The following is a 115,343-nucleotide window of genomic DNA, read 5'->3' as shown; positions in this document are numbered from 1 at the left end:
TAGCGATAGCCTCAAAATAGATGGTGCCAATGGAAGGATCCCCGACAATCACCGCGTCTGCAGGCAAAAAATGGGCAGCTCTTTTTATCAACCTTAGCTCTCCACTATTGGACAGTCCGCCACTTCCGGTCAGCTCCGGATTGAAAACTGATTCTATAGCCCACACCCGACTATCGGAGCCGGCAATTCCCACTGTAAGACAAGTGGCAGCCAGAGTTGCGACAGCGCCTTTGCGAATACGCCCAGGGGCGCCGACAGCGGTAAGAAAACTAACAGTTAGCACTAGTATAAAATCTAATCCCACTCCCATCAGCAGATTTAAGGGCAGTTGTAGGATTGCCATTAGGCGTCGCGGATCCGAATACCACGGACCGGTCACTATTTTGAGTGGTGAAGCGGGCAGGAAAGAAATCATCACTAGTCCTGCACACAGAGCCCAGGAGGCCAGCAGCCATTTTGGTGCTTGCCCATAAAAGAGCGCGATTATCCCCATAGTTAGTAACGCAGCCATTAACGCCATGAAAAATATGAAAGCTGAGGACGGGAAAAAGAAAGGGGTGGGCAGCAGCGGACGCAAGAATGCTAAATATTCATCCCCCTTGCGCTCAAAAAGAGCGGTAGCCAAGCTGGAAGGATTAAGAAAACCGATTTCGAGGATCAATAGAAGACCAAGAGCCGCACCCAACCAGCCGGCGAGACTCGAAAGTTTTCTTTTTCGGATCCCTTGATATAAGTGAGTACCGATCAACGCTGCTAGAAGTGGGAACAAAAACGCTAACAGGTTAAAAAAGATGGCTGGGTGAACCCATACGGATCCAATCCCTAAGAATAAAGAAGTGAAAAAAGTGGCTAGTACGGCAGGCAAAGTAAGTGACAAATCACTGGAATCGGGTTCGGGAGGCTGGCTGCCAGCAGTAGACGATCCCGATAATTTACGCGCGTATGCTAGCACTTGCCTGCCCAAAACCAGCACTAAAGCGACGGCGCCCGGCAATAATGCAATCCCGGTGCCGTTTGGCCACTGAGCGTAGCGCGCTAAGGAATCGGCGGGGAAAGATAGGGTAAACCCAGAAAGCACAATGGTTATTAGTTGAGCTCGCCGAGATACTCCCAGCAAAGCGACCAGGGCGCTCACTCCCAAAATCCACCAGCAAACCAAAAGTAGAAACATCAGGTTGGCGGCAGGAACTACCGATTTAGAACCGGTGAATAACACGGTGAAAATGTGCCAGCCACTAGGGTAATAGACCCGGGCGCTTTGCGGATACAGCCCAGAAAGGGCGTAAAGAGGGTGGGCATCTTGGGTGCGACGCAGTAAAACTAAGCCGTTGTAGTGAAAGCTAGGATCCCAACGCTGAGCCGGGTTAGCGAAATTAATAGTGTGAACCAGGGGGGCAATGCCGGCAGTGATTCCTGCTAGCACCGCTGCGATTAACGGATAATCTCTGGAACTCTGGTTAGTGAGTTTGCGGCACCTAAATAGTGCGCCGATGGCGACGACAATCGTTAGTAGCCCCACCAGTGGGAATACTAGTACCGGTTTCCATCGCCAAAAACTCCCGCAGAAACCTAGTTTTCCCAGCCAGAGGGCGCTAGTGGGAGATAGTAGGCTTGCCAGCACTAATAGGATGAAAAACGTCAGTGCCGGAGCTACCGCTAACGTCACTCGCTGAGGAAGAGTTGGGATGAGGCAGCGCGCCAAGGTGTATCCGGGCAGCAAAGAAAAGAGGACTATCGCGCAAAAAATGGCGATGAGCTCCATGGTTTTCCCTTCCCGAAAATACGTTATTCCTGAACATGACTTTACCGCCTGTCTGGGGAGTAAAGCATGCAGGGCGCAACGGTAATACCGGCATCCCTGCTGAGAAGGATATGAGGCTGGGCTAGAAGTAAAACTAGTTATTTCACCTTTTCGGCTCGCCTGCCGGGATGGGAGGCTACGTCAAGTGGAGTCGCTAGATGTTTCTGGTCGCTAGGAGTATCTGCCTATAGCTGGCGGATTGTTTGTTTAATCATGGCGATCATCCCGGCGCGCACCGATAGCGAATCCACTCCCGCCTGCACCAGCTTTCCTGCCCAAGCCGGATCGGACGCCATATCTCCACATACGCAAACTTCAATCGGTTCTACGGAACTATGAGCGATTTGAGCTATCTGGCGAACCATTTTCACCACTGTTTCTCGTACTTCATCGGCCAGGTCAGCTACCTGAGAATTTCCTCGATCCGCGGCGGCAACATATTGGCAAAGATCATTGGTGCCTATCGATACAAAATCCACGGCTCCACAAAACTCTTCCATGCGTAAAGCAGCAGAGGGAGTTTCCACCATTATTCCCAGTGGTAACGGTATTTGGGCTGGCCTGGCAGCTTCATCAATCCCGTAAGTATCGGCGGTGATTTCTTCTAGGAGGGAACGCACCCAATCCACTTGATGCACGTGATTGACCATAGGAATCATCACTCGCAAAAGCTTACCTAGACCTTCGGATTCTAAAGTTTGGTTAGCGTCGAGAACTGCCCCTAACTGGTCTCGTAACAGGTGCGGGAATTTACGTAGTAAACGCACCCCTCTAACCCCCAAGAAAGGATTATTTTCCGGGGGCTGCTTGGCAAAAGGCAAGGGCTTATCCGCTCCGATATCCCACAGGCGAATCGTGGTTTGCCCGAGGTTGCGCGCTAGCTCAGCGTACACTTCTGCCTGCTGCAGACGGGATGGAGCCCCCTGGTAGCCCGCAAATAGAGTTTCAGTTCGCACCAGACCGCATCCTTCGGCACCTCTAACTGCGCCGGTAGGACCCGAAACATTCACCTGGATAGGTATCTGTTTACCACTGGTGGTAATCGCCGGGGTTTCTAGCTGCTCTAAAGCTTTGGTGGCGGTAGCAACTCGCTCGCGAGCCAGCTCAATCCAGTGGGCAAAGACTCTAGCCTTGGGGTTAACTTCTAAATGTTTAGTTCGCGGATCGAAAACAATGGTGTCCCCGTCATGAACCCCCCATTTCAGACCGGCATAAACCGGGATTCCCCGCGAGGCGGCCACAATCGCACCATGCCCGGTAGTACCGCCACTGCGGGTAACTACCCCTTCGATTTCTGGAGGCAAACTGGCGGCCAGCGGGGCATCAAGTTCTTCAACTACCAGTACCGCTGGGGTGGAATGCTTTTTAATCAGTTCCTCTAGATTATCGAGCTCGCTACCGATCAACGCCTTTTTTAGCAGGCGAGATACCGCAAGTAAATCGGTAGCCCGCTCCGCCAAATAAGGATCATCCAGCTTTTCCATCTTGGCAGCAGCGGCGCTGTAGGCATGGTCTACTGCGGTAAAAGCATTGGTTCCCCCCGCAATTTCATCGGCGATTTCTGCCCGCAGTTCCGGATCGTCCACCAGCGCGATTTGCATTTGAATAATAGAATCCGAACCCAAAGACCCCAGGTAGGCTCTGACCGCTTTGCGGGCTTCTTCTAACGCCTGCCCCTCATTAGGACTGACCCGATAAAACTCGGCGTCCTCGTGCCCTTCCAGCACCAGCGCGTATCCGATAACTATCTGGTCGCCGTTGCGCGCCGGGTCGGTGGGAGTAGAAACTTCTTTAGCTAACTGCTCAGCAATCGCCTTAACCGAACTGCCCTCTGTTTCCTCGGAGCCTCCCGCAATCGTAGGGGGAGCAGTTTGGGTCAAGGCCTGCCGGATAGCAGCAAAAATATCTGGAGCTGCCGGATCCAAAGTGCCTAGCTCTAAAGTCTCACCTTTGGCGATTCCCAAAGAACTCACCTGCGTGAGGGACGCGGCGTTTACTATGCGAAAAGTCCCGGCTTTGCGGGCAAAAACCGGAATTTTTCTCGCTCCAATAGCGCTGGCGAGGGCAGCAGCAGGACTGGCATGCATCCCGTGCGGATCAATAATTTCTAAAGCCAGGGCCGCGGCCTCGGGGGCGGAAAAGGAATCCTCTCCCGAGGCCGTCTCGGCAGCATTATCGGTAAACTCCCCCTCGTCCTCAGGGTGAGGCTTCTCGGTGTCACTGAGCTGGTCAATCTTGCCAGCCAAGGCTGCTTGAGCCTGATTGGCTACCTCTTTCAAGCTCGCGCCCCCCGCGGCGCTAACTACCGCAGCTACCAGTCCTTCCACCAGGGGACCGGAAGATATTAGGCAACGATCAGCCAGGTCGGGGTCAACGAACTCCAAGGCCATTTGTGAACTGAGCAGGGCGGAACCCAAATCTACCAAAATCAGCACCCCATCGGGGTTATCAGCAGCCTCGATAGCTTCGCTGATTTGCTGAGCATCGGTACCCAGTTCTACCTGCTCGCCATCGCTAATTCCCGCTGCCACCAATACTTTGGGGGCGCTGCCGGCGACGGTCATTTGCATCGCGAGCTCTTTAGCGGCAGTAGCTAATGGCAGTGAATGAGACACCACTACCAGGGAGATCATTCCTACTCCTTATAACCGGGGTTATGCCAAAGCCGTGGCGGCCGCTTTGAACAGTAATGCAGAGGAAGTTGCGCCTGGATCAGGAGTGCCCTGAGAGCGTTCCCCCAGATAAGAGGCGCGACCTTTCTTCGCGATCATCGGTTCGGTATCGCTGGCAGCCTTATCAGCGCGTTCGCTGGCTGCCGCCAATGCGGCCTGCAGTCCTCCGGCGGCGGCCTCATCAAAAGCATCCAGAGCGGGATACAGACAGTCAAGCATGGTTTTGTCACCCAGGTTGGCTTTACCCCGTGCCTTTACCCCATCGGCTCCGGCTCGCAGTGCCTTCCCAATAGCGGCAGTATCCGCATCGGGAGTTAGCGCTGCCCCCATTCGCATGAAAAAGGTGCCGTACAGCGGACCAGAAGCGCCTCCCACCTTAGAAACCAGGGTCATGCCGGCTTTCTTCAGCAGGGCGCCGGCATCAGCAAAACTGGTGGGATCCAGCTCTGCCACTGCGGTCATTCCGCGAGCCATATTGGCACCATGATCAGCATCCCCGATGCGTCTATCAAGGTCAGTCAGGTAGTCCGCGTTTTCGACTATTAACTCCTTATAGGCGGTGAGCCAGGCGAAAAAGTCTTGGGTATCTGCCACTATTAGCACCCCCAACGCAAACCGGTAGTGTTCACCGGAGCATCCCAGAGTTTGAGGAGCTCTTCGCTGCCCTGGGTTAGGGTCAGGGAACAGCCGGCCATATCTAGGGAAGTAATGTAGTTACCTACCAGGCAACGAGCTACTTTAATCCCCTTAGCCTCTAAGATCGCGGCTACTTCGCCGTACGCCAGGTAAAGCTCAATCATGGGGGTGGCACCCATGCCGTTAAGCATCGCAAATACCGGTTCCCCACTAAAATCTAGGTCTGCCAAAATTGGTTCTACCAGTTCCGCAGCAAGCTCATCGGCGGTAACTAAGGGGCGACGTTCGCGTCCAGGCTCCCCGTGAATACCGATACCTACCTCGATTTCATCCTCTCCGAGGTCGAACGTGGGTTTACCGGCGGAGGGAACCGTACAAGAAGTGAGGGCAATCCCGTAGGAGCGGGAACGTTCATTTACTTCTTTGGCGATGCGTTCTACCTCGTCCAAGCTGGCTTTAGCTTCAGCGGCGGCTCCAGCCAGTTTTTCTACGAAAACAGTGGCACCCACCCCGCGGCGCCCCGCAGTGTAGAGCGAATCTTGCACCGCTACGTCATCGTTGACCACTACCGAACGCACATCCACCCCGGTTTCGGCGTTTGCCATCTCTGCGGCCATCTCGAAGTTCATCACATCGCCGGTATAGTTTTTGACGATATGGAGGACGCCGGCACCCCCATCTACTTCGCTGGTGGCGGCCATCATCTGGTCAGGTACTGGGGAAGTAAAGACCTCTCCGCAGCAGGCGGCATCTAGCATACCGGGGCCTACGAAACCGGAATGGAGCGGCTCATGTCCGCTGCCTCCTCCCGAAATCAAACCTACTTTGCCTTTAACGGCTCCGCGGCGGGTGTATACCACTTTGTTTTCATGATCGATACGCAGGGTATCCGAATGAGCTAGTTCTAAACCTTTTAACGAATCTGCGACCACATTGTCGGCAGAATTAATTATTTTTTTCATGCCCTCATTGTGTCACGTACCACTTCCGGGCGCTACCGTTTTTCGGGTGTCTGCGGAAGTAGGTTTGCTACTTTGCTTGTTGTTTAGCTTTAAGGGCGGTTAAATCTGTGGACATTTCGTCTATATTTTTACGGATCAATTCCCCTAGCTTGACCGACCCAGTCATACTGGGGTGAGTTTGGTCTACTTGCAGCCATTCGGGATGTTGGGAGGCTTCTTTATTCCAGTCCACCAGCTTCACATTAGCGTACTGACCAGCTATATCAGCTAAAATCTGGTTTGATTTGGGGACGAAAGTCGAAGGTGAATACAGGTTCACCAGTAAAATCATCCGGTCAGACCCTAGTTGAGCGATCACTTGATGTACTAGAGCCGGATCGTAGACTCCCGCATTAGTTCCATAACCGATAACTACCGTCCGCCGAATTTGTCCGGTTGCCAGTCCCTCGGACACTATTTGAGGGGTAACTCCCCATTGCCGGTTGGGGCGGGCTAAAAGGTTAATGCCGGGGATAGCAGAGACTAACCCGCCGCGGGAGGCCGAAAACATGGAATCTCCGATGAAAGTTATTTCTTCCCCGGTGGGATTAGCCGTATTTAGTTTTTTCGACAAAATTAGGCGCTTATCTACCGGGGTCGGTTTAGGTTTGGGGGCAACTGGTGTGCTCTGGCGCTTATCGGCTTTCTTTTCTGCTGGTTTATCTAGCTTTTCTGCTGCTTCAATGGCCAATTGGGTCTGTGACTTCGCGGGTGCTTTCGCCATCGCCACCCCAGTAAAGCCAGTAAGCGCCAAGACCACTAATACTGAGATCACTTGGGCGAATCGGTAGAAGATGGGCGCCTGGGGACGCGAGAATGCCTTGCGGAAACCATGTTTGCGCACCGGGGTTTCTAGGAACCGATAGGAAAGCTCACATATCAGCAGGGTTGCTACCATGCACAGGGCAGACCTTACCCAATACTGCAAGGAGTTCACCGCTGCCGGGTAAAGGGCGGTAGCAATTATCAAAATCGGCCAATGCCACAGGTAAAGACCATAAGAGCGGGTACCTAAGTATTTCAGAGGGCGTAGTTCGCCCGCTTTAGCTAGCAGGCTTCCCGGCTTGAGCAGGCACCAAATCAGGATTGCCACTAGCAGACTGCAGGCGGGAATACCTGCCTTAAAGGTATAGGGCGAGGTGTCGGTAAATAAAAACATAGCGGCGATAAGTCCCGCCAAGCAGATAAATCCGATCAGTTGTGCCAGGATCTTCCGGGATTTACCGTTTGACTTAGCAGACGAATGCGGGGTTTGTACCGGGTCTAACGCGCTCCACAGAAAGGCTACGCAAATCCCGAGAGCCAGACCGAACAGATGGGTGTCAGTTCCAAAATAGACGCGGGTAGTATTTTCCGGATCGAATAGATACCCCATGAGGAAAACGCTGATCGCGGCCAGGGCTAGCGGGATTAGCACCCGCAGCCACCGCCGTTTAAACAAGGTAACGCAAGCCAGGAAGATTAGCGGCCAAAACAGGTAAAACTGTTCTTCAATCGCTAGCGACCAGAAGTTCTTGAATAAAACCGGGGTGGTGGCGGCAAAATAGGAACTGCCGTGAGCGATCTCCAACCAGTTAGTGGAGAAAGTTAAGGCGCCCAGTACCTGGCGCCCGATACCCACTAATAGCTCGCGGTTAACTACATAGGCAGTGGGTACCACCGTGATTATTAGTACCAATAGGGCAGGCAGGAGGCGGCGGGCACGGCGCAGCCAGAAATGCCCTAGGGAAACTTTCCCGGTATTGGATAGTTCCCGCAGCAGCAAAGTGGTTATCAGGAAGCCGGAGAGCACGAAGAAAACATCGACCCCTAAGAAACCGCCGGGAAAGCCACTGGGGAACAGATGATAGGTGATCACCGAGACTACCGCGAGGGCGCGTAAGCCATCTAATCCCGGAATATAGTGAGATTTGGGTTTGGCGGTGAGGTAGTTAGCTCGGGGTTCGCCGGCAGGTAATGGGGGCTGATGAACAGACGGCATCCGTGAAACCCGGGGTTTGCCCGCGGGTAATGGTGGCTGGTAAGCCGGGGGAATCTGGGTGGTAGCAGTCAGGTGCTCAGTTTTTTCATCACGATGGTTACGTTGAAAAAGAAATAGTGCCGCCACTGATGACAGAATAAGTGATGCCGCAACAGCGGTCTTAGTATTCCTATGCTTGCTGTTAGTTCCGTGTTTAATCAAGATGAGGTACTACCTAGATTCGTAACTTACTTCCCACGCTAGTTGCAGCTAATCTAGCGCCACCCAGCTTCTTAGCTATCCCGGATGCGAATAGCTGACTTAGCAAACAAGAGTTTCTCTCTAGTTTTTGCTAGTAATATCCACTTATTGGGGTTGACGGGGTTTTGTTTTTCTGGATATCGCCCTCCGTTAATTTACTATCGAGTTCATCCTATTACCGCAGATAAAGTTAATGCAGACCAGTCTTATTTTTGCGGACGCTGCGGGGCTTTTAGAGGAGCCAGTAGTGCGAGCCCGGTTCCCAGCAGCAGGGTGATCCCTAAGACTCCGAAATGCTGAGAGCTAGCTCCTGCCGGCACGAAAAGCTTTCCAATCCACACAAACAGGGCGAACAGAGTGGGAGACATGAAAGAAACTGCCCTTCCGGTGGTGGCGTAAAGCCCAAAAAGTTCGCCCTCGCGTCCTTTGGGAATAATCCGCGCCAGGAAGGAACGCGAGGCTGACTGGACGGGACCGACGAAAATACACAGCAACAACCCAAAAGACCAGAAGATCTTGGCGCCACCGTTGTGGGCAAAAAAGAGGATCAGACCCAGGCTGGTCATACAGACGAGAGAAAAAACCATTACTTTTTTCGGACCGAAAAAGTCATCGGCGACCCCGCAGGCAATAGTGGCGATTCCCGCCACCACGTTAGCGACAATCGCGAAAATCATTACTTGCCCGCCGTCTAGACCGAAAACGGTAGATGCCAGGATAGCTCCGTAGGTAAATACCCCGGCGAGGCCATCGCGAAAAATCGCGGAAGCAATAAGGAAACGCAGAATCTCGGGGGCAGTTTTTGCTAGACGTTTAATGGTTTGCCAAAGCTCGATATAGGCGGCTTTAACTCCTGCCAAACCCGCAATAGGTTCTTGGTCTTGCGAATCAACCCCTGCCATAGTCACGGGATGGAGTTTTCCATCCGCTCCTCGCCGCCGTCCCGGCAGCGCCAAAATCACCGGGATTGAAAACACCGCAAACCAGATGGTAGCGAACACCATGGCGATGCGGATATTTAGGAAGTTTTCACCGGTTACCCCGAACCAGCCCACTTCGGGGGAAATGAAACCAACATAGAGCACGCCCAGCAAAATAATGCCACCTAAATATCCCATACCCCAACCGATACCGGATACTTTTCCCATGTTTTCTTTCGTGGAAACCCGCGACAACATGGCGTTATAGTTCACGGAGGCGAACTCGAAAAAGATATTTCCAAAAGATAGCAACGCCACTCCTAGCCATAGCGCCCCGGTTTTTCCGAGGGGAGAAGTGGGGTAGACCGCGAACATTAGCGCCATACAGATGGTGACTAGGGCAGAAAACAGAGCCAGCATCCGGGTACCACGTCCCTTGTGGTCAGCGCGCTGCCCGGAAACCGGTGCCACCAGGGCGATCACCAATCCGGCGAAAGCTAGCCCAATCGACAAGTCAGTCGTGGCCTGGTTGCCGGGGGCAAATAAATCTTCGGTAGTTAGATACACGGTGAAAACAAAGGTGGTGGCCACCGCGTTGAAGGCCGCAGAACCCCAATCCCACAGTGACCAGGCTAGAATTTTACCTTTGGTGCGGTCATCGCCACCTGCCAGATGTTCCTGTTGATCACTGGTTTCAGCCATAAGTTCCTGCCCTTATTCTTGCTCGGGATTCTCCACCAGCCAGGTGGCTAGTTTTAGATCCAAGGGGTACGTTATTTTCAAAGCTCGCATTGATCCTGCCACAAAGTATTGCTGGTAACCGAGCCTAGCTGCAAGTAAAGCATCATCTAAAGCCCCGTCCTCGGAAATGCTTTCCTTTCGCGCCTGTTCGTGAGCCGCAAAAATAACCTCCCCGGCGAACCCTTGGGGGGTTTGTACGCAGCGCAGTCGGGAGCGATCGGGGGTAGCTCCTGAGGGAGTAATCTCCACCCCCGCCCGGCAAAAAGATTCGCCGGCGATTTCCCGTACGGTGTCAACCAAAGGGGTGGCGGGTACTACCGCTGGGCAACCAGAGGCGACCGCTAAGCAAACGCGCTGAAACTGCGCGCGAGGAGTGAGCGCTCGAGCTGCATCATGAATTAGGACGATAGCTTCCGGGTCATTGGCGGGCACTAACCCCTCGCCAGTATCGAAAGTTAAGAGCCCTTGCAGACCCTGGTAAACGGAGATTTGCCGATTTGTGCCCCCGGCTACAACTTTCCAAGGGTAGGACAGGGCTGCGGTACGGGCAATCTCGGTGAAAGTATCTAGGTAATCGCCGGGAGCGGTAATCACTACCCCGGCCAAGTCATCCAACGGCTCTAGGGAGCGCAGGGCGTGGTGTAATAGGGTGTGACCAGCCAATTCTACCAACGCTTTTGGTCCGGGATTGCCGAGACGAGATCCGGAACCAGCGGCGGTCACGACGCAGTAAACGCTGCGCCCCATAACTTGTCCTTTTGCCTTTATTTGTCGTTAACCCGGTTGTATTCTACCTGGGCTTCTTCCATGATTTTATCGAGACGATCCGAGGCCGCCTCTTCGTCTTCTTTTTTCGCCAAAGCAAGTTCAGATATCAGAATTGCTCGCGCTTTAGCCAGCATCCGTTTTTCACCCGCTGACAGCCCGCGTTCGTTATCGCGGAAGGTTAAATCCCGCACCACTTCGGAAACTTTTAAGATGTCTCCGGTGGCGATTTTTTCGCCATTAGCCTTATAGCGGCGTGACCAGTTGGAGGGTTCTTCAATATGGGGTTCTTGCAGTACTGCGAGTACTTCTTTTAGGCCTTCTTCATCGACCACGTCGCGAACCCCAACCATATCCACATTTGCCGCCGGCACTTGGATAGTCATATCGCCATTAGTAACCCGCAGCATCAGGTAGGTGGTGTCTTCTCCCTTGAGTTTACGAGTAGTGATATTTTCGATCACCGCAGCTCCATGATGGGGATAAACAACGGTCTGGCCGATTTCAAATGTCATAACTTATAGGCTCCCAAATACAAATTTTCCGGATCCTATTCTACCGTAAATCGGCTTTACCTGCTAAAGAGGGCGCGTAGGTCACATAATTTTAAGGAGATGCTTCTTTTCCGGTGTCTTTGCAAGCCAGGATGTAAAACCAAAACCTGACCTGCCTTTCGAGTATTCCGCCAGGGGCTGGCTTTTTCCTTAGGCGCAGCCAGTAATGGTAATAACTGCGGCCTCGGGTGGGCAAGCAAGACGCACCGGCGAGAATTTGGAGGTGCCTAGTCCTCGCGAAATGTGTACCCGGGTTTGCCCGCCCGGCATCCAATCGGAGATTCCGGCCTGCCCGGCAAGCTTTTTAAGGTCTGGTAGGGGATAGGTTGTACCTTTATTTACCCGAGGAGCCGGATCAGCTACCGTTCCTATCTTCCACCGATGCATCCCGCCCGAATAGCGTAGCGGCAGATCGGTGTTGTTTACCAGAGCCCCAAATCCCGGCAGACAAACCTGGCCTCCGTGGGTATGTCCGGCTAGCACCAGGTCGGCTTGGCAAGCGGCGTATTGGTCGAGAACGCGCGCATAGGGGGCGTGGGTCAGGGCGAGCCGCAAATCAGCTTTCCCCCAGGTATCCGGTACCTGCACCGCCTCGTCGCGCCCGATATGGGGATCGTCGGTTCCCGTCAGTGCCACGGTTAGTTTTTTTGCGCGGTGTCCTTGCCGGGCAGGAGAAGTAAGAGTGCAGGTAGCTGCCTGATTATTAAGATCGCTCCAGCCACCGACAGTTAAGAAGTCGCGAAAATCTTCGGTTGGTAGGTCGGGAACGGTACGTAACTTGGGTTTCTTGTTCGGTAGAAAATAGTGCAACGGCACTTTGGGGATGCCCGAATAGTAATCGTTGGAACCAAATACAAACGCGCCCGGTAGCTTTAGCAAAGGGTTGAGGGCTCGGGAGAGCATCTTTAATCCGGAAGTATCCGCAAAATTGTCTCCGGTTAGCGCCACAAAATCTATATCCTGAAATTCTGCCAGCGAGGCTACCCAATCGGCAAGCCAGCTAGTTCCTGACCAAAGATGTAGGTCTGATAGGTGTAATATCCGCAGTTGCCAGCGCGAACTGGCAGATGAAAGGCTAGGGGAATTGCTAGATGTTCTTCGGTTTTCCTCGGATCTATCTGGGGCAATAGCGCAGCTAGGGGCAGAATCTTCAAAGACTAGCGACGGTAGCTTCCCCGGGTTCGTCCTTAGCTGGTAGCGACGCAGGCGCGGCGATCGAGCCTCGAAAAATGGGTACGCTATCGCGCCTGCAGCTACAGATAACAGGGGGTGGTGTCGCCTCAAAAGTTAATCTTCCTCATAATAAAGAGTTTGAGTGATTTCAGTGGTGGTAGTAGCAGGTGATTGCGAGGGCGAGGGCTCTTCGCTGGGTTGCGTACGCTTAGGTCGCTGCACTCCTTGGGAAATGGTTTTACCCTCTCCAATATTGGCGGCCGGGAAACTCGTGGCCGGCAGGGGTTGTACTGCTGCTGACATGTATTCCCTAAATGCCATGGCGGGAACGGTGTTACCCCAAACGATCCCGTAGTAAGCACCGTTAATCCTCAATCCCGTCAGGTTACGCGGACCTCCCTGGGAATAGCCGACCCAAACCGCGGTTGCCAGATTCGGGGTGGCTCCCACGGTCCAGGCTGCTTTCGGACCGTTAGTAGTACCGGTTTTCGCCATCACCTGACGACCTATACTCACCCGTCCCCCATAGCTATTAGCGGTAGATACCAGTACCTGAGCAGTTTTATTAGCTACGCTTTCTTCAACGGTGCGTTTACAGTTTCCCGAAGGAACTTTGAAAGATTTACCGTCGGCATCCACCACTTTTTCGAGCGCTACCGGCGAACAGAGCGTACCTCCTGAAGCAATTGTGCCAAATGCGTTCGCCATGTTTAGGGGGGTCACGGAACCAGCCCCAATAATGAAAGACGGACCTAAATCCTGTTTTAGATTAGGGTCACCGCTCACCGCGCCTAGATTCTCGCCCATTTTGTAGATATCGCAAAGATCGAGGTTGGTAGCCATCCCGGCATAGGTGGTGTTTAAAGATTTTTGGGTACCTTCTAAAACCGAAGTGGCATAGTTGTTACCCCCGGTAGCGTTCTTTAGCGGCCAGGGACCAGCATGTACCGGGCAGTTACCAGAAACTTTCCAATCGCGCGGGGAATAGTCGGTGCGCCCTCCCACAACCGAATAGGCCGAGTAACCATTATCAAACCAGGTAGCCAAAGTTACCGGTTTATATGATGAGCCCGGCTGGAAGCCCGCGCCCCCACCGTGAGCCTTATCCACCCCGAATGAGCTCTGGGTTGCCCGCGGATGCTCTTTCGCGGGATTACCGTAAGGCGTGTTTTGGGCGATAGCTCGAATTTTTCCCGTTCCCGGTTCGATAGAGGTAATTGCGATGGACAGTCCGGAACCATCGGCCTCGGGGATGCGGTTAAAAGCGGTATCGGTTGCCGCATTTTGCATGTTGGAATCCATGGTGGTGTAGATTTTCAGCCCCCCACGTAGCAACAGGCGTCGCCGATCATTAATGGACTTGCCGAAAGCAGGATTATTGTAAATTTCGTTGACTGCATAGGCGCAAAAGAAGGAGGCCTTCCCGGCGGCTGCACATCCTTGTTGACCAGGAGAAACCTTCAATAATTTAGGAACCGGTACCGCTTTTGCCTCTTTATATTGATCGTAGGAGATCATTTGTTCGCGCAGCATCGCCTTTAAAACCTGGTCACGACGGTTTTGGCTATAATCCGGGTGGATAGTGGGATCGTATTTCGCGGGGGACTGAGTGATGCCAGACAGCAGGGCACCTTCACTAAGCGTCAGTTCTTTCGCGCTTTTCGAAAAATAGTATCGGCTGGCCGATTCTACCCCGTAAACCGAAGTCCCATAGGGGGCGATATTTAAGTACCCCTCTAGGATTTGGTCTTTAGAAAGTTTCTTTTCGATAGCGAGGGCGTCCTTGGCTTCTCGCAGTTTGCGGGAGATGCTCTGCTCGCGAGCTTTGCGAACCTCATTCATATCACCGGCGCGCAGACCTTTGTCAATCAAGGTATTCTTTACCAATTGCTGAGTCAGGGTGGAAGCACCCTGGGTATCCCTACCGGCTAAGTTGTTAGCGATAGCGCGCGCAATACCCTCGAGATCTACTCCGCGGTGCTGATAAAAACGGTGATCCTCGATAGCCATGGTTCCCTTTTGAACCCAGGGGGACATGTCTTTGAGCTTGACCACGATACGGTTCTCGGCATAAAAACGCGCGATTGCTTTACCGTCGCGAGAGTAAATCACCGATTGCTGTGAAGGCTGAGTGGGTTTGAATTCGCTGGGTATTTCGGTGAGGGCGCTCATTCCAGCGCGAGCAGCTAGCCCCGTTACTCCCACGACGGGCAGGGATAGACCGGCTAGGAGCACTGCGGCCAGTGCGATTAAAGCCGCCAGTGCCGCTAGGGTGCGACGAAGCTGCTGACGGGGCAGATAACGAGCGGTGCCTTTTTGCATATTCCTAGCCTACTTGGCTTCAGGCCTATTGGGCACCTTCGTCGGCAGTTGGGAGCAGATTGTGGGCAATAACTATCTATTGTTTTTAGGTAAAATCTTTCCCTGGTTTTCGTTTTGTGTTTTTAGCAAAATGTAGGTACGGTCACATATATAGGCAATGTCGCCGTGAGAGCTCAAGGAGTGAATGATGAGTTTTAGCCAGGATGAGACATGGGCTGCACGAGCTCTGTGTGCTGGTCAGGAACCGGATGCTCTATTTGTACAAGGAGCGGCGCAAAGACAAGTCCGCACTCGCTGTTTCGCGTGTCCAGTACGTCTTGAATGCCTAGCTGATGCCTTGCAATCGGAAGCTAACTACGGGGTGTGGGGCGGCCTAACCGAGAGGGAACGCCGCGCGATGCTGCGTCACTACGAGGATGTAACCGACTGGTGGCAATGGTTAAATGAGTCCCATGACGAACTGGCTGCCGAGCTCCGCCAACCAACCACCCCCAATGTTTTAGCGCGGGTGCGTTAAACGCCTTGCTGCCATTAGACTTGAGCCATGACTAAATGGGAATATGCGACGATTCCGTTACTGTCGCACAATACGAAAGCAATTTTGGATAACTGGGGGGAAGACGGCTGGGAACTGGTTAGTGTAATTGCCGGCCCCAATGGTTGGGAAAACCCAGTTGCCTATCTAAAACGTCCTCGCGGTGAATAAGATGTCGAGTGTTTCTCGCCGTTTAACCGAGTCTGGAATGCTATTGCCCCCAGTAGCGAGCCCGGTGGCAGCCTATACCCCCGCAATTGCCCTTGAGGGTGAGAGCGGATTACTGGTACGCACCTCCGGGCAGATTCCGGTAGTGGACGGAGAACTGGTGGCAACTGGTCTGGTGGGGGCAGAAGTTAGTCCTCAAGACGCTTACCGGGCAGCTCAGGTTTGCGCGCTTAATGCCCTGGCAGCTGGTGCGGAGGTTGCCGGTGGAGTAGATCAGTTAGAACGGGTACTTAAAGTGACCGTATTTGTAGCCTCTGCTCCCACTTTTACCGGTCAGGCGAGTGTGGCCAACGGTGCCTCCGATACTTTCGGGAAGCTTTTTGACCAACCCCATATTCGCTCCGCAGTTGGGGTGGCTGCCCTTCCGTTAGGAGCTCCTTGCGAGGTAGAGGTAGAGTTTCTGGCTCGCTCTTAATAAGTGGGTTTTTAGCTAGCTTTCTTAGCGTGTACGGTGGCGACCCGCCGCGCCGACCAGTAAACGATACCGGTAAAGAGCACGGTACCGATGGTGCAAATAAGCTGCACAGACACCTCATGTTCTCCGGTGAGGGTCGCGATGGCAAACCCGTTAATCACGCAAAGTACCGCGGTAGCCCCCAGTAGGGGAGCTGCCGCCCGGTGAGCCTTTATCCAGGCGTTATCGCTGGCAGTGGTGGCGCTATTGACGATCCCCCAGCGGGAGGCGCGGGGCAGGTGGTGGCGATGAAATAAAATCAGTCCCGCCCCCAGGTAGGCTGCCAGCAGGAGGTAGCAGATGCCAATTACCAAAGCCATCATTTATTCATTCTCTTTCTCGGGCGGTTTCACTTCAAACTTTAACGGATTCTCCCGGCGTTTCAGGGCATCAGCCAGTGCAAATAGGAAAGCGATGATGATGAAAGCTACTACCGCGGACATTCCGTAGCTAAATGCCCCGGTGTAGGCCGCTCGAGCAGGCTCACTGCCGGCAGGGGCATTGATGTCGCCCAGCCGCAGGTAAAAAGCTAAAGTAGCGCCGGCCAGCCCAATGGCTCCTCCTACCCGTTGGGCAGTTTGGGAAATACCCCCGGCCGCACCAGCTCTGCCCGGTGGTATCGAAAGCAGTGAGAGTGCTTGGGCGGGAGAGAAGAAAATTCCCGATCCTAAACCTGCACAGAACATGGAAATTATTAGCAGGTAGGGGATGCTCTCGGGGGAAGCAGTCCGGGTTATTAGGACGGTAACACTCAAAGAGACGATAACGAGGGCGCAGGCGATCACTAAAATCCCGCGACCCCACTTGAGGGTCAGGCGGGAAGACCTAGCGGAAGCAATTGCCGACCCTAGCGCTAAGGGGATCTGTAAAAGCCCAGCTACCAGGGGGCTTATTCCTAATCCTTGTTGCAGGTAGAGGGTGTAAATAATAAACAGTGCTGTCCAGCCTGCGCAAAATACAGTCAGCACTATCGTACCCACCATATAGGAAGGATCTAGGAGCAGAGAGCGGGGCATGATTACCGGTATCTGGCGTTTTTCTCGGAAGTTTTCCAGTGCCCAAAACCCCAGGAAACCTAGGACTCCGCCTGGCAGTAATAACCAGCGCCAATTTCCAAGTCCTCCCCCAGGCATAGTGGCATCAATAAAGGGATACATTACCGCTAAAAAGGATGCTGCCAGCAAAAAGATTCCCGGTAAATCAAGGCGAGTGTCGCTACTAGCAGTGCGGGCGGGGTCAGGATCAATAGTGCGATAGGTGACAAAAATAATTACTAGGCAGATGGGGATATTGATTAAGAAGGCGGCGCGCCACCCGAGATCAGTACCCAGTAGCGCGATTAGCACTCCTCCCATCGTGGGGCCAATGGCGGTGGCAATCCCGATAATCATTCCGAAGGATCCGTAGGCGCGGGTGCGTTCCTCCCCGTAAAAAAGCATCTGGATCAGCCCTAATACTTGGGGGCTGATGATGGCAGCCCCGATTCCGGCCAGTAGACGCATCAAGATTAGAATTAGCGGGTTGGTAGCTAGACCTGCGCCTAAAGAAGAAATGGCGAACACTATTACCCCGATTACAAACAGGCGGCGGTGACCCCAGATATCTCCCATTCTGCCTGCCGGGATTAGGGCAATCCCAAAAATCAGGGTGTAGCCCGCCATTATCCATTGCACATCGCTGCTGGTTAATCCCAGTGCCTTGGTCATGGAAGGGATGGAAACATTGAGCATCGACACTGCCAGTAAGGTCAGGGCGGCCGCCGAAAGCAGGGTATAGAGTGCGCGGTAGCGTTGGCGCCGGTCTGGCTGTGGATTGTGCATCGGTTATAGCCTAAGGGGTGGCGGGTTGAAAGCGTTAGTAAAGCCAGTCAGGGTGCAGTAAGTGCTGCCAGTTAGTAACTTAGGAGGCCGATTTGAGGCGAAATATTTCTGCGGAGGATGGGCAGACGGCATTAGCGGCCTGGAGCAAAGGAAATGCTATCCGGGCAGACACGGGCACCGCGGTTCGTTACAGCTTGCAAGTGTTAGCTCAGCGTCATCCGGGGCAGGCGGTAGAAGTGAGGGTGCCTCCCTTTGGGGCAGTGCAGATTGGCGCGGGAACCGTGCATCGGCGCGGAACTCCGCCAGCGGTGGTGGAAATGAATACGGATACTTGGCTCTGTCTCGCTACCGGGGTTTTTACCTGGGAAAACGCCGTGAACGCCCAGAAGATTACCGCTACGGGCGTCGGCTCAGATTTAACTGCCTATTTGCCGGTGTTTTCCTCGCCGCGCCCTAGTAGCTAGGGGGCAGAGCGTAGCTAGTAGCGGATCGCGGTAGCCTGATTCGCTAAGGGGGAAACTATGCGGAACTATAGAAACTGTCTATAGCTTAGAATATGGTTACTACAAGGAACAGCTCTCAGCAATGGATAGGAGCGATTTGAAAATGTCAGATTCACAGCGGCAGGTACCGCCTACTCCCGGATATCATTCGGCACCTGGAACTCCGCCGGAGCATCGGGCGACTCCGGGAGTTCCGGCAACTCCCGGTTACCACTCGCCTCAAGACGGAGGATCACCTCAGGGATCTGCCGGCTCCCAGGCCGGCGTAGATAGCGCTTCAGATACGGGCAGCAAAACTGTTCCGCGCTATGTATCTCCGCAGCTAGCTGGGCGGGAAAATGCTAGCGATAAAGCGACTGCCAGCAAACCAGCAGCTTCGGCGGCGGCAAAGACTGGATCTGCCCGTCCTAATTTGGGAAATCTGGTTTCGAAACTATCCGACCAGGTGCAGGCACTGGTAAAGGGCGAGATTGAACTGGCTAAAGTTAAGGCCGCAAATATGGCTAAGCGTTCCGGGATGGGAATTGCGCTCCTAGTAGTAGCTGGGGTGCTCGCCCTCTATATGTTGGGGTTCCTGTTTGGAGCAGCGGCAGAGGCCCTGGCACTGGCAGTACCGGTATGGGCGGCGAAACTTATTGTTGCCGCTATCCTCTTGGTGCTGCTGTTGATTTTGGCGCTGGTAGGAAAGGCTTCTTTACAAAAAGGAATGTCGGAAAAACCCGACCCTCAAGAAGGTATAAAAGAAGGTATCGCAGCAGTAAAGAAAGGCTTGGAATAATATGACCGCACGTAGCGAAAGTCAGATTAAGGCAGATCTCGAGGCTGCCCGGGCAGACTTAAGTGGCACCGTAGAGGAACTTTCCGATTATTTTTCACCGAAAGCTAATGTAGAGCGGGCAAAATCCGATGCCCAAAAGAAGGCGCGTGCCTTAGCGGATAAAGCTCAAGATACGGTACAACAAGCCAGTACCGGCAAACCAGAGGCCCTGGGAAAGGTGGCATTAGTTGCTGGGGGAGCCTTGGCTTTAGGAGCGCTGCTGGTGCGCCGGATACTAAAGTAACTCTAAAGCCTAGCTATTTAAACAGTAAGACTATTGCCATCGCCATATGGTGTCATTAACCTCACCTGACGTCTCAAATGGTCTTGGCGCCCGTAATGGGGTATCTTTTTATACAGAACATTTTAGAAGTTTTAGGGTGCGTTTAACGTATCCGTGATTATTGTGGAGGGGGTCACGCCATGGGGCGCGGCCGTCAAAAGGCTAAACAGACAAAAGTAGCGCGTAAGTTAAAGTACTACAGTCCCGAGACGGACTATGAAGCGTTGCAGCGAGAGCTGCAGGCTAAACAACGTGATCATGCCGAAGATGATAACGGCGATGATTACGAGGATTGGCGTAATCATATTCCGTCCGCGACTGATGACGATTGGTTTAATTGATAATCTCGCGCTGGTGCTAGTCACCGGTAATTCCCAAGGCTTGCTGCGGCGAGCCTTGGGTTTCTATATTGCCTCTAGGCGCTAATCATTAGCGGAGATCGCCTCTAAGACCGGCAATCTCCGGGCGCGGCGTGCCGGCGCTAGCGCGGCAACCGTTCCTACCAGCACTGCCAGTAGACAAATCAACCCTAGCGAGCCCCAGGGTACCTCGATAATGCTGATCCCGCGGTCGGATAGGTAGCGACAAACAAACACTGCTAGCGCGGTTCCACCGCCTATTCCCAGGAGGGTACCTGCCAGGGTTATTAGTACCGACTCGACGGTGATCATCAGGGATAGTCCTAGGGAGGACAGCCCCACAGTGCGGATTAGCCCTAGTTCTCTAAAGCGCTGCTGCACCGAAAGCGATAGTGTGTTCATAATCCCTAAACCTGCGATTATCAGCGATAATGCTAATAGTGCGTACAGGACTGACAAAACCTGATCCACCGTAGTTGCCACTCTATCTGCCGCTTCCTGATGCGTTTGTACCACCATAAAGGGGTTGCTGGAAACTACTTTTTGCACCTCGCGTTGTACTTTATTCAGGTCAGCCCCATCCTCGAGTTCAATGGAGGCACTGGTGGTAATATCGGCTGCTTGTGGACCTAGTTTGGTGGCCAGGGAGCGAGGCACCATTACATCCAGGAATATTAATTCGGTGTCGATAGTGGCGGCGATAGTAACTATTTCTTGTCCGTGAATCCCGCTGATCTCAATCTTGTCCCCGGGTGCGAGTCCTCTAGATTTAGCCCAGGCGCGAGAAACCATTGCCCTAGGAGTTTCAGGTGACTGCGAGAAATAGTCTGCGGTTGAACCGCTAATTGGGGTTACCTTAATGTAGCGATTGAACTGCGGATAGGTTACTTGCATCATGGTTTGCTCGGGTATTTTCCCCGGAACCGTAATCCGAAAAAGCCCGATTCCAGTCATCAAGTCCACCCGTTTTACCCCAGATACCTGGGCGGCTTCGTTCAAAAGACTGGGAGAAAGCGAAACCACTGTTGGCTCCGTGCTCACCACCAAATCTGTGTTTATCTTTTGATCTATTACCGATTCGGTAGAGGCCTTGGTAGAGGCAGCCAAAGTCGCTCCCACTGCTACCAGAGCAACTCCGATCATGAGGGCGGCGGCAGTATTGGCCGTTTGCCTCAAGTTGGCAGTTAAGGTGCGCATCGCCAAGCGGGCATGAGGACGCAGCCACCAAATAAGGCCGGCTAAGACCCTAATGATGGCTGCGGATAAAGGAGTAACCAGAATCAGCATGGCCAGCAGAAATAGGGCGGCACCAATCCCGAGCCACAGGCCGTTTTGCCCGCTATCAGAAGAAGACCACGCCAGTAGTCCCACTGCGAGCGCCAGCACCAGCGCCCCAATTATGGCTCGAGGCCATACCGGTTTTTGGGTTTGAGTATTCTGCCGCATTGCCTCTACCGGAGGCGTAAGTGCCGCTGACCTGGCTGGCCAGAGGGAACCGATTACTGTCACGATAATTCCCACTGCTAAAGCCAGGAGGGTAATCGAACAGGACCAGCCGATTTGTAAAGCTTCGAAACCGGCTTTCGCCAAGCCCCAGGAAACCAGGCGGGTGAGTAGATATCCCGCTCCTACCCCGATCGCGGAGCCGAGGGTGCCCACTAGCAGACCTTGCAGTGCCACAATCGAGAACACTTGTCCCCCGCTAGCCCCGATTGCCCGCAACATGGCGAACTGTGATTGCTCAGCACGTACCATCATTTGGAAAGTGTTGGTAATAATAAACGTCCCCACAAATAGGGCGATTGCTGCGAATACCAGTAAAAATACGTTGACAAAATCGAGGGAGCTATTTGCTGCCGCATTTATCTCATCGTTGTATTCGGACTGGCTCATTACTTCTGCAGTATTAGAAAACTCGTTGTTAAGCGCAGTCCGCAGCTTCTGGGGGGACACCCCTTTTTCAGCGGTAATACCGATAGCAGTCGTGGCTAGCGGCGCGGGCTTTTGGGTTAGGGGCACGAAGCCATCGGCATCGACAAAAACATAGTTGGTGAAGGCAACCGGGTTGGGGAATCGATAAATCCCGCTGACTGTAGCGGTTTTACCTTCGGTAGAAACGTATATTTTTAGTTTTTTTCCGGTGGTTATACCTAAACGTTTAGCAGCGGATTCTTCGAGGGCGACTTCTTGGTCACCGCGAGGAGCTTGCCCTTTGATTAAGCGGGGTTGGGGGGAGTGACCCGGATATAGCACCTGCAAAACGGAGACTTGTCCTGCTTGCCCCAGGCGTTTATTGTCCTGGTCAGCCAGCATACACACATCCACTAAATAAGGATCAGCATATTTTACGCCTGCAACCTTTTTGGCTTCTTGGACATTTGCTAAGGCTAGGCTATCCCGCACGGGAGTCTGCCCTTCAACTATTTCACCCTGCGCTTTTCCTACCAGGTAATACTGATAAGTGTTGGTAGAGGCGATCAAAGAATTATAAGAATCGGCAAGGGTGGCGCGGAGCGCAAAAATTCCTGATAAGAAAGCCACCCCGAGCACCACTGCCAGGAGCGACATTTGGAAACGTAGCAGGTGGGCGCACAGGTTGCGCCAAGCTATCCTAATCATGCCTTATCCTGAGGAGTTTCAAAGGAATCGATCGCATCTTGCGAGGAATCAAGGAGCGCTTCTGCCTTCTTAATCATGGCGAGCAAACGTTGTTTTTCCTGATTTAAAGTATCTTCCGGGGTGCGAGGCACCGATTTAGTTGCTTTGACCTCGGCTGGGGGCACCCGATTTCCCGCAGATGTCTTGGTTCCGGCCTCGCTAACGGATGCTGTCGGCTGAACACCGCCACCTGTCTGCTTGCCCGGGGTCTTTTTCGGGGCTGCTTCATTTGCCCGGTAATCGTTTATTGCTGTGGGCTCAGTTTTTTCAGTGCCGGAAGTTTTCCTGGAGGCGGGGGCATCCGCTGCGTCCTCCCAAAATCCGCTAGTTTCCGCTACCGGATTGGAAAACACTGAATAAAGTCCCGACCAGCGCTGGTTATCGTTCTTTTGGTCAGTCCTATTGGGCGTGCTAGCAGCAGCCTTGCTTGCCTTAATGCCACCGGGTGTGGAGATTGGGGGTTTTGTCGGAATGTGGGGGCGGGGCGAGCGCGCAGGCTCCGGCTTAGTTACGGTTTTTGAGGACGAGTGTTGCCTTGGCTTTTCTTCTTTAGTAGCTTTCGATCCCGGTTTGGGAGTCCATCCCTGCCAAGTAGTGCCGCGTTCATCCCGAGTTTCCCGCACGCTGCCACTCAAGCGGGTAACGGGCATTTTCGAGGCGGCGGGCGCGGCCTGTTTAGTGGCGCTTCGAGGCGAGGCAACCTCCACCGGCGGGTTATTTTTCTTTTCTGGTGCCGTCTCCCGCTTCTTAGCCAATGCTCGCCGCGCGCCCTCCCGGGTACGCAATTCTGCGGGTACTACTGGCTTTCCAGCTCCCATTAGTGCGTGCAATGCCCCCGCATCTATGCCTCCAACGTTATTTGGGGCGGCGGGGCTAGCAGGTAGCTCAACTTGAGCGCCGCGAGCTAACTGTAAGTTCGCTAGGCGCGCCTGCATTTTTTCGTGATCTGGCCAGGCTCCTGTTTTGGTTCCAGCCGGCAAGAATGAGGCAGATTGCGAGCCATCCTTTAGTGATTGGCTTTCGCCATTCGCGGTATTAGGTAGGGAGTGCGCGGCCATACACGCCGGTAATTCGGTTTGAGCCGCCAATATCCGTTCGCGTTCTGGGTTATCGAGTTCGGCCACAATTTTGCCATCGGATAGAAACAGGACGCGATCAGCATAGGCGGCTGCCGCGGCCTCGTGGGTTACCATCACTACTGATTGCCCAAAATCGTTAACTGCTTTACGCAGGTAACGCAGTACTTGCTCCGAGGATTCAGAATCTAGATTTCCCGTGGGTTCGTCCGCAAAAAGTACCACCGCATCTTGGAGGAGTGCTCTAGCGCAAGCCACTCGCTGCTGTTGCCCACCTGAAAGCTCTGAGGGGCGATGATTTAGGCGATCTTGTAACCCCAATGCCGCGACCACCTGTTCGAAGCGTTCTGAGGGAAATTTGCGACGGGAGATTTCGAAAGGCAAAACAATGTTTTCTTTCGCGCTCAGCGTGGGGATTAAGTTAAAGGCCTGAAAAATAAAACCGATATGATCACGGCGCAACCGAGTGAGCCGGCGCTGGTTCATCCCTACGATCTCGGTGTCGTCAATCTTAATAGAGCCGGAAGTTGCGGATTCAAACCCGGCTAAGCAGTGCATAAATGTCGATTTACCAGACCCGGACGGACCCATAATCGCAGTGAAGTGGCGGCGAGCAATCCCGATGGAAATATTATCCAGAGCACGTACCTTGCCTGCTCCCGACTCATAATCTTTGGTCAGGTGGTTGACTACAATCACCGGGTCTAAAACTTTAGAAGGCAGTTTAAGACCGGATTTCAGGCGGCTGTCTTGGGAGTTCACCATGTGTTTTATGTTATCCCATACCTCCAGCAGTGTCGTTAGTGCCACTCGCAGCAATATTGCACAGCCGGGATTACAAGGAAGTTTTCCTAATTTGGTTATTTGTAAACAGATCCGCGAATTATGGCTCGGCTAGATTCGCAAGCAGCTTAGGAAGGAGAGGATATGGCAAGCGAGGTGGCGATTGCTGCCGCTATCGGCATGGAGATGCGGCAAGCGGCGCTGGTGGCAGACAGTGCCGCCGGACAAGTGGCCGGGATGGATTTGCGTGAACAGTGGACATCAGATGCAGCTACAGCTGCACAAGGAACTTTGCGGCGTCACGAGCAGCAGCTGATTGCGCTAGCTAGAGCCGCCGTGGCGGCGGATAGCTTAGCCCAGGAAGCAATCTCGGCGCTGCTAGCCCTACAGCAGGCGGGAAAGTAACTATGTCCTCCGATGATCATTCCCTACCGATTAGCGTAGTTGGCGGTCACCAGCTGGGTATTAACACCGCGGTTATTCGCGCTAATGCGGCCAGCTTAAGCAGTGTTTTAGAAAAAATTTTGCAGGTTAGACGGATTGCCAGTCAGGCAGCAAACTCTGCTGCCACCTTGCCGCAGATCTCGGTAACGCAGCGACTGGTTTCAGCGTTGCAGATGCTTGTGGAATCAGCGATAGATCTTTCTCTTAAAATCGGTTTGCTACAAAATAACTTGCTGCTGGCGGCAGCTAGATATGAAAACTGCGAGGCGCGTTCACGGCAGATAGTTTCTGCGTTAGATGTGCTTTCCAATTTCTTAGCCTTCGGTAGTCTTCCGGCAATGGTGTTATGGAAAAAATCTGGTGATTCCTTAGACGATTCTGCGCTGTGGGTTTCTCAAAACGACCGGCACCGCGAGAATTCTTTGCTCACAGCCCTAAAGGAGCAGGGTGTAAACGGCAACGGGTTGATAGTGCAGTTCTTGTCTGCCCAGCTCGCCCAGCAGATTGCTGCTTTTCAAGGACCGAGTTCGCTATGGGTAGCCCCCAAAATCGATGGTAAATCTCAAAAAGTTTCCGCTCCTTTAAACATTTCTGGACTGGTCAGCGAATTTAATCGAGCAAAAGCGTTTGCCGACCACGGCGAGTTGCGGGTAGTTAAATATCGTACCGGTAATCGGGTTGCTTGGCGGGTAGATATCCGTGGCACCCAGGTTTGGACTGTTACGGGGGCAAATCCTCAAGATATGCGCACTAATTTGCAAACTAATGCTTCGGGCAGGGCAGGAAACTCCGATATGACCAATGCGGTTACTAGAGCCTTAGATCAGGCTGGGTATCGCCGCGGGCAACCGGTAGAACTGATAGGTCATTCGCAAGGAGGGGCGGTGGCAGCACAATTAGGGGCAAATCCTGCTTTGGCAAAAAAATACAATATAAAAAGCGTGGTAACACTGGGTTCTAATACCGGCAGTTTTCGTCCGGCGTCAGGAGTCCATATGGTTTCTCTAGAAAATTCTGCCGATATTGTGCCTCGGCTTGACGGACAGAGAAATCCCAACGTTCCCAACCTGACCACGGTGCGAACCTATAAGAACTACCACAGTGTGGGAGGCAATCATTCTAAAGAACTATATGGTGAGGTCGCGAAGGCATGGGAGCGGTCAGGAGATGGAGACTATGCGCGTTTCATCGAAACGCGTAACCATAACTTGGGGATTAATAGGACTACCAAAGCCACGGCGCAATCATTTGTAGTGCAACGTATGGAAGCTCCGCGACCCGCAAATCCTAGAACCATAAAACGGCTTATCTCATCCTTTTATGGGGTTACACCAGTAAAGTAATAATGATCAGCATCGCCACCGCTATCTCCGCAAACCCTATCCGCGATATCGTAAGCGCCTGCGGATATCTCTTTTGCAATAGCGGTACCGCAATCGAGCGCGCCAGCAGTAGCACCCAAACCAACAGATGCCACCAGGTAACCCAACCTAGAATGAATAATGCCAGAATAACCGCAGTTAGTACTGCATGAGCACCTATCGAAAAGAACCAGAATGTCTGGGAATTTCGTCGGCGAACCAGAGAACGCACGTAGGGAATAGTCGACCAGTAGTAAGAGGTAACCACCCAAGCTACTACCAGCATCCAGCCCCAACCTTGCAGATTTCCGGTAGGAGATACGACCCAGTCAACATTACTGGGAGCAGTATTTTCCAACCAGGGAATAGCAGCGAAAGATCGCGAAAACTGGGTGCCGATATCGTAGGAAACTAAGCTCATGACTCCAGTTGCCAAAATGGTACTGGTGCGTGCCAATAAAGATCGTTCCCGATGGCGAACTGATTCGGCCACTGCGATTACGATTAGTGGGAAAAACACTAAGGTCCATTCCAGCAGCGGAGGTGCTACCAGCAGGCTGATAACCCCTAAAACTAGGGTTATAGCACCATAAATTTGCAATGGTTTGAAGTAGCGATCTTTGCGGTGGGATCGCAGCCAGAGTCCACCCGCATTAAAGGTGAAGTATCCGCAAATCCACAGCGCAAATACCAGCCAATGAACTGGACGAAGCGAAGACTCTATCACCCCAATCCAGTAGGGTAGCAGCGCCATCGCATAGGCACCCTCTTGAGTCGGCATCCAGCCGTTGCGTGCCCATTTGCCCCAACGGTTTGATTTTTTACCCAGCTGTTGGATGATACGGAGATCATCTTCGCGTTTATCTGGCTTTTTTATCTGCGAAAAATCGTTTTCCACTACCCGACGAAAGCGGGAGGTGTGAGCCTTCACACCCGGTAGTTGCAGTTTTTCCGAGGGCGAAGAAAGCTTTTCGCCTTTCCGGGAAGCTTCTGCAGGTTTTGCCAGCTGGTCGCTAGGCGGGGGACTGTCAGCTTTAGATTCCCCCAGCAAGGGGGCATGAATCTTTTGCAGGTTACCTGTGTTGGGAACGGCAGTTACCCCGCCGGTGATAGTAGTGGAAGCACCATCCTCGGCACTGAAGCCCTGTGGTTTTCTAACCAGAAGAGAACGCCGGATTGGGGTATCGGAGCTGGCATCGCGAGGAGCCGCGCCCGGGGGGTCTTCACTATCCAAGGGGATAGGATTCTCGCCCTCTAGGGGATCTGAAGTGGCGGACGTATGAGAGGAAGACTGCGGAATTGTGCTGCGTACCGGTTGCGCCCCTGAGGGCGCCCTGTCCGGTTTGACCTCGTCTTTGCCCTCTAAATCTTCGGGCTTAACGGCTTCATACGCATTTTGCACATGGGCAACCGTACTATGAACACATGAGATTGTGCTTAATAGACGCTCACGAAGCGGTAGCATTTTGGTCTCGTTTAGATATAAAAGTGCCGATAAGAACGACTAATAACACTTAGGTCACATTTTTTCTGACGGGATGAATATGCGCTCAGGTATTTAAGATACATTTGCGTCAGGGAATCCCTTATCCGTTAAAAAATCTTATAAACCTAAATTCCCTGGTAATGGCAATTTAATAATTAAATGCCTCTTAGCTGGGATCGCAGTTCTAAGGTAAAAGTATGACTGAAGTTCGTATTCATGGCAGAGGTGGCCAAGGCGTCGTAACTGCTGCTGATCTGATCGCCTATGCGGCATTCAGCGATGGGCATCATGCGCAGGCGTTCCCTTCTTTCGGTTCGGAGCGCACCGGTGCGCCGGTAGTTTCCTATTGCCGGATTGCAGATAAAGAAATCCGTACCCGCGAACCCGTTCAGGAACCCGATTTGGTGGTGGTGCAAGATGCTACCCTACTGGCGATTATGGACGTGTTTTCGGGTCTGAAACCAGACGGTTTCGCGCTTGTAAACTCGGCCAAGTCGGCCGCTGAACTGGGGATCGAGGAAGTAATCGCCGCCCACCCGCAAGGACACGTGGTGATGATACCGGCTACCGAGATCGCCAAGAAACACCTGGGTCGCCCCCTACCGAACGCAGTGATGCTGGGGGGAGCAGCCGCCCTAACCGGGTTAGTGCGCCTTTCCAGTGTTACCCAGGCGATTCAAAACCGTTTCCACGGCAAAGTCGGTGAAGGCAATGTGGCCGCCGCGGTCGCCGCCTACGAAATGGTCAGTTCGATGAAAGCAGAGGCCAAGTAACGTGCTAAAACAGATTGAAGGTTCGCAAGCTATTGCGCAATCGGTTGCCGCCTGCAGCCCGGAAGTTGTCAGTGCTTACCCGATTAGCCCCCAAACCCACATAGTGGAGGCGCTATCTGCCCTGGTTAAAGCAGGCAAGATGGGCAGCGCGGAATATATTAACGTAGAATCCGAGTTCGCAGCCATGTCGGCCTGCATCGGGGCTTCGGCAGTGGGGGCGCGTACCTATACCGCGACTGCCTCCCAGGGGTTGCTCTACATGGTAGAGGCGGTCTATAACGCTGCCGGGCTAGGGTTGCCCATAGTAATGACGGTAGCTAACCGGGCGATTGGCGGGCCTATCAACATTTGGAACGACCATTCTGACACTATGAGTCAACGCGAATCCGGCTGGCTGCAATTGTTCGCGGAGAACAACCAGGAAGCCTCGGATCTGCACGTACAAGCGTTCAGGATCGCCGAAGAGCTTTCGGTTCCAGTAATGGTGTGTATGGATGGATTCATCTTGACCCACGCAGTTGAACAGGTAGATGTTCCGGAAAAAGAGCAGGTAGAAAAGTTCCTGCCTCCCTATACTCCCCGGGTCGTCCTCGACCCAGCCGATCCAATTACTATTGGCGCGATGGTGGGACCGGAAGCGTTCACCGAAGTAAAGTACCTCCAACACGTCAAACAGCTGCAAGCCTTGGAGCTCATACCCAAAGTGCAAGCAGAGTTCAAGAGCATTTTCGGGCGCGATTCCGGCGGGCTGGTTCGTCCCTACCGGATCGAGGACGCGGAAACCGTCATCGTGGCGATGGGTTCGGTGCTGGGCACCATTAAAGACGTAGTCGACCAGCGGCGCGAAGCGGGCGAAAAAATCGGGGTGCTGGGGATTTGTTCTTTCCGACCCTTCCCCTTTGAACAGGTAGCCCACTATCTTGGTGGCGCTAAACGCTTCATTTGTTTAGAGAAAGCTTTCAGCCTGGGTATTGGGGGAATCGTGGCTTCTCATTGTCGCTCTGCGCTTTCGCGAGCCGGCAAATCAGTTCGTGACTATGAAGTGATCGCCGGTTTGGGCGGGCGCAATATCACGGAGCGTTCCCTGGAGCAGGTGCTGGATCAGGTAGCCGCCGATCAGCTAGAACACCTGACTTTCTTGGATCTGGATCAAGAACTGGTTGAGGCCGAATTGGAACGGGAGAAAGCTACCCGGCGTTCTGGTCCGATCAGTGAAAACATTCAACGTCACGCCACTCAGCGTGCCAATGCGGCGCGCGGAATTTAGGAGGCAGGCAATGTCAGCAACTATGAGTGTTCCGCTTCCGGCACCGCAGTTTCGCGAAAGCGTCGAAACCGCGATTCCGGCACGCGAAAATGTAAAGTTTTACCAGGTAGGCTCCTATGCGGTGGGTAATCGCCTGGCGGAACTAGATTATCGTTCCGTCCAGTCTGACCCGAACCGGATCAACTCGTTAACTTCCGGTCACCGTGCTTGTCAGGGCTGCGGGGAAGCCTTGGGGGCGCGTTACGCCCTCGACACCGCGATGGATGCCGCCGATCGCGACCTGGTGGCGGTTAATGCCACTGGCTGTCTGGAGGTTTTTTCTACTCCTTACCCCGAAACCGCTTGGACGATTCCTTGGGTACACTCCCTATTCGGCAATGCTCCGGCGGTTGCTTCGGGGGCGGCGGCGGCGCTGCGCGCCAAGGGCAAGAAAACCCGGGTGGTTGCCCAGGGTGGTGATGGCGGCACCGTAGATATCGGGATGGGCTGCCTGTCAGGCATGTTCGAACGTAACGACGACGTCCTCTATATCTGCTATGACAATGGCGCCTATATGAATACCGGGGTGCAGCGAAGCGGGGCGACTCCGCCCGCTGCCCGTACTGCTACTACCCAGCCGGTAGGCGAAAAACCCGGAAACGTGTTTGGCCAAGGTAAAGATGTACCGCGAATCGCCATGGCGCACGAGGTTCCTTATGTAGCAACCGCCACCGTCGCGGATTTGCGCGACCTGGAATACAAGGTACGCAAGGCCATGCAGTTCCACGGTTCTCGCTATATTCACGTACTGGTGCCGTGCCCGCTGGGTTGGGGATCTGCTTCTAACCTGACTATTCGTCTGGCGCGTTTAGCTACCCAATGCGGACTGTTCCCGGTTTACGAGGCCGAGAACGGGGAAATCACTTCGGTTACCAAATTGCGCCGCCCGGTGCCGGTTACCGAATATATGCGTCCGCAACGCCGCTTCGCCCACGTATTTAAGAAAGGGCAAGAAGAGGTCTTAGAGCGGATGCAACAAATCGCGGATCGTAATATCCGCCGCTACGGCCTAATCGATCCGGAACAACTGGATGAGGACGTACTGGAGCGGATTTTGGCGGCGGGTGAAGACCCCGAGGGGCGCTTTACCCAACGCATTATCGAAGAGGCTTCGAAAGCCAAACGTACCCAAAGCGACGCTTTTTCTGCGGATGACCGCCCGGCTTCTGGGGCAACTTCTGCTTCCGCGATGCGTCATATTGCCGGAAACTCGGCTTCAAAGGGGGAGAACTAAATGAGTCAAACTGCTCTGCCCACTCCGGAGATTCGCAGTGAAGATACCGCTCCTTGGGCGGTGACTTTGAATGTGGGGTCGTCGCTGGCGAATGAAACCGGTTCTTGGCGCACTGAACGCCCGGTTTATGTATCCATGCTGCCCCCCTGTAATAAGGCTTGCCCCGCCGGTGAAAACGTCCAGGCTTGGCTATACCACGCCGAGGAGGGCGACTACGAGGCCGCTTGGCGCGAAATCATGGTAAACAATCCGCTACCTGCCACTATGGGACGGGTTTGCTACCATCCTTGCCAAACTGCCTGTAACCGCGGGCAAATGGATGAGGCCGTGGGGATTAACGCGATTGAACGTTTCCTGGGCGATAAAGCCATTGAAGAGGGCTGGAATGTAACTATAGATGCGGCTCCTACCGGTAAACATGTACTGGTAGTGGGGGCAGGACCTTCCGGACTGTCTGCTGCTTATCATCTGCGCCGTCTCGGTCACGAAGTTACCGTAAAAGAAGCCGGTCCCATGGCTGGCGGAATGATGCGTTTTGGGATCCCTAAGTATCGTCTGCCCCGCGAGGTGCTCGATGCCGAGATTAAACGGATCGAAGACCTGGGGGTACGTTTCGAGTTCAATGCCAAAGTCGAAAATGTTGACGATGTGGCTGATGACTACGATGCCGTATTCTTGGCGGTGGGGGCGCATGTAGGTCGTCACGCTGATATTCCTGCTGGTGCCAGCGCTAAAGTCATGGATGCCGTGCAGATGCTCGCCGAAATGGAAGGCGAAGAAAAACCGATGGTGGGACGCAAAGTTGTGATCTATGGCGGGGGTAATACCGCGATTGACGCTGCTCGTACCGCCAAACGTCTGGGCGCGGAAGAAGCGGTGATTGTGTATCGCCGTAACCGTGACCGGATGCCTGCCCATGATTCCGAGGTGCGTGAAGCCGAGGAAGAAGGGGTAATGATGCGGTGGCTGTCCACCATTAAACATATTGATGGCGGCAAGCTCACGGTAGAGAAAATGGAGCTGGACGAGAACGGCTTCCCCCAGCCGACCGGTGAGTTTGAAGAACTCGGCGCTGACTCGGTGGTGATGGCGCTAGGTCAGGAATCTGACTTGGGTCTGGTAGAGCGTGCCCGCGATATCGAAATCGAAAAGGGAGTCGTCCAGGTTAACTCGCAGATGATGACCGGGCGTCACGGGGTGTTTGCCGGTGGGGACATGGTTCCTTCCGAGCGTACAGTTACGGTGGCGATTGGTCACGGTAAGAAAGCCGCTCGCTATATTGATGCTTTCCTGCACGGCACCGAATATCATAAGCCCCCGGTCACCGGGGATGCCACTTATGATCGGCTTACTAACTGGTATTACGCGGATGCTCCTCACCGGGTACGCGCCAAGATTGAATCCGCCCGGCGCTCCTCTACCTTTGACGAGGTAGTGCAAGGCTTAGATCAAGAGTCTGCCCTATTCGAGGCACGGCGCTGCATGTCTTGTGGCAACTGTTTCGGTTGCGATAACTGTTTCGGGGTTTGTCCTGATAACGCCATTAAGAAGATTAAACCGGGTGAGTACGAGTTCAAGTATGACTACTGTAAGGGCTGCGGGATTTGCGCTGAAGAGTGTCCTTGTGGCTCTATCTTGATGATCCCGGAGGAAAACTAGCTACTCTCAAGGAGTTCCCTGCCGGGTAGGCGGCCTTTAATGGGTGTTTACCAGGGCAGGGTTTTCCTGTTTTCCGCGCTTAACGTACCCTCGCCCTCGTATATGGTGCATTCGTATATCAGGGGTGCGTGCCTCGCGGGAGTTTCGCTGCTTTCTATCTTCGCCGTGTGCCTGCGCCAGGGGTAATCGCCAATTTATCCGGATTATCCGGTGATTAGGCGCGCCAAAGAGTAGATCGGAACCGCGATGAACAAGGTGGGCAGGAGAGCTAAGGTGAGTTGTCGCCAACGGTAGTTTTTGCCTGCCGGCACCATAAATAGCACGTTGATACAGGCGACTAGCAGCCCAGATAGGAATCCTAAACCCACAGTCATGATCCAGATCGCCACGGCGGGATTGCGGTAGGCAAAGGGGATCGCTAGGGCTAAATCTGAGTATTGGTAGAGCACAAAATACGTCAGTAAGCCCGAGGCTACGATCCCGGCTAAAGAGCAATATAGCCAGCGGATACTGGCATATTTGGTGGGCACCGCCAGGGTGAGGCAAGCCAGTCCCATGGCTGGTAACGCTGCCATTGCCAGAAGATTCATAGTGGGGTAGGCGATGGCCAGTCCCCAGGCCGATCCTGCTGCTACCAGCGCACATCCAGCGATAGTGCTAGCTAGTGACCAGGTAGTTAAAGGCCGATGTTTTCCCCGGGTCATTTCGGCGATAAAAGCTGCCAGTACACTCCAGGAAAGTACCAGCGGAACCCAGGTTAGATTATTAGTTAAGAATGCGGCCAGCAGGCAGCCGATTCCGGCGATTACCACCACTAAGCCGGTTCGCCCCGGGCTGGGAGCCTGGGAGAGGCTACCCCAAGTTAGGGAGACGGCGATAGTTACAACGGCGGCAGTAAGTACCGCCAAATAGGGGTTCCAATAAAGGAAAAACAGCATCGCTAGGGGAGGCAGGGCAGCAAGTAGTGCTACCCACCAGCTGCGAGCAGCTATGGGAGAAACCGGTTTCGGGGTAGGTTTTGTAACCGCATTTGCCAAGCCAGGCGCGTTTTTTTGGGTGTTTTTGCCGACAGGGGCAGGGGAGTCTGCTGGCGCAGACGGGTTCGCGCCGCTCGGGGTTGCCTGCGGTGTGGTTGCCGAATCTTCCATATTTCCGATTCTCTCCCGGTTTTGCTCTTCGCCCAATTGCGTCACTTTTATAGCTTGTGTCTTACTTACTCTACTAGGCTGTAGCTCATGATGGATTTACCTTTAGGCTTAGCGAAAGAATTAATCCCCCTGGCGTGGCTACTGGGATCTTGGCGAGGGTGGGGAACCGCGCGTTTGCCTAAAGAAACGGATGCTGAAAACGCAGAGCGTGAAGAATGCTTTATTTGGCAAGAAACTACTTTTCGCGCCACCGGAACGAGTCTGCAGCAAGCCACTCTCACCTGGTTGGCAGAACCGGTCGCCGAAAAACCGGATATGCAAGCTGACGCCGCGACCGGCCTCTCGCAGTTGCGCCGTGGTGCTTTGCTTTGGCGGGAGGATACCTCTTGGAGAGTAACTGCCGCCGCTCCGGCCGATAGTGAGCAAGAGGCGCGCTCGCGTTGTCGCCTGACTTCTGCTGGCGGCCCCTACACCGCCGAGGTTTCCTGGGAGGCGGTATCGATGGGGCCGCGGATTATGGTTTCTTCCCGGCGCGCACCTGCTCCCTTCGAGCAGCTTTCGCGAATGATGGGATTGGTTTCTTCGGAACTGTTCTGGGCGCAAGATTCGGTGCTTCCCGGTAAAGATGCCGAATCTGATTTTTCGGCGCGCCTATTGCGTCTGCCCGCCGGAGAGGAGACTTTGAGCGCCCCCGGGGTGACGTCTTTGCCCGCCGGGGAAGATCCGCGCGAAGAGCTAGATAAAGAGGACGCCGCGGAGGTAGCGGAGGCCAAAGCGGCGAACGATACCGGGCAGACCGCAAACGGGCAGGAAGCTGCTGATCCGCACGAGGATACTCCAGGTATTAACCGGGCAGAAGGAGCCTAATAGTGACTTTTGTAGACAACCAAGTGGCTTTGCGGTGCGGATACGGGATCGCGGAAACCGGGCTGCAGGTCATCACCGTGTCTGGCTCGGACGCTCCCTCCTGGCTAACCACCCTATCTTCGCAAGTGCTAACCGGTATGGCTGCGGGGGAGAGCCGGGAAATGCTGTTCCTGGATGCCAATGGCCGGGTCAAATTCGCGGCTGGAATCGTTTGGACCGGCGAGGTTGCTTGGCTGTTTACTGCGGATGCGCTGGCTTTGGCGCAGTTTTTAGAATCTATGAAATTTATGTCGCGGGTGGAGGTTGCCGTACGCGCGGAGCTTACGGTTTGGGGTTTTTTCACTCCCAGCCTAGCCGAGGAAGTGCTGGCACATTTTGGGCCGATTTGGACAGACCCATGGCCAGGAATAACTGCTGGTGGCACCGCTTATTCTCCCCGTTCTCAGGCTCATCCGGGGCAGGATTACCCGGCGCGCCTGGGGGTAGTTCCGGTGGAAAAGACTGCCGCAGTTCGCGCCCAGTTACTTTCCGAGTGGGAGCAGCTTTCTTGGCCACGAGAAACTGAGGACGGATACAGCCTGGCTGCTCCGGTTTTTGCTGCCGCGGCCGATTGGCGGGCTTTACGGATAGCGGCTTGGCGTCCCTACGGCACCGACAGTGACCCGCGCACTTTGCCCCATGAACTGGATTGGCTGCGCACCGCGGTACACCTTAATAAGGGATGCTACTGCGGGCAGGAGACAGTAGCGCGCGTCGTTAACCTAGGTCACCCTCCGCGCCGGGCGGTCTTTTTGCACCTGGACGGCACGTCCTCGTTGCTGCCACCTCCGGGAGCGGAACTCTATGCTGGGAGCCGCAAAGTCGGTACGGTGCAGGCGAGTGCCAATCATTTTGAGGACGGGCCGATTGCTTTGGGGTTAGTGAAACGGACTGCTCCCACCGGGCAACTGACTGTCTGCTGGAAAGAGGGAGAGGAAGAGCAATCTTTGGCCGCGGCGGTGACTGTGATTACCGATCCTGCCGGGGTTTCCTGGCAGGGACAGTCCCGCATTGATCGGAAAGCCTTTGCTGACGCCTCCCCGCGTTCGGGTTCCGGATCGTTAAATATCGCAGGCTAGGAGGGTCTTATGCGTACCTTAATTCAAAGGGCACTTTCCGCGGAGGTGACGGTTGAGGGTAAAACCGTCGGGAGGCTGGATCGGCCAGGCCTGGTGGCTTTCGTGGGGATAACTCCCGGTGACGGCCAAGAGCAGATTGATTGGACGGTGCGCCGCCTACTTAATCAACAGATTTTTGAGGACGGCTCTTCAGTGCTGGAGTCGGGGGCACCCCTGCTGGTGGTTTCCCAGTTCACCCTGTATGGTTCGGTGCGCAAGGGACGCCGCCCTTCCTGGACTTATGCGGCTAAGGGCGAGGTGGCACATCCTATTTTTGACAAACTAGTTGCGGATTTGCGCGCTGGTGGCGCGGAGGTTGAAACCGGAGTCTTCGGCGCGATGATGCAGGTGTCTTTAGTTAATGATGGGCCTTATACTTTGTGGCTGGCCAAGGAACCTCAGTAACGCGTCAGCTAACGCTTTTTCCTGGCGGTTACTAAGTATTGCTGCCTTCGGTTTAGGCTGGTCACTAAAGTTAGTCTCATAATTAAGGAATACCCAGTTCGGAAATCATAAAACCGCTTAATGGATTTTTAATGTTAATTCGTAATTGATACAGGCCTTTTGTCCTGTGAATCTGTGCACTTTTCAAGACAGTCCAGATGGTAAGCGCCGCTAAATTCCCTGTTGAAAGTGGGCTAACTTCCGCGAACTACCTCAGTATCCTAGGTTTACCTCTATAACTCTCTTGCGTTGTTCTATGAAAATCTTGTAAGATGGTAAGTGTATTAAAATAAATTAACTACACCTAGACAAGTTAATAGTGTTCCTGTCGGCATTGACAACAGGCCAGGTCCCTCCAGGCGGGGCGTTTGGGCGTGACATAACCCAGGCGAACGCCTCGTCAGGATCTGTTGGTGGAGATGTCGATCCCTCCTTCTAGTAGACACAGGATGAATAATGATTAACAGTCAAACTGCTAAATTGTTGCGGCGTTGGATCGTCGCTGGATTAGCTGCTGCATTAGCCCTGGCATGGACTATCACCACCTTGGTAGCCCCCTCCCAGGCCTCCGATACGGAGAATGCCCAATTAGCAAAAGATTTCAAAGCCGTAGAAGCCGGCATGAATTTCCAGGAGATAGAGGACGGAAACTGGGATATACCTAATCCGCCTTTTGCCGAGGGAACTATATTTTGGGCGGAACAGTTCGGTCAGAGGAACAATCATTGGCCAAATACTCAGCTGAGAGACGCGTATAACAATGCGATTGCCCAGAGTAATGGGTGGTCGAATGATTGGGAGGTAGAGCTCCCCAACACGCTTCGGATGCATAATGCGAATTACCTGATGGTAAAAAACCGCGGAGATGTCTATCGAGATGTTAATCAACAGGGTGTCCTGACTAAAGCACCGGAATACTACACTAGTTCATTCTGCGCACAGCCTGGTTTTGGGATTGACCCCTCCTGGTTAGATCCCAGCAAACCGGGGCATACGGAAAAAGGTTTGAAAGTATCTATTGATGCTGGCGATGCGGTAGGTTCTGTTGACAGATCATCGACAGGTCGTATGGTCTCCGACCCTAAGATTCAACGAGAGCTAAAGGCTTTAGCGTACATCTATAACGGTGGGGATCGTCGTCTGATGGATGTTGACACTAGTTACCCAGCCGGAAAAGATTTTTACGAGCAGAACAAATTACTGATCGAAGAACATAAAGCTGCCTTGGATCTGTTCAATCAGTTAGATCCGTACCAGAAAAATGGCGCCGCCCAGGCTCTAGTTTGGGCCATTGAGAAGAATTCTGCCGCAGACGGAATTTTTGTCTATCGAAAGGGAACCATCGATTGGACTGTTACCAATGTGGCGCGGGCAGTATTGCCGCATATTCGGAACATCGCCAATGCCGAAATCAAGATGTGGCAGGCGTATCAGGCACTTAAAGATCAGCAGATCGCTGATGAAAAGGCTTATAAAGAGGCATTGGCCAAATGGAAAGCCGAAACTGCGGCCAGCATGGCTAAGGATGAAGCAGCCTATCAAAATAATAAGCAGCTACTGGAATCGATCAAGCTCAGCGTTACCCGCGCCGATGACACTCACTTCCGGGTGAACCTGATTGGTAGTTCGGAGGCCATTGCTCTGTTGCAAGAGGCTAAAGGTAGCTTGCAGATCAGCGGCTCGGATAACTTAGTCCTGCCCTCCGATACTTCAATTGCGAAAGCTGCTTCGCCGGGCGGAATTTTAGTGGGCGTTAAATTTGATAACGCTGCCGCTTGTTCCGGAGCTGTCCAGAAAGCTAATATCAATGCGTCCTTCAAAGGCAGTATTGAGATCACTCGGACTTATATCTTCAAGAACCCCAAGACTACAGGGAAATACGTTCAGTTCCAGTCCCAGGTGAACCTCGGCAAATATGTAGTAGCCGTTTCCGGTTCTGCCTCCAGCTCTTTCGAATTCACCTCTACCTGCCCGGTGGCTCCGGAGCCTAGCATCGGCACCACTTTGGAAGGCAGCGATGGAGCCAAGGTAATCGATACTGCCGGCAAAGCCGATACCGACACCGTAACCCTTATAGACAAGGTAGCCTTTAAGAATCTTAAGGGCGGACAAAACTACGTCATTAAAGGTGAACTGGTAGACGGTGACGGCAACAGCGTAGGCGAAACCGCCGTCTCTGACCCCTTTGACCCCAAAGCGTCCGGGGCAAGCGACAACGGCAACGGCTACTATTCCGGAACCATCAACATCAAGTTCCAAGTACCAGTAGCTAAAATCCGCAAAAACGCGAAACTGGTAGCATTCGAGACCCTCTATCAAGGCACCAACCCTGACACCGGAACCAAAGTTACCGAACACAAAGATAAGACGGACAAAAACCAGACCGTAACCGAAAAACCGCGCATCGGAACCAGTGCCCAGGCGCAAGGCGAATCCACCGATAACGGTAAAGTAGCGGTACCTGAAGAAGGTAAAGACGTCCTCATCAAGGACACGGTCACTTGGAATAAGCTGAACCCTGGAACCTACACCCTCAGCGGACAGCTGATGAAGAAAGTAGGAAACCAGGTAACCCCGGTAGAGGGCACTAAAGCAGCTAAAAACTTCACGGTAAACCCAGGAGAGTTAAAAGGTGTCCAAGAACTAACGTTCACCCTGCCTGCTAAACAAATCGAAGCAGGTGCCTCCTATGTGGTGTACGAAAAAGTATTTAAAGGTGCTGACAACACTGCTGGAATCCTCGTGGCATCCCACGAAGATCCCAACGACAAGGGACAGACCGTCTCGGTGAACCCGAAGCAGCACAAGCTACCCACCATTGAGACCAAAGCATGGGTACGTGATGACGGGAAATCGCTAATCAGCGCGGTTGAGGCCGATGGCCAAGACTTTAAAGTCAAAGACCAGATCACTTACAAAGACCTCAAACCCGGCACTTACACTGCTTTCGCCACCTTGGTAAATAAAGACAACCGGAAAGACATTATTGCTACCGGACGTCAAGTATTTACCAACGGTTCCGAAAATGGCTCCACCCGGGTAGAACTCACCGTACCCGGTTCCAAAGTAAAAGCCGACGGTAAATACGTAGTATTCGAACGCATCTACCAAGGCGAGCAACGCACCGAGCCGAGCGGCGACCCCTACGCGAAACACGAAGAAATCACCGATGGTTCCCAAACCATCACCGTAACCCCGAAGAATCCGGTACCCGCCGAGTTCAAGATCGTTAAAAAGACCGTCGGTGGCAACACCGATGACGATCGGGTATTCGACTTCGATGTAAGCTGTGACGGTTTCAAGACCACCGCCACCGTGTTGGTGCGCAAAGGTGCCAGCCAAGGCGAGACCACTGTCTCCAACCCGGCACTAACCAGCGGCATGAGCTGTCAGGTAAGTGAAAAAGCAGTAGCCGACACCCAGAATACGGTAAAAGTGAAATTCACTGGCACCGAAACCAGCAGTGACGGTACTGTAGCGAAGTTCAACCTAACCGAGGACAACGCTAAGACCGTAGTGGTGACTGCCACCAATACTTACACGCCGAAAGAAGCAAAATTCACCGTTCGCAAGAACGTAGAAGCAGCCGGGGTAACCCACTTCAGTGTGCCGAACTCCTTCGACTTCTCCTACAAGTGTGACGGTGACTCTTCCTGGAACGCTCTACCTAGCTTGAAAGCAGGAGAAACCTCCGCGGCAATCAAAGTAAAGCCCGGCGTAACCTGCCAGATCAAGGAAAATAGTGCGACTCCGGAGAACCTGGATCGGCAGCTGCAATGGCAAGGTGCCCAAAGCGTGGCCGACGGAGTAGCAACCTTCAAGGCAGAAGCTGCCAGTCAGCTCGCCCTAGTTGCCACCAACACCTACACCGAGAAGACCGGGCAACTGGGAATCTCCAAGCAGGTTGTAGACGGAACTGCTGGCGCAGGTACCATTCCGGGCACATTTGAAATGAAATACATCTGTGCTACCGGACAGAAGGCCGAAAGCGTAACCAAGCCGCTAACCTCCATTAGCGTAAACAAAGGTGGAAGCGTAACCATCACTGGTATTCCAGTAGGTTCCCAGTGTGCAGTCTACGAAGATACCACCGGTATCAACGTACCCAACACCACTTTGAACACCACGTTTAACGGTAAAGCGCCTCAGCAAGTAACTATCGGGGGACAAGTACTGCACAACGCGGCACTATCCAACCCGATTAAAGCCGGTGAAAACCAAAAAGCCACCATCAACGTAGAAAACAAATACGTTAACCAAAAAGTTGGCGGCTTCGAGGTAGAGAAGCTAGTCGCCGGAGTAGTAGACCCCGGCACCGTCCTGAAAGACGTAGCCTTCGACTTCGGATACTCCTGCGAGATTCCCGGCAATGCTAACGCGGTTAAAGGCAGCTTCAAGCTGAAGCACGGTGAGACCTTCACCAGCGCTGACCCTGCCAACCCGCAGCTAAACGACCTGCCCGTAAACACCGTATGTAAAGTATGGGAAGAAACGCCTAAGTCTAGCGCAAACGCTGACTATGTAGGTTCTGAGCTACGGGCAAGCGCTACCAACGGTGCGGAAGTAACCGGAACCGACGGGAAACTAGAACTCACCATTAAGCTGAACAAAGCCGCAGCTAAAGCTAAGATTTTGGCGACCAACAATTACAGCCAGCAGCTCGGCGGGTTCACCCTGAAGAAAGAAGTTCAAGGCAGCGCTGACCAGGCTCTGGATATCCAGTCTTACAAGTTCAAACTGACCTATATGGACGGCTCCAACACCCACGAAGTAGAGAAAACCATTACAGCTGGTGGATCCTACTCGGCCTGGGGTTTGCCGGTCGGCAGCCAAGTTAAGGTTGAAGAGCTCGGTGCTATTGACAGCAAGGGTAACTTCATTCCGGTAGACGAACTGTCCACCGCCAAAGTGAAGCACTCGATTAGCTGGAACGGCACCCAGAATGATTCCTCTACCGCGTCCGCTAACACCTTCACCATCTCGAAGTCGATGACTGAGGCACAGTGGAAAGAAAGCGGTAAACAGGCAAACGTGGTAGTTAAAGCCACCAACACCTACAAGGCGATCGAACAAAAGGGTACCTTCTCCGTGCAGAAGACTTCGGTCAAGGTAGCCGGTGAAGGCAAGGACAAGATTAAGAACCTGCCCACCAGCTTCAACTTCACCTATGAGTGCTCGGATGGCGCCCACGGTAATATCTCCAACGTGAAGCCGGGCGGTGAGCCGGTAGTGGCGGACGCCCAGTTCCGGGCAGGTACCGTCTGTACCGTAACTGAGCAGCAAGTACTACCTAAAGGCACCAATGCCCAGACCGTAAGCTGGACAGTTGACGGTAAAGGTAAAGGCGTAGGTCCGGCCTCCGGAACCAGCGCGACTGTAACCATCGGTTCAGATGCGAAGACCCCGGTCGCCGTACAGGCCGCCAACGAATACCAGACCCCCGATGAGCCGAAGATTGCTACTGAGCTGAAAGGCGAAGGACGCAATGGAAATATCGACCTGGTTGAGGGCGCTGATCACATCTACACCATGACCGATAAGATCAGCTACTGGAACCTGGAGGTCGGCAAGACCTACAAGTTCTCCGGAGAACTGGTAGTACCTAACGCGGATAAGACCGATGCCACCCGCACCGGAATCAAAGCCGAAAAGGAAGTAACCATTACCACGCCCAGCGGAGTAGTGGAACTACCCTTCAAGCTGACCCAAGCAGAGGTAGCCAAGTACTCGACGCTAGTAGCGTTCGAAAAGCTAGACCTGCAGGTTGAAGGCGGGTTCGAACCGGTCACTAAGCACGAAGATCCCAAGGACGAAAACCAGACCAAACAGGTTAACCCCTGGATTGCGACGGTACTAACCGACGAGGGTGGGAACAAGCAGATCGATACCACTGGTAAAGCCGATAGCGATCTGGTAACCCTGGTTGACACCGTGAAATACCGGAACCTAGAAGCTGGTAAAACCTACCATTTGACCGGGAAACTGGTTGATGGTTCCGGTAACCCGATTGGTGTCAGCTCCACCTCCAAGGCATTCACTGTTCCTGGTGAGGCTGGAACCCTCCAGTCCGGTGAAGCCAAGATGACCTTCCAGGTTACCGTGGGACAGATTCGTCAGAACGCGAAACTGGTGGCCTTCGAATACCTCCATCCGGGCGAACCCAACACTCCCGGTGACCAGACAGTAATCACCAAGCATGAGGATCCGAATGATGAAAATCAGACGGTAAACGAAGGGCCACGGGCAGCAACTACCGCTCAGAGTTCTGCTGGAACCAAGGTATTTGATGCCAAGACTCCGGCTAAAGTGCTTGACCGCGTAACTTGGACGAAACTCCCTGCCGGAAACTACGTGCTGGTAGGCACCTTGATGGACAAGGGAACCAAACAGCCGGTACCGAACGTAAATGCGGAAATCGTGAAGTTCACCGTTAGCAGCGGCGAGCTAAAGGGTATCCAAGAAATGACGTTCACCGTTCCCGCAGAGCAGGTGAAAGCGAACTCCCAGTTCGTAGCCTTCGAGAAGATTTACCGCCAAGGCGATGTCGATGAAAACGGCAACGTTAAGGACGGAAAGAAACCAGTCGTTGAACACTCGGATCTCAACGACTCCGCTCAAACGGTAACCACTGGTGAAGAACCGCAAAGCCCGGTAACTCCGACACTAACTTTGCAGAAAGTTGTTAAGAGTGAAGGACTAGAGGTTCCCTCCACCAAGGAGTTTGTCTTCACCCTGAAGTGCTCTAGCCCGTTTGACGGACAATCCAAGCAGCAGACCTACAAGGTTACTGCCGGATCCAAGATCTCGCTGCCCTACGTAAAGGGAGCTAACTGCACCCTTACTGAGAATCGCGAGACTGCCAAGGTAGCGGGCATTGCCCCCTCCCAGGTAACCTTCAGCGCGGACTCCGAGAAGATCGGTCTGATCACTTCTGATAACTCGGCCTCCTTCAAGATGCCGGCAGAAGAGCTGACCGAAGTAAACGTAGTCTTTACTGCGACCAACACCTACCCGACACCGGAAAAGCCCACTGTGGCGACCTCCGCTAAAGATGCCAACGGCACCAAGGGTATGTATGGCCAAACCAAGCAGGCCAACCAGGTTTATGCTGGAACCTCCGCCACCATCGTGGACGAGGTATCCTGGGCGAACCTGCTACCTGGTGACTATGTCCTCATCGGTAAGCTGATGGACAAAGAGACCGAAAAAGCGGTAACTTCCTACACCTCCGCTCCGGTTAAGTTCACAGTCAAAGAGGGTGAAAAGAACGGTAAGCAGGACATTAAGTTCACGGTTACCGGCGACTCACTGAAAGCCAACAACTCCTACGTGGTATTCGAATATGTTTACCGCACAGGTGATGTAAACGGCACAACCCCGAACCAGGATGCCAAGCCGGTTGCAGAACACGCCGTAATCACCGACGCAGACCAGACAGTAGAGGCCATCACGCCTCCGACTCCTCCGGCTGCCAAAGTGAAGATTATGAAGAAGGTAGTGGCCTCGGGTATGGAGGTATCCAATAACCGCGCCTACTACTTCACCTTGAGTTGCCGTGATAAGGACGGCCAGCCGGCAGGCGATAAGACCTTGCTGGTACGTCCGGACAAGGCAACCGAGGTAACCAATCTGCGCAGTGGCTACGTATGCTCCATTAACGAGGATCTCAATAACGCAGTCGAGCAGCAGGTAACACCGTCAGTCTCGCTGACCAGCGGAACCAACGGGTTCAGCGTGCAGCAAGACTCAACTGCAGGATCGGCACACTTCACCGTACCGGCGGCCACCGATCAGGTGCCGGAAGTGCTGGTGAACGTGACCAACACCTACAACAAGATGGGCAAACCGGAACTGCAGACCAACGCGGTAACCGATAACGGTACCTCAACCGTGCAGGCAGGAACTGCTACCACCGTGACCGATAAAGTCACCTGGAAGAACCTACCTGAAGGTAAATACCTGCTGACCGGTAAACTAATGCACATTACCGATAACAACGCTGCTCCGGTAGCGGGAGTTACCAATGAACCAGTGGTAGTTGAAATCACCAAGGACAACTCCTTGGCAGGTAGCACCACCATGAAGTTCAATGTGCCGGCAGGAGCCATCAGTCAAGCTGGAAAGTACGTAGTGTACGAATACCTGTACAACTATGAAGATACTGACGGCAAGAGCCCGAAGCCGAACACCTCAACCGTGGTTTCCCACAATGACCCCAGTGATGATGCGCAAACCGTGACCGTTACCGAGGCACCCTCGGTAAGCACCACTGCCACCACCGATGGGGCCAATGAAAAGGAAATCCAAAAAGGTAAAGCTGCGGTAGTCACCGACACTGTTAACTGGAAGAACCTGCCTGCCGGTAACTACCAGGCGCTCAGCGAACTGGTAGACGCCAAGGGCAATCCGGTTGCCGGAGCCACCACCAAGGCGGTTCCCTTCACTGTTAACAATGGTGAAGAGGCCGGCAGTGTGACTACCAAGATCCAGCTACCGGCAACTGCTACCTCAACGGTAGGAGCAAAGTTCGTGGTCTTTGAACGGATCTACCGCGCAAGCGATGTGGATTCTAAGACCGGGCGTCCCAATGAAGACGCTCAGCCGGTAGTGTCCGAACTGGATTTGAACGCTATCAACCAGACCGTGCGCGTGGTTGAAAGTCCGAAGGGACCGCCAGCCATTACTTTCACCAAGGTAACTGAGAAAGTTCTCGACGGTGAGGTTCCGGATAAGGATCGTAAGTTCAAGTTCACCATCAGCTGTGACAAGAACTTCGGAGGAGCATTCGAATTCGATATGCCTGCCGGTGTATCCGCCGGACTGCCTGCTGACAAGCAGCTGCAGGTGGGAACGGTATGTACCTTGACTGAAATGCTGACCGATGAGGCGAACCCCGACGGGATTCTCCCCGATACGATCAGCTTCAGCTCCTCGGATCCGGCAATGACGGTTTCGAAGATTGGTACGCAAACCGCTCAGTTCACGGTGCCCGATGTAGATACCAAAGTGGTTCCCGAGATTCAGGTAACCATTACGAATACCTACAGCAAGGACTTCCCAGAACTAGGGACCATTGCTCGCGACAACGCCGATCAGGACAAAGTCCTCAACCTTAAGAAGGGTGAGAACGCTCAGGTGCAAGATGTTGCTACCTGGAAGAACCTGAAACCAGGCAAGTACACGATGATCGGTACCTTGATGGACAAGCTAACCGGTAAACCAGTCGTAGGGTCCAACACCCCGGCGGTTGACTTCGAAGTCAAGAAAGGTGAAAAGACCGGAACCATCTACGCGCTGTTCACAGTGCCGGGAGACAAGATCTCGACCAAGGCCAGCTGGGTAGTCTTTGAAAAGGTCTACAAAGCCTCCGATGTTAAAGATGGCAAGGTAGTGGGTAAAGCTACTCCGGTAGTGGATCACTCCAACCTAGAGGATGCCGACCAGACGGTTCAGGTAACGCCTCCGCCGGCATCACCGGAAGAAAAGACCCCGGAGATTGCCACGGTTGCTAAGAACGGCACTACCTTCAACGATGGAACCAAGGATGCGAATCTTGGTAAACCGGTATTGACCCCAGGTCAAGACGCGGTGATCGTAGATACAGTCAAGTGGAAGAACCTGGAGCCTGGTGAATACACCATCACCGGAAGCCTGATGGATAAAGCCACCAACGTTCCGCTAACTTACCTGGACAAGGACGGCAAACTCCAAGTGGCAGCTACAGCTGAACGCGGATCCTTCTCCGTCAAGGAAGGCGAAACTTCAGGAGAGGCGAAAGTCTACTTCAAGGTTAAAGGTGAAGCTATTCAGGCTAATAAGCAATACGTAGTATTCGAAGATCTGTACAAGACTGCGGATATTAAAGACGGAGAGCCTAGCCCTGGGGCTAAGAAGGTAGCGCAGCACCATGACATTAATGATGCTGCCCAGACCTTGAGCGTGGAGAACCCGACACCGGGCACGCCTCCGGAAACTCCGGAAACCCCCAAGACTCCGAACACTCCGGGCACAACACCTCCCGGACCGACTCCGAGAACCCCCTCTGGTGGGTTCCCGAGCGTGGTGCGCACGGTCTTAGCTAAGACCGGTTCCACCACCGGAATCATGGCAATGACCGGTGTTCTAGCAATGGTTGCGGGAGTTGGATTAGTACTGATCCGTCGCTACCAGCGCGAAGAACTAGAGGACTAGGAAAAACATACAACTAAATAGCTAGAAGGATCTCGGGGTCGGAAGCCTTGCTTCCGACCCCGAGTGCTATGTAGCCGCGCTCGCTTTCGGGTCTATAAAATCGCGCGCTAAAAGTGGGGTCTGGCTCGGTAAAAGCACTCCGGGGACCCCGTGACCTGCTTCGCAGGTCAAGCCCCTCTCGTATCTTTTACCGGCCGCGACCCTGGTGTTTTGCCAGAAAATCGTTCTCTGGTTAACGTTTCTGCCGCTTTATTTCACCCGAAAGGGAGCGCGGGGGAGGGGCTTATCTTTGTCTGGTACTTTCTAAGCCGCTCACGTACTTGAATAGATCTGGAACGGTAAAAGGATATCTGTGTGAAGCGGGCATAAGTTTTATCCGAGTAGGCGCGGTGGGCATAGAGTTCGTAAGATACCTGCGGTATCTTGCGAACTCTGGGCAGGAGGAAAAACTTATGCCCGCTTTGCGTTAGTTAGTGAGTAGCTTACTGTCCAGCCAGACCCGCGCCAAAGTATTTCACGTGGCTACAGCGGTAAAAATGGCAGAATAATGCCCTCCCTGGAGTAAAAAGCAAGCTTACTCATTTGCCGAACCAATATGCTTCGAAACTCGCTTGACATGCCCCTGCTTTTCCACTATCTACACAGCAACAGTATCTGAAGAGTTTCTGACTTTACGCAAACAAGGCTTAACCCGAACAGTCTAACCAAAACCGCCATCCAAAACACCCCTATAAGCGTAAATAAAATAGAAAAACCCCAAAAAACTTCACGAGTCGGGGTAATGTCCCGTACCCGTGCCCAGTTTCATAAAATCTCCATCATTTTTCGAGCACAATAAAATTTGCGCGGTCTTTAAAAAAAGACCGCGCAAATTTCTATTTAGATTTTCTTATTCTTCAACCCGATCGAGGGTAGGTAATTCACTCTCATCCATACCGTCTTCTGGTCGAACCGTGGCAGGATTAATTGCAGCTTGAATTCTGCGTGGAAGGTTCAGCCCAACAGAGAGAATAACTACGAGTGCACCTCCAACTGAAATAGTTGCCAAGGCTATCCCTAAGGGAACAGCGGATGAGATGGAAGCTCCCACGATTGGTCCAACTGCACCTCCTAGAGCACCAACGTTATAGCAAAAACCTAGCCCCGCAGCACGCTTTTCAATTGGGAAGTAGCTAGAGACCCACTTGGGTGCCAGTCCCGAAATGCCTTGTCCAAACATTTGCTGGAAGAATAACAGGATACCGATCAAGACTGCATATTTTCCGCCGATCATAAAGCAAGGGAATACTAGTACTTGAGATAAAAGCAGGGAGATTACGTACCAACGGCGCATTCCTAGTCTGTCGCCAAGGAATCCCGAAAGAATATAGCCACACATATTTCCGAGGTTGGCATACGAAACGATAGCCGCTACCAGTCCGGCATCCATAGACAGATCGCTCTTCAAATATGTCGGCAATAAACCAAGAATCGGCCAGGTGTAGATGAATGAACAAAAAATCGTCAACATAATTGCAACGCCCACCGCCCAACGGGTCGGATCGGACTGGTAAACAAACCACACGAAAATTCCCGCACAGATGAGGGCAAGCAAGGTAACTAATAGTCCGCCATGAACAATGCTCGTGAAAATTAAGAGTAAGAGAGTCAAAGCTAACACGGTAAGTAGATAGTTAACTACCCGATTGTTCCCCCTGTAAAGGATGGTAAGCATATTTTTTTCATGCAGGCGTTCATTATCATCGGACTGCTTAACACTTTCCCAATCCGCAGCCTCTGGAAGACGACGGCGCATATATAAAGCTACAAGAATCGGAATCATTCCGGTTAGGAATAGTGCACGCCACCCCCAGTTGGGATGCCAACTGTCCACCCAGGGCACGAGCAAACGATATATCTGTGCTGCAAAAATCGACCCAACGGCGTAGCCAGAAAGCATGAAACCCGAAGCGCGGTTGCGCATACGAACTGGCCAAAGCTCAATAATATAGGTCGCGGAAGAGGAATACTCTCCTGCCATAGCAAAGCCGATAAGTAAACGCGCGAGGAAAAGAACCGTCCAGTTTGGCGCCAGACCACACATTAAAGACCCAATTGTGAACAGAAGAATCGAAGCAATCATCGCAGGTTTACGTCCATGCTTGTCCCCCATGGCGCCCAGAACTAGTCCGCCAAACCACCGGGAGATGAATGCGGCGGAAACAAGGGCGGTTCCCTCAACAAGTGTCAGACTAAAAGTGTCGATAATCTCGGAAAGCACCAACGAGATTAGGACAAAATCATATCCGTCTAGCACCACTCCAATCCAGGCGGCGAAAAACGCCTTCCAACGTTGTGCCCCGATTTCCTTATACCAGGGTATTTTCTGTGTTTGTTCAGACATTATTTATTTCTCCTTTGAAACGTCTATTTAAAGGTTTGCTGGATAGCACAAAAGGTGAGTGTTGTTTTGAAAAAGGAGCAAGAATACAAGCTACATTCAGCTGATAGTTGAATGCGATTCTGTAACCCAAGCCAGAGGAAACGATGTGAAGAAAACTCCTTGCAGTTCTCTCTCCCACAGGAGACCAATAGTTCCATCGGGCATTTGTGTCATACATTGGTATACATAGTGACGCGGGTTAAAGACTTTGTTATGCGGCCATGTTAATCCGTCATCATAGGATAGTCGCACGACCCCTCGTCCCCTGAAAGGAAGAAGTTGGGAAGCATTCGCAAACAGGATTCCCGGCTTTGAATCCTCATCGTAGACCCGAATGGCGTTCGGCTGCGAAAATATTTCAGGTATTTGTTCAACAAATGTGACTTCTCCCCAGTTTTCGCCACCGTCATCGCTTATTGCGTGAGCGACTCGACCGCGGGGATTTAGATTCCTCATCCAGACGTGGACAGTGCCGTCCTCTCCTTCTACTAGGACAGATTCGTGACAATAGGCTCGCTCATCCTCGAGATTTCGGGCAAATACTTCTTTCCCGTCAACGACCCGGCCATCGTTCGGCGATTGCCCACGGTGCCAAGTTTCTCCACCATCATCGGAATAGGCAGCTGCACACGAAAATGCCAAACCGCTCTCATGGTTGAAGTAAATCGGAACCAAGATTCGTCCCTTGTGCTTTCCAATCTGAAGCTGGATTCCATTCCCCGGAGAGGTTCCACAAAAACGCATCCACTCCTCTTTAATCTGAGGAGTCAAGTCTACAGGGGCGCTCCAGGTTTCCCCATCGTCATCACTAAAAACCATGAGTAAGTGGCATGAGGGATGTTCGAATAATGATTCGTTAGAGTCGACTCCTGGCGCTAGATAGATATTTCCAGCTGGTTCGCCCTGAACTGTCACATTTCCAAGCTTGTCTACAAGGTAGTCAGTGGATGTACCGTCTAAGTTATTAACTATTCCGTCATCCATCAGGTGATATTCGTTGCCATCACGGTCGTGTAGAATTTTAGTGCCATCTTCCGAGCATCCGGTGCCAACCTTGGCGTTCGGCTGCCCGATTCCGCCGGGAAAGTGATCGATCAGGCAGATCACGCGACCTGATGATTGATCTTGTACGAGGACGGAGTCAATAACAGAGGCTCCCAGTCTTCCACTTCCGGGGTACTGGAGTACTGTCTGAGGATCTGTCCAGGTCTTACCATTATCTAGACTACGTCGAATAACGAAATTAATGTCGTTCGGACTGTCGTTTGCGATACTTACTCGCTGGTCGGCGCCTGCGATAACCACTCCTGATTTGCAGGTGATAATTGAGGGAATGCGGTAGTTCTTAGCACCCATCAACCCCGTATCGAAGAGTGCCTGAGTTACTAAAGGGGCAACACCAGCTAGTCTTTTAACTTGATGGTCAGTTAGAACCTGCTTATAGATCTCTGCGGAGGAGACTTCTCCGAATAGCTTGGTTCCATCCAGATCCTCTCCAACTAGGACGCTTTTCAGATTTCCAATATCGTCGAAGAAAACTGCTCCTGGGGAATGAACGACTTCGTATCCATCTACGAATATCGTGGTAGCGCCCCTTCCGCTTACGAGCACGAGCTCATGCACCCTTCCATCATCCCAGTGTCCCGGCGCCGTAATTTCAGCAATAACCTCGGTATCTACCGATGCCTGGAAATAGAAACTACCCCCTTTTTCGATCCCCAGACACAGAGCTCCTTGCGTTCCCTTAGCAGCCATGATTACACCGAACTGACCTTCGCCGCGAGTGCGGAATTTTGCCCGCACGCTTCCCTTGGTAAGGCCACTAACTTTGCGCACATCCCAAGGTGATAACGCGGAGCCACCGAACTCTACAACAGAGTTTGGTGTGCATGCTATTGAAAGAGGAAATTCTGGTTCCGTTTGACCAGCCCAAACCCCGAAGTAGCTGACTTCGTGGACACCTTGAGGGTTGATTGTGATGTCCTCGATTTCAATCTGTGAAAACCATGTCGACAGGGAGATTGAGAATGCTTCGTAGCCGTCGAAGAATAGATGCATACCAGATTTGTTCGATGAAAGAGCCACCGAGTGTGTGAAACCGTCATCAATTCCGGGTACATCTTCGGCATCAATGATTCGGTGTTCGTGTCCGCTACGTACAAACCCGGTGATTTGCCCACTAGAAATATTGATTTCAATGCAGCCGTTTTTCCCATTTGCTCGGAAAATGCATCCAGGAATTGTCGTTGCTAGATTAATGTCGATAACACCGCAACAATCCTGCTTAACGAGGGTACACAGCTTACGGCTGTCTACGGGTTGTCCGTTTGTAGAGAACCTTTCTTCCAGATCCTGCGTAGCATCTTTGCGACTCATAATCTTGCCTCCTTGTATCAGTTATCGCCAGTTGCGTTAAAGTTTTATGTAATTGGTGACTGGTCATCTACTGCTATGCCCAAATTGATGCATTCTGCTGCAAAATTTCTCACCTGATTGATCGTTTACAACAGAGTTATGATGTATATCTCACGTAGTCCCTGATGGGAATAGGTGATACTACAAATCTAACTACCGGACATCGTTGTCTTCCATTCCATAAATTCCGTTGGCGGATACAGCTTACAATAAACATAGGACGTCTGACAAGTAGGTTGAAAATAATAGCTAAATAGCGGGATGTTATTAAGATTAAATAAGCTTTTTATAAATACTTAACTGGTTGTCTTATAAATAACTCAGCGCTTAGGCCTCTTCTTTATCTATGGATACCGACAACCAAACCTATGTACGCTCTAGCCATCCTTGAAACGTGGTTTAATGCCTAATCGGGTATTAAACCTGAAAATTGGTAAGACAATGCCCTCCCTGCTTTGGGCAGGGAGGGCAGCTTTATCTATTTGAATAACTTACAGGTTACTTTTCAACCTTGTCTTTGACTGCGTCAACGGCTTTGTCGGCTTTATCGGCTACGTCCTCGGCAACCTCTTTGGCCTTGTCCTGAGCCTTTTCTGCAGCTTCCTGCGGATCGAATTCGCTCACTTCTACATCCTCCCAGTATTCTTCTGCCCACGGATCGTCAACTGGTTGCGAACGCCGGTACAGTACATACCCAACGCAACCGGCTACGGCAGCTAGTACCAGGAATAGTAGGGTCTTACGCCCCCGCTTGGGTTTCGGTTTACCAAATGTTTCTGCTGATTGTTTCTTCACTTGCTTAGCAGCCTCCTTCAAAGACTTCTCGGAATGCTTCTTTACCTCATGGAACTGGTCACGCACGTTGTCTACCGCATGTTCTACACCCGGTACTAGTTCACTGCTAACTTTTTCCTGCAGATCTTGAGCGCCCTCAAGAACAATATCTTTGCCTTGATCTGCCAAACTCCGTGCCTGTTTGAGCAGCTTATGGGGGCAGCATGTCTTCATGTTCGCTCCTTTGTCTTAGGCATACCGAAGCACCCCGCTTCGGTAGCAACATCTTGTACTCTATTAGTCTAAACGTTACCGCCTAGCTTGTGGGAAGAATAGCCTCCAGATTTAGCTACTCTTCGGTAAGCTTGAGTGTCGGTAATTTGGCTTTCATGAAAGGATAAGAACTATGGAAGCAACAATTCACACTTCAAAAGGCGACATTAAAGTCGAACTATTTCCGGATAAAACGCCGATTACGGTAAACAACTTCAAAGGTCTAGCCACCGGCGAACGCGAATGGCAAAACCCGGCTACCGGACTTAAATCTAATGAACCCCTCTATGACGGGGTGATTTTCCACCGGGTGATCCAGGGATTTATGATTCAGACCGGCGATCCCCTGGGGACCGGCACCGGTGGCCCCGGTTACCGTTTCGGGGACGAGATCGTACCGGGACTGACCTTCAATGAACCCTACGTGCTGGGAATGGCCAATGCCGGTCCGGGAACCAACGGATCCCAGTTCTTCATCACCCAGGTACCCACCGAATGGCTAAACGGTAAACATACCGTATTCGGTAAAGTAACCGACCAGGCATCCCGCGACGTGGTAGATGCGATCGCCGCGGTGAGCACCGACGGACGTGACCGCCCGCTCGATGACATCACCATCGAATCCATCGACATCAGCGAATAAGCTGTGGCTTGCACCAATTCAGCGGTGGCAAAAAATATCATCGGGACAAATGACGAACTCTAAGCAGCGCGTCAATGTAATCAACGCCCTCATCATTGCCTGCGGGATTGTCTATGTGGCTTCATGGTTGGCTCCGAGCCTGGTAGAGCAGTTTCTGTTCTATCCCGCCTTGGGGTTTACTCAGCCCTGGCGGTTTTTGACCGCAGCCTTCCTACATGGAGGGATCATACATTTAGCGGCCAATATGGCGTTCTTGTACATCCTGGGTGAGCTCGCTCGCCGGGTGATGAGCAACTATCAGATCCTACTTATCTACCTGCTCTCGGCCTGGGGAGGATCGCTCGGCACTTTGGTGTGGGCACTGATTACCGGGCAGCAGCAGGCGGTAGTCGGCGCCTCCGGAGCAGTGTTGGGATTATGTGCAGGCGTGTTCGTCTATACCCGCAACCTACACGGCTCCTCCAGCGCTCTGGGTGGGTTGCTAATAATTAACCTGCTGATCGGGTTCGTCATCCCCAATGTGTCTTGGCAAGGACACTTAGGTGGCGCCCTGATAGGAGCGCTTATCGGATGGGCATTGCACCTGGTGGCCGTGATCTCCGGCAGGCGAGGACGGAAAAAACTGGGGACAGGCCTGCCGGACCTGGTGGATCGCCAACGCGCCACCGCCACCGTTAAACGCACCCAAATAATTGGAAACCTGCTGGTAACCGTACTCTCAGTGGTGCTATTGCTGGCAGCAACCCTGGCCTGCTATATCTGAGAAAAACCATCCAGCCCCGCTCTGGGCGAAGCCCAAAGATTCGAAAGGTGGTTGGTTCCCTGAACCCGGTAGATGCCGCTTTTGCTCGCCGCGCCGTCCTCGTCCCCTTAAAAAATAACCTTAGCCGGTAGTGAAACCAGGTGAGGGCACGGGTAAAAAACTAATAATGTACATAGTGGAGTCAATTCCCTAACCGAAAGAATCCTCTCCAAAGGTCAAGGAGTAAAATGTTCGAACGCTTTACAGATCGGGCGCGCCGGGTAGTGGTGCTGGCGCAAGATGAGGCACGCAGCCTGGAGCACAACTATATCGGTACCGAACATATCCTCTTGGGGCTGATTCGGGAAGGCGAAGGCGTAGCCGCGAAAGCATTGGAAATGGCGAACATTTCCCTCGAGGGCGTGCGCGATCAAGTCATTGAGATCATCGGCAAAGGTGAGAACGATTCGAAAGACCATATCCCCTTTACTCCCCGTGCCAAGAAAGTCTTAGAACTGTCGATGCGGGAAGCCCTGCAGCTGGGGCACAACTATATTGGCACCGAACATATCCTCTTGGGGCTAATCCGCGAAGGCGAGGGAGTCGCCAACCAGGTGCTCACCAACCTGGGCGCTGACCTGGGAAGTATTCGCCAAAACGTGATTCACCTGCTTTCCGGATACCCGGGAGCGGGGCAAAATGAAGCGGGCGGCGAAACCGTGGGGGTGGGTACCGGCACCCAGAAGCCGCAAAAGTCAGGTTCAGCCATCCTCGACCAGTTTGGACGGAACCTATCGGAGGCGGCACGGGAAAACAAACTAGACCCGGTGATCGGACGCGTAAACGAGATGGAAAGGGTCATGCAGATCCTTTCCCGGCGCACCAAAAACAACCCGGTGCTGATCGGGGAACCCGGGGTGGGTAAAACCGCGGTAGTAGAGGGACTTGCGCAAGCAATTGTGCGCGGAGATGTCCCCGAAACCCTGAAAGATAAGCATATATATTCCCTGGACATGGGTTCTCTGATTGCAGGATCGCGTTACCGCGGCGACTTCGAGGAACGTCTGAAGAAAGTTCTGAAAGAAATCCGCACCCGCGGAGACATTATTCTATTCATCGACGAGATCCACACCCTGGTGGGGGCGGGAGCCGCCGAGGGTGCGATCGATGCCGCCTCCATCCTTAAACCGATGCTGGCGCGCGGTGAACTGCAGACCATTGGGGCTACCACCACCGAGGAATACCGTAAATATATTGAAAAAGATGCGGCCTTGGAACGGCGCTTCCAACCGGTGCAGGTAGAACAGCCCAGCGTGGAGGACACAGTAAAGATTCTGACTGGTTTGCGTGACCGCTACGAGGCACACCACCGGGTAATCATTACCGATGATGCGATTCGGGCGGCGGCGTCCCTGTCTGACCGTTATATTTCGGATCGCTACCTGCCCGATAAGGCCATCGATTTGATTGACGAGGCCGGGGCGCGTCTGCGGATTCACCGCATGACCGCGCCTCCGGAGATTCGGGAAATGGATGAAAAAATCAATGAGGCGCGCCGAGATAAAGAAGCCGCTATCGATGCCCAAGATTTCGAAAAGGCCGCGCGCCTACGTGATGAGGAAAAACAGTTAGGTGAAAAACGCGCCCAGCTGGAGGCGGACTGGAAGTCCGGGGAGGGCGACCGAATCGGCACGGTGGATGAAGATGCCATCGCGGAAATTTTGGCAATGTCCACCGGCATCCCGGTGTTTAAGCTGACTGAAAAGGAAAGCGCGAAACTGCTGCATATGGAAGATGAGCTGCACAAGCGGGTTATCGGCCAAAACGAGGCGGTCAGTGCCCTATCGAAATCTATTCGCAGGACGCGTGCAGGTCTAAAAGACCCGAATCGTCCCGGCGGCTCCTTCATCTTTGCCGGCCCCACCGGGGTAGGTAAAACCGAGTTGGCAAAGACTTTGGCCGAGTTCCTGTTCGGTGACGAGTCGGCGCTAATCCAGCTGGATATGTCGGAATTCGGGGAAAAACATACTTCTTCTCGTCTGTTCGGGGCGCCTCCCGGATATGTCGGCTATGACGAGGGCGGACAGCTGACCGAAAAGGTACGCCGCAAGCCCTTCTCAGTGGTGCTCTTTGACGAGATCGAAAAAGCCCACGCCGATATTTTCAACACTCTCTTGCAGGTGCTAGAAGACGGGCGGCTGACCGACTCGCAGGGGCGGATGGTTGATTTCAAGAACACCGTAATCATCATGACCACCAACCTGGGCACCCGCGAAATCAATAAAGGGGTACAAACCGGTTTCCAGGTCGATAATGACCAGGTCGGTTCTTATCAGCGGATGAAGAATCGGGTTCAGGAAGAGCTCAAGCAGCAGTTCCGTCCGGAGTTCCTCAACCGGGTAGATGAAGTAATCGTGTTCCCGCAACTCGGAATGGAAGAAATCCGCGAGATTGTGGACTTGATGATCACTAAACTGCAAGAACGCACCCAAGAGCAAGATATGACTCTAAAGCTCACCGATGCTGCTCGCGAAGAACTAGCCACTCGCGGTTTCGATCCCGTACTGGGGGCGCGTCCTTTGCGGCGGACTATCCAGCGCGACATCGAGGACGCCCTCAGCGAAAAGATTCTTTTCGGAGACATCGAGCCGGGCCAAGAAATCGTGGTTGATGTACGCGAGGGCGAGGACGGGGAAAAGGAATTTACCTTTAACGGCAAGTAATCCTCGTACGCAGCTAGCCTCTGCGGGCATTCTCTTGCCCGGCGACGCCGCTAGCCTCTAGCTTAGGGCAGTCTTTTAACTGATCATCTGCTCCCGGGTTAAAAGATCCTTCCAGCACCTCCGCTGCTTATAATCTCGCTATAATCTAGAGGTGAGAGCGTAAGGAGGATACGTGAGTGCAGTAGCGGAGGGAAAGGCCGGGTTACGACCTGAGATGACTCATGCTGCTGATGAGACTTCGTCCTTGCAAATTAAATCTTCAGACCATGCTGCTACAGATAGCGCTCACCGGGAAGCCTCTATAGGGCAGCCGATACTGTTCCTGGATGTAGATGGACCTTTAAACCTGTGGGGGAGGGCAAATCGGCGTATCCTTAATCCGCTGCTGCGTGCTCACTTGGTACATCTACAACCAGATAATTCCTTTAATGTTAACGTGGTGCTTTCCCGCCTTCTGGGTCTGCGCCTGCGCGAACTCGGCAAATATTTCGAAGTGCGGTGGGCGACCTCCTGGAATCAGTGGGCTAATCAGCATCTTTCCCCACTGCTGGGTATTTCGAAGGATCTTCCCTGGGTGCGCTGCCCTAACGGTGACCCGCGGGCAAAATTTCCCGAAGTTATGGCTGCTGCCGGAAACGCCAGTTTTGCCTGGGTAGATGATTATTTAACCGAGGAAGTAGCCCAACAAACTCGTAAGAAATTACGCTCGCCACAGTGCGCTCTTTTGGTTTCGCCCCATATTATGTGCGGGATAGATCGCGAAGTTGCCCACCTGCTAAAATGGTTTTCGCAGATACCGCAAACGGAGCGGGAACCAGGCAGACGCGAGGCGCGGAAAGCGGCTAGCCTTCTAAGTTCAGGGCGAGTTTCCGCCCGGCTGGTTACTCCCTCAATGGTGATGTGTTTATGTTTGCGAAAGGGGGCAAAGCGCTATGGCTAAACTGACGGTAGTGAAAGTGGCGAAGCGTTGCCTGGAAATATCAAAACAGTTAAACCCCCAACTTGACGATCCTCGTTTACAGGATCTGCGCGTCAGTATCGAGCAGGCACGCCGCGCGATTAAGGAAGGGCAGTTACCACGTTGGCAGGTAAAACGACTGGTAGATACAGTCGCTTTGACGGCAATGCTCACGGGTAATGCTGAACTCGCGGAACAAGTTTTTGGGTTGTGGATGAAATCCGGGCAGTCGATCTCCCAAAACCCGGCATCTTTGGTATTAGAACCACTCCCGGATTTAGGAAAAAAATCCTCAGGTGAAAGAAAAACGAAAATGCGGCCAGCACCCGCGCCGCCACGGGAAGCGTCCTCACCAGCACCAAATCTAAAAACAGCCCCCGACTCTTCCCGCCCGGTGGTACCCAAAGAACCCGAACCTGCGCCAGCACCAATAGTTTCCAGTCGTCCCGCAGTTTCAGCTGTTCACCCCCAAGATAGTTTTGACAGTCCCGAAAGGACATCACCACATACTAACCCGGGGCAACCTGCTGCGGAGGTGGCTGCAAAAGATGTCGATAACCCCCAAAGCTTAGGGATGGGGCTAGCCGCTATGGTCTCGGCAGCTTACGCGGCGGAAAACGATAGAGCTCAAAACCCTGCGGATAGTGCCGAGGTGAGGCAAGCACCCAGCACAAACCCGGCGCCGCCGCCTCTGGAAGCAGAATCAGATTCTCATCAGATAAATCCAGAGGCAGTCGTAACCACACCAGTTCCTGCGGTTTCTGCTAACACGGAATGGAGCGCTTCGCGCGGACAAATACCCTGGTTACCCGTCCAGAGCCCGGCTAGCGAACCGGATCAGCGAGGGGAAGTCCAACCGGCTCCCGCCGAGAGTTCTGCGGCGGACTCATCCCAAGTAAAACCGGAAACCAGCCCGGTCAATGTTTTGGCTCCGGGCAGCGAGTTTCCTCCGCGCCGCTCCCTGGTACGCCAAGATCTTTCCTCACCGCGTCCCACCCTTGCCAGCACCCAGATACGACCGGCGCCTGCTCCGCCCTCTGATCAGCCCTTGCCAAGTGCAGCGCCTCCAAAGCCAGCGGCGCTACCACAGCCGGCATCGATTATGCCCCTAGATTCCCCAGCCTCACCGGTACCAAATCCAACTACTTCCACGGAAACCCCGCCCGCGATACCGATGTCTTCGCCAGCTGCGTTGGCTCAGGAATTGACTGCGCAACCACAAACTGAATCCCGGGATGGTAACGCGACGATTACCCCACTTGCAGCTGCCCAGCCGCCGGAAGTGCTCCCTGCTGCTCCCGCTCCGGCAAGTCCTGAACCGGCAAGTCCTGAACCGGCACCGACAGGAACGCCGGCAGCTGCCCCAACTGAAGTGGCTGCGGCGCAGGCAGCACCTCTTGATGATGCTGCTATCTGGGATTATTTCCAAAAGATGGGTTTTGATTCCAAACTCAATATGAGTTTCGAAGAGTTCGTGGCACGCAAGAACCATACTGTGACCAGTAGCGCTGGAACTGGCAGTAACATAGCAGCGCATTCGGCAACGCAACCAGGGGCTCCTCGTTCGGCTTTTGCAGAAGTGCCGGATGAAATGCCAGCTAGCCTGCTATCTTCACAGTCAGAATCCTCAGTATCAGCCCTATCACCAGCAGAATCGGCTCTGCGACGAGCGGCCCAAAGTCCGCTGGCGCCCTCCCGGGTACCTCCCGCCGCCCCCCATAAGCCCCGGGAAATATTAGCCGATGCCGACCGTCAACCTTCAACCAGGCTAATCACTATTCGGGTACGCGGATATTTTGACTATCAACCCCGTTTTACTCGTCCGAAACAGCGCCTCGATGAACCAGCAGTGGCTGGCTCTACCACCTCTTTCGCTAAAAGTATTATTAGTGCCGAGGGGCCGATGCCCCTGGACTTTTTGGCGCGTCGCTTGTGTCAGAAGTACCGGATTGAATATCACGATCAGCGACCGGAGGAAATTAGCCGTTGCCTCGGCCCGGGTTTACGCCTGGTATCAGAGCCCGGAATGCGCACTGTTTGGCCAGCTCAGGTCGATCCTCTCAGCTGGAATACTGCCCTGCAATCTCCAATTGGATTACCCCGTAAACTGGAGTCGCTGACCTTAACTGAGGTAGCTAACGCCTTGCGGTGGCAGATTTCTCGTACTAACAGCATGGAGCGAACCGTGATTATAGGCGAAGCCTTTAAACTGCTTTACGGTATTTCTCCGTTAACTGCGCCAGCTAGACAGTTAGCGGATAGAGCTATTTCCTATGGGATAGCCAATAATCTATTGGAAGCCGGAGACGGCACCCTGTGGCTGCCTTAATTGCTGTCTGAAAACTAATACGGGTAACTATTATTCGGATCAAAACCGCTAGGGCATAAACATGGCTTGACCCACCGGGTTTATACTAATAGTCGTTGGATTTATGGTTAAGTCCAAGAAACTCCCCATTTTAAGGAATACGTAAGATGGCTTTTTGTTCGCAATGTGGCAATGACAATCCTGACGCGGCAGCATTTTGTAGTAAATGTGGTACTCGTCTTGAAGCAGCTAACCCTGCTGCAGAAGCTAACACCGGACAGGAATCTCAGTCGCAAGCGACTAACGCCTCTGCAGCCTCGCAAAATCAGCCTCATCCCGATAGCGCTTACCCCGGTTCCAGCGCCTATCCCGGGCAGTACCCACCCGTCTCCTCACCCTATCCGGGACAGTCCAGTCCGGGATACTCGGCTGCGGGTGCGGCCTCGCCTGGATACCCCTATCCCGGGGGATACCCCTATCAGATGCCTCCTGCAGGCGGATACGCCGCTCCCGTGGCAAACGCTGCCACGTCCTCGAATAAGAAAAATCGGGGTCTAATCATCGCCCTGTCCAGTGCCCTGGCAATAGTGTTAGTGCTAACCATCATCGGGGGCTGGTTTTACTACTCGAACTATGCCTCGCAGCTTTCCGGCACCACAGCCGACTATGATGCTTTGCGCACCGAGCTAATGGAAAACCATGCCAACTATGATTTAGAAATCGTAAGTACCGATGTCTCTCAATATCCGACGGTGCGGCTGTACTTGTCGTTAACAGACAGTGATCAGCAAGAACTTACCCTGAAATCCCCCACTGGGGCGATTAAAGAAAAAATAGCTGGTGGAAGCGAAATAAAACGCGCAATAAAGAAAATAGAGAGGATAAAAGACAACCAGGGTGTAGGTTTTGAGGTGCTCTTAGATAAGTCGGCTTCTATGTCGGAAGATTTAGGAGAAATGCAAAACGCCATGCGTAACTTTGTAAACAATCTCGACTATAAAGTGGGCGATAAAGCGGAGCTAATGGCGTTCGATACCTACCTGATGTATATGTCCACGCTAACCGGAGAAAAGAATCGGTTATTAACCGGGATCTCAAATATCACTGCCGATGGCGATACGGCTTTATACGACGCTTTATACGAGGGCGTAGCAAATGCGGGGAACCGGACGGGATCTAACTGTGTGATCGCCTTTACCGACGGAATCGAGAACTCTAGCTCCCACACCTTGGATGAAGTAATCAGCTTGGCCACTGAAAAGGCGGTGCCAATCTACTTGATCGGTAGCTCCGAATCTGATCTAGGCACTTTGCAACAAATCGCGGATGAAACTAAAGGCTATCTGTGGGATATTAGTTCGATTTCCGATATGGCCGAAGTCCTGGAAAAGATTAACTCTCGGCAGAAAAATCTTTACACCATCGAATACACTTCCGACGCTAAGGCAGACGCTTATGCAGAACGGACTATTTCGGCACTGATTGGTGATGCTGATGATTTCAAGGTGGGAGCTATTAAAGACGGGTTTTCCTTTACTCCGGTTAAACGTACAGGCGTGGAGAAGCACAAGAGCCGCTACGAGGCATTTAGAGAAGATAAGACCTGGTCCGAGGCCAATAATATTTGTATGGCAAAGGGCGGGCATTTGGTAACGATCACCAGCCAACAAGAAGAACAACAGGTGATTTCGTTAGTTGAATCTAAAGGAATCGAGTTCTCCTGGATGGGTGGATACACTTCCGAAAGAGATAATGGCGTTTTTGCCCACTGGGTGACTGGCGAAGAATGGTCATATCAGAACTGGTTCCCTGGCGAACCCTCACATACTGATTTAGACGGGGCACCGGAGTTCTATCTGCTGTTGTGGAAGATTAGAGGTCAGTGGTCGTGGAACGACGAACGTGACAATATGTTTGCTGCTCCCGATGCCGGAGCCAGGATCAGCGGGAAAGCCGGTTACGTTTGCGAGTACGAACAGTAGAAATCGCGGATAACGATGATAAAAAGAAAATCAGTGTTTAATAATAGTTTTATAAAAAAGTGGCGCCTGGTAGTGGCGGCAATCCTAGTGACGTTTACCTTGGGAACGGTAAGTGCTTGTAGCAGCGCCACTGATGCCCCGAAAGCGAAGCCGGAAAAATCTACTCCCGGCGCTACCGCTAACACCCAAGCGGAAAATACCAGTCTGGATCCCGCTGCATCCTTGGTAGCAAAAATGTCTTTAGAAGATAAAGTTGCCCAGATGTTTATGGTGACTCCGGAAGCGCTCTCCAAGTTCAATGGGAGCGTAGTGGCTTCGGGGGAACAAACTAAACAGGCGTTTGCGAAGCTACCAGTGGGGGGAGTTATTTATAACTCTGCGAATCTGCAATCGCCGGAGCAAGTAAAAACCATGCTCGCTAACCTACAAAAATACAGTAAAGATCGGGTCGGGGTTCCTGTCTTTATGGCGGTTGATGAGGAGGGCGGCACGGTCGCTCGGGTCAGCGGCTCCAAGAGCATGGGGATTAAACCCTATCCGAATATGAGTGAGGTGGGTGCTGGCAAAGATAGTAATCGCGCCCTCCAAATTGGTACTGAAATGGGTAAATATCTTGCTGACCTCGGGTTTAATATCGATTTTGCCCCCGATGCCGATGTGTTGACGAATCCGCAAAATGATTTGCTTAAATATCGCGCGTTCGGCAGTGATCCCCAGACGGTTACCACTATGACAGCTGCTTTTACTAAGGGTTTGCAGACCAGTGGGGTACTCGCCACCTATAAGCATTTTCCTGGTCACGGCTCTACCAGTGCAGACTCCCATAAAGGGATCACCGTTTCGCAACAGGATGCGACCGGGTTGGAACAGGTGGATTTAGTGCCTTTTAAAGATGCGGTTGCTAAAGACGTAAAGCTAATTATGGTTAGCCACGTTTGTTTTCCGAAAGCTTTTGGAGATAACACTCCTGCCAGCCTGTCAAAAAAGGTGGTGACTGGCTGGGCGCGAGAAAAGCTACAGTATCAAGGAATTTTGATCACCGATGCCATGAGTATGGGGGCGATTAGCGATAACTATCAGCCGGCAGAGGCCGCGGTTAAAGCAATCCAGGCAGGGATTGATATTGTGCTCGATCCTAAAGACTTTGATGCCGCCTACCAGGGGGTTCTGGCAGCGGTGAAATCCGGGAAAATCAGCCAGGAGCAGGTAAACCAGTCCGTGACTAGAATCGTAGCCACCAAGTTGCAATTAAAAGCTACCAAGTGACCTGCAAGAGCATTTAGCGCAGCGGTAACGCTGAAGTCCTTTGCTGGTTGTGCCATTCCTTTTAACACCCGCCCCGCCGCAGGTAGGACACTTTTTTCTGTTTGATTTACGACCCATAAATCAAACAAAAGCAGACCCGTGCACCAAAAATACGGAAAGTCAACGACCTGTAGAAAATAAGCCCAAAAAGCTAACCAAACCCCAAATTACAAGGCACCACTACCAGCCGGTAGTATAAAACTGTCCAAAAAACAATCCGCACCCCCAAATGGGCATTAGCCCCGATTACCGACCCGCGGTAGCCCGCAAAACCTGCGGAGAATACTTTGCGGGGGTTGGGAAATATTTCCCAACCCCCGCAAGGCATTTATTTAGTTATGGAACTAACGCAGCGCCTAGATTTTCACCTGCTCCGAAAGGGGAGTGTGATTACCGAAGCGGTGGTTAGTGAAGGCTACTGCCTGCTCGCGAACAAATGGGATCATTTCTACTCGTCCACAAGCAGTCACCGGATGCGACCAGACCGCCACATTCACATTTCCGTTAACTGCTTCATTGACTGCCTTAACATCTCCACCAATCAGACGAATCCGTGCGTCCAGACCGGCACCGGCAGCCCAGGCGGGCAGCCGGTCACGGAAGGACTGATCGGACTCGACCTCGTAATCAATGTGCTGTACTCGCAGGTACTGGAGCAGCGCGGAGTCCGGTTCTTGCGGCATCGATACCGAGACTTGAGAACCAGCGGCGCGACCGGCTGCTGCCAGCATTAACACCTGAGAGGCGTCCTCGCCCTCGGATAGACGAATCAAGACCGGCAGTGGGCGGTAGCGCAGCACGTTACGTTCAACCCGCAGATCCGAGGGGTCATGCCCAATGCCAAACTCGCTGTCTAGAGCCTGCTGTGAAGAACGCAGCGAGGCCATTACGAACTCTTTATTGGAATCCAAAGAGCGCGCTACTTTCGCGGCTTCAACCAAGGCACGGTTGCGCAGCTCCACGTCCTCGTTTTCCGGAATCCCGTCGGCTTCCCATTCGCCCAAACCAAACAGATAGGACGGGCCGCCAGCTTTCGTACCTGCCCCAATAGCAGAGTTCTTCCAACCGCCGAAGGGCTGACGGCGCACAATCGCGCCGGTGATACCGCGGTTGACGTAAACGTTACCGGCCTGTACGCGCTCTAGCCACAGGTTGATTTCATCGGCATCCAAAGAGTGCAAACCAGCGGTCAAACCGTAGTCGGTAGCGTTTTGGATCTCGATAGCTTCTTCTAAGGTGTCGCAGCGGATAATGCCCAGAATCGGGCCGAAGTATTCGGTCAGGTGGTATTCACTGCCCGGTTGTACCCCAGCGCGAATACCCGGAGTCCACAGCTTCCCGGATTCATCAAGTTGCTTGGGCTTGAGCGCCCAATGCTCTCCCGGTCCCAAGGTGGTTAGGCCGCGCAGCAGCTTCCCCTTTGCCGGTGCACATAGCGAACCGGTTTGGCTGGAAGGATTGGAGGGGTAGTCCACCACCAGGGAACGTACACCGTCAAGTAACTGACGATGAACCCTTTCGGAGTACCCAACGGAACCGACCAGGATGGCCAGGGAAGAAGCGGAGCACTTTTGCCCACAGTGGCTAAACGCCGAGTTAATAATATCTTTGACCGCCAGGTCTAGATCCGCCGAGGGGGTGACAATAATAGCGTTCTTACCAGAGGTTTCCGCCAAGAGCCCCATATTGTTGTCCCAGGAACGGAACATCTTGGCGGTGTCGATTGAACCCGTCAAGATCACGCGATCTACCCGTTCATCAGCCATCAGGTTCTTGCCGAGTTCCCGGTTGCCTAGCTGGACAAACTGTAGAACCTCACGCGGAACCCCTGCTTCCCACATAATCTGGGCTAGCAGTGCGCCAGTGCGGGCAGATTCCTTGGCCGGTTTGAAGATCACTGCCGAACCTGCTGCCAACGCCGAAACGGTCGAACCAGTAGGAATAGCGATCGGGAAGTTCCAGGGTGGGGTGGAAACCGTTACCCGTGCCGGCTGGAACTTAGCGCCCGCTTGCTGTTCTAGCTCCAGGCACTGCTGCGCGTAGTAATGGCAGAAGTCCACGGCCTCCGATACCTCGATATCGCCGCCATCGAGGGCTTTGCCGCATTCGGCAGCTGCAATTTCCATGAGCTCTGCACGGTGTTGGCTGAGTCCGATGCCTACGCGGTGAATAATCTCGCTGCGTTCCTTAGCGGGACGCGCTGCCCACACTTCGGCGGCCGCAGCTGCTCCAGCCAACATTTGATCAAGCACCTTAGCATCGGAAACGGTAGCTTCCTCAACCTCTTTAATCCCAATCTGGCAATCGGGAATCGCCTTAACGATCTGGCGTGACCATTCGATATTTTCCGGTAGTGAAGGATCAGAGTCCGGAGTGTTCTCGAAAGTCCACTCCCCATCCTTTTGTACGAAAGATTTAATATCTTCAGCCGTCTCGGTGAGACGATTTTGCTGGCGTACCGGGCCGACCTCGACGTCGTAGACCCGCTCTAAGGCGCGCCTAAAACGCTGCTCTTCCTTGTGGAGCACATTCGCGTCATCCAGATCAAAAATATCAGACATGAAGTTCTGATCCAGCGAGTTTTCTTCCAGCCGCCGCACCAGATAGGCAATGGCCACGTCGTATTCTTCCGGATTAACTACCGGCACGTAGAACAGGAGGTGACCGGTGTCCTCGGCTACTGCCTTGGACTGGGGAGAAGCCATTCCAGTCAGCATCTCGAACTCTACGCCCCCGGATTCTAGTACCCCGCGCTCATGGGCCAGCTCGTAGGCAAAGCCCACGGTGAACAGGTTCATTCCGGCCACGCCGATCTTAATATTACGAGTGTGCTCCTTAGTCAGGGCGTAGTCCAACACCTTCATATAGTTAGAGTCGGTGTCTTGCTTGCTCTTTTGGGTAGTGAGTTTCCAGCCACGCTCACGAGAATCAACGGTTTCCATCGACAGGTTCGCGCCCTTAACTACGCGAACTTTGATCCGTCCGCCCCCATTGGCTACGCGCTGCGCTGCCCATTCTTGCAAGTTCTTCATTGCGGGGAGGGCGTCGGGCAGGTAAGCCTGTAACACGATGCCGGCTTCCAGCTTTTCTAGACCGGGGGTCTCCAGAATCTTCTTGAATACATCAATGGTCATATGGAGGTCTTTGTATTCTTCCATATCCAGGTTGATGAACTTCTTTGGTTCATAGGAGTTGGCGCGACGATATAGCGGCAGGAGAGCGTTTACGGCTCGATCGACCACGTGATCATATGCCCAAGGATTGTGAGGGCCGGTGACTGCAGATACCTTCAAAGATACGTATTCCACATCTGGACGTTCCAGCAGCGCCATGGTGTCGGTGAGCCGCTTATTAGCCTCTTCATCACCCAGGATGGCTTCACCCAGCAGGTTCATATTGAGCCGCATTCCGCCTTGCTTTAACCGCTCAATCGCCGGTCCTAGTTTGGCGTCAGATACGTCCAGAACCAGATCCCCGACTAGTTTCGCGAACACAGTGCGGGTAATGGGAATAACCATTTTAGGTAGCAGCGGAGCCATTGCACCGCCCACCTTAAAGGGTAAACGCAGGTACCAGGGCAGGAAGCTCACGGAAGAGGACGAGAGACGGTTTAGCTCCTCGGCGGCGACTTTAATGTCCTCGGGGCGAATAACCCCGTCAACAAAGGCAACGGTGAAGTCTAGACCTGCTTGATCTTCGAGCACCTGGGACAAGAGTTTGGCTGCCCGATCTTCCGGGTATTTCTCAGACTCTCGTACCCATTTTTGGGCACGAGCAACCGCCAAATCCGCTAAGTGACGGCAGTCGCCGGTTTCCCCACCAACTTTGGGGGGAGCCACGCTTTCTGACATTTGTTTGCGTCCTTTCTTAGGAAACTGTTAATAGGTATCGATCGCACCTAAGGTGTAGAGAGCCGAGCTGTATGGTAGCTCGACCCTCTACGCACTTATATGTTCAAGGTAACACTAGATGCGGGGGAGTGTACCCTGATTTGGGGGACTTTTTTCCTAGACCCCACTTTTATTTGCTGGACATGTCGGTAGTCGGCGATTCCTCCCTCGCTACCTGGGCAAACGGAACGGTAGTAATAGGAGTTACGGAGCGACCTTTCAGAGCCGAATTGATTTCATCTTGTGAAGCGTTAGCGAGCTTGACCGATAGATCGAACTCTTCATCGATTTCGGCATTCGGTTTGTAGGTGGCGCGGGAAACCAACCAAGATACCAGGAGGTTCAGCAAGAACCCGGGCAGTATCTCGTATACCTGGAAAATCATCGGTAAGGTATCGGGCAGGTTGCCCCAGATTCCTACGGTGATAGCACCCACGGCCATACCGGCTGCCGCACCCTGCCAGGTGTATTTACGCCAGTAGAGGCTGAGCACGATCACCGGGCCGAAAGCTGCGCCGAATCCCGCCCAGGCGAAGGCTACCAGTCCCAGGATCGAGTCAGTACGGAACCAGGCAAAGAAAGCGGCGATAACCGAAATCGCTAACACCACGATCCGGCCAGCGTTTATCCCTTGGGCGCCCAGCAAACGGCGCTTCTTGATGCCCCGGTAGATATCTTCTACTACTGCCGAGGAGGTCACCAGCAGCTGCGAAGAAACGGTAGACATGATGGCGGCCAAAATAGCAGCCAGCATGAAACCGGCTAGTACCGAGGGGAAGAGCTGTTGACCCATCACCAGGTAGATACTTTCTTGCGGATTCTGTTTCACCAGCGCCAAGGCTTCTTTGATTCCGGCGAGGCCGTTTTCGGACAGGGCACGCCCGATGAGGGCGGTCAAAGTTGCTCCCAACACGCACAGGAACATCCAGCCGATACCCAGGCGGCGAGCCGAAGTTGCTTCCTTGGGGGAGCGTAGTGCCATGTAGCGTACGATCACATGGGGCATACCTACATAACCCAGACCCCAGGCCAAGCCGTTAAGGATCGACAGTTTACCGGCCGCTCCATCACCTACTATGGAGAACATGTGACCGTCTAAGCCGTTTAGAGTATCGGTCATTACTCCGAAGCCACCCAGGGCAACCACCCCGAAGACTGGTACTAGCAACAGGGCGATTAGCATCATAATGCCCTGTACCATATCGGTCCAGGAGACAGCTAGGAACCCGCCTACCAAGGTGTAGAGAATGACTACGCCGGCTACTACCACCATGCCTACGTGGTAGTTGACATGGAAAATAGATTCGAAGAACACCCCTCCGGACACCATGCCGCTGGCTACGTAGATGGTGAAGAAGAAAAGAATAATAATCCCGGCTACCAGCTGGATAATAAACTTATCGTCCTTTAGCCGCGCTGACATAAAGGAAGGTACGGTAATCGAGTCTCCCGCTATTTGCGAATAGGAACGCAAACGGGGAGCTACCCATTTCCAAGCACACCAGGAGCCAATCAGCAAGCCGATAGCAATCCAAGATTCAACTAAACCGGTTAAATAAAGTGCCCCGGGCAGTCCCATCATTAGCCAACCTGACATATCTGCGGCTCCCGCAGAGAGTGCGGCGACTAGGGGAGGTAGGGAGCGGCCACCAACCATGAAGTCATCCATGGTTTGGGTGCGGGTGTAACCATAGATACCAATCAGAATCATGGCTACGAAATAGATAACCATTGCAATGGCGATACCGCTGGTGCTTCCGCTGCTAATAAAATCTGCCGCACCGACGGTGGGCATCAGTAATGTTGAGAATGTAGTTATCATTTGCTCTCCATTGGGGTTAATGCCGATACTTTCGACTTCGAAACATATTATCTTGCTGTCAAGCAAATCACAATATCCCCCGGGACTTTAGGTATGTGAGAGCTAGAGATCCTTTTTGCTGTATTTGGGGTAAAAGGCCAGGAAAAACCAGGTTTTAAGCACGTATTTTTTAAGTATTATTTTCTAAAAAAATCTAGGCCTTAAGGCCTGTATTGCTATGATGCAGCTCACGTAAAACCGAAAAAACTGGCTTAAAAAAAGCTTGGAAAGACAAAATTGGCCGAGCATGTTTTTACTAACATGCTTGTTTCTTTACCTTTGGAAAAGAGTTATTTTCACCAACCCGGGAGCGCAGAAATAGTGACAGCTTGCCCAGAGAGGGTAAGAGTATTTCTCAGATCCCGGCTTTCAGTTCAAGTTACTTAGGGGATAAACCAGCGCGGTAGCTATGGCCGCCGCTCCCTCCCCACGGCCAGTGAAGCCCAATTTGTCCGAGGTAGTCGCAGAAATCGACACCGGTGCCCCTACCGCTTCCTCCAGTACGGCGCGTGCCTGCTCATAACGTTGCCCCATCCGAGGGCGGTTAGCGATCACCTGGACCGCGGCGTTTCCCAGTCCCCACCCGGCCTGATGAATAATCTCCATAGTTGCTGCCAGGAGCTGGGTGCCGCTGGCACCTTTCCATTCGGGACGGTCAGTACCAAAATGGGTACCCAGATCCCCTTGACCAGCAGCTGATAGAATCGCGTCACACAGAGCATGAGCAGCAACATCGGCATCTGAATGTCCCTTGAGCGGGGGTTCTCCTGGCCAAGAAAGTCCGGCAACCATGCAGGGACGAGCAGCCGAGCTGGGGTCTTTCGGGTCGGCAAAAGCGTGAACGTCGCTACCAATGCCCACCCGCGGTAGTAGGCAGGGAACGGAATTATTATCCGTACTCGGGGGATTACTAGCCGAAAAATCCGGGCGGCCTAAGGTGTGGGAATTGTTCATGCCCCCAGTTTAGCGACCGTGGTTCCCTCGCGAGTCAAGGTCGCCTGGTCGTAATAAAGCCCGATCGCATCCTCAAGGCATGGGGACACTAAAATATCGCCCCGGTAAAACTCTAGGGGTCTAGGCGAAATACCTCCAGGTCAACAACTCTCGGCTCCGGGTAATCTGCCATATGTACGATCAGCATTCCCGCGGTTTTTAAATAGGGGTCATCCTGGGGCATCAACCTGCCTAGATGGTTAGGGGTAAGCGGTGCTAGCTCCCCGATAATCCCCGGAATCGTGGGACGATGGACGCAAATTGCCAGGGGAGCTGCCGGCTGACCTAGCTGACTTTCCGAAAGCAATCCCCGGATTACCCCTCGCATCTGCGCGGGATCTTCCCGATAGGCGTCCTCGGTAAAGGAAGCTTCCGTTCTTAAGGGAGTGCCCGACAAGGTGGCATAAGGGGCGACCGTGGCCACGCAGCGGCGCCACGGCGAAGTGATTATCTGATTAATACCAAAGGCAGAAAGTGCGGGAACCAGGCGTAACACTTGCGCGGAGCCGCGCCGCGAAAGCGGCCGGGTCATTTCGGTACCCTCCCAATAGGAGCGTTTAGTGGCTTTAGCATGCCGGAGCACCGCCAGTGTCCGAGTGCTCAAAGTACGTTCCGCCAGTCGGGTGAGCAATTCTTCTAGTAGGCGTCGATCCCCGCGGCGAGTCAGCAGGCGCATTGCTTTGCGCGCACCCACCCATTGTGACTTATCAATTTCCTTGCTCGGAGCGGGGGGAGCTAGAGGGCGTGCCCGCAAGGTTTCCGCGGGAACATCTGGAAATCCGACCCAGTAATAAACTTCTTTGGTCACTCCCGATCCCAGTCGATAGCGCTGCACGGTAAGCGGCGCTCCTAGGCGAATCGGAACTTCAGTTTCCTCTTCGACTTCCCGTACCGCGGTTGCAGGCAGGGATTCACCGCTTTCCCGTTTACCCTTTGGCCAAGACCAGTCATCATAGCGGGGACGATGTACAATCAGCACCTCGATATCCTGGCGCTTAGCGGGGAGGGAGGTGCCAGCAATTGGGTTGGCTCCCTCTCGCAGACGCCACACTAGTGCGCCTGCAGATCGTACTATCCGCATATGTGGTGGCTTAGGTCGAGCCGTCATGGTAGCAACTTGCCTTTCTCGTAATCTGTCTCCATTGTCTAACAAATTACTTATAAGGTCATTCCCCCAGGTAAAGAGGGCGATAACTGTTCAACATTAAGAGGTGGATGGACGATCCGCTGATTAGCGTCCTTTCATCCGCGAGTTAGCCTTATTAATCAGGTACTCTTGGATATCCATCAGCGGCGATCCATCTTTGGCGTCAACATGCCGCCGCCAAGTACCATCCCGGCGTAAATGCCAAGAAGATACCTCCGGGGAGGCCTCAAGTCTCACCAAATCCATGAGTTTCGCAGTCATGTCGGGATCCTTAATCCGGATCAGCGCCTCCACTCGGCGATCTAAGTTGCGGTGCATCAGATCAGCAGAACCGATCCAAACCTCTGGCTGTCCGGCATTTTCAAAAGCGTAGATACGGGAGTGCTCCAGGAAACGCCCCAAAATGGAACGCACTCGGATATTTTCCGATAGCCCCCGCACCCCGGAACGAATCGTGCAAATCCCGCGCACCACAATATCTATCGGTACCCCTGCCTGGCTGGCACGGTAAAGCGCATCAGTTACCGCCTCGTCTACCAGGGAGTTTACTTTAATCCCGATATAGGCGGGCAGGCCTTTGCGGTGATTTTCTACCTCGCGTTCAATGCGCTCGATAATCCCGGGACGGATAGAGCGCGGAGCCACCAGCAGGCGATGGAAGGAAGTGCGGGGCGCATACCCGGACAGCTGATTAAATAGGCGAGTAAGATCTTGGGCTACCTCCCGGTCGCAGGTAAGCAACCCCAAATCCTCGTATCCGCGGGCCGTCTTGGGGTGATAGTTGCCGGTGCCCACATGGCAGTAACGGCGCAGGCCATCGGCTTCTTCGCGAACCACCATCGACAGTTTGCAGTGGGTCTTCAAACCCACCATGCCATACACCACGTGTACCCCGGCGCGCTCTAATTTACGCGCCCAGGAAATATTAGCGTCCTCGTCGAAACGGGCTTTGATCTCTACAATCGCCAACACCTGTTTCCCGTTTTGCGCCGCCTCTATCAGGGCAGACACAATCGGTGAATCCGAGGACGTGCGGTAGAGGGTCTGCTTTATGGAACGCACTTTGGGATCCCTAGCGGCATAGGTGACGAAATGCTGCACCGAAGTAGAGAAGGAATCATAGGGGTGATGCAGCAACACATCGTGGCTGCGGATCATCGCGAAAATATCGGTGGGGGTAGCCGATTCCACTTCCGCTAACCCGGCAGCAGTGGCCGGTACAAACTTTTGGTATTTCAGTTCCGGTAAATCTAGGTCATGCAGCTCGTTCAGGCAGCGTAAGTCAATTGGTTCGGGAAGCGCAAACACGTCCTCCATCCCAATTTCCAGTTTGGCCACCAGGAAATCGAGTACCGGCCGCGATATTCCCTTTGCTACCTCAAGGCGCACTGCCGGGCCGAAACGGCGCCGCAACAGTTCTTGTTCCATTGCGGTCAGTAGGTTCTCGGCGTCGTCCTCTTCTACTTCTAGATCCTCGTTGCGGGTCAGGCGGAACACGTGATGTTCTAAGATTTCCATCCCGGGGAAGAGGTGATCGAGGTGGGGGCCGATAACATCCTCCAGGGTAATGAAGGTGGCTTCTCCTTTAGTATCAATCGCATCTTCCGGACTGACCTGGTCTATTGCCTGTTCCACACAGATTAGCCGGGGCAGGCTTTCCGGGATTTTCACCCGGGCGAAATGCTGCTTTCCCGTTAAGGGATTGCGCACCACTACCGCCAAGTTAACTGATAGCCCCGAAATATAGGGGAAGGGGTGCGAAGGATCGACCGCCAAGGGGGTGAGGATCGGGAAAATCTGGCGGCGAAAATACCCGTGCAGAAAATCTTGTTGCTCTAGGGAGAGGTCATTCCAACGCCGCAGTTTGATCCCCACGTTTTCCAGTTCTCCGCGTAAAGTGTTTTGCACGAAACCTGCTTGCCGAGCACACAATACTTGGGCGCGCTCTGTCACCAGGTCAAGCACTTGCCGGGGGGTAAGACCGGAGGCGGCGGTGCGGGCAATTCCGGCGGCAATGCGGCGTTTAAGCCCCGCCACACGCACCATATAGAACTCATCCAAGTTGGAAGAGAAAATAGTAGTAAACCAGGCGCGCTCTAAAATAGGCAGCCGCTCGTCCTCTGCCTGTTCTAATACTCGCTGGTTGAACTGCATCCAAGATAGTTCCCTGTCCCCGAAACGTCCCTTGGGGAGGGGTTTGTCTTGACCGAGGGGACCGGCTTGCGCGAGTTTGTCCATCCCGGGAGCCTCCCGCAAAGTGGAGGGGCTGATTTGGGAAAGGTCTTCGGGGCCATCGGTTTGGGCGTGACCTGCCGCTAATGCTTCTGTATCGGAAGGCTTTTGCGCCTTCGACTTAGTTTTCACCGGGGAATCACCCGGCTTACTGGCAGCTGCCGGCTTCCCGGTTTGGGCTTCCTTTTCGCTAGCTGGTTTGCCAGCGTTATTTTCCGAGGTAGGAGGTTTACCGGTTTTATCGACCTCTTGCTCCCCTATAAACGGGGATTTCTTATCGGGGAGGGCGTAGTCCGCGTCCTCGTAATCGATGCCGGGAAACTGGTCAGGAGAGATTTTCGAAGATATTAGCTCGTCAGCGGTGGCGGTCTCAAAGTTGGATTGTGCCGCTTGCCGGTCTACCTGCGCTACCGGTTCAGTTTGCGGGTTTTCTTTATATATCCGGGCAATATCGGCAGGCGAAGGCACCACCTGGGGGTCACCTTGCGCATCCTCTTTAATTTTAGCTTTACCTACTTTAGGTTCTGGCTTGTTGTCAGCTTCCTGTTTGCTGTCCATGCCGATCCCTTCTAATAAATAATTTGGTGACGGTACTGAACTAGTCCGGGTAGATTTAGTTCTAGTCTAGGCGATTTACCTTGGCTGCACGCGCTGAAAGCCTTAGGTCGCGCGCGGTTTGTAATAGCGCTTCGGGACGCAGGGTTACCGGATCAGCCAATTCGTCTCGCTCGTCTTTAATCCAGTCGGCACTGACCCCACTGGCGAGCACTTTCAGGAAATCGCTGGTGCGATCTAGCAGCGGAGCCAGCTGGTCAATTGAGGTTTGGGTTCGCCAAAGCTCCGCTAGTTTATTTATGAGGGCGTCCACCGATTTTTCGCAATGCTCGCGCGAAAAAACTTCCCCAATTTCTAGAGCTGCCAGCCCCTGCTGGAAGCGTTCATTTACCAGATCTGGATCGCGTAAATACCATTGATACACCAAGTAAAGCCGCCAGAGCGTTCCGGGCAAAGTATTGGCTGGTGAAGCGGACCAGAGTTCACTGACCGTATCTATCCCACCAGATTCTAGGAGCTCGCGTAAACGTTTAACCTGATCGTCACTTTCTTTTTCGATTCCTAGCAGAGTTTGCGCTACCAAGTGGGCAACCTCTGAAGCGATCGCCCCGTCCTCGGCACCGGGAATGTTTTCTGCCTGCTCGGCATCTAACATTGCTGGCCTGCGCGGAGTTCTCCGTGTAGTCATTTTTTCCTCCTTTAATATCCCTATTGTCTCCCATGCATCATTACTTGGGGCAGCTTTGCTTTTATTGCGCGAGTTACGAGCTAGCGAAGTTCAAAGTAGGGTTTGCTCGTTTCTTTGCCGTTGCTTTCCGCGCTCGTGCCCATTAGTAAACGTGGCGGAGCCAATGTGTGAGACCGCTCAATAAAATGCGAGATAGTCGCTACTCGCGGCTAGAATAATTTGAGGTTTGAGGTGCTAACAGGTGGCGCCGCCAGATTTATTACGTAAAAGGAAGGGTTTTAGTGTCTGACCGTCCGCTTAGTGTCGCTGTAGTTGGAGCCGGCCCCGCCGGCATCTATGCTTCTGATATTTTGTCCAAATCTGGTCTAGACGTAGAGATTGACCTCTTTGAACGTCTGCCTGCACCCTATGGATTGGTTCGGTATGGCGTAGCGCCCGATCATCCCCGGATTCGCGCCATTATTACTGCCCTTTACAAGATTTTGCAGCGCGGCGATATCCGTCTGCTGGCAAATGTGAATGTTGGCGGCGAGGACGCCGATATAACTGTCGATGACCTGCATGAACACTATGATGCGATTATTTTCGCTACCGGGTCTGACCGCGATAAACCGATTGATTTGCCCGGTCAGGATTTGCCGGAATGTTATGGGGCTGCCGATTTTGTTTCTTGGTATGACGGCAACCCGGATTATCCGCGTTTTTGGCCCTTAGAAGCGAAAGAGGTCGCGGTTATCGGGGTCGGTAATGTCGCCCTCGATATTGCGCGGGTAATGGCGAAGCACCCTGCCGATATGCTCAAAACCGAGATTCCGGAAAATGTGGCGAAAGAGCTCTATAAATCCCCAATCACAGACGTGCATGTTTTCGGGCGGCGCGGACCGGCTCAGGTGAAGTTCACCCCCTTGGAGCTGCGCGAACTCGGGCAGCAGCCGGGAGTAAAAGTTATCGTTTCCGAGGAGGATTTCGAGTTCGATGAAGGCTCGGAGCAGGCGATTGCGGCTTCTAAACAAACCAAAATGGTGGTTGATACCTTAATCAATTACGCCATGGACGAGGACGATAGGGAAGCTGATCGCCGTATCCACCTGCATTTATTCTCGGCTCCGAAAGAGATTTTAGCTGACGAGGACGGGCATGTGCGCGCCCTAGTTACTGAACGTACCCAGCTGAACGGGGACGGAACGGTTTCCGGGACTGGCGAGCTGCGGGAAACCCCGGTACAGGCGGTTTATCGCGCGGTGGGATATTTCTCTTCTCCGATTGCGGGATTGCCTTTCGATGAGCGTCGCGGAGTAATCCCCAATCAGGAAGGACGGGTCACCGATTTGGAGGGAACTCCTTTGACCGGGATTTACGCTACCGGTTGGGTAAAGCGCGGCCCGGTGGGGCTGATTGGTTCTACCAAGTCTGATGCGCAGCAAACTATCGCCCACCTGGTAGAGGACGCGGAAGCTGGCAAACTAGTGGCTACCGGGAAAGCGGTGGGGCACGACGCCATGATTGAGCTGCTTGAGCAGCGGGGAGTTCCTTTCTCTACTTGGCATGGTTGGGAACTATTGGACGAATACGAAAAGCAGCTGGGCGCAGACTTTGGCGAGGTCGAGGGCGGCCGCGGCGGGCGTGAGCGGGTCAAAGTGGTTTCCCGTAAAGCTATGAGCGCGATTTCTCGCGGGGAAACAGTTCCGGAAGATTTAATCGGTCAGGACGGCGAATAGTCAGCTCACCTGTCTTTTCATCTTTGGTGAAGCTGCAGGTCTTTGGCAGGGATTTGTCAGTATTTGTGCAGTTTCACCTGCTAGATTGCGGGTAAACCAGGAGGAACAAATGGGCAAGAAACGTTTTAGTAATGGCTTGAAAACTGGGCTGCTGTTCGCTGTGATGTGGGCGTTGCTGCTGCTAGTTGGCTATCTGATTGCTTACGGTACTGGCAGTTCCGCTTTTATCTGGATTTTTGCGGCTATCGGGTTGATTTCAACTTTTTATAGCTACTGGAATTCAGACAAAATCGCGATTAGATCCATGAACGCCTACCCGGTGGATCCGGGGAAATATCCGCAAATAGTGCGGATTGTTACTGAGCTTTCGCAAACTGCTGGTCAGCCGGTTCCTCGAATGTATATTGCTCCTACTTCGGCCCCTAACGCCTTTGCTACGGGACGTAATCCGCAAAATGCAGCGGTTTGCTGTACCGAGGGGATTTTACAGCTCCTTGATGAGCGTGAGCTTCGCGGGGTTTTGGCGCACGAGTTAATGCACGTCTATAACCGGGATATTTTGACTTCTTCGGTGGCCTCAGCCATTGGCGGTCTGATTACTTCAGTTGCGCAAATGTTGTTTTTCTTTGGGGGAGGGCGTCGCGACGGTGACAATAGCCCGCTTGGCGGGGTGGCGATGGTGCTTTTGATGTTGTTAGCCCCGATTGCCTCGATGTTTACCCAAATGGCGATTTCTCGGACACGCGAGTTTGATGCAGATGAGACCGGCGCTGAGCTGGCGCGAGATCCTTTAGCTTTAGCCAGTGCGCTCAAGAAACTAGAGGCAGGAACGGTGGCGCGTCCTCTGCAGAGTAATCCGCAAACCGAGAAAGTTGGTTTCATGATGATTGCTAATCCTTTCCGCGGGAAGGGAATTAAGCATCTGTTTTCTACCCATCCGCCTATGGATGAACGGATTGCCCGCCTAGAAGAAATGGCGGGATATAGCCGTTAATCTGGTTTTCGGCGCTGACTAAAGGGTTTGAATATATGCTTGCCTTATGGCAAGTGATATTCCAATCCAGGTACACCAGATTGACGCTGAATACTCGCTAGCTGAAATTACTGATTTTGGGGCGCAGGTGCTTTCTTGGACTCCGCGGGGTCAAAATCCAGTTGTTTGGCTGTCTGACCAAGCTAGTTTTGCGGGGGACACTACCGTGCGGGGAGGAATCCCGATTTGTTTGCCCTGGTTCGGCAATCCCAGGTTTTCGCCGGCAGCCCCGGCAGGTGCAGCTGGTAATCATGGTTTTGCGAAAACTACTGTTTGGGAGCGGGATGATAGCGCTTCCAGCCCGGCGGCGCAAGTTTTAGGGGGAAAAGGAATTGATTCCCCAAGGCTGCAAATGCCCGGTAATGGGGATATGCAAGGGCTCGCAGGCGCGAAAGCGGGCTATAAAGTGCTGACCTATCGCCTGTCCCATAAAGATGGCGAATTATTTCCCCATGCTTTTTCTACGCAGCTAACAATCGAGGTGGGTGAGACTTTACGGCTGACATTGGAGGCGGTAAATACCGATGATCACCCGTTCACATTTGAGGCGGTATTCCATACCTACCTAGGATTTAGTGATTTAAGGCAGTGTGAGCTTCAGGGTCTGGAACAGGCAGTTTTCTTAGATACTTTAACTGCTAAGAAAGCTAGCGAAGACCAGCCGATTACTTTTAATCAGTCATTTGACCGGATTTATGATTCCTCTTCTGACCTGGAAATTTATGATCCAGCCTGGGGGAGGAAGATTTGGTTAAAGAAATCGGGATCTAAATCCACTATCGTCTGGACACCGTGGAACCGGTTTATTAAAGATTTTAGCGATCTTTCTGACCAGGATGTTTACCGATTTGCCGGAATCGAGTTTGGAAATGTACGCGAACACGCGCTTTTACTGCAACCGGGTCAAAGACACCGGCTCGCCATGGAGATTGGAGTAGATTCCCTAGTTGGCCAGGGGTAACTAGCTTCTAATCGGCACTTATTTTTTTCCGACGATCTTAGCCTCTAAACGCTATTTGAGCTGATGATACTTTATTGGGGGGGCGCTGCCAGGCAGCGCCCCCCCAAAGTGCAATCGGGCTATTGACCTAGCTGCTGGAGTTTACTCGTCAGCACTAGCTAAAGCAGCTACCGGGCTGGCTTTAGCGGCTTGACGACCGGGCAGCACCGAGGCTAGGAAACAGAACCCTTCGGTTACCAGGATTATTACCCCTAACCAGAGCCACGGGATTTGCAGGTGAATGTCTTTCGGACTGATGAAACCGCTGAAAGGCATACATTGCATCACGAACCAGGAGAACAGTATCGACAGCCCAATCCCTACAATCAGCGCCCCTAACCCGATTAGCGTCCCCTCGGTCAGCAGCATGGCGCGAATCTGTTTTTGAGTAAAACCAACCGCCCGGAGCAGAGCATTTTCGCGTTTGCGATCAACTACTGAAAGACTCAAAGTATTCGCGACCCCCACCAGGGAAACCAGAGCTGATACCCCTAATAGCGATAGCAGAATGGTCATCAGTATTTTTAGCACCAGATTTATGGAAGCCGTAGCCATTACGCCTCCAGTTTCAGCTACAGAATCTGCCGGAGCCAAGGTTGATAGCTCCTGAATGTCCTCCAAAATCTCGGTAGGCGTTTTTTCCATATTAATTTTGAGGATTACGCCTGCCGGATTTTTCCCTGTTTCACTGGGGGTAATACTGTCTAAATCAGCTCGTGACAGTACCAGATAGGAGCCTAATGCAGAGCTAGGGAAGGCTTGATTATCTTCTGGAGGAGACTTTAAAGCAACTGTCAGCTTCTGTCCGCTAGCAAAAGTTAAGGTTACCTGTTTAGGGTGTTTCCTCTCGTCCGCAGTCATCAGCCAGGCAGTACCTTTCTGAGGGGTCTTAACCTGGTTACGTAATACTGCCTCGGGGTTATCGGGCAAACCGACCGCTAAAACTGACCGGTTTTCGGGTTTTTGGTTGCCGGAATCGGTGGTAATCGCATCCGAGGTGTCTCCCGTTTCGCCCTCCCCTTTATCCGGAGCCGAGCTGGTTGTTGCTTCTTTCTCGCCCTCGTAAGCTTCTACCCGTTCAACCGCTAAGTTCAGTTGAACCGGTTTACCGTTTTCATCATGAGTCTCTTTGATAATCCGAGAGGGCAGGGAAGCAACCCTATTTACGCTCTGCAGCTTCGGTAATTTCTTGGTTATCTCCTCGGGCATCTGATGGGATTCATCTACGGCAACTAGTGACATATCCACTGAAAAACGGCGGTTTAGTTCATCAGTGATGGTGCTTTGTAAAGATAGCGTACCTACCAAAATAGTGGCCATTAAGGTTACCCCTAATACCAGGGCAGTTCCGGTAGCTCCAGTGCGATTAGGATCGCGTTTTACGTTTTCTCCCGCTAGTTTCAAAGTTGCAGAGCGGGATGCAAAAGGCCGCGTTAGGGCGGCCGTGAATGCCGGTAGGAAACTGCGGCAAGCTAGCAGAGCCGCCAAGAAAATAAATAGGCATCCTCCCAGGGCGCAGCTCAGCGCGATGGTCATAGCTTGATCGTCTTCCTGCCCCTTATTTAGCCATGCAATCGTCCACAACCCGGCTCCCATCAAGGTAAACAGTGTCATGAACACGCCGCGCGCAATGTGGCGCTTCTTCTTGCTCATTTTGTTTAGTTCCATGGGGTTCAAGGCGGCTACCGGCAAGATTTTCGCTAGTCCCAGGGTGGGACGCATTCCGCCAATCAAAGGCACTATTATCCCGGTTAAGAGCGATACTACTGCCGGGGTGAAACCGATTACTTGGACCGCTTGGGCGAATGATCCAATCATTCCGGTTGCTACTGCCACCACAATCGAGGCAGTCCACCCTAAGAGCGTTCCAATAAGCGCAGCGATTACGCCCACCATAATGCATTCGGCAAATGCGGAACGCCTGATTTGAGAAACGGTAGCCCCCACGCAGCGCAGCAAGGCGGTTTCTCGCCGCCGCCTAGCTAGAACCACCTGGAAAGTTACAGAAACTATACCAATACATACCAGCACCGCTAGGAGTGGGAAAGCTAGGGAAGCAGCTTGTATTGCCACAGATTTGGCTAAATCGGAATCGGAAGATTTTTGTAGCGCCTCTACGGTAACTACCCAGCCATCATCGGATAGCAGTTTATTGTCATTTAGATATTTACCGAGTTTTTGTACTACCGCTTTGGGATCTTGCTGGGTGTTTACCAGTATTTTCGAGGGTGATTCTTTTGCGTAACTGCTTAGCTGCTTGGTTAGCTGGGCAGAGTAATACACATCCGGTAGGTTCCCGATTCTCATAGCGGCATCTTGTTTAATAGTGCCGGTAATCGTAACGGGAATGGTTTTCTCTTTCCCGGTGTATACCCCGTTTACTAGCTCATCAACTTTAAGTTCAATCCGGTCACCGATTTTAGTTTTGCCATTTTCCAGGTAACTTTCGCCCAAAATTATTTCATTTTGCCCACTAGGGTAGCGTCCCTCAGCTAAGGGAGGGCGATAATAGCCTTCAGGTAATAGCCCTGTTCCGAACAAATAAACAGTTTTCTCATTGATACTGGTGACCGTCATCGGATAGTAAAGCGGCTGTAAGTCAAGGTCTTTACCGACAGCGTTACGGATAGCGTCTTGTTTTTTCAGAATACCTTCATAGTCGTTACCGGGGATTTTGTCCCAGGCAACGATACCTTTAACGGCCTCACCGCTGTCGGTATCGTATTGTTCGCCCTCGTTAGTTATCTGTACCTGGGTATTCTGGTTGAATTGGGTTTCTCCGACCCCCATCACCCAACTCATTACGGAGGCAAAACTGCTGGCTCCGCAAATAAAAACACAGCAAATAATGATAGCGATGGCAGTTGCTACATATTGGCGGCTATGCGCTTTCAGGTTTGCTTTTGTTAAAAACAACATTTAAATCACCTGTGCCAGTTCTTCGCGGCTGGGTTGGTTAAGTTCTTGGGTTACTTGCCCGTCGCGAACCACCAGTACCCGGTCAGCTACCGAGGCGGCGCGAGCATCATGGGTTACCATCACTACGGTTTGTCCCAGCTTGTCTACTGCTTCCCGCAGCAGTTTTAGCACTTCCATTGACGAGGACGAGTCCAGATTTCCCGTGGGCTCATCAGCTACTAGCAGGGCTGGTTTGGCTACCAGAGCGCGAGCTACCGCTACCCGCTGCTGTTGTCCCCCTGATAATTCTGCCGGTTTATGGGTTAGGCGGTCTTGTAAATTCAAGATTTCGATAATCTGTTTTTCCCACTTAGGAGCAGTTTTCTTTCCCGATAGCAGCGCGGGCAGATGGATATTTTCTGCGGCCGTTAAAGTGGGGATTAGGTTGAATGATTGAAATACAAACCCGATATGGTCGCGGCGAAATTTGGTTAGTTTAGTGTCGTCCATAGCGGCCAGGTTTTGCCCGGCAACCGTAACCATTCCGCTGGTAACTGCATCTAGTCCCGCTAGGCAATGCAGCAAAGTTGATTTACCGGAACCGGAAGGCCCAACGATGGCAGTAAATTGACCGGAGTAAATATCCACGTTCACCCCGTTGAGGGCGCGGACTTCTACTTCTCCTTGCCGATAAATCTTGTAAACATCTTTTAAGCTCACTAAAGAACGTCTATTGGCCGGCATTTGCGGATAGTTTCCATTTTGAATCATGGCTGCTCTTTCTCTAGTTTGTCCATTCATATCTAAGAAGGTATTTTCTTTTCTTACGGTTCACCATCACTTAGGCAATGATTTTTTCTTATAGCTAGCTCTACCTGGCATAGGAGACTGGGCTACCCTGCCGCTCCGGTTAAGTGCCATAAATGTCCCGATCTGTACTAATACACTGACCGCTAACATGGCTGCCATCGGGGCGGTAATCTTTAGGGTTGTTCGTAGCTCTTCGCTTACCCCTAAACCTCCATTTGCTACCAGCAAGGTTAAAAATAGGATTACCCCCAGGATTAGCTGGCTGAATCCGAAAATATAGGGCAAGATTATTTCCCACCATTTTGCTCTTCGAATAGTACGTGGCGGGCATCCTAACTGGAGCAATAGGGTTTTTTGGGTTCGGCTTTGCTCATTATCCGCAGTGGTACTGACCGCTACGCAAAGACAGGTGAGGGCGGCTACCAAACCAGCGGTAATAAGCCATCCGCTGCGAATATCGGTTTGCAGTAGTGAAAAAAACTCGCCCTCGTTACTTAAAAGTGACTGCCAAGCCCCGGCGCTTTCGCTGGAACCGGGGAGGATGGGTTCGCTAGATCCTTTCCAAAGATAGGGAAAAATAGTTAAGAACATGAAAGTTAGCAGATAACTTAGCGCTAAGGATAGTACCGGGGTAATTGATACCCAGTATTTTTGCGGGTGGAGACGGATATTTCGCACTGCTAAAAGCAAACTTAAGTGGCGAGTGCGACTTAGTGGCCAAACCGCTAAAGAGAGGGCATTCGCTGGTAAAAATATTCCAAAAATCCAGGCGAAAAGTAAACAAAATAGGAATATCAATACCGCTAATAGCAGGGGAGTTAGCGGGAGAATAAACGCTAACCCCGGAATAGAGACCAGGCAGGCACCGATAAATATTAATCCTATTGTTGCCCCTGACAGTTCTCTGACTCTGTTGCGGGAGCGTAAGTAGCGGGGAATGCCAGTGTATTTACGGGTTAAGCTCAGCGCTTTCAACAGAGGAACTAGGGCTAATACTAAGAAAACTATTATTACTGCCTTAATCGGCGGGATCAGGTTAAATCCGCCTAGAGGAATTCCTAATAGTTTCAGCTTTCCCAATAGCGGTACAGATGCACAGTAGAGCGCTACTCCCCCAAGCCACCCCAGCCCCGCATAAACGAGCATCGATACCACGCATACCAGCAACCTGGTGTGAAAGGGTGCCCCTAATTTTCCTAAAGTATTTAATAACTCAGCTAATCTGCGTTCATCTAGGGTTAAACGATTCCACCACAAAATAGTTAAGGGAAAAATAATCAGAATCACCGCAGCGGTGAACATTAATCCGTACAGTACGGTCACTACGTCTGCTAATTGGTTCCCTAAATCAGATGCGCGCAGCGACAATAAGTCTTGTACCGAACCAGCACATTGAAAATCTGCTCCCGAGGGACAAAAGACTCCCAGATGGAAAGCCGCTTTTATTCCTCCTAGCAGCAAACAAATACTATAAGCAGTCAAACAAGCTGAGAAAAGCGACAAAAACTCCGCAGTTTTCGGATAATGGAACCGCCGTGACCAGCTATAAACAAGTTGTAGGGTTCGCATTTAGTTTTCCCCAGGATTCTCCGGCAAAGCCGTTTTGGTTCTATCGGAAACTATCAGTCCGTCCCGTAGAGTAATCGTGCGTTCGCACCAGCTAGTGTCCTGTGAATTAAGGCTAGTTACCAGCAGGGTGGCTCCCATTTGTTGAGCGGTAGTAGATAGCACCTGCATGGTTTCTTGCGCAGTTACCTCATCTAAACAGTCGGTCGGCTGGTCGGTGATAATTATTTCTGGTCTGCCAACTAGGGCGCGCGCCAGAGCTACTTTTTGTCGTAACGCTGCCGATAGATTTCCACTTATTTGACTAGCAATGGTTTCTAAACCCAGTTTTTCCAGTTCTCTTTGGGCACGAGACATTGCCTCGGCGCGCCCTATCCGTTTTAACAGCAGTGGTAAAGCCACATTTTCCCGTACACTTAGCTGGTCTACTAGCTGCTCTGATTGGAAAACAAAACCAAATTTTTGCCGGCGTAGAGCCTGTAAATCTTGCCGGGAGTAATCGTTAAGTCGGCTACTGCCTAAATAAATCTCGCCACTAGAGGGCGCAATAATCCCACTGAGTAGGTAAAGTAGCGTAGTTTTTCCCACCCCGGATGGCCCGGTAAATGCTACCTGGCTGGCAGTGGGAATATGTAAATCAATCCCCGCTAAAACGGTGCGTGAACCATAAACTTTAGTTAATGCGCGGGTAGATATATCCATATTCTCTATTGTTGCGGGCGCTATTCATTCCGGTTAGCACCTTAGAGCTAGTTTTTAGGTAGTGCTAGCTCTACCTAAATAATAGTGAGCGCGCTCTGTCGGAACGCTAGCTTGCCAATAGGATAGAAACATGCAGCGAATAGATCCCTTTTTCCAGGGAATAAACGACAAAAAACGGGTGACCCCCCGCATGGCGCTGCTGCTAGGGCCAGCCTATTTCGTAGTAGAACTCTTAGCGCTGCTAGTGCATTTAGCGATCATGCTGATTCATCCTAAAAAAGCTCGCATCACCCTCGCCAACTACACATGTACAGTGCGTTATCGCGCCGGAGCAATGCTCGGTAAACCGGACGCGAACATTTGGCATCTTTGGGCAATCCCCGGGAATGATTCTTTATTGACCGGAGAGGGAAAACTTGCCCAACCAGCTAAAACCAGCCGAGACATCCTCATATTGCTGTTTTGCCTGTTCGTTAATGCTATTAGTTTCTGGGCGCTAGTAGTTTTAGCTTACCTGGTAACCCAGTTCTTTCAGTACTACCTCCAGCTGCTGCTAGCGCCGCTATCGCTGGGGGGCGGTTCGCCAGATTTAATCGCGACCATAGCGTTATGGCTGGTATTTAGCCTAGCGGCGGCTATTTACCCGCGAATCATCTATTCGATTGCGCAAGGCAATCCTATGGACGAGCAAGAAATCAGGCAGCTACATCGTTCTCGCCGGGAAATCGTAGATGCTTTCGAGATTGAACGCCGCCGGATTGAACGCGACCTGCATGATGGGGCACAACAATACTTAGTGGCCGCTTCCATGAAAGTTGGAGAGGCGGAACTTTCTCTTAGTCTACTGGAACACGAATTGGCGAAGGCTGCGGCTTTAAAGGACGCTGAATCTAGTCAAGACCGACAGGGGAAAGCATCCGGGGGAGCGGTATTGGGCGAGGACGCGCCTCCTGCGGAACCTGCCGGGTCTTTAGACGGTTCTATAAATCAGGAATCAGTCTCCTTGCCGCAGTTCAGCGCAAAAATACAGGAAGTACTTTCTTTACTGCGGCAGGCGCAAGACGCTAACGATAGATCCTTAGTGGCGCTCAGACGCACAGTTGCGGGGGTGCATCCGAAAGTATTGTCCGATAAGGGACTAGCGGAGGCAGTGCGAGACGTGTGCGCAGATTCTCCGGTGCAAGTTGAGATGCATCTGCCGGAAGAGTTACCGTCTCTACCGGCTGGAGCCGCTGCTGCCGCCTATTATTTGGTGTGCGAATCTCTAACTAATATCGCCAAACATGTTGCAAATCCTAAAGCATCTTTGCTGATAGTTGCGGGTTCTTCTCTGGTTATTTCCATAGTGGATAATGGGGGTGGGGGCGCGAAAATCATTCCGGGACACGGCTTGGCAGGTTTGCAGGCACGCCTAGAGGCTTTCGGGGGAAACTTGCGGATACTTTCACCTCTGGGCGGGCCAACTACAGTGCGCGCCGAGATTCCGATTTTAATTCCTAGCGTTGAGGAGGACGGGTTTGAAAATCATCTTGGCTGATGACGCCACTTTGATTCGGGAGGGCTTAGCGGGGCTACTGGAGCGACTGGGGAATCAAATAATCGCTCAAGCCGAGGACGCGCCCTCCCTGTTAAAAGTGGTCGATCAGATATACCAGGGCGACCAGGTTCCCGATATTTTGATAACCGATGTGCGAATGCCTCCAGGTATGAGTGACGATGGCTTGCGCGCCGCCGTACAGATTCGGGAAAAATATCCTGACCTGGGAATCATGGTTCTCAGCCAGTATGTGGCTCCCGCTTATGCGGCTCAGCTTTTTAGTTCCGAACAGTTTTCACTGCCGGGAAATCATGCGGGTGGTACCGGTTACCTGTTAAAAGAGCGGGTCTCACGGGTGGCAGATTTTTTGAATGCGCTCAAAACTGTGGCTAGTGGCGGGGTAGTGGTAGATCCAGAAGTAGCAGTTAAGTTGGTGCGGGAACGCAGTTCTGCTCTTTCCAGCCTCACTCCTCGCGAAAACGAAGTTTTAGAGCTGATGGCGCAAGGTTTAGCGAATGAGGAAATCGCGGCGAAACTGTTTCTATCCGGCGCATCAGTGGCTAAACATATTGCGAATGTGTTCATGAAGTTGGGTTTAACCCCGGATGAACCCAACCGCCGGGTGCGAGCCGTCCTCGCCTACCTGACCGCCACCGGTTTACGTTAGCTAGGCGAACCGGTGATTCCCGTTTTGAGCAGTGAAAATAGCCTTAAATCAGGTTAGGTAATCGCTCTTAACTCTCTATTGTGGTTGGCTCGATTTCTTCACCCTGCCTAAATAGCCGTTGTATCCGATAATCAGAATCTAAGAGTATAAAGCTAGGTTTGCAGCCAGGAGTAAAGCGGGTAGTTACCCCGGGAGCGTCCTCGGGAATTGAGGCTGCCTGTACCGGGGTGCCCACGCAGGCACGAATTAGTTTCGCTAGGGGGATTTGTCCGCGCCGAGCAAAGAGGGCGAACTGGTTGAGCAGGCAGGAAGCCCCACCAGACAGGGTATTAGTTCCATCCAGGTAGCAGGCTCCGTTCTTTACTTCAACCTTTAATCCTCCCAGAGTGTATTTACCGGGAGGCATACAGGCGGCCGCCAACGCATCGGTTACAAAGAATAGGGAAGCATCGGGGAAAGTAGCGAACATATCTTCTACCAGTTCGGGTTTCAAGTGATGCCCATCAGCGATAACCTCAACCCCAGCTGTTCTGTCTTTTGCCGATCGCAAGAACTCTATAATCGGACCGGGAGAACGGTGATTAATCGGGGACATGGCGTTAAACAGGTGAGTAACAGTTTGCGCGTATCCCTGCCAGTTAAGTTCACCGGCGGTTTTAACCGTGTAATCCAAAGCCAGGCGGGCTTGATCTTCGTCACAGGAAGTGTGACCCCAGGAGGGAACCGCCCCATATTTGAGTAACAGTTTCGCGGCCGGAAGTGCATTATCAGTTTCCGGTGCGATAGTCATGGTCTTAAACCAGCCCTGACCAGCCTGAAGCCAGGATTCAAGCTCTGCTAAATCAGCGGGGCGGATCACTTCCGGGTTTTGCGCCCCACATTTTGCTTTCGAGATAAAAGGACCTTCTAAATGCAAACCCGCAAGCTCGCCCTTTTCACAGAAAGGAACCAGAGCCTTGATATAGGGCAGGGGGTCAGCCAGAGAAACCAAGGAAGCAAATAGGGCGGTTGTGCCGCCGCTACGGTGAGCTTTAATCGCGGTAGCTATTTCATCTGGGTCAGTGGTGTCGGGGAAAGAAAACCCGCCACCTCCATGGCAGTGAACATCGACAAAACCGGGAACAATGAGCGGCCAATTTGCGTCAGGAGTTCCCGGGATGACCTCAGCTAACTGGTTGCCATCTAGAACTAGACCGCTTCCAATCTGGTTTCCGAAACCATTAAAAACTCGCCCTTTTATCGTGGTCATCTCGGTTGCTCCCAACGCCGCTGTTAAAGTTCAAACACTCTAACTTTACGCCGGCTACTGCTCCTAAACAATGCTGCTGGGAAGGGAAACAACCAGGTTAATAAGGATGTTGGCTATTAATAGTTCATCAAAATCGGGTTTTGTCCACTGCTATTGGGTATTTGTTTACCGGGTTCGCAAGGTGGTGAGGCTACCTAGCTTGTTAGTATTGAGTAGTAGTTTTTCTAAATCTGGTTTCAAAGGTGATTATTATGGCGGTTACTAAAGCAGTTATTTTGGCTCGCGGACTAGGTACCCGGATGCGCGCAAATGACGAATCTACTAATCTGTCTGGCGAACAAGCCGCCGCCGCTTCGGCAGGTACCAAGGGATTAATTAACGTTGGACGCCCTTTCTTAGACTACGTAATCAGCGCCTTTGCTGATGCCGGAATTAAAGAGGTCTGCCTAGTAATCGGTCCAGAACATGATGCGTTTCGTAACTACTATGACAGCGTAGAAAAGAATCGGGTAACCATCACCTATGCAATTCAAGAAGAGCCGTTAGGAACCGCAAACGCGGTCGCGGCTGCCGCAGAGTTTATTGGTGAAGATCGCTCCTTGGTTCTAAATTCCGATAACTACTACCCCTTGCCGGTATTAAAGCAATTGGTGCAAGCCCCGGGTCTGGCGGTAGCCGGGTTTTCGCGGGCAGAGTTAATCGCGAACTCTAATATCGAGGCAGAACGGGTTAAGGCCTATGCGATCATGGATGTTAGCGACGGGGAGTTACAGAACATTATTGAAAAGCCCTCTGACGTGGAAATGGCCGCGCATCCTGACGCCCCAGTCAATATGAATTGTTGGCTATTCGACCACAGCATTATTGCCGCTTGCGAAAATATTGAGCCCTCGGTGCGGGGAGAATACGAACTGACGGATGCAGTGCGTTACCTAATTCAAAACGGTTCACAGATTAAGGTGGTTCCAGTCGCTTCTGGAGTGCTGGATATGTCCTCCCGTAAAGATATAGGTGCGATTAAAGATGCTCTGCAGGACGTGAACGTTAATCTCTAACCAGCGTAGGTAACCTGGAAGGTGCCGCCTCGGTGTTTCAACTCAGTTTGGTATTATTTTAGACACGAAAAAGTCTCATTTTCATATCAAATTCGGGAAAATTTCAGGAAGAAATCAGTTTTGCTATAATCCTTAATGAGTTTTCAATGACTCGCATTGTAGCGGGTCAGCTCAACAAGGAGGTTTGATTTGTCGCGTAAGCTAAAACGGAGTATTGCTCTCGCTGGCGTAGTCGCAATGGCATCATTGGGGCTAGCTGCCTGTGGCGGTGCTGATGACAAAGCCGGTTCTGCAGACAGCAACGAAAAGGTAGAAATTGAATACCTACACCGTCTTGACAATGCCGATGATGCAGTAAAAGTTCAGACGATTGTTGATAAATGGAATAAAGAAAACCCGAACATTAAGGTAACCCCGAAGAAATTTGATGGTAAAGCTCAAGAGCTAATCAAGAAAGTACAGACTGACACCGACGCAAAGAATGCGCCTTGTCTGTACCAGGCTGGTTACGCTGACTTGGCTGAACTATACGTAAAGGGTCTGGTACAGGACGTTAGCAAGTATGCTACCCAGTACAAAGACAAGTACCTGCCCGGTCCGTTCGATTCTATGGCGGTAGACGGAAAGTACTTAGGACTTCCGCAGGATACCGGCCCGCTGGTCTACTTCTACAACAAAGCAGAATTCGACAAGCTGGGTCTGAAAGTACCCACCACTTGGGAAGAATTCACCACCACCGCGAAAGCTGCCGCTGAAAAAGGCAAGTACATCGTGGCCTACGAAGGTGACGAGGGCGCCCAGATCTTCTCCGCTATGACTGCCGCCGCTGGTGGTCAGTGGTACGGAGTAGAAGGCGATGCCTGGAAGGTTGATACCACCGATGAAGGCTCTGCGTCCGTTGCTGCTTTGTGGCAGAAACTGCTTGACGAAAAGTCCGCAAAGGTAGTTGGTCGCTGGGCTGACGAATGGGCTCCTGCTGTTCAGAAGGGCGAAATCATCGGTACTATCGGTGCCGCTTGGGAAGCTCCGCTGATCGCTGGTGACGCTCCTGACCAGTCCGGTCAATGGGCTATTGCTCAGCTGCCTGGTGGCGCATCCGGCCCCGATGGTGGTTCCGGTGTAGTGGTTTCCAAGACCTGTGAGCATCCTGAACAGGCCATGAAGTTCAACGCTTGGTTCAACGAGCAGGTTGATGATCTAGCCAGCCAGGGTCTGGTTGTAGCTGCGAAAGCAACTCCTAAAGCTCCTGATTATGCCAAGTTCTATGGCGGCCAGGACGTAATTAAAGAGTTCACCACTGCTAACACCAATATGAAACCGTTCACCTTCCCGCCCTCCTGGTCGGTACCTCAGGGCTACCTCAGTGGTGAAGGCGGCGCTGCTGCCGGAGACGGCACCATGAAGGTTGCGGACGTGTTCAAGAATTCGGGCGATCAGCTCAAGGACGCCTTGAAGAAACTGAATCTTGAAGTTAAGTAACTAAGTTTCAGTCTTAGTTGATGTTCTTGGATACCGGATGTACCCACGTAACATCAGGGAGGCACCTACCATCCCGCAAAGTTGGTAGGTGCCTCCATTTCTATATCTGGCATTCCGTAGATTTTTACGGATTTCAGTCTGTATACCGTATATCCCAAACTGTTGAATGAAATAAAATATAGGCATCCATTTTCTGATGCATACCAATAATCTTTAATACAAATACGTGGGGATTTAAGCATGAGTGCTACTAAAGTAAAAAAGCGTAAACCAGCAGATAATGCTGATACGCTCCCACCTGAGGCAGGGGTCGCAAAGGAGCGAAAGACGCCTCGAGCAAGAAAGGAAGCGTTGACGGGCTGGGCGTTTATGGCTCCGTTCACGATTCTGTTCCTGTTTATTTTTATTTTGCCGATTTGCATATCGGTATTTTCTAGTTTTTTCCAAGTTAAAACACAAGGTGGCGGCGCATTCGGTGGGGGTGAATCTCAGAACGTTTTCGTCGGCCTCGAGAATTACCAATACGTTATTTTCTCCGGAGCCTTCTGGTCGGGAATCGGCCGGGTAATCCTGTACACCATAGTGCAGGTACCAGTGATGATTATCGCTGCTCTCGCTTTGGCGTTGCTTATTGATTCCCTGATCGTTCGCCACGTAACTGTTTTCCGTTTAGGTTGGTTCTTGCCCTATGCGGTACCGGGGGTAGTTGCCGCTATTATTTGGCTGTGTATTTACACCCCGGAAGTTTCTCCGCTTAACTCCCTGGTAGAGGCTTTTGGCGGCGACCTCACTATTAACTTCTTTGGCAAGAAAATGATTTTACTTTCTATGGCCAACATGACTACCTGGACGTTCACCGGCTACAATATGCTGATTTTCCTGGCAGCTTTGCAGGCTATCCCCCATGATTTGTATGAGGCAGCTCGCCTTGATGGCGCCAGTAGCTTCCAGATTGTCACCAAGATTAAAATCCCGATGGTGCGAGGGGCAGCCCTGCTGGCGATCCTGCTGTCTATCGTGGGAACGATTCAGCTGTACAACGAACCAGCGGTGATGGAAACCAGTCAAAAGTGGATGGGCTCTGCCTATACACCGATGATGATGGCGCTTAATACCGCGAAAGGATATATGTCGCCTTCAGGGGACGGCCCGGCGTCTGCAATCGCTATCGTTATGGCGCTAATCGCCGGTATTTTGGCAGTTGCTTATTTCTTAGCCGATCGGAAACTAGGTGGTAGTAATGACTAAGAAAACCGCTGTTACCCCTGGTGGGGTCGAGTATCGCCCCTCTATCAAGGGCTTACAATCACGTTCCTTAAAACCGGCAATGTGGTCGAAAATCCTCGCCATCTTGGTGATGATAATTGTCCTAATCTATTTCATTTTCCCGATTTACTGGGTGATTATCGCTTCTACCAAAACTAATGCCGAAATTTCCGGATCCTTCGGTTTCTGGTTCGCTCCGCACGACGATTCTGGGTCTGTTTGGGAAAGTACCAAAGCTAACTATGTTGGGCTTTTGGGATGGACCAAGAACATGGTTTGGCGCTGGATTGGTAACTCCCTGTTCTACTCAGCCGTTGCCGCCACCGTCGGAACCCTGGTAAGTGTTATGGCGGGTTACGCACTGGCGAAGTTCAAATTCCCCTTCAAGAACGGTACTGCCGGGATCATCATGGCTGGTCTGCTGATGCCAGTTTCCATTCTGACCGTTCCTATGTATGTGATGTTCTTGCATATGGGCCTAAATAACACGATGGCATCGATCATTGTTCCCTGCTGTGTATCACCATTCGGGGTATTCCTAGGGCGCGTATATGCCCAAACTTCGGTACCAACCGAGCTGCTGGAAGCAGCCCGGATCGATGGGGCAGGAGAATTCCGGATCTTCTTCGGGATGGTTTTGCGTCTATTAGCACCCGCTATGGTGACGATTTTCTTGTTTATCTTCGTAGCTACTTGGAACAACTTTGTGCTTCCACAGCTGATGATTTCCTCCGAAGAGCTCAAACCGATCACCTTGGGTCTATACGGTATGGCTTCCTACTTCTCGCCGCCCTATGGACAAATGATGATGGCATCGCTGTTCGGTATTATTCCGCTGATTGTGCTGTTCCTGGTGCTGCAAAAGTACTGGCAGTCCGGTCTGGCAGCTGGTGCGGTGAAGGGATAAACAGGTTAGTTCCTTTTAGCATCTGCCAGATGCTCATCTAAATAAAGGTGGGGGGTTCGATTTTCGAGCCTCCCACCTTTATTTGTCCTGGAGCCCAACTCTTCCGTTTTTCCTAGTTTTTAGGCTACGTTAGCGTTACTGGTGGCGGCCTTTAGACAGCAGGCTAAGGCTATCGCATATCGCGCTGGAGGCACTGTTTTCAGCTTTATTTATCCTCGCGCCCGGTAAGGAGACAATCTGTCGAATTAATGTAGGAAGGTTTATAGGGAAAGGGGGGAATCTAGCTATTGTCGCCCAATCTTTCGTATCCTTATCTGGTGACCATTGATAATCACGCAGATTTTCCGCAAATCCTACGTCGCTCAAACCCCGAGGTGCTGGCACCAGCCGGTAATCTCGACACCTTAAAAACTGCTATCGATTTCGGGGCAGACGCGGTTTATTGCGGGGGGAAAGCTTTCGGGATGCGGGCGGCTCCCCGCAATTTCAGCCTTGAAGATTTCGAGGATGCGATCAGCTATGCTCACCAGCGAGGGGCACGGGTTTATGTAACCTGCAATATCTTGCCGGACAGTGACGAAGTTGTAGCCATGAACGAATATATGGGACAGCTAGGCGAGATTGGGGTAGACGCCCTCATAGTTACCGATATCGGGGTTTTAATGGCAGCGCGTCGGGTTGCTCCCGATACGGATATTCATATCTCCACTCAGGCAGGAGTAACCAACTATCAGGCAGCTGAAGCTTTAGCAGCCCTGGGGGCTAGCCGGGTAGTCCTGGCACGCGAACTTGATTTAGCGGCAATCCGGATGCTGCGCGCTCACGTTTCTCCCGAACTTGAGATTGAAGCATTTGTGCACGGCTCAATGTGTATGGCGTTTTCTGGGCGCTGTCTGATTTCTCAACACACCACCGGGAGGGACGCTAACCACGGGGATTGTGTGCAAGCATGTCGCTATAAATATCACGTGGTGGAAGAGAAAAAATCCGGGAACTTTATTCCGGTTGAAGTAACCGATCAAGGTTCGTTCCTGTTCAACTCCCAAGATATGAATATGGTTGAACACGTAGCAGACGTGATAGATGCCGGGGTTACCAGCCTAAAAATAGAGGGACGTGCTAAAAGTGCCTACTATGTGGCCGCTATGGCGAACGCCTATAAATGTGCGGTTAATGAATATATGCTTCAACGTGGTTTTGAAAATGCGCAAGGGAAAGAGCTTAAACCCTTTATCCCCGGTGATGAACCGATGGATAAGGTAGTTCTGCCTGATTGGATTGGACAAGAGCCCTATAAAGTTACCCATCGTGAATACTCAACCGGTTTTTATTATCCCGAGAACCCGGCCAGTGAATCCATTACCAAAGGGGGATATATAAACGCTTGGCGTTGGTTAGGTAGCGTTCGCGAACACCGCTCAGATGAAGGACGGGTCTATATATTAGCGAAAAATAAAATAACCCCCTTAATGCCTATCGAGTTTTTAATTCCTGGTGCGGGACCAATTGAGTACCAAATCCCTGACCATGATTTACAGGATGAGTTTGGACATGAAGTACCAGAAATCAATCATCCCGCACATGAGTTTTCCTTCCCTTGCCCATTGTCCCTACCAACTGGGGCAATGATTCGTGCCAAAGTGCGTTAAAGATGTGAAACCCTATCGCTGATATTCCTAAAAACTCTCGTCGTTTGCTACCCAAAGCTACCTTGAAAGCCTGGTAACAACACATTGAAAATGCGGGTTCGGAAAACCTTTTGTTTTCCGAACCCGCATTGGAGGTTTCACAATTTAGTTATTGCAGGTATTACCCCGATATGCCACGCAATAAGTATTTTCTTACGTGACTAAAACGCCTTGACGACTAGGCGTTCTCTACGTCGGTATCTACCCACTCGAAGGTGCGAGTTACCGCTTTCTTCCACAAGCGGTAGTTGCGGTCGTACTCTTCGCGATCTTTACCTGGCTCCCAGCGTTTGCCTTCTGCCCAGTTATCAATCACGTCCTGTTCACCGTCCCAGAATCCTACGGCGATACCGGCAGCATATGCTGCGCCCAAGGCAGTAGTTTCTAGTACCTGAGGACGAACCAGCGGCACGCCCAATTGGTCGGCCTGGAACTGCATAACCATTTCGTCCTTGGTCATGCCACCATCTACCCGCAGCTCTTTAAGCTCCACGCCCGAGTCTGCCACCATCGCGTCAAATACTTCACGGGTCTGATAAGGAGTTGCTTCCTGTACCGCGCGCGCAATGTGTCCCTTGTTGTTGTAACGGGTTAGACCCACAATCGCACCCCGGGCATCATCCTTCCAGTAAGGAGCAAATAGGCCAGAGAATGCGGGCACAAAGTAGACGCCACCGTTATCATCAACTGTGCTGGCCAGCTTCTCGATCTCGTCCGAACTCTTGATCATTCCTAGGTTGTCGCGTAGCCACTGTACCAGCGAGCCAGCAACCGCAATCGAACCCTCCAAGGCGTAAACTGGCTTGTTATCACCAATCTTGTAAGCCACGGTAGTTAGCAAACCATTTTCAGAAAATACCGGTTCTTCACCAGTATTCATCAATACGAAGCAACCAGTACCGTAGGTGTTCTTTGCCATGCCTTTCTCAAAACAGGCCTGACCGAAAGTAGCAGCCTGCTGGTCACCCAAAATACCCGAAATTGGGGTGTCAATCAGCAAGCCGTTCTTACGACCATAACCGTAGACCTCGGAAGAGGAGCAAATCTCCGGCAGCATCGACATGGGAATCCCAAAGTCTTTGCAGATGTCTTCGCGCCACTGGAGGGTGCGAATATCCATCAGCATGGTACGGGAAGCATTGGTGACATCGGTCTTGTGTACCCCGCCGTTCACGCCGCCAGTCATATTCCACAGTACCCAGCAATCGGTGTTACCGAACAGCAGGTCTCCGGCTTCTGCCTTCTCGCGTGCGCCCTCGACATTATCCAAAATCCACTTGATTTCGGGACCTGAATAATAGGTAGAAAGGTCAAGCCCGCAAATATCCCGGTACTTTGACATTCCCTCCTCGCCGGCGAGTTCCCGAATAATCTGCGAGGTGCGGGTATCCTGCCAAACAATCGCGTTATATACCGGTTCCCCAGTATTCTTGTCCCAAACTACTACGGTTTCGCGCTGATTGGTGATTCCCACTGCGGCGATCTCATGCCGGTTTACCTGGGCTTTTTGTAGTGCATCAGCCACGCAGGCGCGAATGTTGTCCCAGATCTCAATCGGATTGTGCTCAACCCAACCGGCCTTCGGGAAAATCTGTTCGTGTTCTTTTTGTCCTACCGACACGATTTGTCCGCCGTGGTCGAACAGAATCGCGCGCGAGGAGGTTGTTCCCTGGTCAATGGCCATTACATATTTTTTTTCGGTCATATCTCTTTTCTTCCTTTAGGGTTTTTCTAATTGTCCTTAAACAGTCTTCCTAAACTTCCTAGGCAGCCATACCCACGCCGACTACGATCAGCGGAGTGATGATGGCAGCAATCGTGGGTCCAACAATCGGAACCCAAGAGTAAGCCCAGTCAGCGTTCGGCTTTCCGCCCTTCATCGGGAGTAGGCTGAACATAATACGCGGCCCCAAGTCACGAACCTGGTTGATGGCGTATCCGGTAGGACCACCCAAACCAATACCGATTACTACGATACAGAGAGCCACCGCCAAGGGGCCTACCTGAGTCGGGGTACCGCCCGATACCATCACGAAGGCGAGGAGACCGAAGGTGCCGATGATCTCGGTGAGGGTGTTCCATCCGTAGGAACGTACCTCGGGCGCAGTAGAGAAGCACCACAACTTGGGGCTGGGATCATCCATCTGCAGATCGAAATGCTTCTTGTAAGCCAAGTAGGCGATTAGCGCACCCACCATTGCTCCCAGCAGTTGGGCAATAATATAAATACACACGTTCATCCCAGTAGCTGGAATGCCACCGTCAGCGATACTGGGGCCATTGAGAGTTACTTTGCTGTCCAGGCCGTGCCAGACAGCTTTCATGATAGTAACTGCCGGGTTGAGGTGACCGCCGGTCTTATAGGCAGCATACACACCCATGTATACTGCCAAACCCCACCCAAAGTTGATCATTAACCAGCCGCCGCCGTGACCTTTTGATTTCAAAAGGTTATTGGTGCAGCAGGTGCCAACACCGAACATGATGAGGATGGCGGTGCCAAAAAACTCTGATGCGAAAATCTCACCACTACCTGGGGTGGCTGTTGCCATGGGTACCAGGAGATCATTCAATGTCGCAAACATACGCGCTCCTTTGCGCTAGGTTATTGGATTATTCTTTATTCAGTTTTGTTAGGTCATGGTTAAAAGTGAGAAATCTTCTGCGATACCTCTCACTTTTTACCAATGGTCTACTTCCATTTTTTGCTTTCGGACACTAATGTTCAACATAGTAGAACAAACGTGCGCACATAAGCCTCGAGGTGAGATTTTTGTCAAAGGAAGTAAAACCAACCGAGGATCAGTTTACCGAAGAGAATGTCAATAGAGATGAATTGGCACGCGCTGCTGCTCTGGCATATTACGTACAGGGACAAACTATGGAGGCAATCCGCCGGCGCATGGGAGTGTCACGCTCTACGGTGTCCCGCCTGTTGTCATATGCCCGCAAGCGCGGAATCGTGACCATTTCGGTGCAAACCTCAAATACGCCGCACACCCGCTTAGAGCGACAATTGCAGGAACGATTTGGGGTAAATGTACACATAGTGGAAATGCCTCCCGACACTACCCAAAACCGCGTCCTCGAAAATGTTACGAAAACCGCTGCCCAAATGCTAGGGCAGATGGTCAATGACGGAGAAGTAGTAGGTATCGCCTGGGGGAACACCACCACCGAGATGGCCGGTCATATAACTCAAAAGGACGTCGATAACGTCACCTTGGTACAGCTAAATGGCGCGGCCTCTACCGAAACTTCCGGAATCGCGCACGTAGGCGGAATTCTAGCGCGTATGGCTTATCAGTGGAAGGCTAATATCGTGCAGTTCCCGGTTCCTGCTTTTTTTGATGATCCGGCTACTAAAGAGGCGCTTTGGCGGGAGGGGTCGGTGCGGCGCGTGCTAAATTGGCAGGAAAAGTGTACTTTAGCAGTGTTTAGCGTAGGGGCGTTGCGGGCGGAAATTCCTTCCCACGTGTATGCTGCCGGCTATCTCTCGCGCAGCGAGTTAAATAAATTGGCGCTAGATAAAGTGGTGGGGGATGTTTGCACGGTACTTATCAGACCGGACGGATCCTGGAGTGATATTTCCTTAAATAGGCGCGCCACCGGCCCTAGCCCCGATCAGCTGCGTCGTATTCCACGGCGTTTTTGCGTGGTTGCGGGGAAGAACAAAGCTCAATCCCTGCTAGGAGCGCTTAACGCGGGGGTAGCTACCGATTTGGTTTGCGATAAAGCGATAGCGGAAAAGGTGTGGGCATTAGCAAAGTCCTAGAATAGAGCCATGGTAAAAACCGATTTCACTGACGCTTGCGAGTGGATTCCTCCCCGCGCCGACCATCAACCCACCCATCCGGTTCCGGCTTGGTATCGAAGTTACGAAGCTGCCCCTGATAGTGGCGATAGCGCTAAAATCCCGGCTTTGAAGGATATGACCACTATCAAAGTTGGGGGAGCGCCCGCCGATTTTATCCCGGTGGATACCGAAGATGATTTCGTGGCGGCAATTCGCGCAGCCGATAAAGAACGCCGTCCCCTGCTGGTGCTAGGGGGCGGTTCTAATCTGCTTTGTGCCGATGAGTTAAATGATTTGGTAGTTATCCAAGATCGGCGCAGCGGCATTAAGGTTACCGAAGATACCGCTTGTGGGGGCGCAATGGTTAGCGCCCCAGCTGGTCAGTCCTGGGACGAGTTCGTGTGTGGATGCATTGATAATGACCAGATGGGTTTAGAGGCGCTTTCGGGGATACCGGGAACGGTGGGGGCAGCCCCGGTGCAAAATATTGGTGCCTATGGTCATGAAGTGGCCGAAACCTTGTCCACAGTGCGGGTTTTTGATCGTATCCGGGATGCAATCCGGATTTTGCCGGTCGGGGATTTACGTCTCGGCTACCGCACCTCGATTATTAAGCGCTCCCTTCACGATGAGGAGGCGGGAGGCGGACGGATTTGGAATAATACCGGGCGTTACGTGGTGCTTTCTGCCGATTTTCAACTAGCTCATGCCTCTTTGTCTGCCCCGATTGAATATCAACAGCTGGCCGATAAGTTGGGGGTAAAACTGGGGGAGCGTGCCGATATGCGGCAGGTACGTGAGGCAGTTTTAGAGCTGCGCCGTTCCAAAGGAATGGTACTTGACCCTGCCGACCCCGATACGTGTTCTTGTGGTTCTTTCTTTACTAATCCGATTATTTCTAACGAGGACGCACGGGGACTTCCTGCCGATGCTCCTCGTTTCCCGGTTTATGATTTACAGCTGCGTAATTCCGTTACCGGAGTGGCTCCGAAACTTGAGGGAGTGGTGAAAACTTCTGCGGCCTGGCTGATTTCGCACGCTGGTTTTTCTAAAGGTTTCTCGCTGGATTCTACCAATGGGAGTGACCAGCCGGTGAGGGCGTCACTATCTAATAAACACGTCCTGGCGCTAACTAATCGCGGGCCGGCTTCCAGTGCCGATATTGCGCAGCTGGCAGCCACGATTAAACGCGGGGTGTGGGAAAAATTTGGGGTTGAACTGGTAGAAGAACCAGTCCAGGTAGGTTTCTAAAATCCAGGGGGAATAGCTTACTGAGGCAATCAATTCCGGAGAGGAATCAGGTGGGCAGTATCGGTGAATACCCCGGTTACGCCCCAATTGAATAGTTCATTAGCCCGGGCAGGAGAGTTCACTGTCCACACGTTTACCCCAAAACCAGCATCTCTAAATGCCCGCACTTTTTCGCGGGTTAAACCGGCATCCTCGGGGTGGATATAGCTAGCACCTACCAGTTCTAGAACTGAGCGCCAATCATCGTAGAGGGCGCAAGTTTCATAGAGACATCCCAGGGGAATCTGAGGGGCGAGGGCGTGGAATTCGGATAGCAGTACATGGTTGAAGCAGGAAACAATAACTTCTGGTCCGTCTAAACGTTTTAGCTCACTGATTACGGCTTTTATGAGCTGGCGGGTCATGGTGGCTCCGGCTTCATTCGACTTTATTTCGATATTGGCATTTAGACCAGTTTCGTTCATGAAATCCACCAGTTGATGGAGCGTTGGTAAAGGTTCCCCCGCAAATTCGGGACTAAACCAACTACCGGCATCAATGCTGGGTAAATCTTTGACAGTTAATTCATAATAACCACCAGTTTTATTGGTGGTGCGATCCAAAGTAGTGTCATGGCAAATAATGGCAGTGCCGTCACCTAAAATATCAACATCGGTTTCAATCCAGTTCAGCCCATGTTCAACTACTTTTTTGAACGCTGACATGGTGTTTTCGGGAGCTAGAGTGTTTAACCCGCGATGCGCAAATACCCGGTTTTCTATTTTCATTTATCAGTAGCCTTTTCGTTACCAGGTTGCCCTCATTGGCAGACCTACATTCTATTAGAACTTTACGAAAATAATATAAGAAAACTCTGGATAAAAATCGCTGCACAATTTTTCTTCTCCTTAAAAATAAAAAAATGGGTATTAGCCCTAGGAAATATGCGAGAAATAAAAATCGGGTGGGTGGCATTATTTATGCCACCCACCCGAAATGCTTAGGCGAACCCGTTAAATCGGGCTACTTAGATGTTCCTCCAAGCAATACCACTACCAGGAAGTTCGAAGCTTTCCTCGCGACCTCCAGGCAAATAAACTACCGTTGATTGCGGATTCTCGGTGTTGTTGATAACGCAGTACTTGCCGGCCTTAACGAACTCTGCCACCTCACAATGAGGATTAGAAGAACTCCAGGCAGCATATTTTTCCTCGTTATGAGAAGCGAAGAACAAGACCCGCTCCAACAAACGAGCATTAGCAGCCGAATAGGGAAGGCCGGAAATATAAACCCCACGACCCTTACCGTACTCGTTGGCTGCCAACTGCACTTGCCCGTCCTCAGCACAAATCAAAGTGGTGTCTTCACTGATTGGGAAAGTATTTTGAACCGGTTCACCAAAATCAATCGCCGTTTCCTTATCTAAATCAGCGGTCACGAAATGCTCAGAAACGACCTCGGGGAAATATTTATCGACCGAAAGAGTATGGTAGCGTTCCTCGTCAATGCCGAGCACATCCGCTAACTGGAAGAACCGGCCAGGGCGTTCACTAGACGCCGGCTGACCAACCCCCACAAAAGCGCCTCCCTGGCGTACCCAGGAGCGAATAATGGAAACCAAGCGACCATCATTCCAAACGTCCCCGCCAGTAAACGCAGTATTGTAAGGACCGGCGTTAATCAGCACATCAATATCGCTGGCAATCCCCTCGTTCAACACGTCCTCGAAACTAATAAAACGCACATTCACCCGCATCCCGGACAGCGCTTCCAGAATGCCGTAATAGGAATGGTTGTATTTATTAGGTAGGGCGTGAGCCACCGTAAAAGCTTGCCAAGAACGCATCTTGCCCCAGGCATTCACAATCGCCACATTCAAAATCCCTTGCGCAGGTTCACTGTCGGTCTGCTCGTGAATATCGCGGAACTCGTTAGCAATATCGGTTACCGTGTCCACAAACTTCGGGAATTTGGCGGCCAAGCTCAAATAACCGCCATAACCCATGCGGGCAATCGGGCTACGCAAAATCGCGCGCCGTGCCTTCCGCCAGTTATCCAAGGCTTCAATACTGGGGTCATTACCCTCATAGAAAGTATCGGGGAAGAAATAGGGGAGGAAACGACCCTCGGTGTATTTAACCCCGGGAATATCAGAAATCATGCGGGTGGTAGTGCCATCCCCAATCGAACCCACCACTGCATCTAAACCGAGCTTTTCAAAGCCATCACGATATGGCTCGGTGCCTAGCCACTGATCCCCCAAGAACATCATGGCCTCTTTACCGGCATCATGAGTATCTTTGACCATGGTTTTTACGTTTTCATGCACGAAATCAGAGACGAAATCAATCCAATCTAGCTGCGCCTTGCTGGGGATACAGAAAGTCGAATTATAGGTTCCACCATTTACGAAATCTTCAGGGCGAATCGGGTATCCCTTGGCTTTTTCAAACTCGGCCAAAGCCTCGGGTGACACGGTTGCCGCATAGCCAAACCAGTCCACAATTTTTTCCCGATGTTTTTCATCAAAAACCAGGGTGAACTGGTAAAAGAAAGTGGTAAAACGTACCACATCGGTTTGGGGATTATCCTTTAGCCACTTGCGGAAAGTATCCATCACGAACTGGTGGGTTTCGGGGTTACGAATATCGAAAGGAATCTCGTGTTCTTTGTCCCCCCAATCGTTGGTCAGGTGGTTATACATTTCCACCGGATCCCAAATGATATAAGCCAGGAAAGTAACCGTGTACTCGTGCATCGGCTGGGCATCAGAAATCTTCACTACCTGCAAGGTGAAATCGACATCCCAGTTGCCAGGATCAACAACCTCACCGGTGGTACGGTCAATAACTTCCCAGTATTTCTTCGGATCTGCATCCTGGTTAGCCTGCAACTGTTCGCTATAGAAACGTTGCATATAGGGAATAGAAACTGAATCATCTTCCGCTAGTACCCGCTGCGACAGTAGGTAAATCTGCGGGGTCTGCTCCATATGTTTACTTATGAACTCGTTATGTCCACGGGTAGGGAAATATGCGGAATAGATTTTTTTCCCGAGTTTCAGCACGTCCTCGTCAAGGTGAGTACCATCGGCGTTACGGATGGCGTCAGCGCCCCATAGTTCGCCGATACGTGCGGTTTCTTCTGCAAAGTTTTCTTCACTAGGGAGAGTAAAACGACCGGTTGTCATCTTTTTCTTTCTGGTAGTAGCTGGAGAATAAATGATTGTTTCAGGTAGCTATCAAGCACTTAATTATAAGGTTTGGTAGCTCAGATAGAATCAAAAATACAGGGGAAAATTACATCACGACCAGGCGGTACCCCATACCGCGTACGGTCACGATACGTTCCGAACCGATTTTGCGGCGCAGGTAACGCACGTATACATCCACCACATTTGAACCGGGATCGAAATCGTAGCCCCAAACCATATCTAGCAACTGAGAACGAGAAAGAACCTGGTCAGGGTGCTCCATAAAGGCTTGTAGCATAGTGAACTCGCGGGCGGATAGTTCTACTGGTTCCCCGTCAATGCTGGCGCAGCGGGTCCGCAAATCCAGGTGTAGACCCCCCACATTGATTTGCACCATATTGGTGGGATCTTCAGAGCTGGCATTCTTTAACCGTAGCCGGATCCGGGCTAAGAGCTCCTCGAAACGGAAAGGCTTGGACATGTAGTCGTCAGCGCCCTGCTCCAAGCCGCTGACCGTGTCCTCAACCGAAGAGCGGGCAGTGAGCACAATAATCGGTAAAGTGGCTCCCTGTCCGCGAATCTGCTCTAATACTTCGAAACCGTCCATATCGGGAAGGCCGATATCGAGGACGATTAGGGAATAATCGCCGCCTAGAGCCCCCGAGATCGCGTCTGCTCCTTTGTCGACTACAGTCACGTTATATCCGGCGGAAGTTAGTCCTTTAGCGACAAAAGAGGAGATGCCAGGCTCGTCCTCTACCACCAAAATACTGGTCATGTTTTATTCTCCTTGTAATTCATCTTTGCAATCATCATTTGATATCGGCAGGCTGATATTAAAGACCGAACCAACTGAAAGTGCGGATCGGACTTGCAAAATTCCCCCATGTGCTTGAGCGATGGCGTTGACAATGGACAGTCCCAGACCGGAACCAGCATAGGAGTGATTGACCCGCATGAAACGGCTAAAGATTTGCTCTTGATCTTTGGGGTCAATACCGATTCCCTGGTCACGTACCCACAGGTTGAGACGGTGGGTGCCTTCTACCGGGGGAACTTGTGCGAGCATCTGCAGGCTGGGAGCAGTGATAGTGTCTGCGGGCACCGGATTACCTTGCTGGTCCAGTAGGGGTTGCTGATAATCAATCCCCGCCCCCAGGGCAATTACGGTGCCGGGGGTAGCAAACTTAGAAGCATTTTGGGCGAGGGCGAGTAATGCTTGCTGCAGGCGTTGAGGATCAGCGGTGGTGGGGACGATGGTGAGGTTATCGATTCGCCAGTTGAATTTGCCTAATTGGGTGGCATTTTCGAAGACATCCATCAGTAAATCGCCGATATCTACCCGTTCGGGACGGATAAAGTCGGGGCGGTCACTCTTGGCAACGGTAATCAGGTCTTCGGTTAGCCGATGCATTCGCGAGAGTTCTTCTAAAGCCAGTTCGCGGGTGCGGGCAGTATCTTGAGGGTCGCCAGGGTTTAGCAGTTCTAGATGCCCGCGAACCACGGTTATGGGGGTGCGCAGTTCATGTCCCACATCATTTAGCAGGTCGCGTTGTTCGTCGAAACTGGACTGCAGGCGGGCAATCATCGAGTTCATCTGCCGGGTAACATCTGCTAGGTCATCATCACCTTCTACCGGCAAACGTTTAGTTAGATCCTGTTCGCTGGTAATAGACGCCATCAAATTTCGCAACCTGCCAATAGGGGCAAGCAGTGACTGGGAAGCGCGTACATTTACCAAACCCACCAGGGCTAAGACCAAGAAGGAGATGCCAGCAAACAATAACAGTTGGGTTTGAGTCGGGGTAATATCAGCCGAATAGTTAGAGACGATCGCCAGCAGGGCATCATCGGTATCGGCTGCGCTAATCGGCACCATTCCCACCGCATAGGTGGCCTGATCGGTGCGGATCATAAACATTCTGGCCGAGTTGATATCGGAATAACTGGCTAGTTCTGCCAAAAGCTGCGCATCTTGATGGGCGGCGGAATCGCGCGCACCTTTTTGCTCAATTAATTGCCCGGCCGAAAATCCCAACAAACTACCGTTGTAGGGCGCATCTTCGGCAGCAATGAACTTACTTAAGGCATCTTTGGCTGAAACTATTCCTCCGTTTGATTTGCCACTTTCGGCTTTCACGAAATTGCGCAGATCATTGGTGATTAGCTCGGTTTGAGAACGCTCGGCGTGGGAGATTTGAAACATTCCACTGACCAACATAATCAGCCCTACGATCGTGAGAGCGAATCCGGAAATCAATACCGAATGCACCAGCATCCGGTTACGCAGGTTAGTAATCCGCAGCTTAGGGGCATTGCTTTGAGGCTGGATGGTTTTTTCTACTACTCGTCGTGGACGGCTTTGATAGGCGGCGCGTTCCCCAGAGGGCGGCGGGGTGGTTGCTACGGGCGGTAGGGAGGGGGAAAGAGGGGAAGGTGGGGCAGCGTTGGCAGGGTTGAGGATCTGCGGCAAGGGCTGATCCCCAGGTAATTGCACGGCAGGACGAGGCTGACTAGCCGCCAGCGTAGGGGGAGCCGGAACTGGGGAACCGCTAGAGCCTCCGGGATAGCTATTGCCCGGGTAGCTGAGTTTCTCACTCATGGCTGTCCCCCTTATTGGGAGCGGGAGCACTGGGGGGAAGCTGCGGAGCTTGCTGGGTAGCAACCGGAATTTGGGGTTCAAAGTTAACTGCCGGGCCCAAATCATAGACTCCGTTTAGCACCATAGCCCGCGTTCCGATTAAAACCGCAAGACAAAGGGCGGTACAGACAATTGCCACTGCTGCAAACTTGCGCACTTCGCCGCCCTCTCTGGTGATAGCCGTTCGGTTAGGGCGTTCAGGCGCCCCTCTCTCTAATCATTATAGATTATAGAGAGGGTAGTAAGGACAACCTATTTTACTTGATTAAGAAAATCGACTATGCGGCCGACGCCTTCTTCTAGATCTTCATCGCTTAACGCGTAGGAAAGTCGGAAGAAACCGGAAGGGCCAAAGGCCTCGCCAGGAACGACCGCCACTTCGACTTTGCGGAGCATTAGATCAGCCAATTCGGCGGAAGTCTGTGGGGTTTCGCCCGCGATTTCGCGTCCCAAAATACGTTCTACACTGGGGTAACAGTAAAAAGCGCCATGCGGCATAGGAACTTCGAGGTCGGGAACCTGGCGTAGTAGCTCCACCATCCGCTGACGCCGCCGATCGAAGACCTCTCGCATCTGCTGAACTTTATCGAGCGGACCGCTCACGGCCGCCAATGCCGCCCGCTGCGCAATATTTGAGACATTTCCAGTGGTGTGGGATTGGAAAGCGGCGCAGGCTTTGATTACATCCGGCGGAGCTATCATCCAACCGACTCTCCAGCCGGTCATGGCATAAGTTTTGGCTACCCCGTTTAGCACCAGAGTTTGTTTTGCCAGTTCCGGAACCAGTTTCACAATATGTTCGGCATGAATCCCGTCATAGATTAGGTGTTCGTAGATCTCGTCCGTGATCACCCAGATCCCGTTGTCTAATGCCCACTGGCCAATAGCTTTTAGTTCATTCGCGTCATAGACCGCGCCGGTGGGGTTAGAGGGGCTGACTATTAAAAGAGCTTTAGTCTTCTCAGTTTTAGCGGCGTCTAGTTGTTCGACCGTCACCTTATAGTGTTGATCTGCTCCAGCCATTACCGAAACCGGAACCCCGCCGGCGATCTTGATAACTTCCGGGTAAGTCGTCCAATAGGGGGCGGGCATTAGGACTTCGTCGCCGACCTCTACTATGGCCGAGAAAGCCTCGAAAACTGCCTGTTTGCCACCGTTAGTAACAATGATTTCGGTATTGGGGTCAACTTCGTAACCAGAATCCCGCAGGGTCTTCTTCGCGATCGCTTCCCGCAACTGGGGCAGGCCTTTCCCCGGGCTGTAATGATGCATAACGGGATCCGCGCAAGCAGCCTGTGCGGCCTCAACAATATAGTCAGGGGTAGAAAAGTTGGGTTCCCCGGCGCCAAATCCGATTACCGGGCGTCCCTGAGCTTTGAGTTCTTTCGCGGCCGCATCCACTGCCAGAGTGGCAGAAGGAGATATTTGCGCAAGACGATTCGAGATTCTGTGTTCTAGCTGTTTGTGCATATCCCCATTTTGCCACGTCTGGCGATTGTTTACCTGCTACGACCAAAATGTGTAGTTGATTGTGTCCGGTGTGGTTGTCAGTAGTAGCCGCTAGCTTGCCGAGGGGAGTCAGAATATGCGTTTTTCCCCACTATGTGCCCGTAGGTTGGACGTGACCAGTAAAACCCCATAAACTTATTTAGCACCGTATTCGGTCAGCCTGATGGCTGGAAGGGCAGTGGCGCAATTGGTAGCGCAACGGTCTCCAAAACCGTAGGTTGTGGGTTCGAGTCCCGCCTGCCCTGCAAATTTGAAACCTGTGCCGGGCCCGGTACAGGACGAAATAGGGGCTTCGACGGGAGCTCCAAGACAGCAAGTGAGGAAACGATCTTGGCACCTAACGAGGGCGCAGCCTCCGTAGAGGCAGACGCAAAAGCGACAAAAAATGGTTTTTGGGGTCGCATCGTGCAGTTCGTGCGACAGGTCATTGCCGAGTTAAAAAAAGTTGTTTGGCCCACCCGCGATGAACTCACCACTTTCTTTGTGGTTGTGATTGTGTTTGTGCTGGCAATGATGGCTTTTTCAGGAGTTGTCGACGTCATCACCGCCTGGCTAGTAACCAAGGTATTTGGCGGTTAATTAAGGAGCAAGAATTGCAAACAGGCAATAAGGAGCAGGAAGAAAACACTGTGAGCAACGATCCCGTATTCTCCTCAGAGGCAGGTGCCTCCGCTGAAGTGAGTGCACAGGCTGCTGATAATGAGCAACCGGTGGCAGCAGAAACCGAGGCCAGGGTAGAAAACACCCCAGAAGAGCCGGCCGCTCCCGCTGAAGAAGCTTATGCCGAACCAGCAACCGTTCCCGCACAGATAGAACTCACGGATACCCCCCAAGATCAAGAGCTCGCCCCCTCGGCTACTGCGGAAGAGCTTTCTAAGGCTGAACAAGACAAGTTGCGCGAGGAACTTGAGTTTCTGCCCGGCTACTGGTACGTTCTGCATACCTATTCCGGATATGAGCGGCGGGTGAAAGCCAATCTGGAACAGCGAATCGTTACTTTCAATATGGAAGATCAGATCTACCAGATTGAAGTACCGATGGAAAAAGTCGTCCAGGTGAAATCCACTGAACGTAAAGTGGTGGATCGGGTACGGATTCCCGGTTACGCCCTCGTGCGGATGGAAGCAGTCGAGGACGCCCCCGATGCTTGGCGGGTAGTTAAGGACACGCCCGCGGTCACCGGATTCGTGGGTGATTCGCAGCATCCGATGCCTTTGACCGAGGACGAAGTAGTTTCCATGTTGGCGCCTACTCCTGCCTCCATTAAGGCTGCGGAACTGCAAGATGAGCGCGCCAGCCAGGCCAAGCAGCCGGAACAGCCAGTTATTGAGGTTGATTTCGAGGTCGGAGAGAACGTAACTGTTACCGACGGCCCGTTTGCGACTATGCCGGCTACCATTTCAGAGATCATGCCTGACCAGCAGAAACTTAAAGTTCTGGTGGTTATCTTTGATCGCGAAACTCCGGTAGAGCTTGGATTTAACCAGGTAGCAAAGATTTAATTGCTCACAGTGAGCAGTCCTAATTGGTTGTAAGGACGGGTGCGCCCTTAGAATGGACGACTGTGCTGGTAGTTTTTCTACGGAAAAATTGCCAGACCGCAAAGAGTTTCCGGCAACCGCCGGGAAAGTAAAATCAAGAAATTATATTGAGAAGGACCCTATATGCCTGCCAAGAATAAAAAGGTAATCGGCCTGATCAAGTTACAGATCGAGGCCGGTGCTGCAAACCCGGCGCCTCCAGTAGGCCCCGCGCTTTCGCAGCACCAGGTAAATATCATGGAGTTCTGCAAGGCCTACAATGCGGCTACGCAGGATCAACGCGGGAACGTGATCCCGGTAGAAATCAGTGTCTACGAAGATCACTCCTTTGACTTTGTTCTCAAGTCCCCGCCGGCTGCCCAGTTGATTAAGAAAGCTGCTGGGATCGCTAAGGGCTCTGGTACTCCGAACACCAATAAGGTGGCAAAGCTGACCATGGCCCAGGTTAAAGAGATTGCCGAGCAAAAGAAGGATGACCTGAACGCGAATGATATCGATGCGGCCGCAAAGATTATCGCGGGAACGGCTCGTTCAATGGGAGTTGTCGTCGAGGGCTAGCCTGGCGAACAGCTAAAAAAGACTATAAACCGTGGAGGGGAATGTGCGCCCTCACCACAACCTGCAAGGAGAAAAGCAGATGAAAAAGCACTCGAAAGCCTTTAACCAGGCTGCTGAGAAAGTTCATAAGGATCGTCTCTACCAACCGCTAGAGGCTTTCCGCTTGGCCAAGGAAATTTCTTCCACCAAGTTCGATTCCACCGTTGACGCGGTTTTCCGGCTCACGGTTGATCCGCGTAAATCGGATCAGATGATCCGGGGCACCGTTTCTTTGCCTAATGGCACTGGTAAGACCGTTAGGGTCCTGGTTTTTGCCAATAGCCCCAAGGACAAGGAAGCGTTAGAGGCTGGAGCCGACGAAGCCGGCGGCGATGAACTGATCGAAAAAGTGCAAGGTGGATACTTGGACTTTGATGTGGCGGTAGCTACCCCGGACATGATGGGTAAAGTGGGACGCCTCGGTCGCGTCCTCGGCCCGCGTGGTCTGATGCCGAACCCTCGTACCGGCACCGTCACTATGGATGTTGCTAAGGCAGTTAAAGAGATCAAGGGTGGTCGTATCGACTTTCGGGTGGATAAGCACGCCAACCTACACGTAGTGCTGGGTAAGAGCTCTTTCGATGCCGAGAAGCTGGCAGAGAACTATCAGGCAGTTCTGGATGAGATCCTGCGTCTGCGTCCGGCAGCCCTAAAGGGTCTGTACATCAAGAAGATCGCCGTTTCTACTTCGATGGGGCCGTCCATCCCCTTGGATAGCTCGCTGACGAAAGATCTAGCGACTGACGATCCTCGCTAAGGATTGCATGCCCGCCTTAGGGCAAAGGCACAATAGCTGAAAATCAAAGGGATCCCGCCGGTGGAAAAATCCACCGGCGGAACCCCTTTTTTTGCTGTCCACGGATTAGCGCTAGATGTGAGGCTGGCTCGGTAAAAGCGCTCGGGGGACCCCGGTGACCCTCGCTTCGCTCGGCTCAAGCCCCCTCTCGCATCTTTTACCGGCCACGCCCCCAGGTAGGAAAATCGGCCGAAGTAGCAGTTATCAAAGGTGCTCTGCCGGCGCGCTAAATCATAATGGCTGCGGCAATTTGATTATCGATACTGTAGCGGCTGTCTTTGATCACCACGATGCACATTTTCCGTTTACGGGAAATAACCGTGATTTCTTGGCCACTGTAGCATCCTAAGCGAAACAGGAAACTATCCATCTCGGGGTCATCGGTAGCTATATCTTTGACGATATAGGTTTGACCTTCGATAGCTTCCAGAAGATTCATTCTTTCCTTAGTCTGGCAGGCCTCTTTTGTCTGGCACGCTAGTGACAGTGACATTTCGGTTCACCTGCTTGGTTAGTGATACCTACTATTTGCAGATTATGACGGTTTCCGGAGCTGGGTGCAACCTCGGGATTGAAAGTGCAGGAGGAGGAAATCGGGCAACCGATACATTTGGTGCCTTTGCGCTTCTCTTTGACGATATAGGTGATGGCTCCACTGACAATCGCCACTAGTGCCAGGCTGGCAATAATTGTACTCAATTCGCTTCCTCTTTCTTAGGCGGCTTTCTCAACTTGTTGGTGCAGGTTGTATTGAGCGGAGAAATTGGCGTGAATCTGCCGGGAGATTAGGGTAATCACCCCGGCCATTATGGCTACTGCCAGTAGCCCCGGGAGGAATCCGGCCGCCAGGTGCCCGTACACCACCAGCGTTCCCACTTGATTGACCAGGAAGGCAATGGTGTAACCGGTGCAGAACTGCAATCCGATGGCGCTCCACAACCAGCGACGATCGCGCATCTCGGAGTTCATGGCGCCGATAGCGGCGAAGCAGGGCGGGGTGTACAGGTTAAAGAACAGGTAGGCGAGGGCGCTTACCGAGGTAAGCCCCATAGTGGCAGCAACGGTGTTGGCTCCACCAGTCATTGCTAGTTCATCGGTATCGATAAAGCGGGTTAGACCATATACCACCGCCAAGGTGCCGACTACGTTTTCTTTGGCGATAAACCCAGTGACCGCAGCCGCTGCCAGCTGCCAGGTGCCAAAACCTAGCGGAATGAGCAAGAAGGAGAAGGGGGTAGCAATAGAAGCCAGGATCGAAGTGTTTTCCGCACCCTCTTCGACTACTTGGAAACTCCAATTGAAGGTTTGCATAAGTTGGACTACCAGGTTACACACCAAAATGATGGTAGCGGCCTTAATAATGTAAGCCTTCGCCCTTTCTAGCATCGACAAGGTGGCATTCCACAGGGAAGGAACCCGGTAACGAGGTAGTTCCATGATGAAGAAAGTTTTCCGGAACTTGTGTCCGGTGACCATCTTTACCAGTAGTGCCCCCAGGAAAATCAGGCACAGCCCTACAAAGTAGCTGACCCAACTCACCCAAGCAGACCCGGCAAAGAAGGCTCCACCAAATAGCGCAATCACCGGGATTTTTGCTCCACAGGGTATGAAGGAAGCTAGCATCGCGGTGGCGCGACGTTCGCGTTCATCGCGGATGGTCCGGCAGCTCATAATCCCGGGAATGGCGCAACCGGTGCTGATGACGATGGGGATTACAGATTTACCGGATAGCCCCACCCGCTTGAAGATGGGATCTAGAACGGCACTTACCCGTGCCATATATCCGGATTCCTCTAATAGTGCCAGCAGGAAGTACATCACCATCACTAACGGGAGGAATCCGATTACCGCACCTACCCCGCCAATGAGACCGTCGGCAATGATGGTGCGTAACAGGGCAGGAGAATCCGCCATTTGTTCGCTGACCCAGTCTTGGAAGGCTTCGATCCAGCCGACTAACCAGTCGGCGATAAGGGGGCCAAGATAAGTTTGAGAAATCGCAAATACCGCCCACATAATCGCCGCGAAGATTGCTATCCCCGCAAATTTGTTGGTTAGTACCGCGTCTAGGGTGTCTTGACGAGTGTGAGCGGCAACTTTCACTTTCCGGGTTTCGACCGCGTCCACTACCGAGTCTACGAACTGGTAGCGGCGCCGGTCTTCTATATCGACTGCCTGCTTATCGGTAAGATCAATATCTGCTTGCAGGTAGGGGGCTTTTTGTTTTTTCCCTTCCTGAGTAAAAACTGCGCGCAGAACCTGATCTAGGCCGTTGTTCTCTTTTGCGGTGGAAACCGTAGGTATTACCGGGCATCCCAGTTCACGTTGCAGCTTCTGGGCGTCAATCTGGGTCTGTTCCTTATCGTTAATATCGCTCTTATTGAGGGCGACTACGATAGGAACCCCTAACTCCAGCAGTTGGGTAGTAAAGAATAGCGAGCGGCGCAGATTGGTGGCATCAACGATATTGACAATAGCGTCCGGGGCCGCGTCATGAACGTATTTACTGGTGATGGATTCTTCCGGGGTAAAGGGGGACATGGAGTACGCACCGGGCAAATCCACGGCCGTGGCATCGCGATTACCGCTGAGCTCATTTCTTAGTTTAGCCTCAGCTTGTCCGACGGTAACCCCACCCCAGTTGCCTACCTTGGCCTTTTTCCCGGTTAATGCATTAAACATAGTGGTCTTGCCGCTATTAGGATTGCCAGCAAAGGCGATTCTCATAACCCAGTCCTCTCGTGAATTCGTAATATTAATTCGGGAACTTATGTTCACCTAACGAATTACGACAATAGTCATTGTAAGGTAAACCTTACTAGGACGTAAAGCCCGGAATATACCTGAGGCAGCAATAAAACAGCACCGCCAAGGGGAGAGGGATTCTAATAAATTACTATCCTGAATCCTTTAAGGAACCTTTTTGCTCTGGCAAGCTCAATGCCACGCAGGTAAGTTTGCGTTCGCTCTTATCCTGCCAAGTAGTTTCGGTAGGGGTTAGTGGATACAAATCCCACTTGGAATCGCGATAACTAATCCCCACAAAACCTTCGAACTCTCGGGCGCATTCTTTAAGCGCCAGGTCGTAAAGCTGCTTTTGTCCCGGGTAGCTATTGCCCGATAGCTTCTTTATGCCCACCACTTGTGAGTTATGGGAGTGTTGGCAATCTACCCGTTCCACCTGTCCAGCGGGTTGCGCACCGGTGAGCACTTCCTCTGCCATGTTAAAACAGTCGCCCACTTTAAGATCAGAAGTGGCAACTGGTTGCGAAGCGCATCCGCTCAAGAATCCGCAGTTTGCTAGAGCCAGGGCACAAAAAAGGGTAAGGTACCGTTTCAACTGGGCAAACGGATAGGCACTCATCACTTACAGATTATCCCTTAATAGGGGAAAACTGCGTGGATCAGGAAATAACTGATAGCGCCAATGAGTGCGGCGCCGGGCAAAGTCAGCACCCAGGCAATCGCAATATTGCCGGCAACTCCCCAACGTACTGCAGAAAGGCGCTTAGTGGCTCCCACCCCCATGATGGCGGAGGAAACCGACTGCGTAGTGGAAATCGGAGCGTGCCAAACGAATGCGGTCAAATAGAGAATGGTAGCGGAAGTAGTTTCTGCCACGAAGCCGTGGGCGGGAGTAACGTCAATAACCTTCGATCCTAAGGTGTGCATGATTCGCCCACCGCCGAAGTAGGTGCCCAGAGAAATCGCACCGGCGGCAGCCAGTTTTACCCAAAAAGGAATCTGCATGGAGCCATTGGCGTCGGTAGCATGATAGCCGGCAGCTAGTAGCGCCATAGTAATAATTCCCATGGTTTTTTGGGCGTCCTGCAAACCGTGACCAAGCGCCATCGCTGCCGCGGAAAAGCGTTGCAGGAAACGGAAGTTGTTCATAGTGCGGTGATAGCTGGCTCGTTGGAGCGCCGAAAGTAAAAACCGCATGACGAAATAAGCCGTGAAAAACCCGATTAGAGGCGAAACTACCATAGGAATTAGTACGTGATTGACTATCCCCATCCATTTCACAGTGATAGTCGCGGCCAGTCCCACTCCCGCCATGCCTCCGATCAGGGCGTGGGAAGACGAAGATGGCAGCCCGAAATACCAGGTGATGATATTCCAGGCGATTGCCCCGACCAGCGCCGCCAGAATTACCACCAGCCCATGGTGGCGGTCAGCCAGCGAAGTGGATTCGGTGAAATGGGAAATATCAATAATCCCGTTACCGATGGTTTGGGCTACGCCGGTGCCTAGCATCGCCCCGATAATGTTCATGATTGCCGCCATTAAAAGAGCGGCTTTAGGGCGCATTGAGCGGGTAGAAACACAGGTAGCGATGGCATTAGCGGCGTCATGGAAGCCATTGGTGAAATCGAAGATTAAGGCAATGGCGACGACCGCGATCACCAACCCCAAGGTGATATCCACGGTTTAAGACTCCTTGATGTAGATAGCCTCAACCGCGTTGGCTAAGGTTTCAAAGGAATCACACGCGGTTTCTAGCGACTCGATTACGTCCTTAATCTTGATTACGTATATAGGGTCAGTTTCGGAAGCAAATACTTCTGCCAGCATCTTCCGGTACTGTTTGTCGCCCTTGTTCTCTAGGCTGTTAATGTGCACCGTGAAATCTTTAAGGTCGCGTCCTCCCCGCAGCTTGGGAATGGCGAGAGCTGTTTCCTGGGCGCATTCACGCAAAATATTTGCCTGCTTTTCTAGCCTGCGAGGAATATCCTGAATCTCGTAGAGGACGATTAAGTCTCCGGCCTCATCGATTCCGTCCATGCAATCATCCAAGGCGCCGGTTAGCAGGGAGATATCTTCCCGATCCATGGGAGTAACGAAAGTTGCATTCAGCATGCTCATGGTGCGGTGAGTAATCACGTCTGAGTCATGCTCTAGATCGTGGAGTTGGGAGCGTAGCTCCTTGCGTTCCTCGAAAGAATCAACCTGGGTGATTTTCAACAATAGTTCGGATGCGGCATCTAAGTTTTGTGCCGCTTTCGTGAATAGGTCGAAGAAATCTTCTTCTTTCTGCTTCTTCTTGAACAGCATTCGTGCCTCCTTGGCGAAGAACCATCCGCCTTTAGAGTATCCAACTTTTGTTCGTAATCTAAAATTCTACTTCCGTTAACTTTTTGGGGAAATAAATCTGGATTTAACTGCAAAAATACTAACGAGAGGTGGTAGTGTATCTGGGGTTTTGCTGGCCAAGGGGCGGTAATCAAATGGGAGTTTAAGCACCGGATAACCGGCGATGTTGGTAGGGAGCTAATAACTTAAGGTGAAAGGCGGACTAACGGCCTAAAAAGGGTAGCTTCCCAAATTTGTTTACTTGCGAAAATGGGGAAGTAAGTTCAGGGTAATAGGACAGGAAAGCCCCGGTAGGCTTTATCCTGCATTATGACTTTTTATTAGAGAACGGCAATGCTAAATTGGTTGATATATAACGACACATAGTTAGATAAAATGATGCTAGTTTTCCCTCCGACTATGTGATGAGGTAGCCGTGAAACGCACAGGAAGTAACATGAACGGTAAAAATGCTGATCTGAACACTGCGGATAATGACATTCAGCCTAGTCAGCTAGCTGCTGATCATGGAAACACCGGCACTGCTACTAGCGAAAGCGGCAAAGCTTCGGTTCTTAATAGGCGTACCCTAGGGGTGGCTTCGGTTCTGGGGCTACTGTTCGCGTCCTTGTTGGCGGGCACTTTATTTTTCACTTCCGCAGATGATTCCGCTTCCCCGGCTCCCAAGGTTGACGCTAAAACTGTTTCCGGCAATACCGTGTCTGCGCATGCTCAGATAAAACCAGCGGAGTTCTCTACCGCTAACAGCTTTTACCATTCAGTTCTAGACCCTGCTAATGTTTCCGCTAGCCCGAAGGCAGGGAGGGCATTGGCAGCTTCCCGCAATCAGGGAGCTGCTGAAACTTCCGCGGCTCAAAGTACCTCTGCGAATAGCGCCCATTCGCAATGCTCGGGCGCTGCTTGTCCATCCCCCAGGCGTGCCCCAGTAACTCCTGCGGGGAAGTTTAGGTTGTTTAAGTTGGGGGTTGCGGATTCTAAGACTGTGACTAGGTGTACTCGTAGTAGGCTTTGTTCTGCTAGCGATGGTGTGCTTGTTGGTGGCGCTAGGTTTGCCTTGTTTGAGGGTAG

General features: G+C 52.2%; 88 protein-coding genes and 1 tRNA gene (1 of these 89 running past the window's edge). 43 read left to right on the top strand and 46 right to left on the bottom strand.

What is annotated here, in order from left to right:
• The 11 genes from E6072_RS00440 to E6072_RS00390 form a co-directional block, all read right to left on the bottom strand.
• Positions 1-1,762, bottom strand: partial view of a DUF6541 family protein gene (locus E6072_RS00440; RefSeq protein ID WP_316693033.1) — the 5' portion only. It extends 347 nt beyond the left edge of the window; the window shows 1,762 of its 2,109 coding nt (coding positions 1-1,762); it begins with the start codon at positions 1,760-1,762; its stop codon lies off the left edge, out of view.
• 224 nt (positions 1,763-1,986) lie between these two features.
• Entirely contained in the window at positions 1,987-4,434 is a 2,448-nt protein-coding gene (dhaM, locus tag E6072_RS00435) for a dihydroxyacetone kinase phosphoryl donor subunit DhaM (RefSeq protein WP_316693031.1), read from the bottom strand.
• A gap of 21 nt (positions 4,435-4,455) precedes the next feature.
• Positions 4,456-5,070, bottom strand: coding sequence for a dihydroxyacetone kinase subunit DhaL (dhaL, locus tag E6072_RS00430; protein ID WP_399334892.1), 615 nt, complete (start codon positions 5,068-5,070; stop codon positions 4,456-4,458).
• Complete coding sequence (gene dhaK, locus E6072_RS00425) at positions 5,070-6,071, bottom strand: dihydroxyacetone kinase subunit DhaK (RefSeq protein WP_278619987.1); 1,002 nt, start codon at positions 6,069-6,071, stop codon at positions 5,070-5,072. The genes dhaL and dhaK overlap by 1 nt, the downstream gene beginning before the upstream one ends.
• A 67-nt stretch (positions 6,072-6,138) precedes the next feature.
• Positions 6,139-8,217: an acyltransferase family protein gene (locus tag E6072_RS00420; RefSeq protein ID WP_316693026.1), complete on the bottom strand. Its 2,079-nt coding sequence runs from the start codon at positions 8,215-8,217 to the stop codon at positions 6,139-6,141.
• A 320-nt stretch (positions 8,218-8,537) separates the two neighbouring features.
• On the bottom strand, positions 8,538-9,953 hold the full coding sequence (locus E6072_RS00415; RefSeq protein WP_316693024.1) for an MFS transporter: 1,416 nt from the start codon (positions 9,951-9,953) through the stop codon (positions 8,538-8,540).
• Between the two features lie 12 nt (positions 9,954-9,965).
• On the bottom strand, positions 9,966-10,739 hold the full coding sequence (locus tag E6072_RS00410) for an IspD/TarI family cytidylyltransferase (protein ID WP_316693023.1): 774 nt from the start codon (positions 10,737-10,739) through the stop codon (positions 9,966-9,968).
• A 17-nt stretch (positions 10,740-10,756) separates the two neighbouring features.
• Complete coding sequence (locus E6072_RS00405) at positions 10,757-11,272, bottom strand: CarD family transcriptional regulator (protein ID WP_307737829.1); 516 nt, start codon at positions 11,270-11,272, stop codon at positions 10,757-10,759.
• Positions 11,273-11,461: 189 nt separating this feature from the next.
• Positions 11,462-12,352, bottom strand: coding sequence for a metallophosphoesterase (locus tag E6072_RS00400; protein ID WP_316693326.1), 891 nt, complete (start codon positions 12,350-12,352; stop codon positions 11,462-11,464).
• Complete coding sequence (locus tag E6072_RS00395) at positions 12,292-12,465, bottom strand: hypothetical protein (protein WP_316693340.1); 174 nt, start codon at positions 12,463-12,465, stop codon at positions 12,292-12,294. Before E6072_RS00395 ends, E6072_RS00400 begins: the two co-directional genes overlap by 61 nt.
• Before the next feature lie 133 nt (positions 12,466-12,598).
• Positions 12,599-14,806 (bottom strand): transglycosylase domain-containing protein, encoded by a 2,208-nt coding sequence (locus E6072_RS00390; RefSeq protein ID WP_316693022.1) that lies wholly within the window; start codon positions 14,804-14,806, stop codon positions 12,599-12,601.
• 184 nt (positions 14,807-14,990) lie between these two features.
• Here E6072_RS00390 and E6072_RS00385 point away from each other — a divergent pair, with 184 nt between their 5' ends.
• Genes E6072_RS00385 through E6072_RS00375 form a run of 3 tightly spaced genes read left to right on the top strand, consistent with a single transcriptional unit; the run spans position 14,991 to position 15,984 of the window.
• Positions 14,991-15,323, top strand: coding sequence for a WhiB family transcriptional regulator (locus E6072_RS00385; RefSeq protein WP_022864470.1), 333 nt, complete (start codon positions 14,991-14,993; stop codon positions 15,321-15,323).
• Positions 15,324-15,350: 27 nt separating this feature from the next.
• Complete coding sequence (locus tag E6072_RS00380; RefSeq protein ID WP_022864469.1) at positions 15,351-15,512, top strand: DUF4177 domain-containing protein; 162 nt, start codon at positions 15,351-15,353, stop codon at positions 15,510-15,512.
• A gap of 1 nt (position 15,513) precedes the next feature.
• A complete protein-coding gene (locus E6072_RS00375; RefSeq protein WP_316693021.1) occupies positions 15,514-15,984 on the top strand; it encodes a RidA family protein in 471 nt (156 codons plus the stop codon).
• An 11-nt stretch (positions 15,985-15,995) separates the two neighbouring features.
• On the opposite strand, the gene E6072_RS00370 is transcribed toward E6072_RS00375, so the two are convergent.
• Together E6072_RS00370 and E6072_RS00365 are read right to left on the bottom strand one after the other, a co-directional pair.
• Complete coding sequence (locus E6072_RS00370; RefSeq protein ID WP_316693019.1) at positions 15,996-16,346, bottom strand: hypothetical protein; 351 nt, start codon at positions 16,344-16,346, stop codon at positions 15,996-15,998.
• Complete coding sequence (locus E6072_RS00365; RefSeq protein WP_316693016.1) at positions 16,347-17,843, bottom strand: MFS transporter; 1,497 nt, start codon at positions 17,841-17,843, stop codon at positions 16,347-16,349.
• Between the two features lie 92 nt (positions 17,844-17,935).
• Here E6072_RS00365 and E6072_RS00360 point away from each other — a divergent pair, with 92 nt between their 5' ends.
• From E6072_RS00360 to E6072_RS00340, 5 genes are all read left to right on the top strand, one after another.
• Complete coding sequence (locus E6072_RS00360; protein WP_316693015.1) at positions 17,936-18,307, top strand: sterol carrier family protein; 372 nt, start codon at positions 17,936-17,938, stop codon at positions 18,305-18,307.
• A gap of 142 nt (positions 18,308-18,449) precedes the next feature.
• Entirely contained in the window at positions 18,450-19,124 is a 675-nt protein-coding gene (locus E6072_RS00355) for a phage holin family protein (RefSeq protein WP_316693013.1), read from the top strand.
• A 1-nt stretch (position 19,125) separates the two neighbouring features.
• Complete coding sequence (locus E6072_RS00350; protein WP_316693011.1) at positions 19,126-19,407, top strand: DUF3618 domain-containing protein; 282 nt, start codon at positions 19,126-19,128, stop codon at positions 19,405-19,407.
• A gap of 179 nt (positions 19,408-19,586) precedes the next feature.
• Positions 19,587-19,787, top strand: coding sequence for a DUF3073 domain-containing protein (locus tag E6072_RS00345; RefSeq protein ID WP_316693010.1), 201 nt, complete (start codon positions 19,587-19,589; stop codon positions 19,785-19,787).
• Positions 19,705-19,872 (top strand): hypothetical protein, encoded by a 168-nt coding sequence (locus tag E6072_RS00340; RefSeq protein WP_316693339.1) that lies wholly within the window; start codon positions 19,705-19,707, stop codon positions 19,870-19,872. Before E6072_RS00345 ends, E6072_RS00340 begins: the two co-directional genes overlap by 83 nt.
• Here the strand turns inward: E6072_RS00340 and E6072_RS00335 are convergent.
• Together E6072_RS00335 and E6072_RS00330 are read right to left on the bottom strand one after the other, a co-directional pair.
• Positions 19,869-22,424, bottom strand: a complete 2,556-nt coding sequence (locus E6072_RS00335) for an FtsX-like permease family protein (RefSeq protein ID WP_316693009.1) — start codon at positions 22,422-22,424, stop codon at positions 19,869-19,871. The genes E6072_RS00340 and E6072_RS00335 overlap by 4 nt on opposite strands.
• On the bottom strand, positions 22,421-24,349 hold the full coding sequence (locus E6072_RS00330; protein WP_316693008.1) for an ATP-binding cassette domain-containing protein: 1,929 nt from the start codon (positions 24,347-24,349) through the stop codon (positions 22,421-22,423). The genes E6072_RS00335 and E6072_RS00330 overlap by 4 nt, the downstream gene beginning before the upstream one ends.
• 117 nt (positions 24,350-24,466) lie before the next feature.
• On the opposite strand from E6072_RS00330, the gene E6072_RS00325 reads away from it, so the two are divergent.
• Together E6072_RS00325 and E6072_RS00320 are read left to right on the top strand one after the other, a co-directional pair.
• Positions 24,467-24,727 carry a hypothetical protein gene (locus E6072_RS00325; RefSeq protein WP_316693007.1) on the top strand — a complete coding sequence of 87 codons (261 nt, stop codon included), beginning with the start codon at positions 24,467-24,469 and terminating at the stop codon, positions 24,725-24,727.
• 2 nt (positions 24,728-24,729) lie between these two features.
• Complete coding sequence (locus E6072_RS00320) at positions 24,730-26,109, top strand: hypothetical protein (RefSeq protein ID WP_316693006.1); 1,380 nt, start codon at positions 24,730-24,732, stop codon at positions 26,107-26,109.
• Here the strand turns inward: E6072_RS00320 and E6072_RS00315 are convergent.
• Positions 26,093-27,529, bottom strand: a complete 1,437-nt coding sequence (locus E6072_RS00315; protein WP_316693005.1) for a YwiC-like family protein — start codon at positions 27,527-27,529, stop codon at positions 26,093-26,095. The two genes, E6072_RS00320 and E6072_RS00315, sit on opposite strands and share 17 nt — an antisense overlap.
• A gap of 281 nt (positions 27,530-27,810) precedes the next feature.
• Between E6072_RS00315 and E6072_RS00310 the strand changes: the two genes are divergently transcribed.
• Genes E6072_RS00310 through E6072_RS00295 form a run of 4 tightly spaced genes read left to right on the top strand, consistent with a single transcriptional unit; the run spans position 27,811 to position 32,585 of the window.
• Positions 27,811-28,386 (top strand): 2-oxoacid:acceptor oxidoreductase family protein, encoded by a 576-nt coding sequence (locus tag E6072_RS00310; RefSeq protein WP_316693004.1) that lies wholly within the window; start codon positions 27,811-27,813, stop codon positions 28,384-28,386.
• Position 28,387: 1 nt separating this feature from the next.
• Entirely contained in the window at positions 28,388-29,653 is a 1,266-nt protein-coding gene (porA, locus tag E6072_RS00305) for a pyruvate ferredoxin oxidoreductase (RefSeq protein ID WP_316693003.1), read from the top strand.
• 10 nt (positions 29,654-29,663) lie between these two features.
• On the top strand, positions 29,664-30,926 hold the full coding sequence (locus tag E6072_RS00300) for a thiamine pyrophosphate-dependent enzyme (protein WP_316693002.1): 1,263 nt from the start codon (positions 29,664-29,666) through the stop codon (positions 30,924-30,926).
• Positions 30,927-32,585: an NAD(P)-binding protein gene (locus E6072_RS00295; protein ID WP_316693001.1), complete on the top strand. Its 1,659-nt coding sequence runs from the start codon at positions 30,927-30,929 to the stop codon at positions 32,583-32,585.
• Positions 32,586-32,788: 203 nt separating this feature from the next.
• Here E6072_RS00295 and E6072_RS00290 read toward each other — a convergent pair whose 3' ends face one another.
• Complete coding sequence (locus E6072_RS00290) at positions 32,789-33,769, bottom strand: hypothetical protein (protein ID WP_316693000.1); 981 nt, start codon at positions 33,767-33,769, stop codon at positions 32,789-32,791.
• A gap of 51 nt (positions 33,770-33,820) precedes the next feature.
• On the opposite strand from E6072_RS00290, the gene E6072_RS00285 reads away from it, so the two are divergent.
• The 4 genes from E6072_RS00285 (at position 33,821) to E6072_RS00270 (ending at position 46,392) form a co-directional block, all read left to right on the top strand.
• Entirely contained in the window at positions 33,821-34,600 is a 780-nt protein-coding gene (locus E6072_RS00285) for a heme-binding beta-barrel domain-containing protein (protein ID WP_316692999.1), read from the top strand.
• A 2-nt stretch (positions 34,601-34,602) separates the two neighbouring features.
• Entirely contained in the window at positions 34,603-35,718 is a 1,116-nt protein-coding gene (locus E6072_RS00280; protein WP_316692998.1) for a folate-binding protein, read from the top strand.
• 9 nt (positions 35,719-35,727) lie between these two features.
• Complete coding sequence (gene dtd, locus E6072_RS00275) at positions 35,728-36,162, top strand: D-aminoacyl-tRNA deacylase (protein WP_316692997.1); 435 nt, start codon at positions 35,728-35,730, stop codon at positions 36,160-36,162.
• A 495-nt stretch (positions 36,163-36,657) separates the two neighbouring features.
• Complete coding sequence (locus E6072_RS00270; RefSeq protein WP_316692996.1) at positions 36,658-46,392, top strand: VaFE repeat-containing surface-anchored protein; 9,735 nt, start codon at positions 36,658-36,660, stop codon at positions 46,390-46,392.
• Between the two features lie 889 nt (positions 46,393-47,281).
• Here E6072_RS00270 and E6072_RS00265 read toward each other — a convergent pair.
• From E6072_RS00265 to E6072_RS00255, 3 genes are all read right to left on the bottom strand, one after another.
• Positions 47,282-48,775 carry an MFS transporter gene (locus E6072_RS00265; RefSeq protein WP_316692995.1) on the bottom strand — a complete coding sequence of 498 codons (1,494 nt, stop codon included), beginning with the start codon at positions 48,773-48,775 and terminating at the stop codon, positions 47,282-47,284.
• 96 nt (positions 48,776-48,871) lie between these two features.
• On the bottom strand, positions 48,872-51,190 hold the full coding sequence (locus tag E6072_RS00260) for a sialidase family protein (RefSeq protein ID WP_316692994.1): 2,319 nt from the start codon (positions 51,188-51,190) through the stop codon (positions 48,872-48,874).
• Positions 51,191-51,727: 537 nt separating this feature from the next.
• Complete coding sequence (locus tag E6072_RS00255; RefSeq protein ID WP_316692993.1) at positions 51,728-52,237, bottom strand: hypothetical protein; 510 nt, start codon at positions 52,235-52,237, stop codon at positions 51,728-51,730.
• Positions 52,238-52,409: 172 nt separating this feature from the next.
• Between E6072_RS00255 and E6072_RS00250 the strand changes: the two genes are divergently transcribed.
• From E6072_RS00250 to E6072_RS00220, 7 genes are all read left to right on the top strand, one after another.
• Positions 52,410-52,919 carry a peptidylprolyl isomerase gene (locus E6072_RS00250; protein ID WP_316690295.1) on the top strand — a complete coding sequence of 170 codons (510 nt, stop codon included), beginning with the start codon at positions 52,410-52,412 and terminating at the stop codon, positions 52,917-52,919.
• Positions 52,920-52,968: 49 nt separating this feature from the next.
• On the top strand, positions 52,969-53,682 hold the full coding sequence (locus E6072_RS00245) for a rhomboid family intramembrane serine protease (protein ID WP_316690294.1): 714 nt from the start codon (positions 52,969-52,971) through the stop codon (positions 53,680-53,682).
• A 227-nt stretch (positions 53,683-53,909) separates the two neighbouring features.
• A complete protein-coding gene (locus E6072_RS00240) occupies positions 53,910-56,384 on the top strand; it encodes an AAA family ATPase (RefSeq protein WP_307737719.1) in 2,475 nt (824 codons plus the stop codon).
• A 172-nt stretch (positions 56,385-56,556) separates the two neighbouring features.
• Positions 56,557-57,324, top strand: coding sequence for a hypothetical protein (locus E6072_RS00235; protein WP_316692991.1), 768 nt, complete (start codon positions 56,557-56,559; stop codon positions 57,322-57,324).
• On the top strand, positions 57,317-59,671 hold the full coding sequence (locus E6072_RS00230; protein WP_316692990.1) for a hypothetical protein: 2,355 nt from the start codon (positions 57,317-57,319) through the stop codon (positions 59,669-59,671). Before E6072_RS00235 ends, E6072_RS00230 begins: the two co-directional genes overlap by 8 nt.
• Positions 59,672-59,817: 146 nt before the next feature.
• Entirely contained in the window at positions 59,818-61,632 is a 1,815-nt protein-coding gene (locus tag E6072_RS00225) for a VWA domain-containing protein (RefSeq protein ID WP_316692988.1), read from the top strand.
• 33 nt (positions 61,633-61,665) lie between these two features.
• Positions 61,666-62,898 (top strand): glycoside hydrolase family 3 protein, encoded by a 1,233-nt coding sequence (locus E6072_RS00220; RefSeq protein WP_316692987.1) that lies wholly within the window; start codon positions 61,666-61,668, stop codon positions 62,896-62,898.
• On the opposite strand, the gene E6072_RS08835 is transcribed toward E6072_RS00220, so the two are convergent.
• The 7 genes from E6072_RS08835 to E6072_RS00190 all read right to left on the bottom strand — a co-directional run bounded on the left by E6072_RS08835 (position 62,881) and on the right by E6072_RS00190 (position 74,303).
• Complete coding sequence (locus E6072_RS08835; RefSeq protein WP_399334735.1) at positions 62,881-63,015, bottom strand: IS1 family transposase; 135 nt, start codon at positions 63,013-63,015, stop codon at positions 62,881-62,883. The two genes, E6072_RS00220 and E6072_RS08835, sit on opposite strands and share 18 nt — an antisense overlap.
• Positions 63,016-63,293: 278 nt before the next feature.
• Positions 63,294-66,788, bottom strand: coding sequence for a bifunctional proline dehydrogenase/L-glutamate gamma-semialdehyde dehydrogenase (locus E6072_RS00215; RefSeq protein ID WP_316692986.1), 3,495 nt, complete (start codon positions 66,786-66,788; stop codon positions 63,294-63,296).
• 169 nt (positions 66,789-66,957) lie between these two features.
• Positions 66,958-68,649, bottom strand: a complete 1,692-nt coding sequence (putP, locus tag E6072_RS00210; protein WP_316692985.1) for a sodium/proline symporter PutP — start codon at positions 68,647-68,649, stop codon at positions 66,958-66,960.
• 408 nt (positions 68,650-69,057) lie between these two features.
• On the bottom strand, positions 69,058-69,642 hold the full coding sequence (gene ispF, locus E6072_RS00205; protein ID WP_316692983.1) for a 2-C-methyl-D-erythritol 2,4-cyclodiphosphate synthase: 585 nt from the start codon (positions 69,640-69,642) through the stop codon (positions 69,058-69,060).
• A 112-nt stretch (positions 69,643-69,754) separates the two neighbouring features.
• Entirely contained in the window at positions 69,755-70,762 is a 1,008-nt protein-coding gene (locus tag E6072_RS00200; RefSeq protein WP_316692981.1) for an NUDIX domain-containing protein, read from the bottom strand.
• A gap of 150 nt (positions 70,763-70,912) precedes the next feature.
• Positions 70,913-73,618 carry an RNA degradosome polyphosphate kinase gene (locus tag E6072_RS00195; RefSeq protein ID WP_316692979.1) on the bottom strand — a complete coding sequence of 902 codons (2,706 nt, stop codon included), beginning with the start codon at positions 73,616-73,618 and terminating at the stop codon, positions 70,913-70,915.
• A 61-nt stretch (positions 73,619-73,679) separates the two neighbouring features.
• Positions 73,680-74,303: a hypothetical protein gene (locus tag E6072_RS00190; RefSeq protein WP_316692977.1), complete on the bottom strand. Its 624-nt coding sequence runs from the start codon at positions 74,301-74,303 to the stop codon at positions 73,680-73,682.
• Between the two features lie 281 nt (positions 74,304-74,584).
• Here E6072_RS00190 and E6072_RS00185 point away from each other — a divergent pair, with 281 nt between their 5' ends.
• The 3 genes from E6072_RS00185 to E6072_RS00175 all read left to right on the top strand — a co-directional run bounded on the left by E6072_RS00185 (position 74,585) and on the right by E6072_RS00175 (position 78,015).
• Entirely contained in the window at positions 74,585-76,021 is a 1,437-nt protein-coding gene (locus tag E6072_RS00185; RefSeq protein ID WP_316692976.1) for an FAD-dependent oxidoreductase, read from the top strand.
• 109 nt (positions 76,022-76,130) lie between these two features.
• Positions 76,131-77,015, top strand: coding sequence for a zinc metalloprotease HtpX (htpX, locus tag E6072_RS00180; protein WP_316692974.1), 885 nt, complete (start codon positions 76,131-76,133; stop codon positions 77,013-77,015).
• Positions 77,016-77,061: 46 nt separating this feature from the next.
• Complete coding sequence (locus E6072_RS00175) at positions 77,062-78,015, top strand: hypothetical protein (protein WP_316692972.1); 954 nt, start codon at positions 77,062-77,064, stop codon at positions 78,013-78,015.
• A 141-nt stretch (positions 78,016-78,156) separates the two neighbouring features.
• Here the strand turns inward: E6072_RS00175 and E6072_RS00170 are convergent, their stop codons facing one another.
• The 4 genes from E6072_RS00170 to E6072_RS00155 form a co-directional block, all read right to left on the bottom strand.
• The gene (locus E6072_RS00170) at positions 78,157-80,973 is read right to left on the bottom strand and encodes an FtsX-like permease family protein (RefSeq protein ID WP_316692970.1); all 2,817 of its coding nucleotides are present in this window, start codon (positions 80,971-80,973) and stop codon (positions 78,157-78,159) included.
• The gene (locus E6072_RS00165) at positions 80,974-81,723 is read right to left on the bottom strand and encodes an ABC transporter ATP-binding protein (RefSeq protein WP_316693325.1); all 750 of its coding nucleotides are present in this window, start codon (positions 81,721-81,723) and stop codon (positions 80,974-80,976) included.
• Between the two features lie 66 nt (positions 81,724-81,789).
• Positions 81,790-83,331 carry a hypothetical protein gene (locus tag E6072_RS00160; RefSeq protein ID WP_316692969.1) on the bottom strand — a complete coding sequence of 514 codons (1,542 nt, stop codon included), beginning with the start codon at positions 83,329-83,331 and terminating at the stop codon, positions 81,790-81,792.
• A complete protein-coding gene (locus E6072_RS00155) occupies positions 83,332-84,030 on the bottom strand; it encodes an ATP-binding cassette domain-containing protein (protein WP_316692967.1) in 699 nt (232 codons plus the stop codon).
• 130 nt (positions 84,031-84,160) lie between these two features.
• On the opposite strand from E6072_RS00155, the gene E6072_RS00150 reads away from it, so the two are divergent.
• Entirely contained in the window at positions 84,161-85,567 is a 1,407-nt protein-coding gene (locus E6072_RS00150; protein WP_316692966.1) for a histidine kinase, read from the top strand.
• Positions 85,548-86,234, top strand: a complete 687-nt coding sequence (locus E6072_RS00145; RefSeq protein WP_316692965.1) for a response regulator transcription factor — start codon at positions 85,548-85,550, stop codon at positions 86,232-86,234. Before E6072_RS00150 ends, E6072_RS00145 begins: the two co-directional genes overlap by 20 nt.
• Before the next feature lie 67 nt (positions 86,235-86,301).
• Here E6072_RS00145 and E6072_RS00140 read toward each other — a convergent pair whose 3' ends face one another.
• On the bottom strand, positions 86,302-87,483 hold the full coding sequence (locus E6072_RS00140) for an amidohydrolase family protein (protein WP_316692963.1): 1,182 nt from the start codon (positions 87,481-87,483) through the stop codon (positions 86,302-86,304).
• Positions 87,484-87,734: 251 nt separating this feature from the next.
• On the opposite strand from E6072_RS00140, the gene E6072_RS00135 reads away from it, so the two are divergent.
• The 5 genes from E6072_RS00135 (at position 87,735) to E6072_RS00115 (ending at position 93,839) form a co-directional block, all read left to right on the top strand.
• Positions 87,735-88,538, top strand: a complete 804-nt coding sequence (locus E6072_RS00135) for a sugar phosphate nucleotidyltransferase (protein WP_316692962.1) — start codon at positions 87,735-87,737, stop codon at positions 88,536-88,538.
• Positions 88,539-88,727: 189 nt separating this feature from the next.
• On the top strand, positions 88,728-90,017 hold the full coding sequence (locus tag E6072_RS00130) for an extracellular solute-binding protein (protein WP_316692961.1): 1,290 nt from the start codon (positions 88,728-88,730) through the stop codon (positions 90,015-90,017).
• 369 nt (positions 90,018-90,386) lie between these two features.
• Entirely contained in the window at positions 90,387-91,265 is an 879-nt protein-coding gene (locus E6072_RS00125) for a sugar ABC transporter permease (protein WP_316693323.1), read from the top strand.
• Entirely contained in the window at positions 91,258-92,190 is a 933-nt protein-coding gene (locus E6072_RS00120; protein WP_316692959.1) for a carbohydrate ABC transporter permease, read from the top strand. Before E6072_RS00125 ends, E6072_RS00120 begins: the two co-directional genes overlap by 8 nt.
• Positions 92,191-92,507: 317 nt before the next feature.
• Positions 92,508-93,839: a U32 family peptidase gene (locus E6072_RS00115; protein ID WP_316692958.1), complete on the top strand. Its 1,332-nt coding sequence runs from the start codon at positions 92,508-92,510 to the stop codon at positions 93,837-93,839.
• Positions 93,840-94,056: 217 nt separating this feature from the next.
• Here the strand turns inward: E6072_RS00115 and glpK are convergent, their stop codons facing one another.
• Both glpK and E6072_RS00105 read right to left on the bottom strand, forming a co-directional pair.
• Positions 94,057-95,583, bottom strand: coding sequence for a glycerol kinase GlpK (glpK, locus tag E6072_RS00110; protein ID WP_316692957.1), 1,527 nt, complete (start codon positions 95,581-95,583; stop codon positions 94,057-94,059).
• Between the two features lie 58 nt (positions 95,584-95,641).
• Positions 95,642-96,463, bottom strand: a complete 822-nt coding sequence (locus tag E6072_RS00105; protein WP_316692955.1) for an MIP/aquaporin family protein — start codon at positions 96,461-96,463, stop codon at positions 95,642-95,644.
• A gap of 188 nt (positions 96,464-96,651) precedes the next feature.
• Between E6072_RS00105 and E6072_RS00100 the strand changes: the two genes are divergently transcribed.
• Both E6072_RS00100 and E6072_RS00095 read left to right on the top strand, forming a co-directional pair.
• Positions 96,652-97,653, top strand: a complete 1,002-nt coding sequence (locus E6072_RS00100) for a sugar-binding domain-containing protein (RefSeq protein ID WP_316692953.1) — start codon at positions 96,652-96,654, stop codon at positions 97,651-97,653.
• Positions 97,654-97,662: 9 nt separating this feature from the next.
• Positions 97,663-98,925 carry a UDP-N-acetylmuramate dehydrogenase gene (locus tag E6072_RS00095; RefSeq protein WP_316692951.1) on the top strand — a complete coding sequence of 421 codons (1,263 nt, stop codon included), beginning with the start codon at positions 97,663-97,665 and terminating at the stop codon, positions 98,923-98,925.
• A gap of 29 nt (positions 98,926-98,954) precedes the next feature.
• Here E6072_RS00095 and E6072_RS00090 read toward each other — a convergent pair whose 3' ends face one another.
• The 6 genes from E6072_RS00090 to E6072_RS00065 form a co-directional block, all read right to left on the bottom strand.
• Positions 98,955-99,692 (bottom strand): glycerophosphoryl diester phosphodiesterase, encoded by a 738-nt coding sequence (locus E6072_RS00090; protein WP_316692949.1) that lies wholly within the window; start codon positions 99,690-99,692, stop codon positions 98,955-98,957.
• A 239-nt stretch (positions 99,693-99,931) separates the two neighbouring features.
• Positions 99,932-102,094, bottom strand: a complete 2,163-nt coding sequence (gene gnpA / locus E6072_RS00085; RefSeq protein WP_316692947.1) for a 1,3-beta-galactosyl-N-acetylhexosamine phosphorylase — start codon at positions 102,092-102,094, stop codon at positions 99,932-99,934.
• Between the two features lie 109 nt (positions 102,095-102,203).
• Complete coding sequence (locus E6072_RS00080) at positions 102,204-102,875, bottom strand: response regulator transcription factor (protein ID WP_316692945.1); 672 nt, start codon at positions 102,873-102,875, stop codon at positions 102,204-102,206.
• A 3-nt stretch (positions 102,876-102,878) separates the two neighbouring features.
• Positions 102,879-104,699 carry a HAMP domain-containing sensor histidine kinase gene (locus tag E6072_RS00075; RefSeq protein WP_316692943.1) on the bottom strand — a complete coding sequence of 607 codons (1,821 nt, stop codon included), beginning with the start codon at positions 104,697-104,699 and terminating at the stop codon, positions 102,879-102,881.
• The gene (locus E6072_RS00070; protein ID WP_024060070.1) at positions 104,692-104,895 is read right to left on the bottom strand and encodes a hypothetical protein; all 204 of its coding nucleotides are present in this window, start codon (positions 104,893-104,895) and stop codon (positions 104,692-104,694) included. Before E6072_RS00070 ends, E6072_RS00075 begins: the two co-directional genes overlap by 8 nt.
• A gap of 95 nt (positions 104,896-104,990) precedes the next feature.
• On the bottom strand, positions 104,991-106,208 hold the full coding sequence (locus E6072_RS00065; protein ID WP_024060071.1) for a pyridoxal phosphate-dependent aminotransferase: 1,218 nt from the start codon (positions 106,206-106,208) through the stop codon (positions 104,991-104,993).
• 211 nt (positions 106,209-106,419) lie between these two features.
• Here E6072_RS00065 and E6072_RS00060 point away from each other — a divergent pair.
• The 5 genes from E6072_RS00060 (at position 106,420) to rplA (ending at position 109,142) form a co-directional block, all read left to right on the top strand.
• Positions 106,420-106,492 (top strand) — tRNA-Trp (locus tag E6072_RS00060).
• A gap of 85 nt (positions 106,493-106,577) precedes the next feature.
• A complete protein-coding gene (gene secE, locus E6072_RS00055) occupies positions 106,578-106,826 on the top strand; it encodes a preprotein translocase subunit SecE (RefSeq protein ID WP_024060072.1) in 249 nt (82 codons plus the stop codon).
• A gap of 98 nt (positions 106,827-106,924) precedes the next feature.
• Positions 106,925-107,749 (top strand): transcription termination/antitermination protein NusG, encoded by an 825-nt coding sequence (nusG, locus tag E6072_RS00050; protein WP_316087080.1) that lies wholly within the window; start codon positions 106,925-106,927, stop codon positions 107,747-107,749.
• A 162-nt stretch (positions 107,750-107,911) separates the two neighbouring features.
• Positions 107,912-108,346, top strand: coding sequence for a 50S ribosomal protein L11 (rplK, locus tag E6072_RS00045; protein ID WP_024060074.1), 435 nt, complete (start codon positions 107,912-107,914; stop codon positions 108,344-108,346).
• Between the two features lie 79 nt (positions 108,347-108,425).
• Positions 108,426-109,142, top strand: a complete 717-nt coding sequence (gene rplA, locus E6072_RS00040; protein WP_038110638.1) for a 50S ribosomal protein L1 — start codon at positions 108,426-108,428, stop codon at positions 109,140-109,142.
• Between the two features lie 265 nt (positions 109,143-109,407).
• Here the strand turns inward: rplA and E6072_RS00035 are convergent, their stop codons facing one another.
• The 6 genes from E6072_RS00035 to E6072_RS00010 all read right to left on the bottom strand — a co-directional run bounded on the left by E6072_RS00035 (position 109,408) and on the right by E6072_RS00010 (position 114,236).
• Positions 109,408-109,674, bottom strand: a complete 267-nt coding sequence (locus tag E6072_RS00035) for a FeoA family protein (protein WP_024060076.1) — start codon at positions 109,672-109,674, stop codon at positions 109,408-109,410.
• Positions 109,659-109,880 carry a FeoB-associated Cys-rich membrane protein gene (locus tag E6072_RS00030; protein ID WP_024060077.1) on the bottom strand — a complete coding sequence of 74 codons (222 nt, stop codon included), beginning with the start codon at positions 109,878-109,880 and terminating at the stop codon, positions 109,659-109,661. Before E6072_RS00030 ends, E6072_RS00035 begins: the two co-directional genes overlap by 16 nt.
• A 15-nt stretch (positions 109,881-109,895) precedes the next feature.
• Positions 109,896-111,908, bottom strand: a complete 2,013-nt coding sequence (locus E6072_RS00025; RefSeq protein WP_238128372.1) for a ferrous iron transporter B — start codon at positions 111,906-111,908, stop codon at positions 109,896-109,898.
• Positions 111,909-112,077: 169 nt separating this feature from the next.
• The gene (locus E6072_RS00020) at positions 112,078-112,545 is read right to left on the bottom strand and encodes a septum formation family protein (RefSeq protein ID WP_038110357.1); all 468 of its coding nucleotides are present in this window, start codon (positions 112,543-112,545) and stop codon (positions 112,078-112,080) included.
• 17 nt (positions 112,546-112,562) lie between these two features.
• Entirely contained in the window at positions 112,563-113,609 is a 1,047-nt protein-coding gene (locus E6072_RS00015; RefSeq protein ID WP_024060080.1) for an inorganic phosphate transporter, read from the bottom strand.
• 3 nt (positions 113,610-113,612) lie between these two features.
• Entirely contained in the window at positions 113,613-114,236 is a 624-nt protein-coding gene (locus tag E6072_RS00010) for a DUF47 domain-containing protein (RefSeq protein ID WP_024060081.1), read from the bottom strand.
• A gap of 475 nt (positions 114,237-114,711) precedes the next feature.
• Here E6072_RS00010 and E6072_RS00005 point away from each other — a divergent pair.
• A partial coding sequence (locus E6072_RS00005; protein WP_316692941.1) for a hypothetical protein occupies positions 114,712-115,343 on the top strand: 632 nt, incomplete at its 3' end.

It is taken from the genome of Varibaculum cambriense (assembly GCF_032557235.1).
Taxonomy (GTDB): Bacteria; Actinomycetota; Actinomycetes; order Actinomycetales; family Actinomycetaceae; genus Varibaculum; species Varibaculum cambriense_C.
This window is presented reverse-complemented; position numbering and strand designations above follow the sequence as displayed.

What these genes read in the sequence shown, in the direction of transcription:
- E6072_RS00340 (WP_316693339.1), top strand. Translation starts at nt 19,705, where the DNA reads ATGCCGAAGATGATAACGGCGATGATTACGAGGATTGGCGTAATCATA.
- E6072_RS00190 (WP_316692977.1), bottom strand. Translation starts at nt 74,303, where the DNA reads ATGACTACACGGAGAACTCCGCGCAGGCCAGCAATGTTAGATGCCGAG.
- E6072_RS08835 (WP_399334735.1), bottom strand. Translation starts at nt 63,015, where the DNA reads ATGGGTCGTAAATCAAACAGAAAAAAGTGTCCTACCTGCGGCGGGGCG.
- E6072_RS00230 (WP_316692990.1), top strand. Translation starts at nt 57,317, where the DNA reads ATGGCTAAACTGACGGTAGTGAAAGTGGCGAAGCGTTGCCTGGAAATA.
- E6072_RS00025 (WP_238128372.1), bottom strand. Translation starts at nt 111,908, where the DNA reads ATGAGAATCGCCTTTGCTGGCAATCCTAATAGCGGCAAGACCACTATG.
- E6072_RS00385 (WP_022864470.1), top strand. Translation starts at nt 14,991, where the DNA reads ATGATGAGTTTTAGCCAGGATGAGACATGGGCTGCACGAGCTCTGTGT.
- E6072_RS00080 (WP_316692945.1), bottom strand. Translation starts at nt 102,875, where the DNA reads ATGACCAGTATTTTGGTGGTAGAGGACGAGCCTGGCATCTCCTCTTTT.
- E6072_RS00155 (WP_316692967.1), bottom strand. Translation starts at nt 84,030, where the DNA reads ATGGATATATCTACCCGCGCATTAACTAAAGTTTATGGTTCACGCACC.
- E6072_RS00075 (WP_316692943.1), bottom strand. Translation starts at nt 104,699, where the DNA reads ATGAGTGAGAAACTCAGCTACCCGGGCAATAGCTATCCCGGAGGCTCT.
- E6072_RS00355 (WP_316693013.1), top strand. Translation starts at nt 18,450, where the DNA reads ATGTCAGATTCACAGCGGCAGGTACCGCCTACTCCCGGATATCATTCG.
- E6072_RS00250 (WP_316690295.1), top strand. Translation starts at nt 52,410, where the DNA reads ATGGAAGCAACAATTCACACTTCAAAAGGCGACATTAAAGTCGAACTA.
- E6072_RS00365 (WP_316693016.1), bottom strand. Translation starts at nt 17,843, where the DNA reads ATGCACAATCCACAGCCAGACCGGCGCCAACGCTACCGCGCACTCTAT.
- E6072_RS00405 (WP_307737829.1), bottom strand. Translation starts at nt 11,272, where the DNA reads ATGACATTTGAAATCGGCCAGACCGTTGTTTATCCCCATCATGGAGCT.
- E6072_RS00020 (WP_038110357.1), bottom strand. Translation starts at nt 112,545, where the DNA reads ATGAGTGCCTATCCGTTTGCCCAGTTGAAACGGTACCTTACCCTTTTT.
- E6072_RS00215 (WP_316692986.1), bottom strand. Translation starts at nt 66,788, where the DNA reads ATGTCAGAAAGCGTGGCTCCCCCCAAAGTTGGTGGGGAAACCGGCGAC.
- E6072_RS00150 (WP_316692966.1), top strand. Translation starts at nt 84,161, where the DNA reads ATGCAGCGAATAGATCCCTTTTTCCAGGGAATAAACGACAAAAAACGG.
- E6072_RS00200 (WP_316692981.1), bottom strand. Translation starts at nt 70,762, where the DNA reads ATGCGGATAGTACGATCTGCAGGCGCACTAGTGTGGCGTCTGCGAGAG.
- E6072_RS00120 (WP_316692959.1), top strand. Translation starts at nt 91,258, where the DNA reads ATGACTAAGAAAACCGCTGTTACCCCTGGTGGGGTCGAGTATCGCCCC.
- glpK (WP_316692957.1), bottom strand. Translation starts at nt 95,583, where the DNA reads ATGACCGAAAAAAAATATGTAATGGCCATTGACCAGGGAACAACCTCC.
- E6072_RS00125 (WP_316693323.1), top strand. Translation starts at nt 90,387, where the DNA reads ATGGCTCCGTTCACGATTCTGTTCCTGTTTATTTTTATTTTGCCGATT.
- E6072_RS00240 (WP_307737719.1), top strand. Translation starts at nt 53,910, where the DNA reads ATGTTCGAACGCTTTACAGATCGGGCGCGCCGGGTAGTGGTGCTGGCG.
- E6072_RS00010 (WP_024060081.1), bottom strand. Translation starts at nt 114,236, where the DNA reads ATGCTGTTCAAGAAGAAGCAGAAAGAAGAAGATTTCTTCGACCTATTC.
- E6072_RS00095 (WP_316692951.1), top strand. Translation starts at nt 97,663, where the DNA reads ATGGTAAAAACCGATTTCACTGACGCTTGCGAGTGGATTCCTCCCCGC.
- E6072_RS00245 (WP_316690294.1), top strand. Translation starts at nt 52,969, where the DNA reads ATGACGAACTCTAAGCAGCGCGTCAATGTAATCAACGCCCTCATCATT.
- E6072_RS00270 (WP_316692996.1), top strand. Translation starts at nt 36,658, where the DNA reads ATGATTAACAGTCAAACTGCTAAATTGTTGCGGCGTTGGATCGTCGCT.
- E6072_RS00225 (WP_316692988.1), top strand. Translation starts at nt 59,818, where the DNA reads ATGGCTTTTTGTTCGCAATGTGGCAATGACAATCCTGACGCGGCAGCA.
- E6072_RS00140 (WP_316692963.1), bottom strand. Translation starts at nt 87,483, where the DNA reads ATGACCACGATAAAAGGGCGAGTTTTTAATGGTTTCGGAAACCAGATT.
- E6072_RS00350 (WP_316693011.1), top strand. Translation starts at nt 19,126, where the DNA reads ATGACCGCACGTAGCGAAAGTCAGATTAAGGCAGATCTCGAGGCTGCC.
- dhaK (WP_278619987.1), bottom strand. Translation starts at nt 6,071, where the DNA reads ATGAAAAAAATAATTAATTCTGCCGACAATGTGGTCGCAGATTCGTTA.
- E6072_RS00325 (WP_316693007.1), top strand. Translation starts at nt 24,467, where the DNA reads ATGGCAAGCGAGGTGGCGATTGCTGCCGCTATCGGCATGGAGATGCGG.
- putP (WP_316692985.1), bottom strand. Translation starts at nt 68,649, where the DNA reads ATGATAACTACATTCTCAACATTACTGATGCCCACCGTCGGTGCGGCA.
- dhaM (WP_316693031.1), bottom strand. Translation starts at nt 4,434, where the DNA reads ATGATCTCCCTGGTAGTGGTGTCTCATTCACTGCCATTAGCTACTGCC.
- E6072_RS00375 (WP_316693021.1), top strand. Translation starts at nt 15,514, where the DNA reads ATGTCGAGTGTTTCTCGCCGTTTAACCGAGTCTGGAATGCTATTGCCC.
- E6072_RS00415 (WP_316693024.1), bottom strand. Translation starts at nt 9,953, where the DNA reads ATGGCTGAAACCAGTGATCAACAGGAACATCTGGCAGGTGGCGATGAC.
- E6072_RS00370 (WP_316693019.1), bottom strand. Translation starts at nt 16,346, where the DNA reads ATGATGGCTTTGGTAATTGGCATCTGCTACCTCCTGCTGGCAGCCTAC.
- E6072_RS00135 (WP_316692962.1), top strand. Translation starts at nt 87,735, where the DNA reads ATGGCGGTTACTAAAGCAGTTATTTTGGCTCGCGGACTAGGTACCCGG.
- E6072_RS00195 (WP_316692979.1), bottom strand. Translation starts at nt 73,618, where the DNA reads ATGGACAGCAAACAGGAAGCTGACAACAAGCCAGAACCTAAAGTAGGT.
- rplK (WP_024060074.1), top strand. Translation starts at nt 107,912, where the DNA reads ATGCCTGCCAAGAATAAAAAGGTAATCGGCCTGATCAAGTTACAGATC.
- gnpA (WP_316692947.1), bottom strand. Translation starts at nt 102,094, where the DNA reads ATGACAACCGGTCGTTTTACTCTCCCTAGTGAAGAAAACTTTGCAGAA.
- E6072_RS00285 (WP_316692999.1), top strand. Translation starts at nt 33,821, where the DNA reads ATGATGGATTTACCTTTAGGCTTAGCGAAAGAATTAATCCCCCTGGCG.
- E6072_RS00165 (WP_316693325.1), bottom strand. Translation starts at nt 81,723, where the DNA reads ATGATTCAAAATGGAAACTATCCGCAAATGCCGGCCAATAGACGTTCT.
- E6072_RS00295 (WP_316693001.1), top strand. Translation starts at nt 30,927, where the DNA reads ATGAGTCAAACTGCTCTGCCCACTCCGGAGATTCGCAGTGAAGATACC.
- E6072_RS00175 (WP_316692972.1), top strand. Translation starts at nt 77,062, where the DNA reads ATGGCAAGTGATATTCCAATCCAGGTACACCAGATTGACGCTGAATAC.
- E6072_RS00090 (WP_316692949.1), bottom strand. Translation starts at nt 99,692, where the DNA reads ATGAAAATAGAAAACCGGGTATTTGCGCATCGCGGGTTAAACACTCTA.
- E6072_RS00320 (WP_316693006.1), top strand. Translation starts at nt 24,730, where the DNA reads ATGTCCTCCGATGATCATTCCCTACCGATTAGCGTAGTTGGCGGTCAC.
- E6072_RS00380 (WP_022864469.1), top strand. Translation starts at nt 15,351, where the DNA reads ATGACTAAATGGGAATATGCGACGATTCCGTTACTGTCGCACAATACG.
- E6072_RS00065 (WP_024060071.1), bottom strand. Translation starts at nt 106,208, where the DNA reads ATGCACAAACAGCTAGAACACAGAATCTCGAATCGTCTTGCGCAAATA.
- dtd (WP_316692997.1), top strand. Translation starts at nt 35,728, where the DNA reads ATGCGTACCTTAATTCAAAGGGCACTTTCCGCGGAGGTGACGGTTGAG.
- E6072_RS00160 (WP_316692969.1), bottom strand. Translation starts at nt 83,331, where the DNA reads ATGCGAACCCTACAACTTGTTTATAGCTGGTCACGGCGGTTCCATTAT.
- E6072_RS00300 (WP_316693002.1), top strand. Translation starts at nt 29,664, where the DNA reads ATGTCAGCAACTATGAGTGTTCCGCTTCCGGCACCGCAGTTTCGCGAA.
- E6072_RS00310 (WP_316693004.1), top strand. Translation starts at nt 27,811, where the DNA reads ATGACTGAAGTTCGTATTCATGGCAGAGGTGGCCAAGGCGTCGTAACT.
- E6072_RS00345 (WP_316693010.1), top strand. Translation starts at nt 19,587, where the DNA reads ATGGGGCGCGGCCGTCAAAAGGCTAAACAGACAAAAGTAGCGCGTAAG.
- E6072_RS00260 (WP_316692994.1), bottom strand. Translation starts at nt 51,190, where the DNA reads ATGAGTCGCAAAGATGCTACGCAGGATCTGGAAGAAAGGTTCTCTACA.
- E6072_RS00035 (WP_024060076.1), bottom strand. Translation starts at nt 109,674, where the DNA reads ATGTCACTGTCACTAGCGTGCCAGACAAAAGAGGCCTGCCAGACTAAG.
- E6072_RS00390 (WP_316693022.1), bottom strand. Translation starts at nt 14,806, where the DNA reads ATGCAAAAAGGCACCGCTCGTTATCTGCCCCGTCAGCAGCTTCGTCGC.
- E6072_RS00105 (WP_316692955.1), bottom strand. Translation starts at nt 96,463, where the DNA reads ATGTTTGCGACATTGAATGATCTCCTGGTACCCATGGCAACAGCCACC.
- ispF (WP_316692983.1), bottom strand. Translation starts at nt 69,642, where the DNA reads ATGAACAATTCCCACACCTTAGGCCGCCCGGATTTTTCGGCTAGTAAT.
- rplA (WP_038110638.1), top strand. Translation starts at nt 108,426, where the DNA reads ATGAAAAAGCACTCGAAAGCCTTTAACCAGGCTGCTGAGAAAGTTCAT.
- E6072_RS00265 (WP_316692995.1), bottom strand. Translation starts at nt 48,775, where the DNA reads ATGTCTGAACAAACACAGAAAATACCCTGGTATAAGGAAATCGGGGCA.
- E6072_RS00255 (WP_316692993.1), bottom strand. Translation starts at nt 52,237, where the DNA reads ATGAAGACATGCTGCCCCCATAAGCTGCTCAAACAGGCACGGAGTTTG.
- E6072_RS00335 (WP_316693009.1), bottom strand. Translation starts at nt 22,424, where the DNA reads ATGATTAGGATAGCTTGGCGCAACCTGTGCGCCCACCTGCTACGTTTC.
- E6072_RS00410 (WP_316693023.1), bottom strand. Translation starts at nt 10,739, where the DNA reads ATGGGGCGCAGCGTTTACTGCGTCGTGACCGCCGCTGGTTCCGGATCT.
- htpX (WP_316692974.1), top strand. Translation starts at nt 76,131, where the DNA reads ATGGGCAAGAAACGTTTTAGTAATGGCTTGAAAACTGGGCTGCTGTTC.
- E6072_RS00170 (WP_316692970.1), bottom strand. Translation starts at nt 80,973, where the DNA reads ATGTTGTTTTTAACAAAAGCAAACCTGAAAGCGCATAGCCGCCAATAT.